This is a genomic window from Salipiger sp. 1_MG-2023 (genome assembly GCF_030547555.1).
Classification (GTDB): domain Bacteria; phylum Pseudomonadota; class Alphaproteobacteria; order Rhodobacterales; family Rhodobacteraceae; genus Salipiger.
Genome location: NZ_JAUOQN010000003.1, coordinates 55,920 through 165,660 on the forward strand (window position 1 = coordinate 55,920; position 109,741 = coordinate 165,660).

At 64.2% G+C, this 109,741-nt stretch carries 120 protein-coding genes and 2 pseudogenes (1 of these 122 running past the window's edge); 64 read left to right on the plus strand and 58 right to left on the minus strand.

Translation table 11 applies throughout. From position 1 onward, the window contains the following. Positions 1–314: the beginning of a lytic transglycosylase domain-containing protein gene (locus Q4543_RS02505; RefSeq protein WP_303436193.1), read on the minus strand. It extends 496 nt beyond the left edge of the window; the window shows 314 of its 810 coding nt (coding positions 1–314); the start codon lies at positions 312–314; its stop codon lies off the left edge, out of view. Positions 315–684: 370 nt separating this feature from the next. On the opposite strand from Q4543_RS02505, the gene Q4543_RS02510 reads away from it, so the two are divergent. The 12 genes from Q4543_RS02510 (at position 685) to Q4543_RS02565 (ending at position 11,390) form a co-directional block, all read left to right on the plus strand. Further along, the gene (locus Q4543_RS02510; protein ID WP_216003372.1) at positions 685–873 is read left to right on the plus strand and encodes a Flp family type IVb pilin; all 189 of its coding nucleotides are present in this window, start codon (positions 685–687) and stop codon (positions 871–873) included. 84 nt (positions 874–957) lie between these two features. Continuing rightward, complete coding sequence (locus Q4543_RS02515; protein WP_216003373.1) at positions 958–1,152, plus strand: hypothetical protein; 195 nt, start codon at positions 958–960, stop codon at positions 1,150–1,152. 198 nt (positions 1,153–1,350) lie between these two features. Continuing rightward, positions 1,351–2,208, plus strand: a complete 858-nt coding sequence (gene cpaB, locus Q4543_RS02520; protein WP_303436195.1) for a Flp pilus assembly protein CpaB — start codon at positions 1,351–1,353, stop codon at positions 2,206–2,208. 182 nt (positions 2,209–2,390) lie between these two features. Then, positions 2,391–3,806, plus strand: a complete 1,416-nt coding sequence (locus Q4543_RS02525) for a type II and III secretion system protein family protein (protein WP_303436196.1) — start codon at positions 2,391–2,393, stop codon at positions 3,804–3,806. Positions 3,807–3,846: 40 nt separating this feature from the next. After that, positions 3,847–4,500, plus strand: coding sequence for an OmpA family protein (locus tag Q4543_RS02530; RefSeq protein ID WP_303436197.1), 654 nt, complete (start codon positions 3,847–3,849; stop codon positions 4,498–4,500). Positions 4,501–4,730: 230 nt separating this feature from the next. Continuing rightward, positions 4,731–5,975 carry an AAA family ATPase gene (locus tag Q4543_RS02535; protein ID WP_303436198.1) on the plus strand — a complete coding sequence of 415 codons (1,245 nt, stop codon included), beginning with the start codon at positions 4,731–4,733 and terminating at the stop codon, positions 5,973–5,975. Positions 5,976–5,990: 15 nt separating this feature from the next. Next, on the plus strand, positions 5,991–7,418 hold the full coding sequence (locus Q4543_RS02540; RefSeq protein WP_303436199.1) for a CpaF family protein: 1,428 nt from the start codon (positions 5,991–5,993) through the stop codon (positions 7,416–7,418). Between the two features lie 6 nt (positions 7,419–7,424). Beyond that, positions 7,425–8,390: a type II secretion system F family protein gene (locus tag Q4543_RS02545; RefSeq protein ID WP_303436200.1), complete on the plus strand. Its 966-nt coding sequence runs from the start codon at positions 7,425–7,427 to the stop codon at positions 8,388–8,390. Positions 8,391–8,403: 13 nt separating this feature from the next. Next, on the plus strand, positions 8,404–9,375 hold the full coding sequence (locus Q4543_RS02550) for a type II secretion system F family protein (RefSeq protein WP_303436201.1): 972 nt from the start codon (positions 8,404–8,406) through the stop codon (positions 9,373–9,375). A gap of 24 nt (positions 9,376–9,399) precedes the next feature. Next, entirely contained in the window at positions 9,400–9,960 is a 561-nt protein-coding gene (locus tag Q4543_RS02555) for a tetratricopeptide repeat protein (protein WP_216003380.1), read from the plus strand. Positions 9,961–10,027: 67 nt separating this feature from the next. Next, on the plus strand, positions 10,028–10,888 hold the full coding sequence (locus tag Q4543_RS02560; protein ID WP_303436202.1) for a lipopolysaccharide assembly protein LapB: 861 nt from the start codon (positions 10,028–10,030) through the stop codon (positions 10,886–10,888). 4 nt (positions 10,889–10,892) lie between these two features. Next, positions 10,893–11,390 carry a prepilin peptidase gene (locus Q4543_RS02565; RefSeq protein WP_216003382.1) on the plus strand — a complete coding sequence of 166 codons (498 nt, stop codon included), beginning with the start codon at positions 10,893–10,895 and terminating at the stop codon, positions 11,388–11,390. Between the two features lie 14 nt (positions 11,391–11,404). On the opposite strand, the gene Q4543_RS02570 is transcribed toward Q4543_RS02565, so the two are convergent. The 13 genes from Q4543_RS02570 to Q4543_RS02630 all read right to left on the minus strand — a co-directional run bounded on the left by Q4543_RS02570 (position 11,405) and on the right by Q4543_RS02630 (position 19,487). Then, positions 11,405–11,611: a hypothetical protein gene (locus Q4543_RS02570; protein WP_303436203.1), complete on the minus strand. Its 207-nt coding sequence runs from the start codon at positions 11,609–11,611 to the stop codon at positions 11,405–11,407. A 74-nt stretch (positions 11,612–11,685) separates the two neighbouring features. Then, on the minus strand, positions 11,686–11,850 hold the full coding sequence (locus Q4543_RS02575) for a hypothetical protein (RefSeq protein WP_303436204.1): 165 nt from the start codon (positions 11,848–11,850) through the stop codon (positions 11,686–11,688). Positions 11,851–12,058: 208 nt separating this feature from the next. Beyond that, positions 12,059–12,838, minus strand: coding sequence for a succinate dehydrogenase iron-sulfur subunit (locus Q4543_RS02580; protein WP_216003385.1), 780 nt, complete (start codon positions 12,836–12,838; stop codon positions 12,059–12,061). Between the two features lie 9 nt (positions 12,839–12,847). Further along, positions 12,848–13,162, minus strand: coding sequence for a hypothetical protein (locus tag Q4543_RS02585; RefSeq protein WP_216003386.1), 315 nt, complete (start codon positions 13,160–13,162; stop codon positions 12,848–12,850). A gap of 11 nt (positions 13,163–13,173) precedes the next feature. Next, positions 13,174–13,527: a hypothetical protein gene (locus tag Q4543_RS02590; RefSeq protein WP_303436206.1), complete on the minus strand. Its 354-nt coding sequence runs from the start codon at positions 13,525–13,527 to the stop codon at positions 13,174–13,176. A gap of 109 nt (positions 13,528–13,636) precedes the next feature. Next, positions 13,637–15,442, minus strand: coding sequence for a succinate dehydrogenase flavoprotein subunit (sdhA, locus tag Q4543_RS02595; protein ID WP_303436207.1), 1,806 nt, complete (start codon positions 15,440–15,442; stop codon positions 13,637–13,639). 18 nt (positions 15,443–15,460) lie between these two features. Beyond that, positions 15,461–15,832 carry a succinate dehydrogenase, hydrophobic membrane anchor protein gene (gene sdhD, locus Q4543_RS02600; RefSeq protein WP_216003389.1) on the minus strand — a complete coding sequence of 124 codons (372 nt, stop codon included), beginning with the start codon at positions 15,830–15,832 and terminating at the stop codon, positions 15,461–15,463. Positions 15,833–15,847: 15 nt separating this feature from the next. Continuing rightward, complete coding sequence (sdhC, locus tag Q4543_RS02605) at positions 15,848–16,243, minus strand: succinate dehydrogenase, cytochrome b556 subunit (RefSeq protein WP_216003390.1); 396 nt, start codon at positions 16,241–16,243, stop codon at positions 15,848–15,850. A 228-nt stretch (positions 16,244–16,471) separates the two neighbouring features. Next, entirely contained in the window at positions 16,472–16,675 is a 204-nt protein-coding gene (locus Q4543_RS02610; RefSeq protein ID WP_303436208.1) for a hypothetical protein, read from the minus strand. A 99-nt stretch (positions 16,676–16,774) separates the two neighbouring features. Next, a complete protein-coding gene (locus Q4543_RS02615; RefSeq protein ID WP_303436209.1) occupies positions 16,775–17,821 on the minus strand; it encodes a MaoC family dehydratase in 1,047 nt (348 codons plus the stop codon). Further along, positions 17,821–18,024, minus strand: a complete 204-nt coding sequence (locus Q4543_RS02620) for a DUF1737 domain-containing protein (RefSeq protein WP_303436210.1) — start codon at positions 18,022–18,024, stop codon at positions 17,821–17,823. The genes Q4543_RS02615 and Q4543_RS02620 overlap by 1 nt, the downstream gene beginning before the upstream one ends. 5 nt (positions 18,025–18,029) lie before the next feature. After that, positions 18,030–18,575 carry an NnrU family protein gene (locus tag Q4543_RS02625; RefSeq protein ID WP_303436211.1) on the minus strand — a complete coding sequence of 182 codons (546 nt, stop codon included), beginning with the start codon at positions 18,573–18,575 and terminating at the stop codon, positions 18,030–18,032. A 60-nt stretch (positions 18,576–18,635) separates the two neighbouring features. Beyond that, positions 18,636–19,487 (minus strand): CoA ester lyase, encoded by an 852-nt coding sequence (locus Q4543_RS02630; protein WP_303436212.1) that lies wholly within the window; start codon positions 19,485–19,487, stop codon positions 18,636–18,638. Positions 19,488–19,784: 297 nt separating this feature from the next. Between Q4543_RS02630 and Q4543_RS02635 the strand changes: the two genes are divergently transcribed. The 12 genes from Q4543_RS02635 to lpdA all read left to right on the plus strand — a co-directional run bounded on the left by Q4543_RS02635 (position 19,785) and on the right by lpdA (position 31,408). Beyond that, entirely contained in the window at positions 19,785–20,105 is a 321-nt protein-coding gene (locus Q4543_RS02635; protein ID WP_303436213.1) for a hypothetical protein, read from the plus strand. A 277-nt stretch (positions 20,106–20,382) separates the two neighbouring features. After that, a complete protein-coding gene (mdh, locus tag Q4543_RS02640) occupies positions 20,383–21,345 on the plus strand; it encodes a malate dehydrogenase (RefSeq protein WP_216003396.1) in 963 nt (320 codons plus the stop codon). Positions 21,346–21,646: 301 nt separating this feature from the next. Continuing rightward, a complete protein-coding gene (gene sucC / locus Q4543_RS02645; RefSeq protein WP_216003397.1) occupies positions 21,647–22,840 on the plus strand; it encodes an ADP-forming succinate--CoA ligase subunit beta in 1,194 nt (397 codons plus the stop codon). 4 nt (positions 22,841–22,844) lie between these two features. After that, the gene (locus tag Q4543_RS02650) at positions 22,845–23,267 is read left to right on the plus strand and encodes a hypothetical protein (RefSeq protein WP_303436215.1); all 423 of its coding nucleotides are present in this window, start codon (positions 22,845–22,847) and stop codon (positions 23,265–23,267) included. 1 nt (position 23,268) lies between these two features. Further along, a complete protein-coding gene (gene sucD / locus Q4543_RS02655) occupies positions 23,269–24,153 on the plus strand; it encodes a succinate--CoA ligase subunit alpha (protein ID WP_303436216.1) in 885 nt (294 codons plus the stop codon). Positions 24,154–24,340: 187 nt separating this feature from the next. Continuing rightward, positions 24,341–27,310 (plus strand): 2-oxoglutarate dehydrogenase E1 component, encoded by a 2,970-nt coding sequence (locus tag Q4543_RS02660; protein WP_216003400.1) that lies wholly within the window; start codon positions 24,341–24,343, stop codon positions 27,308–27,310. A 4-nt stretch (positions 27,311–27,314) separates the two neighbouring features. Further along, positions 27,315–28,823, plus strand: a complete 1,509-nt coding sequence (odhB, locus tag Q4543_RS02665) for a 2-oxoglutarate dehydrogenase complex dihydrolipoyllysine-residue succinyltransferase (protein ID WP_303436217.1) — start codon at positions 27,315–27,317, stop codon at positions 28,821–28,823. Positions 28,824–28,878: 55 nt separating this feature from the next. Continuing rightward, positions 28,879–29,163: a hypothetical protein gene (locus Q4543_RS02670; protein ID WP_303436218.1), complete on the plus strand. Its 285-nt coding sequence runs from the start codon at positions 28,879–28,881 to the stop codon at positions 29,161–29,163. Continuing rightward, positions 29,160–29,396, plus strand: a complete 237-nt coding sequence (locus tag Q4543_RS02675; RefSeq protein WP_303436219.1) for a DUF3303 family protein — start codon at positions 29,160–29,162, stop codon at positions 29,394–29,396. Before Q4543_RS02670 ends, Q4543_RS02675 begins: the two co-directional genes overlap by 4 nt. After that, the gene (locus tag Q4543_RS02680; protein ID WP_303436220.1) at positions 29,393–29,524 is read left to right on the plus strand and encodes an MAPEG family protein; all 132 of its coding nucleotides are present in this window, start codon (positions 29,393–29,395) and stop codon (positions 29,522–29,524) included. The genes Q4543_RS02675 and Q4543_RS02680 overlap by 4 nt, the downstream gene beginning before the upstream one ends. Positions 29,525–29,528: 4 nt before the next feature. Next, complete coding sequence (locus Q4543_RS02685) at positions 29,529–29,918, plus strand: MAPEG family protein (protein WP_303436221.1); 390 nt, start codon at positions 29,529–29,531, stop codon at positions 29,916–29,918. 95 nt (positions 29,919–30,013) lie between these two features. After that, a complete protein-coding gene (gene lpdA / locus Q4543_RS02690) occupies positions 30,014–31,408 on the plus strand; it encodes a dihydrolipoyl dehydrogenase (RefSeq protein ID WP_303436222.1) in 1,395 nt (464 codons plus the stop codon). An 84-nt stretch (positions 31,409–31,492) separates the two neighbouring features. On the opposite strand, the gene Q4543_RS02695 is transcribed toward lpdA, so the two are convergent. The 4 genes from Q4543_RS02695 to Q4543_RS02710 are packed head-to-tail and all read right to left on the minus strand — an operon-like array spanning position 31,493 to position 34,388. After that, positions 31,493–32,095, minus strand: coding sequence for an MSMEG_1061 family FMN-dependent PPOX-type flavoprotein (locus tag Q4543_RS02695; RefSeq protein WP_303436223.1), 603 nt, complete (start codon positions 32,093–32,095; stop codon positions 31,493–31,495). Next, positions 32,082–32,807 carry a 1-acyl-sn-glycerol-3-phosphate acyltransferase gene (locus tag Q4543_RS02700; protein WP_303436225.1) on the minus strand — a complete coding sequence of 242 codons (726 nt, stop codon included), beginning with the start codon at positions 32,805–32,807 and terminating at the stop codon, positions 32,082–32,084. The genes Q4543_RS02695 and Q4543_RS02700 overlap by 14 nt, the downstream gene beginning before the upstream one ends. A 1-nt stretch (position 32,808) precedes the next feature. Further along, positions 32,809–33,714, minus strand: coding sequence for an ABC transporter permease (locus tag Q4543_RS02705; protein WP_216003408.1), 906 nt, complete (start codon positions 33,712–33,714; stop codon positions 32,809–32,811). Beyond that, positions 33,711–34,388, minus strand: coding sequence for a cell division ATP-binding protein FtsE (locus Q4543_RS02710; protein ID WP_216003409.1), 678 nt, complete (start codon positions 34,386–34,388; stop codon positions 33,711–33,713). Before Q4543_RS02710 ends, Q4543_RS02705 begins: the two co-directional genes overlap by 4 nt. A gap of 195 nt (positions 34,389–34,583) precedes the next feature. On the opposite strand from Q4543_RS02710, the gene Q4543_RS02715 reads away from it, so the two are divergent. From Q4543_RS02715 to Q4543_RS02725, 3 genes are all read left to right on the plus strand, one after another. Next, positions 34,584–35,399 (plus strand): zinc-ribbon domain-containing protein, encoded by an 816-nt coding sequence (locus Q4543_RS02715; protein WP_303436226.1) that lies wholly within the window; start codon positions 34,584–34,586, stop codon positions 35,397–35,399. A 230-nt stretch (positions 35,400–35,629) separates the two neighbouring features. Beyond that, the gene (locus tag Q4543_RS02720; protein ID WP_303436227.1) at positions 35,630–37,030 is read left to right on the plus strand and encodes an aspartate aminotransferase family protein; all 1,401 of its coding nucleotides are present in this window, start codon (positions 35,630–35,632) and stop codon (positions 37,028–37,030) included. After that, positions 37,027–37,725, plus strand: coding sequence for a GNAT family N-acetyltransferase (locus tag Q4543_RS02725; RefSeq protein WP_216003412.1), 699 nt, complete (start codon positions 37,027–37,029; stop codon positions 37,723–37,725). Before Q4543_RS02720 ends, Q4543_RS02725 begins: the two co-directional genes overlap by 4 nt. A 69-nt stretch (positions 37,726–37,794) precedes the next feature. Here Q4543_RS02725 and Q4543_RS02730 read toward each other — a convergent pair whose 3' ends face one another. The 3 genes from Q4543_RS02730 to Q4543_RS02740 all read right to left on the minus strand — a co-directional run bounded on the left by Q4543_RS02730 (position 37,795) and on the right by Q4543_RS02740 (position 40,679). After that, positions 37,795–38,082 (minus strand): HU family DNA-binding protein, encoded by a 288-nt coding sequence (locus Q4543_RS02730; protein WP_216003413.1) that lies wholly within the window; start codon positions 38,080–38,082, stop codon positions 37,795–37,797. A 143-nt stretch (positions 38,083–38,225) separates the two neighbouring features. Then, positions 38,226–39,710, minus strand: a complete 1,485-nt coding sequence (locus Q4543_RS02735; RefSeq protein ID WP_216003414.1) for an AMP nucleosidase — start codon at positions 39,708–39,710, stop codon at positions 38,226–38,228. Positions 39,711–39,809: 99 nt separating this feature from the next. Further along, complete coding sequence (locus tag Q4543_RS02740; RefSeq protein WP_216003415.1) at positions 39,810–40,679, minus strand: branched-chain amino acid aminotransferase; 870 nt, start codon at positions 40,677–40,679, stop codon at positions 39,810–39,812. A 184-nt stretch (positions 40,680–40,863) separates the two neighbouring features. On the opposite strand from Q4543_RS02740, the gene Q4543_RS02745 reads away from it, so the two are divergent. The 6 genes from Q4543_RS02745 to dxs all read left to right on the plus strand — a co-directional run bounded on the left by Q4543_RS02745 (position 40,864) and on the right by dxs (position 46,125). After that, entirely contained in the window at positions 40,864–41,373 is a 510-nt protein-coding gene (locus tag Q4543_RS02745; protein ID WP_216003416.1) for a MarR family winged helix-turn-helix transcriptional regulator, read from the plus strand. Beyond that, entirely contained in the window at positions 41,373–42,074 is a 702-nt protein-coding gene (locus tag Q4543_RS02750; RefSeq protein WP_216003417.1) for a response regulator, read from the plus strand. Before Q4543_RS02745 ends, Q4543_RS02750 begins: the two co-directional genes overlap by 1 nt. Before the next feature lie 69 nt (positions 42,075–42,143). Further along, positions 42,144–43,070, plus strand: coding sequence for a histone deacetylase family protein (locus tag Q4543_RS02755; RefSeq protein ID WP_303436228.1), 927 nt, complete (start codon positions 42,144–42,146; stop codon positions 43,068–43,070). Beyond that, a complete protein-coding gene (locus Q4543_RS02760) occupies positions 43,067–43,309 on the plus strand; it encodes an exodeoxyribonuclease VII small subunit (protein ID WP_216003419.1) in 243 nt (80 codons plus the stop codon). The genes Q4543_RS02755 and Q4543_RS02760 overlap by 4 nt, the downstream gene beginning before the upstream one ends. Before the next feature lie 6 nt (positions 43,310–43,315). Next, a complete protein-coding gene (locus Q4543_RS02765; protein WP_303436229.1) occupies positions 43,316–44,185 on the plus strand; it encodes a polyprenyl synthetase family protein in 870 nt (289 codons plus the stop codon). Positions 44,186–44,199: 14 nt separating this feature from the next. Continuing rightward, on the plus strand, positions 44,200–46,125 hold the full coding sequence (gene dxs / locus Q4543_RS02770; protein ID WP_303436230.1) for a 1-deoxy-D-xylulose-5-phosphate synthase: 1,926 nt from the start codon (positions 44,200–44,202) through the stop codon (positions 46,123–46,125). A gap of 3 nt (positions 46,126–46,128) precedes the next feature. On the opposite strand, the gene Q4543_RS02775 is transcribed toward dxs, so the two are convergent. Next, positions 46,129–46,977, minus strand: coding sequence for an SDR family oxidoreductase (locus Q4543_RS02775; RefSeq protein WP_303436231.1), 849 nt, complete (start codon positions 46,975–46,977; stop codon positions 46,129–46,131). 143 nt (positions 46,978–47,120) lie between these two features. Here Q4543_RS02775 and Q4543_RS02780 point away from each other — a divergent pair, with 143 nt between their 5' ends. After that, positions 47,121–47,606 (plus strand): lytic transglycosylase domain-containing protein, encoded by a 486-nt coding sequence (locus tag Q4543_RS02780; protein ID WP_303436232.1) that lies wholly within the window; start codon positions 47,121–47,123, stop codon positions 47,604–47,606. Positions 47,607–47,719: 113 nt separating this feature from the next. Here the strand turns inward: Q4543_RS02780 and Q4543_RS02785 are convergent, their stop codons facing one another. The 4 genes from Q4543_RS02785 to Q4543_RS02800 all read right to left on the minus strand — a co-directional run bounded on the left by Q4543_RS02785 (position 47,720) and on the right by Q4543_RS02800 (position 52,972). Beyond that, entirely contained in the window at positions 47,720–48,910 is a 1,191-nt protein-coding gene (locus Q4543_RS02785; RefSeq protein WP_303436233.1) for an ABC transporter permease, read from the minus strand. Positions 48,911–48,914: 4 nt separating this feature from the next. Beyond that, positions 48,915–50,552, minus strand: a complete 1,638-nt coding sequence (locus Q4543_RS02790; protein WP_303436234.1) for an ABC transporter permease — start codon at positions 50,550–50,552, stop codon at positions 48,915–48,917. 107 nt (positions 50,553–50,659) lie between these two features. Further along, on the minus strand, positions 50,660–51,766 hold the full coding sequence (locus tag Q4543_RS02795) for an extracellular solute-binding protein (protein WP_216003426.1): 1,107 nt from the start codon (positions 51,764–51,766) through the stop codon (positions 50,660–50,662). Positions 51,767–51,871: 105 nt separating this feature from the next. Next, positions 51,872–52,972, minus strand: a complete 1,101-nt coding sequence (locus tag Q4543_RS02800; RefSeq protein WP_303436235.1) for an ABC transporter ATP-binding protein — start codon at positions 52,970–52,972, stop codon at positions 51,872–51,874. Between the two features lie 455 nt (positions 52,973–53,427). Here Q4543_RS02800 and argE point away from each other — a divergent pair, with 455 nt between their 5' ends. Beyond that, the gene (gene argE / locus Q4543_RS02805) at positions 53,428–54,582 is read left to right on the plus strand and encodes an acetylornithine deacetylase (RefSeq protein WP_303436236.1); all 1,155 of its coding nucleotides are present in this window, start codon (positions 53,428–53,430) and stop codon (positions 54,580–54,582) included. Here the strand turns inward: argE and Q4543_RS02810 are convergent. Beyond that, complete coding sequence (locus Q4543_RS02810) at positions 54,579–55,067, minus strand: L,D-transpeptidase (RefSeq protein ID WP_303436237.1); 489 nt, start codon at positions 55,065–55,067, stop codon at positions 54,579–54,581. The genes argE and Q4543_RS02810 overlap by 4 nt on opposite strands. Beyond that, complete coding sequence (ribA, locus tag Q4543_RS02815; RefSeq protein WP_303436238.1) at positions 55,064–56,152, minus strand: GTP cyclohydrolase II; 1,089 nt, start codon at positions 56,150–56,152, stop codon at positions 55,064–55,066. The genes Q4543_RS02810 and ribA overlap by 4 nt, the downstream gene beginning before the upstream one ends. 159 nt (positions 56,153–56,311) lie before the next feature. Between ribA and Q4543_RS02820 the strand changes: the two genes are divergently transcribed. The 3 genes and pseudogenes from Q4543_RS02820 to Q4543_RS02830 all read left to right on the plus strand — a co-directional run. Continuing rightward, complete coding sequence (locus Q4543_RS02820; RefSeq protein WP_216003431.1) at positions 56,312–56,998, plus strand: response regulator transcription factor; 687 nt, start codon at positions 56,312–56,314, stop codon at positions 56,996–56,998. A 768-nt stretch (positions 56,999–57,766) separates the two neighbouring features. Then, positions 57,767–58,123, plus strand: coding sequence for a transposase (locus Q4543_RS02825; RefSeq protein WP_303436318.1), 357 nt, complete (start codon positions 57,767–57,769; stop codon positions 58,121–58,123). A gap of 49 nt (positions 58,124–58,172) precedes the next feature. After that, a pseudogene (locus Q4543_RS02830) lies at positions 58,173–58,304 on the plus strand (IS5/IS1182 family transposase); the annotation flags it as partial. 724 nt (positions 58,305–59,028) lie between these two features. Here Q4543_RS02830 and pnp read toward each other — a convergent pair. The 4 genes from pnp to Q4543_RS02850 form a co-directional block, all read right to left on the minus strand. Then, positions 59,029–61,170, minus strand: a complete 2,142-nt coding sequence (gene pnp / locus Q4543_RS02835) for a polyribonucleotide nucleotidyltransferase (RefSeq protein ID WP_303436240.1) — start codon at positions 61,168–61,170, stop codon at positions 59,029–59,031. Between the two features lie 411 nt (positions 61,171–61,581). Beyond that, positions 61,582–61,851 (minus strand): 30S ribosomal protein S15, encoded by a 270-nt coding sequence (rpsO, locus tag Q4543_RS02840; RefSeq protein WP_216003434.1) that lies wholly within the window; start codon positions 61,849–61,851, stop codon positions 61,582–61,584. Positions 61,852–61,992: 141 nt separating this feature from the next. Beyond that, positions 61,993–62,589, minus strand: a complete 597-nt coding sequence (locus Q4543_RS02845; protein WP_303436241.1) for a hypothetical protein — start codon at positions 62,587–62,589, stop codon at positions 61,993–61,995. A 73-nt stretch (positions 62,590–62,662) separates the two neighbouring features. Further along, positions 62,663–63,163, minus strand: a complete 501-nt coding sequence (locus Q4543_RS02850; protein ID WP_303436242.1) for a DUF1643 domain-containing protein — start codon at positions 63,161–63,163, stop codon at positions 62,663–62,665. Positions 63,164–63,261: 98 nt separating this feature from the next. Here Q4543_RS02850 and Q4543_RS02855 point away from each other — a divergent pair, with 98 nt between their 5' ends. After that, positions 63,262–64,230: a threonine/serine dehydratase gene (locus Q4543_RS02855; protein WP_303436243.1), complete on the plus strand. Its 969-nt coding sequence runs from the start codon at positions 63,262–63,264 to the stop codon at positions 64,228–64,230. On the opposite strand, the gene dtd is transcribed toward Q4543_RS02855, so the two are convergent. The 3 genes from dtd to Q4543_RS02870 all read right to left on the minus strand — a co-directional run bounded on the left by dtd (position 64,227) and on the right by Q4543_RS02870 (position 67,209). Beyond that, a complete protein-coding gene (gene dtd / locus Q4543_RS02860) occupies positions 64,227–64,682 on the minus strand; it encodes a D-aminoacyl-tRNA deacylase (protein WP_303436245.1) in 456 nt (151 codons plus the stop codon). The genes Q4543_RS02855 and dtd overlap by 4 nt on opposite strands. Continuing rightward, positions 64,679–65,578, minus strand: coding sequence for a carbohydrate kinase (locus Q4543_RS02865; protein ID WP_216003438.1), 900 nt, complete (start codon positions 65,576–65,578; stop codon positions 64,679–64,681). The genes dtd and Q4543_RS02865 overlap by 4 nt, the downstream gene beginning before the upstream one ends. A gap of 545 nt (positions 65,579–66,123) precedes the next feature. After that, complete coding sequence (locus Q4543_RS02870) at positions 66,124–67,209, minus strand: TFIIB-type zinc finger domain-containing protein (protein ID WP_303436246.1); 1,086 nt, start codon at positions 67,207–67,209, stop codon at positions 66,124–66,126. A gap of 121 nt (positions 67,210–67,330) precedes the next feature. Between Q4543_RS02870 and Q4543_RS02875 the strand changes: the two genes are divergently transcribed. After that, positions 67,331–67,873, plus strand: coding sequence for a hypothetical protein (locus Q4543_RS02875; RefSeq protein WP_303436248.1), 543 nt, complete (start codon positions 67,331–67,333; stop codon positions 67,871–67,873). Here Q4543_RS02875 and Q4543_RS02880 read toward each other — a convergent pair. The 7 genes from Q4543_RS02880 to Q4543_RS02910 all read right to left on the minus strand — a co-directional run bounded on the left by Q4543_RS02880 (position 67,870) and on the right by Q4543_RS02910 (position 74,639). Then, positions 67,870–68,982, minus strand: a complete 1,113-nt coding sequence (locus tag Q4543_RS02880; RefSeq protein WP_303436249.1) for an SPFH domain-containing protein — start codon at positions 68,980–68,982, stop codon at positions 67,870–67,872. The genes Q4543_RS02875 and Q4543_RS02880 overlap by 4 nt on opposite strands. 160 nt (positions 68,983–69,142) lie before the next feature. Beyond that, positions 69,143–70,117: a DUF2927 domain-containing protein gene (locus tag Q4543_RS02885; protein ID WP_303436250.1), complete on the minus strand. Its 975-nt coding sequence runs from the start codon at positions 70,115–70,117 to the stop codon at positions 69,143–69,145. Between the two features lie 3 nt (positions 70,118–70,120). Next, a complete protein-coding gene (locus Q4543_RS02890) occupies positions 70,121–71,323 on the minus strand; it encodes a toxic anion resistance protein (RefSeq protein WP_303436251.1) in 1,203 nt (400 codons plus the stop codon). A gap of 43 nt (positions 71,324–71,366) precedes the next feature. Next, complete coding sequence (locus tag Q4543_RS02895) at positions 71,367–72,251, minus strand: 5-bromo-4-chloroindolyl phosphate hydrolysis family protein (protein WP_303436252.1); 885 nt, start codon at positions 72,249–72,251, stop codon at positions 71,367–71,369. Between the two features lie 192 nt (positions 72,252–72,443). After that, on the minus strand, positions 72,444–73,334 hold the full coding sequence (locus Q4543_RS02900) for a hypothetical protein (protein ID WP_303436253.1): 891 nt from the start codon (positions 73,332–73,334) through the stop codon (positions 72,444–72,446). 48 nt (positions 73,335–73,382) lie between these two features. Continuing rightward, positions 73,383–73,583 carry a hypothetical protein gene (locus Q4543_RS02905; RefSeq protein ID WP_216003446.1) on the minus strand — a complete coding sequence of 67 codons (201 nt, stop codon included), beginning with the start codon at positions 73,581–73,583 and terminating at the stop codon, positions 73,383–73,385. Positions 73,584–73,721: 138 nt separating this feature from the next. After that, the gene (locus tag Q4543_RS02910; RefSeq protein ID WP_303436254.1) at positions 73,722–74,639 is read right to left on the minus strand and encodes a pseudouridine synthase; all 918 of its coding nucleotides are present in this window, start codon (positions 74,637–74,639) and stop codon (positions 73,722–73,724) included. Between the two features lie 75 nt (positions 74,640–74,714). Here Q4543_RS02910 and Q4543_RS02915 point away from each other — a divergent pair, with 75 nt between their 5' ends. Next, positions 74,715–75,170, plus strand: a complete 456-nt coding sequence (locus tag Q4543_RS02915) for a nucleoside deaminase (protein WP_303436255.1) — start codon at positions 74,715–74,717, stop codon at positions 75,168–75,170. Beyond that, positions 75,164–75,703: a pseudouridine synthase gene (locus tag Q4543_RS02920; protein ID WP_303436256.1), complete on the plus strand. Its 540-nt coding sequence runs from the start codon at positions 75,164–75,166 to the stop codon at positions 75,701–75,703. Before Q4543_RS02915 ends, Q4543_RS02920 begins: the two co-directional genes overlap by 7 nt. A 144-nt stretch (positions 75,704–75,847) precedes the next feature. On the opposite strand, the gene Q4543_RS02925 is transcribed toward Q4543_RS02920, so the two are convergent. After that, positions 75,848–76,300 (minus strand): Lrp/AsnC family transcriptional regulator, encoded by a 453-nt coding sequence (locus Q4543_RS02925; protein ID WP_303436257.1) that lies wholly within the window; start codon positions 76,298–76,300, stop codon positions 75,848–75,850. A gap of 73 nt (positions 76,301–76,373) precedes the next feature. Between Q4543_RS02925 and Q4543_RS02930 the strand changes: the two genes are divergently transcribed. The 3 genes from Q4543_RS02930 (at position 76,374) to Q4543_RS02940 (ending at position 79,274) form a co-directional block, all read left to right on the plus strand. Continuing rightward, positions 76,374–76,967, plus strand: coding sequence for a LysE family translocator (locus tag Q4543_RS02930; RefSeq protein WP_303436258.1), 594 nt, complete (start codon positions 76,374–76,376; stop codon positions 76,965–76,967). A gap of 63 nt (positions 76,968–77,030) precedes the next feature. Further along, complete coding sequence (locus Q4543_RS02935; protein WP_303436259.1) at positions 77,031–77,993, plus strand: acetyl-CoA carboxylase carboxyltransferase subunit alpha; 963 nt, start codon at positions 77,031–77,033, stop codon at positions 77,991–77,993. Between the two features lie 99 nt (positions 77,994–78,092). Continuing rightward, positions 78,093–79,274, plus strand: a complete 1,182-nt coding sequence (locus Q4543_RS02940; RefSeq protein WP_303436260.1) for a RimK family alpha-L-glutamate ligase — start codon at positions 78,093–78,095, stop codon at positions 79,272–79,274. Positions 79,275–79,280: 6 nt separating this feature from the next. Here the strand turns inward: Q4543_RS02940 and Q4543_RS02945 are convergent, their stop codons facing one another. Further along, positions 79,281–80,795 carry a cryptochrome/photolyase family protein gene (locus Q4543_RS02945; RefSeq protein WP_303436261.1) on the minus strand — a complete coding sequence of 505 codons (1,515 nt, stop codon included), beginning with the start codon at positions 80,793–80,795 and terminating at the stop codon, positions 79,281–79,283. Beyond that, the gene (locus tag Q4543_RS02950) at positions 80,792–80,935 is read right to left on the minus strand and encodes a DUF2256 domain-containing protein (RefSeq protein ID WP_303436262.1); all 144 of its coding nucleotides are present in this window, start codon (positions 80,933–80,935) and stop codon (positions 80,792–80,794) included. The genes Q4543_RS02945 and Q4543_RS02950 overlap by 4 nt, the downstream gene beginning before the upstream one ends. 92 nt (positions 80,936–81,027) lie before the next feature. Here Q4543_RS02950 and Q4543_RS02955 point away from each other — a divergent pair, with 92 nt between their 5' ends. Next, positions 81,028–81,429, plus strand: a complete 402-nt coding sequence (locus Q4543_RS02955; RefSeq protein ID WP_303436263.1) for a DUF2177 family protein — start codon at positions 81,028–81,030, stop codon at positions 81,427–81,429. On the opposite strand, the gene Q4543_RS02960 is transcribed toward Q4543_RS02955, so the two are convergent. The 5 genes from Q4543_RS02960 to Q4543_RS02980 are packed head-to-tail and all read right to left on the minus strand — an operon-like array spanning position 81,420 to position 86,099. Continuing rightward, positions 81,420–82,121: a hypothetical protein gene (locus Q4543_RS02960; RefSeq protein WP_303436264.1), complete on the minus strand. Its 702-nt coding sequence runs from the start codon at positions 82,119–82,121 to the stop codon at positions 81,420–81,422. The two genes, Q4543_RS02955 and Q4543_RS02960, sit on opposite strands and share 10 nt — an antisense overlap. Further along, positions 82,118–82,852, minus strand: a complete 735-nt coding sequence (locus Q4543_RS02965) for an SDR family oxidoreductase (protein ID WP_303436265.1) — start codon at positions 82,850–82,852, stop codon at positions 82,118–82,120. The genes Q4543_RS02960 and Q4543_RS02965 overlap by 4 nt, the downstream gene beginning before the upstream one ends. Continuing rightward, positions 82,845–84,017: a cyclopropane-fatty-acyl-phospholipid synthase family protein gene (locus tag Q4543_RS02970; protein WP_303436266.1), complete on the minus strand. Its 1,173-nt coding sequence runs from the start codon at positions 84,015–84,017 to the stop codon at positions 82,845–82,847. The genes Q4543_RS02965 and Q4543_RS02970 overlap by 8 nt, the downstream gene beginning before the upstream one ends. After that, complete coding sequence (locus tag Q4543_RS02975; protein WP_303436267.1) at positions 84,010–84,798, minus strand: DUF1365 domain-containing protein; 789 nt, start codon at positions 84,796–84,798, stop codon at positions 84,010–84,012. Before Q4543_RS02975 ends, Q4543_RS02970 begins: the two co-directional genes overlap by 8 nt. Next, on the minus strand, positions 84,795–86,099 hold the full coding sequence (locus Q4543_RS02980; RefSeq protein WP_303436269.1) for an NAD(P)/FAD-dependent oxidoreductase: 1,305 nt from the start codon (positions 86,097–86,099) through the stop codon (positions 84,795–84,797). Before Q4543_RS02980 ends, Q4543_RS02975 begins: the two co-directional genes overlap by 4 nt. Before the next feature lie 95 nt (positions 86,100–86,194). On the opposite strand from Q4543_RS02980, the gene Q4543_RS02985 reads away from it, so the two are divergent. The 9 genes from Q4543_RS02985 to Q4543_RS03025 all read left to right on the plus strand — a co-directional run bounded on the left by Q4543_RS02985 (position 86,195) and on the right by Q4543_RS03025 (position 93,568). After that, positions 86,195–86,749: a sigma-70 family RNA polymerase sigma factor gene (locus Q4543_RS02985; protein ID WP_303436270.1), complete on the plus strand. Its 555-nt coding sequence runs from the start codon at positions 86,195–86,197 to the stop codon at positions 86,747–86,749. Further along, complete coding sequence (locus tag Q4543_RS02990) at positions 86,749–87,408, plus strand: anti-sigma factor (RefSeq protein WP_303436272.1); 660 nt, start codon at positions 86,749–86,751, stop codon at positions 87,406–87,408. The genes Q4543_RS02985 and Q4543_RS02990 overlap by 1 nt, the downstream gene beginning before the upstream one ends. Before the next feature lie 284 nt (positions 87,409–87,692). Beyond that, the gene (locus Q4543_RS02995; RefSeq protein ID WP_303436273.1) at positions 87,693–88,592 is read left to right on the plus strand and encodes a DMT family transporter; all 900 of its coding nucleotides are present in this window, start codon (positions 87,693–87,695) and stop codon (positions 88,590–88,592) included. A gap of 54 nt (positions 88,593–88,646) precedes the next feature. Beyond that, positions 88,647–89,435: an exodeoxyribonuclease III gene (locus Q4543_RS03000; protein ID WP_303436274.1), complete on the plus strand. Its 789-nt coding sequence runs from the start codon at positions 88,647–88,649 to the stop codon at positions 89,433–89,435. 154 nt (positions 89,436–89,589) lie between these two features. Next, complete coding sequence (cls, locus tag Q4543_RS03005; RefSeq protein ID WP_303436275.1) at positions 89,590–91,008, plus strand: cardiolipin synthase; 1,419 nt, start codon at positions 89,590–89,592, stop codon at positions 91,006–91,008. 8 nt (positions 91,009–91,016) lie between these two features. Continuing rightward, a complete protein-coding gene (locus Q4543_RS03010; RefSeq protein ID WP_303436276.1) occupies positions 91,017–91,697 on the plus strand; it encodes an endonuclease/exonuclease/phosphatase family protein in 681 nt (226 codons plus the stop codon). Between the two features lie 72 nt (positions 91,698–91,769). Further along, on the plus strand, positions 91,770–92,684 hold the full coding sequence (gene trxA / locus Q4543_RS03015) for a thioredoxin (protein ID WP_303436277.1): 915 nt from the start codon (positions 91,770–91,772) through the stop codon (positions 92,682–92,684). Positions 92,685–92,711: 27 nt separating this feature from the next. After that, a complete protein-coding gene (locus tag Q4543_RS03020; protein ID WP_303436278.1) occupies positions 92,712–93,359 on the plus strand; it encodes an LON peptidase substrate-binding domain-containing protein in 648 nt (215 codons plus the stop codon). Beyond that, positions 93,356–93,568, plus strand: a complete 213-nt coding sequence (locus Q4543_RS03025) for a Trm112 family protein (RefSeq protein ID WP_216003468.1) — start codon at positions 93,356–93,358, stop codon at positions 93,566–93,568. The genes Q4543_RS03020 and Q4543_RS03025 overlap by 4 nt, the downstream gene beginning before the upstream one ends. Here the strand turns inward: Q4543_RS03025 and Q4543_RS03030 are convergent. From Q4543_RS03030 to Q4543_RS03060, 7 genes are all read right to left on the minus strand, one after another. Next, a complete protein-coding gene (locus Q4543_RS03030; protein WP_303436279.1) occupies positions 93,565–94,521 on the minus strand; it encodes a D-glycerate dehydrogenase in 957 nt (318 codons plus the stop codon). The two genes, Q4543_RS03025 and Q4543_RS03030, sit on opposite strands and share 4 nt — an antisense overlap. Beyond that, complete coding sequence (locus tag Q4543_RS03035; RefSeq protein WP_303436280.1) at positions 94,518–94,856, minus strand: tRNA-binding protein; 339 nt, start codon at positions 94,854–94,856, stop codon at positions 94,518–94,520. Before Q4543_RS03035 ends, Q4543_RS03030 begins: the two co-directional genes overlap by 4 nt. Continuing rightward, complete coding sequence (proC, locus tag Q4543_RS03040) at positions 94,849–95,664, minus strand: pyrroline-5-carboxylate reductase (protein WP_216003471.1); 816 nt, start codon at positions 95,662–95,664, stop codon at positions 94,849–94,851. Before proC ends, Q4543_RS03035 begins: the two co-directional genes overlap by 8 nt. Before the next feature lie 95 nt (positions 95,665–95,759). Beyond that, positions 95,760–97,187 (minus strand): tannase/feruloyl esterase family alpha/beta hydrolase, encoded by a 1,428-nt coding sequence (locus Q4543_RS03045; protein ID WP_303436281.1) that lies wholly within the window; start codon positions 97,185–97,187, stop codon positions 95,760–95,762. 67 nt (positions 97,188–97,254) lie between these two features. Continuing rightward, positions 97,255–97,755, minus strand: a complete 501-nt coding sequence (locus Q4543_RS03050; protein WP_216003473.1) for a YbjN domain-containing protein — start codon at positions 97,753–97,755, stop codon at positions 97,255–97,257. A gap of 238 nt (positions 97,756–97,993) precedes the next feature. Further along, positions 97,994–98,527, minus strand: a complete 534-nt coding sequence (locus Q4543_RS03055; protein WP_303436282.1) for a DUF3859 domain-containing protein — start codon at positions 98,525–98,527, stop codon at positions 97,994–97,996. Between the two features lie 109 nt (positions 98,528–98,636). After that, entirely contained in the window at positions 98,637–100,235 is a 1,599-nt protein-coding gene (locus Q4543_RS03060; RefSeq protein WP_303436284.1) for a phosphoenolpyruvate carboxykinase, read from the minus strand. A gap of 353 nt (positions 100,236–100,588) precedes the next feature. On the opposite strand from Q4543_RS03060, the gene Q4543_RS03065 reads away from it, so the two are divergent. From Q4543_RS03065 to Q4543_RS03095, 7 genes and pseudogenes are all read left to right on the plus strand, one after another. Further along, positions 100,589–101,290 carry a response regulator transcription factor gene (locus Q4543_RS03065; protein WP_216003476.1) on the plus strand — a complete coding sequence of 234 codons (702 nt, stop codon included), beginning with the start codon at positions 100,589–100,591 and terminating at the stop codon, positions 101,288–101,290. 3 nt (positions 101,291–101,293) lie between these two features. Continuing rightward, entirely contained in the window at positions 101,294–103,027 is a 1,734-nt protein-coding gene (locus Q4543_RS03070) for a sensor histidine kinase (RefSeq protein ID WP_303436285.1), read from the plus strand. Between the two features lie 3 nt (positions 103,028–103,030). After that, positions 103,031–103,261, plus strand: a pseudogene (locus tag Q4543_RS03075) (HPr kinase/phosphorylase); the annotation flags it as partial. 201 nt (positions 103,262–103,462) lie between these two features. Further along, a complete protein-coding gene (gene rapZ, locus Q4543_RS03080) occupies positions 103,463–104,389 on the plus strand; it encodes an RNase adapter RapZ (RefSeq protein WP_303436320.1) in 927 nt (308 codons plus the stop codon). Then, on the plus strand, positions 104,386–104,784 hold the full coding sequence (locus tag Q4543_RS03085; protein ID WP_216003479.1) for a PTS sugar transporter subunit IIA: 399 nt from the start codon (positions 104,386–104,388) through the stop codon (positions 104,782–104,784). Before rapZ ends, Q4543_RS03085 begins: the two co-directional genes overlap by 4 nt. Before the next feature lie 33 nt (positions 104,785–104,817). Further along, positions 104,818–105,096: an HPr family phosphocarrier protein gene (locus tag Q4543_RS03090; protein ID WP_216003480.1), complete on the plus strand. Its 279-nt coding sequence runs from the start codon at positions 104,818–104,820 to the stop codon at positions 105,094–105,096. A gap of 92 nt (positions 105,097–105,188) precedes the next feature. Next, the gene (locus Q4543_RS03095; RefSeq protein WP_303436286.1) at positions 105,189–106,082 is read left to right on the plus strand and encodes a lysophospholipid acyltransferase family protein; all 894 of its coding nucleotides are present in this window, start codon (positions 105,189–105,191) and stop codon (positions 106,080–106,082) included. A 75-nt stretch (positions 106,083–106,157) separates the two neighbouring features. Here the strand turns inward: Q4543_RS03095 and Q4543_RS03100 are convergent, their stop codons facing one another. Continuing rightward, entirely contained in the window at positions 106,158–107,033 is an 876-nt protein-coding gene (locus Q4543_RS03100; protein ID WP_216003482.1) for a 3-hydroxybutyryl-CoA dehydrogenase, read from the minus strand. A 156-nt stretch (positions 107,034–107,189) separates the two neighbouring features. Here Q4543_RS03100 and Q4543_RS03105 point away from each other — a divergent pair, with 156 nt between their 5' ends. Both Q4543_RS03105 and Q4543_RS03110 read left to right on the plus strand, forming a co-directional pair. After that, complete coding sequence (locus Q4543_RS03105) at positions 107,190–108,017, plus strand: DUF6473 family protein (protein WP_303436287.1); 828 nt, start codon at positions 107,190–107,192, stop codon at positions 108,015–108,017. 203 nt (positions 108,018–108,220) lie between these two features. Next, positions 108,221–109,612, plus strand: coding sequence for a bifunctional enoyl-CoA hydratase/phosphate acetyltransferase (locus tag Q4543_RS03110; RefSeq protein WP_303436288.1), 1,392 nt, complete (start codon positions 108,221–108,223; stop codon positions 109,610–109,612). Positions 109,613–109,741: the final 129 nt, after the last annotated feature.

Below are 109,741 nucleotides of genomic sequence, written 5' to 3' on the forward strand. Positions count from 1 at the left end.
ACCGGTGGCTTTGACAACCCCAGCAGCGCCGGTTCGAGCCGCCCGGGCCCGCTGTCTGCCAGCGCGGGCGACACCACGTTCCAGAACCAGTCGTAATTGCCCGGCCCCGCCGCACGCCCCGAAGGCTCGCCAACTTTGGGCGGCGCCGCAACCACCGGCACCACGGCCTGCGGCTCGATCTGCACGGTGATGCGCTTCTTGGTGCCCTGCTTGGGCACCTTGACGCGTTTGGCGGAAAACTCCGGAAAGGGAGACGGCTGCTCTGCCCTCGCACCGCCCGGACAGGCGAGCGCCGCGCACAAAGCGAATGTCATCGCCAGAGCCGTTGCTCGATACATGGCTGATACTGCCTCTGGTAGTCTTGCCTTGCGGCGAGTTTCGCATGAGGCACACCACCGGCCAATACCATTGCGTCAATCTTCGGATGGCCGTGCCATTTTCGCCCGACTTCCCTTTGGAAAAACCATTATTTCACGCGTTCTTGAAAGTTTTACCAAATCTTATCAATGCCATGATCATTTATTAGCAAGAATCCGGCTGTTCACCAAAATCAAACCAATTGCGCCCGAATGCTGCCCGATTCCAACGGCTATATAGTCTCATACCGCAGCGAGACGGGGCAAAGAGAGAGGCCCGGAACGGATCGGAGCGGTGACCGTGAGCAACCAACCTCTGGAGAGAGACATGCTGAACTTCATCAAGACCTTCCGCGCCGACGAAGACGGCGCAGTGACCGTTGACTGGGTCGTGCTGACCGCAGCCGTGGTCGCCATGGCGATCGGCGCCTACACCACCATCCGCGACAACTCGGACAACATGATCAACGCAGCTGGCCTCGCCGTTGCGAACGAGCAGTCCGCCCTGTTCGACTAAGATCTTCTGACGGTTACCACCGGACCGGCACGCCGGTCTGGTGGGTACCTGCCAGTTGATCGCAGCAAGGCCACGGGTGAACTGATGTTTCGAAAGCTTGGGAGTTTTCTTCGAGGCGAAGCTGGCGCGATTACGGTCGATTGGGTTGTTCTGACCGCATCTGTCGTTGCCATGGCCGCGATCTCGTTCTTTGAAATCCGCGACAACGCCACGAATATGGAGCAAGCAGCCGGGAACCGGTTGGGCCAAGAGATTACCGTCCTTTATCCCGAAGACTGATCGGCATCTCGAGAATCTGCAAAAAGCCGCTTCTGAAACGAAGCGGCTTTTTGCGTTCTGCCCTTTTGCCTGCTGCGGAAACAAAGCCCTGAAACCGGTCCGTAATCGGCCACAAACCACCACAATCGCGGCCTAGACCTGATCCCCAAGCCCGCCGGACCCCGCCCGGCGCCATGCAGACCCAAGAGGAAACACGACATGCGACTGGTATTCGGACTCGTGCTGCTTGCAGGACTGGCGCTGGCCGGTTTCGCAGTGCACTTGGCGCAGCAGCAATTCGGCGCGTATCAAAACGCGCTTCAGCAGGAACGAAAAAAGGCCGTCGTTGCGGTTCCCGTGCACGAAATCTACGTTGCCAGCCGCGCGCTCGCACGGGGCGAGGTGATCAAACCCGAGGATGTGCGTCTCGCGCCCTGGCCGGTCGAAATTCTTCCCGAAGGCATCTTCGATGCGGCCACGCCGCTGTTCAAAGAGGGGGAAGCCCCCCGTGTCGTGGTCAATGCCATGGAAAAATTCGATGCGATCACCGCCCAGCGTGTCAGCGAGCCGGGCGGCGATGCTGGCCTGACCTCGCGGTTGCGCCCCGGCGAGCGGGCCTTTGCGATTCGCGTTGACGTTGCGTCGGGCGTTTCGGGTTTTTTGCGCCCGGGCGATCGGGTTGATGTCTACTGGACGGGCCGCCTGCCCGGCGGCGATCCGAACCTGCCGCGCGGCGATGTCACCAAGTTGATCGAAACCGGCATCCGGCTGATCGCCATTGACCAGACCTCCGACTCCTCCGCCGCTGATCCCAGCATCGCCCGCACCGTCACCGTGGCGATCAGCCCGACGCAGGTTGCGGGGCTTGCGCAAGCCCAGACCACCGGCAAGCTGTCGCTGTCGCTGATGGGGGTGAACGACGAAACCGTCGCGGGCGCTATCGAGATGGACCAGCGCCAGTTGCTCGGCATCAGCGAGCAGACTCAGGTCATCGAAAAGGCCGCAGAACAGGTCTGCAGCACGCGTGTGCGCCGCGGGGCCGAGGTTGTACAGATCGCGATCCCCTGCACGAACTGAATGGAATCAGGGCCTTGAACACCGGGGCGCTGCCCTGCGCCCCGGTTGCTGTTGCGGGATACCCACATAAGGGAAACCGCCAAACCCATTGTTTATTGCATAAAAAACCGAACTGACGCACAGTCCTGTGACAGCAGGCGCTCACAGACCTGTACCAGAGGCGTGATCGAGAGGCAGGTCACATGACAATCGAGAAGACCCTGAAGGCGGCCCTGATCGGGCTGACCCTGAGCGTGAGTCCCATTGCGCTGAGTGCCAAGGCCGACAACCTTCGCGTTGTGCAAAGCGGAACAGAGCGCACGCTCAACGTGCCGATGAACCGCGCCGTGGTGGTGGAAAGCGACACCCCGTTCGCGGAATTGTCGATCGCCAACCCGGCCATTGCGGATATCTCGTCGCTGTCCGAACGCACGATCTATGTGCTGGGCAAGACGCCGGGCACGACGACGCTGACCATCCTCGACCAGAACGGCCAGTTGATCACCAACGTCGATGTGCGGGTGGCCGCCGACGTTTCCGAATTCAAGGAACGCCTGCGCCAGATCCTTCCCAACGAAAAGATCGAAGTGCGCACAGCCAATGACGGCATCGTGCTGTCGGGCACCGTGTCCAGCGCGCAAAAGCTTCAGCGCGCGCTTGACCTTGCCGACCGTTACGCCCCCGAGCGGGTGTCGAACCTGATGAGCGTGGGGGGCGTGCAGCAGGTGATGCTCAAGGTCCGTTTCGCGGAGATGCAACGCTCCGTCGCCAAGAGCCTCGGCTCGTCGCTGGCGCTGTCGGGCACGATCTTTGGCGACACCGACCTGTCGACCGAGACCGGAACATGGCTGAGCGGGTCCAACGCGCTTGGCTCTCCGGTCGAGATCACCTCGGGCGCGCAGGGCGCCACCCTGCTGGGCTTTGACGCGGGCAGCGTTGCCGTGGGCATCCTGCTGGAGGCGCTGGAAAACAAGGGCGTCTCGCGCACCTTGGCCGAACCGAACCTTACCGCCCTGTCCGGGCAGGAAGCGCGGTTCCTCGCGGGCGGCGAATACCCGGTCCCGGTGTCGCAGGGCGATGGCGCGGTGTCGATCGAATACAAACCTTTCGGCGTCGAGCTCAACTTCATCCCGCGGGTCGTCGACGGCGACCTGATCAACCTCGAGATGACCGGTGCGGTGTCCTCGATCGACAGCGCCAACGGTGTCACCGCCGACTCGATCACCGTCGATGCGTTCCAGCGCCGCGAAATCTCGACCACGGTGGAAATGCGCGACGGTGAGAGCTTTGCCATCGCCGGTCTGCTTCAGGATGATTTCACCGATCTGAGCGGTCAGGTGCCATGGCTGGGCGATATCCCGGTGCTGGGCGCGCTGTTCCGCAGCGCCGAATACCAGCGCCAGCAATCCGAGCTTGTGATCATCGTGACCCCGCATCTTGTCAGCCCGACACGGGGCGAGGTTCTGGCCTTGCCGACCGATCGCGTGCGCCCCCCCACCGAATCCGAACTGTTCCTGTTCGGCAAGACCTCGGGCAGCAGCAAACGGCCGACCAGCGGCGGGGCAGCCGAGGTTGCAAAGCAGGATTTCACGGGCTCTTATGGCTATGTGATGGACTGACGTGACACGCAGCACACAGACGATGCGAGGGCTTGGGACAATGATCAGGAACAGCGTGGCCATTGCCGCCCTCGGGCTCGCCGCAGCTTGCGGCGCGCCGCAGGATGGCGCCCTGTACAGCCAGTTCTGGTCCGAGGCCGGCGCCATCGCCGATTCCGGCGATTTTGGCAACGCCACCATGAACAACACCATGGCGATGCGGAACCCGCAATCCTATGCGCTCGATCTGGGCCGCCGCTTTGCACAGGACGTCCCGAGCACGGTGAACTTTGCCTTCAACAGCGCGGTTCTGGATGCCGGGGCGATGGACACCCTGCGCGAACAGGCGCGGTGGATTCGCCAGTTCCCCGAAGTGCGCTTCCGCGTCTACGGGCACACCGACCTTGTCGGCTCGAATGCCTATAACAAGAGGCTTGGCATGGCCCGCGCCCGCGCCGTGGTTGGCTACCTCGCCAGCCAGGGCATCTCGACCGCGCGGCTAGAGGCGGTGGTGTCCTTTGGCGAGACCCAGCCGCTGATCGTCACACCCGGGCAGGAACGCCGCAACCGGCGGACCGTGACCGAGGTGTCGGGATTTGTTCAAGACAATCCGATGGTTCTAGATGGGCGCTACGCCGAAGTGGTGTACCGCGAATACATCCGCAGCGCAGAGCCCACGACCGCGCTTGGCGGCCTGTCCGGCGACAGCGAATAAGACCTGATACCCGCCTTCGGGCCGGGTATCGTCCGGCGATACCGCACAATTTCGGCTTTTCGGCCAAAATGTTGCCCACATTGTAGGCGACTCTGCCCCTGAACGGAGATCCATGCCGCAACACCTTGGCATGGGGGAACCAGACCACGGGCAGATCCGGGCGTGTCGCGCCCTCTTTCCTGTCCGTGCGTTTCGGGAACCCTTCCCAAGCAGCGATAGGATAGAAGGCCATGAGCAAGTCCGCAGCGCATAACGATCCAGCACCGATCATAGCCTGCACCATCAGCCGGAACGTCCAGAACTTCGACCTGCTGATCGAAGACATGGAGATGCTGCTTGGCGAAGGCTGGGGCGATCTGGGCTTTGGCGAGGCGCTTGCCTTTCTGAACCAGCCCGATGCCGAAGCGCTTGAATTCGTTGCCATGGCCATCGACGAGGAAGACGAGGATCAGCTTGGCCTGCTGTCCGAGCTGATCGGCGCCGCCAAGGGGCGCGGCGTCAAGGTGATCCTGATCGCCGAAGACGTCACCCCCGCCGCGCTGCACCAGCTGCTGCGCGGGGGCGCCGATGAATTTGTCCCCTACCCGTTGCCCGAAGGCGAGCTGCGCGCCGCCGTCGAGCGGCTCGAGCGGGTGCGCGCGCCCGAAGCGCCACAACCGGGGCAGCGCGCCGGTGACAAGGTCAAGCTCAAGGGCGGCGGCGATGGCGTTCTGATTGCCACTCAGGGCATGTGCGGCGGCTGCGGCGCGACCACTTTTGCGGTCAACCTCGCGTGGGAATTGGCGAATGTGACCAAGGACAAGCCACCACGGGTCTGCCTGCTGGATTTCGGCCTGCAGTTCGGATCGATCGCCACCTACCTCGACCTGCCCCGCCGCGAGGCGGTGATGGAACTGCTGTCCGACATCGAATCGATGGACGGGGACAGTTTCGGTCAGGCGCTGGTGACCCATGGCGAAAAGCTGCAGGTGCTGACCTCGCCGTCGGATGTCATCCCGCTCGACCTGATCGGCCCCGAAGAGGTGTCCAAGATCCTTGGCGTGGCCCGCGAACATTTCGATTTCGTCATCGTCGACATGCCCTCGGCCCTGACCGGCTGGACCGACACCGTGCTGACGCAATCGCAGATCTATTTCGCGCTGATCGAGCTGGACATGCGCTCGGCTCAGAACACGCTGCGGCTCAAGCGGGCGCTTCAGGCCGAGGATCTGCCGTTTGACAAGATCCGCTTTGCCGTCAATCGCGCCCCCAAGTTTACCGATCTGCAAGGCAAGAGCCGTATCAAGCGCATGTCCGAAAGCCTTGGCATCGACCTGCGGCTTCAGCTGTCGGACGGGGGTCGTCAGGTTGCCACCTCCTGCGATCATGGCGAGCCGCTGGCGACCCATGCCCCCAAGAACCCGTTGCGTAAAGACATCGCCAAGCTTGCGGCGGAACTTTACGCCATCGGCCTGTCCGCCGCACAAGCCGCCTGATCAGGAGCCAGCGCCATGTTCTCCCGCTACAAGAAGCCGACCGGCAAGGAAGCTCCCGCCGCGGCGGCGCCGTCTTCCGCCGCCAGCGCCGCGCCCAGCAAGCCGTCGATGCGAAAACCTCAGATCGCCGCAATCGTCGACGCCGCTCCGCAGGATCGCGAGAAGAAACGCAAGGAGCGGCTGGGCGACATCAAGCTGGAACTGCACAGGGCGCTGCTCGACAACCTGAACCTTGCGGCGATCGACGCCGCCTCGGAAAAGGATCTGCGCGAAGAGATCAGCGCCATCGTGTCGGAAAACCTGTCGGAAAAGGGCATCGTGCTCAACCGCGAGGACCGGCAGACCGTCAATCAGGAGCTGTATGACGAGGTCAAGGGTCTTGGCCCTCTCGAAACCCTGCTCAAAGACGACACGGTGTCGGATATTCTGGTCAACGGCCCGCACCAGATCTTTGTGGAACGCAGTGGCAAGCTTCAGATGTCCGACGTGGTGTTCAAGGATGAACGCCACCTGATGCGCATCATCGACAAGATCGTGTCCGCCGTGGGCCGCCGGGTCGATGAATCCAACCCCTATGTCGACGCCCGCCTTGCGGACGGCTCGCGCTTCAACGCCATGGTGCCGCCCATCGCCGTCGATGGCAGCCTTGTATCCATTCGTAAATTCAAGAAGGACAAGCTGTCGATCGACGATCTGATCAGCTTTGGCGCCTTTACCGAGGAAATGGCGGTCTATCTTCAGGCCGCCGTGTCGACCCGCCTGAACGTCATCGTCTCGGGCGGCACGGGCTCGGGCAAGACCACCACGCTCAACGCGCTGTCGTCGTTCATCGACGATGCCGAACGCATCCTGACCATCGAGGATACGGCGGAACTTCAGCTGCAACAGTCCCATGTGGGCCGCATGGAAAGCCGCCCCCCCAATGTCGAGGGCAAGGGCGCCGTCACCCCGCGCGACTGTCTCAAGAACGCGCTGCGGATGCGCCCTGACCGCATCATCGTCGGCGAAACGCGCGGCGAGGAAGTCATCGACATGTTGCAGGCGATGAACACCGGCCATGACGGGTCGATGACCACGATCCACGCCAACAACGCCCGCGACGGCATTTCACGCCTTGAAAACATGATCGCCATGGCAGGCATCGAAATGCCGCTCAAGGCGATGCGCAGCCAGATTTCCTCGGCCGTGAACCTGATCGTGCAGGCCAGCCGTTTGCAGGACGGCTCGCGCCGGATGACCTCGATCACCGAGATCACCGGCATGGAAGGCGACGTGATTTCCATGCAGGAGCTGTTTCGCTTTCAGCGCGTCGGCCTGACCCCCGACAACAAGATCATCGGGCATTACACCGCCACCGGCGTGCGCAGCCACTATTCCGAACGTTTCAAGATGTGGGGCTTCGATATCCCTCCGTCGATCTACGAACCCTTCCGCCCGGAGTAACGCCCCATGTTTTCCGCAGAACTGATCATCTACGGCCTGATCTTCCTTGGCGTGTTCGTCCTGGTCGAGGGCGTCTATCTTGTCACCTTCGGCAAGTCGATCCGGCTCAACAGCCGGGTGAACCGCCGTCTCGAAATGATCGAGAAGACATCGAACCGCGAAGAGGTGCTTGCCAAGCTGCGCAAGGAGATGGACCAGCACCTGAAAAGCCGCGGCATTCCGCTGTATTCGCTGCTGGCCGATCGGGCGCAGAAGGCGGCCATCGCCTTTACCCCCAACCAGTTGATCGCGATGATGGCCGGGGTCAGCGTCTTTGCCTTTCTCGGACTGACCGTCGGCACCGAGGCCAGCCTTCCGGTGCGCATCGTGCTCGGGCTCGTCATGGGCATCGGCGGCGTGTTCATGTGGGTCAGCGGCAAGGCCAAGAAGCGCCTCGCCCTGATCGAGGAACAGCTGCCCGACGCGGTGGAGCTGATGGTGCGCAGCTTGCGCGTCGGCCATCCGTTCAGCTCGGCGATCGCAGTGGTGTCGCGCGAAATCAAGGACCCGCTGGCGACCGAATTCGGCGTGATCTCGGATGAATCGACCTATGGGCGCGACATTGGCGAAAGCCTCAAGCATATGGCCGAACGGCTTGATATGCAGGATCTGCGCTTTCTGGCAGTTGCAGTGTCGATCCAGCAGCAATCGGGCGGAAACCTTGCGGAAATCCTCGACGGGCTTGCCAAGGTGATCCGCGCCCGCTTTCGCCTGTTCCGCCGCGTCAAGGCGATCACCGCCGAGGCGCAATGGTCCGGCAAGTTCCTGTCGGGCTTTCCGGTCGCCGTGCTGCTGGTGATTCAGGTCACCGACCCGCATTACTACGACGAAGTGCTCGACCACGAATGGTTCATCCCGGCCTGCTTCATCGTTGCGGTGTTTCTGGCCCTGAACCTGATGGTCATGCGCTTCCTCGTGAACATCAAGGTCTGAGAGGTCCATCCCGATGTTTGACAATCTCAACGCCATGCTGACCGACATGCTTGGCCCGGCCGGGCCGCTGATGGCGGTGGCGGGGCTGGCCCTGCTGCTGATCCTTGCCGCGATCCCGCTGATGCTGGGCAGCAAGCCCGATCCGATGGACAAGCTGGCCAAATCCGGCCGCGCCCGCATCGACGCCGAGACCAAGGCGATCCTGCGCGACACCCGCCGCAACGCCAAGCTGAACAAATACGCCCAGTATCTGGAACCCAAAAGCGCCGAAGAGCTGGGGCAGGCCCGGCTCAAGCTGCTTCAGGCGGGCTATCGCACCCGTGACGCGGTGCGGCTGTTCTACCTTGCGCAGATGGTGCTGGGCATTGGCCTGCTGGCGGCGGGCACGGTGTATTATTTCATGGTCATCGACGGACCGACGGCGACGATGCAGCAAAAGCTGATGTATATCCTGTTGCCCGGCGCCGCTGGCTACATGGCGCCAAAATACTGGGTGCAAAAGCGCGTCGAAGAGCGCCGCAAGCAGATCGAGGAAGGCTTTCCCGACGCGCTGGACATGATGCTGGTCTGCGTCGAGGCTGGTCAGGCGCTGGATCAGGCCATCGTGCGGGTGGCGGCCGAATTGCACGCCTCCTACCCCGCGCTTGCCGATGAATTCGAGATCATCAGCCACGAAATGAAGGCCGGCAAGGACAAGGCGGCGGTGCTCAACGACATGGGCGAGCGCTGCGGCGTGCAGGACGTTGCCTCTTTTGTCACCGTTCTCAATCAGGCGGCGAGCTTTGGCACCTCGATCGCCGATGCGCTGCGGGTCTACGCCTCGGAAATGCGTGACAAAAGGGTCATGCGCGCCGAAGAAAAGGCCAACAAACTGCCGACAAAGATGACCCTCACCACTATGATGTTCACGGTGCCGCCGTTGTTGATCATCCTTGTTGGTCCGTCCATCGTCGGCATCACGCAACTTGGCGCCATCTCCCCGTAACCGGGCCCCGAACACAGGACCATCATGCGCATCGGCCTTGCCGCCTGCCTGACCACGCTCTTTCTGGCCGCCTGTGGAGACACCGGCGGCCATGCCATCGAGGACGGGCAGGTCTATGCCCCGTCGCTTGACCCCAAGGGCCAGTCGGTCGACGGGCTGCTGGTCGGCCACCGCCTGATGGCTGCGGGCGAACACGAGCTGGCGCTCGAGGCCTATCTGCGCGCCGCCGGACAAGACGGGCTTGACGGCGAGGTGCTGACCTCGCTCGGCTCGGCCAACCTCGCGCTCGGGCGGCTTGGTCAGGCGGAACATTTGCTGCGCCAAGCGATCAAACTCGCACCGGACTGGCCCGAGGCATGGAACAACCTCGGCGTGGTGCTGATGGAAGCGGGCAAGGTCTCCGAAGCGTCCGAAGTGTTCCGTCGCGCCTATGCGTTGGACAATGGCCAAAGCGACGCAATCCGCGACAATCTGCGCTTGGCGCTCGCAAAACTGGAAAATCCGGGCTATTCTGCTGCCGAGCAAGAGGATTTTCAGCTGATCCGCGAGGGGACGAGCACCTACCTCATCCAGCGGCACGACTGACCCGACAATAAGATGGCCGGCGATGATCGGTCGCGTGACGAGGCAAGAGCAGTAAAGGACGCACCGAATGCGCCATTCCATTCTCGTGGCCCTCTGCATTGCGGGGGCCTTCGGTCTTTCGGCCTGTGACAGGAAAATCGACGCCGACGCGGTGAACCGCGAGTTCACCGACGTCAATGTCATCGACGGCACCGGGCTGAACGATGTGATGCTCAGGGCTTCCGATCCCACGGCGGCGGTGACCTATTTCGCCCGCGCAGGAGAGCTCGAGCCGGGCCGCATCGATCTGATGCGCGGCCTTGCCACATCGCTGGTGCGCGCAAAACGCTCCCGCGAGGCGGCGATCGCCTGGGCCGAGGTGGTGGCACATGCGGAGTCCAGCGACGAAGACAAGGTGCAACTGGCCGACGCGCTGATCCGCGACAACCAGTGGGACAAGGCGGAACAGGTGCTGAGTGCCATTCCGCCGACCCATGAATCCTACATGCGCTACCGGCTCGAAGCGATGGTGGCCGACAGCAACAAGCAATGGGACAAGGCCGACAGCTTTTACGAGATCGCCGCCGGGCTGACCACCCAGCCAGCATCGGTGCTGAACAACTGGGGCTATTCCAAGCTCTCGCGCGGCGATGCGGCCGGGGCGGAAAAGCTGTTCTACGAAACCCTGCGCCACGATAGCACCCTGTTCACCGCCAAGAACAACCTTGTGCTGGCGCGCGGCGCGCAGGGCAATTACAGCCTGCCGGTGCTGGACATGACTCAGATCGAGCGCGCCGATCTGACCTACACGCTGGCGCTTTCGGCGATCAAGCGTGGCGACGTGAAGATTGGCAAGGGCCTGCTGGAAGACGCCATCGAGACCCATCCGCAGCATTTCGAGGCAGCATCCACCGCGCTGGCTGCTCTCGAGAATGGCAGCGCAAGCTGATCCGATGCTGTCGATATCCGCCATGGCCGCAAGCTGGTTCCTGCCCCTCGTGCTGCCGATCTGCCTGTATGTCTGCTACACCGACATGCGCGAGCTGCGCATCACCAACGCGGCGAACATCGCCCTGCTAATGGTCTTTGTCGTGGTCGGGTTGATGGTGCTGCCGCTTGATGCCTACCTGTGGCGCTACACCCATCTTGCGGTGGCGCTGGTGGTTGGCATGGCGTTGAACGCTGGCGGCGTGATGGGCGCGGGCGATGCCAAGTTCATCGCTGCGGCCGCGCCGTTCGTGCACCTCGCGGACCTGCGGTTCCTGATGGCGCTGCTGGCGGCAAGCCTGATCGGCGCCTTCGTCACCCACAGGCTGATCAAATTCTCGCCCCTGCGCCGCCTTGCGCCAGATTGGAAGAGCTGGACCAGCGGCAAGCGCTTTCCCATGGGCATGGCGCTTAGCGCGGCGCTGACCGCCTATCTGATCTTTGGCTATCGCTACGGCAGCTGACGGCGCTGAAAGGTCTACGCCGCCTCGCCGCGAGGGCGCAGGCAGGTGGTGGGCGTCTGGCCCGGCACGCCTTCGGTGCTGGCGCCGCAGTGCACACAGGTCCATGTCGTGCCGCCATTCTGGCGATACTCGCGCCAGCGGCACAGCCTGCGATCCTTGTTCTTCCTGTTCCAGAACAACAGGATGATGAAAGCAATGACGAAGCCGGCAGCGAAGATCACGGCCGGCCTCGGGAAGGTATGGAACGTATCATGAGCATGGACCTGTGGCGCACTGCACAAAGGTCAAGACAGGCTCAGGCAGCGTGGTAATAGGCAAAGCCGTCCAGATCGTCGTTGAGGTCATCCACAACGTTTGCGCTGTTGTCCTGCACGAGGACGGGTTCGGGCTGGTAATAGCCATATGCCTGCTCGAGGGCGGCGAGGGCCTGCTTCGGGTCGATTTTGCTCTGCTCGGTCATCGGGTGGGCCTTTCGGTATCTTATCGGTCCGTCACTTCCCCCCTGCCCTTGCAGATAGCCCTTGCTGCAGCGCAGCACACCCCCCAGCACATGCAAGGACGGTCTGCGCTCATTGCAACTGTCGCAGGGTAAGCTTTTGCCCCTTTTTGCCAATGCAAAGCGCCGCCCCCTTGCGGAAGCGGCGCTCGTTTGGCGATCTGCAACAGGATCAGACGTGCCGGTTCAGCAGCATCTTCTTGATCTCGGCAATGGATTTCGCCGGGTTCAGGCCTTTCGGGCAGGTCTTGGTGCAGTTCATGATGGTATGGCAGCGATACAGCTTGAAGGGGTCTTCAAGCGCATCCAGACGCTCGGGCGTGGCTTCATCGCGGCTGTCGATGATCCAGCGATAGGCGTGCAGCAGCGCGGCCGGGCCAAGGTAGCGGTCAGAGTTCCACCAGTAGCTCGGGCAGGCGGTCGAGCAGGAGGCGCACATCACGCATTCATACAGACCGTCCAGCTTCTTGCGGTCTTCGATCGACTGCTTCCATTCCTTTTCGGGACGGTTGGTCTTGGTTTCCAGCCACGGCATGATCGACGCGTGCTGCGCGTAGAACAGGTTGAGGTCGGGGATAAGATCCTTGACCACCGGCATGTGCGGCAGCGGGTAGATCTTGACGTCGCCCTTGACCTCGTCGAGCCCGTAGATACAGGCCAGCGTGTTGATGCCGCCGATGTTCATCGCGCAGGACCCGCAAATGCCCTCGCGGCAGGACCGGCGGAAGGTCAGGGTCGGATCGACCTCGTTCTTGATCTTGATCAGCGCGTCCAGAACCATCGGGCCGCATTTGTCCATATCAAGGTGATAGGTGTCGATCCGGGGGTTCTCGCCATCCTCGGGGTTCCAGCGATAGATCTTGAACGCCCGGACATTGGTCGCGCCGGTCGGCTTGGGCCAGGTCTTGCCGGTGCGGATCTTCGAGTTCTTTGGCAGGGTAAATTGAACCATGGGTCTCTCCTATCGGATGAGCGCCGGCAGCCCCTCGGCGGCCAGGCAGGTCAGTGTCTCGGGCTTCGAGACGATCACGGTGACGATCTCGACGCTCGATTGCGTGGGACCGGTGACAGATTCAGAGGCCAGCGCGTAGATCTGCTGCGCGTTGGCATTGTCGATGACGCAGTTCAGCGCCGGTTCGACCGGCACGCTGGGATAGCGTTGCAGCACCACCTTGTTCACCGTCGAACGCGCGGCGTTGCGGGCGATCTGATCTTGGGTCGCGGCGTCGCAGGACGCCAGAACCGGCAGCAGGGCGAGAAAGACAAGCTTGCGCAAACCGTGGGCTCCTATCCGAACAGCCAATAGATCGGACCCCCGCGCAGGCAAAAGCGGATGTCCTCGTCATAAAGGATATCGAGCACGATATCGTCGTTAAGCTCGGGCTGCCCCAGAGCAGAATTGCGGGCCAGCGCCTGAATCTGCCCCGGCTGGGCGTGTTCGAACAGGCAGGCCAGCGCCTTGTCGCTGGGCACGCCGGGCGCCATCCGGGTCAGGATCGGACCGGCGGCGTTGGCGGCCACCTGTTCGGTGAACCCCAGCGGCTTGGGCGTCAGCACCTGAAGCTGCCCCGCCTTTCGCGGCACCATGTCGGCGCAGCCCATGACGGGCAGCGCCAGAAGCAAGGCGATCAGCGCTCGCAAAGCATGTCCTCCTTCGCGGGCACGCATGGCACGCCGCGCGACACAGGTGCAGACCTGTGCGCGCTGCGTGCCGCAAGCGCCGACCATGAAAGGAGGCAGGCTTGACGCATCAGAACGTCCGGGCCTTCGGTGCGATCTTGGCAAGGCTGATGCCGCCGACCTCTTCGGTGGTCAGCGGATCGACGATCACCGGGCGATGGGTCAGCGTGACCTCGGTGCCGTTGACGCGGCTGATGGTGTGCACGCGCCAGTTTTCGTCGTCGCGGGTCGGATAATCCTCGTGGGCATGGGCCCCGCGGCTTTCCTTGCGCGCCTCGGCGCCGACGATGGTGGCAAGCGCGTTGGGCATCAGGTTGGTCAGCTCAAGCGTTTCCATCAGGTCCGAGTTCCAGATCAGCGTGTGATCGGTGACCTTGATATCCGACATCTTGCCCGCCACTGCGGTCATCTTTTCGACGCCCTCGATCAGGGTCTTGTCGGTGCGGAACACGGCGGCGTCGGACTGCATGGTGCGCTGCATCTCAAGGCGCAGCTCTGCAGTCGGCGTGTCGCCATCGGCATAGCGCAGCCCGTCGAACCGGTCGAACGCCTTGTCGACGGACGGCTGGTTCAGCGTATGCGGCGATGCTTCGCGATCGACAACCTCACCGGCGCGGATCGCGGCGGCGCGGCCAAAGACCACAAGGTCGATCAGCGAGTTCGAGCCAAGGCGGTTGGCCCCGTGCACCGACGCGCAGCCTGCCTCGCCCACGGCCATCAGGCCCGGCACGATGGCATTGGGGTTGTCGGCGGTCGGGTTCAGCACTTCGCCCCAGTAGTTGGTGGGAATGCCGCCCATGTTGTAATGCACCGTCGGCAGAACCGGGATCGGTTCCTTGGTCACATCGACACCGGCAAAGATCCTTGCCGATTCCGAAATGCCCGGCAGCCGTTCGGCCAGCGCCTCGGGCGGCAGGTGCGACAGGTTCAGGTGGATGTGATCGCCATGCTCGCCCACACCGCGCCCTTCGCGGATTTCCATGGTCATCGAGCGGCTGACATAGTCGCGCGGGGCCAGATCCTTGTAGGTCGGGGCGTAGCGTTCCATGAACCGCTCGCCTTCGGAGTTGGTGAGGTAACCACCCTCGCCCCGTGCGCCTTCGGTGATCAGGCAGCCCGAACCGTAGATGCCGGTGGGGTGGAACTGCACGAATTCCATGTCCTGCAGCGCCAGACCGGCGCGCGCCACCATGCCGCCACCGTCGCCGGTGCAGGTGTGGGCCGAGGTCGCCGAGAAATAGGCCCGGCCATAGCCGCCGGTCGCCAGCACCACGGTCTTGGCGCGGAAGATGTGGAAGGTGCCGTCTTCGAGCTTCCAGCAGACGACGCCCTGACAGACGCCATCATCGCTCATCACCAGATCGATGGCGAAATATTCGATGTAGAATTCGGCGTTGTGCTTGAGCGACTGGCCATACAGCGTGTGCAGGATGGCGTGGCCGGTGCGGTCCGCGGCGGCACAGGTGCGCTGCACGGGCGGGCCTTCGCCGAATTCGGTGGTGTGGCCGCCAAACGGGCGCTGGTAGATCTTGCCCTCGTCGGTGCGGCTGAACGGAACGCCGTAATGTTCCAGCTCGTACACGGCGGCAGGCGCCGAGCGCGCGAGGTATTCCATCGCGTCGGTGTCGCCCAGCCAATCCGAGCCCTTGACGGTGTCGTACATGTGCCACTGCCAGTTGTCGGGGCCCATGTTGGACAGCGACGCGGCGATGCCGCCCTGCGCCGCCACGGTGTGCGAGCGGGTCGGGAAGACCTTGGTCACGCAAGCGGTGCGCAGGCCCTGCTCGGCCATGCCGAGGGTGGCGCGCAGACCGGCACCGCCGGCCCCCACGACCACGACGTCAAACGTATGCGTCTCGTATTCGTATGCTGCCATTTTTCCGGTCTTTCTGTCTCAGAGCGCGATCTTGACGAGCGCGAACAGCCCGCAGGCGATCATCACGTAGGAAAAGCCCGTATAGGCCATGATCAGCAGCTTGCGGGTGGTGCCTTGGGTGTAATCCTCGATCATCACGCGGCCACCCTTGTTGAAGTGCAGCATGCCGACAATCAGCACCAGCGCGGTCAGGATCGCCGGGAACGGGCGCGACATGGTCGCCAGCGACGCCTCGTAGCCAGAGCCCAGCGCGTTGCCGAAGATGTAGATCCAGGTCGGGATCATGCAGGCCAGCGCAACCGAGCTGACGATCATGAACCAGTGATGTTCGGCGCCCGAATGGGCAGAGCCCTTGCCTACGGCGCGCTTGCGGTCGGTCTGGTAGTGCATGTGTCTATGCCTCCCTCAGAGCCAGATGACGATGACGGTCAGAACGGTCAGCACGACAGAGCCGTAGACGCAGATCCAACCCAGCTTTTCGGCAGTCTCGATTTCCAGCCCCTTGCCGGCGTCAAAGATCAGGTGACGCAGCCCACCAAGGTAGTGATACCAGACGGCCCAGAGCATGAAGAACCAGAACAGATCGAAGATGAAGCTGGTCAGCCACCATTCGACGGTTTCAAAGGCCTCCGGCCCCGAGGCAAGCGCCAGCAGCCAGACGATCAGAAAGAAGACCGCCGCCATCATCGCGTTGCCGGTGATGCGGATCATCACCGACGTCACAGCGGTGAGCTGTAGCCGGTAATACTGCACAAACATGAAGGGGGAGAGCGGGCGCTCGATTCTTTTCGCTTCGGCCATGGCTAGTCCTTTCGGTTCCCTTGGACGGGTTCTAGCGGGTTTCCTTTGCCCGTGTCACTGTCTCGCAGTTGCAGCAGGCATGTTTTTTGGTCGCAGTTCGGAAAAAATAATGAAGTTTGTGATCACGCCGTAAAAACTGTGATCACAAACCTCTCCTGTTAGCGCCCGCATTGTAATATCAGAGTTTTTGTCAGGTATTCTGAACGGCGGCGCGCCCGAGTCGATGGCTCAGAGCGGGAAGCCCAGCTTGCGCAATGCGCGCGCACCGCTGCTTTGGCGCGTTGGATCGGCAGATTGCAGATCATGGTGGATCTGGCGCATCAGAGCGCTGAATTCGCGGCGATGGACCAGCGCGCTGATGATATCGGGAACATCCGCAGCGGGCATTTCAAGCACATCGCGCGCGTCTTGCGGCAGGGCGGTGACAGACATGGCGCTTTCTCCTGAGTGGTTGCGACTCTCCCCATCGCCGCCAAGCCTAACCGAGCCAGGGCGCAGGTGACAACGAAGCCGCCCCTCCGGGCCTGCGACCTATCGCGGCATCAGCGCCCAGTAATCGAGATCGAGCAACACATCGGGCAGGTACTTGCCATCCTCGCCCCGCAGCGCAAAGGGCGCGCCGCCCTTGGTCGCCACCAGCCGCAGGCGGATCGCGCCCACGCCGGGGGCCGGGGTTTCCGCCTTGTCCAGCACCTCGCTCCAGGCCTTGATGGTATCGCCCGAGAAACAGGGGTTGGCATGCGCGCCCCCGTTCAGGCCGACGATCATCTGCGCATTGGCCAGACCGTTGAACGACAGCGCCCGCGCCATCGACATGACATGACCGCCATAGATCAGGCGCTGGCCATCCGGGCGGAAGGTGGCGTCGAAATGCACCTTGGCGGTGTTCTGCCACAGGCGCGTGGCCAGCATGTGCTCGGCTTCCTCGATGGTGACACCGTCGACATGGTCGATGGTCTCGCCGATCTCGTAGTCACCCCAGCGATGCGGCTCGCCCGCCAGCGTGAAGTCGTAAGTGCTGAAATCCAGCCCCTCGGGCAGGGTCAAATCGTCGACCGTGAGCGCTTTCATAAGGTCCGGCACCACCGCGGCAGGTGCAGGCGCATCGACATCGCCTTTGCGCACCATCACCCAGCGGCAATATTCCAGAACGGTCTCGCCGCGCTGGTTGCTGCCGCGGGTGCGCACATAGACCACCCCGGTCTTGCCGTTGGAATTCTGCTTCAGCCCGATCACCTCGGACGACGCGCGCAGCGTATCCCCGGAATAGACCGGCGCCAGCCAGCGGCCCTCGGCATAGCCAAGGTTCGCCACGGCGTTCAGCGACACGTCGGGCACGGTCTTGCCAAACACCACGTGAAACGCCGCAAGATCATCCAGCGGCGCGCCCGGCAGCCCGCAACTGCGCGCGAATTCATCCGAGGAATACAGCGCGTGGCGGGCCGGATACAGCGCATGGTACAACGCCCGCTCGCCCTGCCCCACGGTGCGCGGCACGGCGTGCTCGATGACCTGCCCAACGGCGTAATCCTCGAAGAAACGCCCCGGGTTGGTCTTGGCGTGGGTGGCCTTGCCCATCACTGCGCTCCGAGCTTGAGGTCGGGGGTGTAAGTGCCAGCGACCTCCTTGGTCACCGCCTGCCCGCAGCGCATCACGCCATTGGCCGCATCGAAGGCATAGGTCGGATCGCCATGCAGCTCCCACCCGGCGTTCAGCGCGGCGGTGACCTTGTGGCAAAAGGCCGAGGTGTCGTCCTCGGACAAAAAGCGATAGAGTTTCATGTGTCTTATCCGAATGTTGGGTAGCCAAGAGATGTGTGGATCAGGCCGATGACCAGCAACAGCACGACGCTGATCGCGGCAAACATCGCATCCTTGGCGATGCTGCCCTTGGCGGGCGGAGTCCAGCCGGGCTCGGCACGGTTAATGACGATGATTTCGGTGATGGCCCACAGTCCCAGCCCGCCGAACAGCACGAAGGACGGCACGTCGCCGTTCACCAGAAGATGCGCGACGGTCCACAGCAGGAAGCCGGTCAGCATCGGATGGCGCATCCGGTAGAGCAGCGCGCCCTTCTTGGGGCCGGGCGAGGTCAGGTACAGCGCCACGAGCATCATCAGGTTGTTGATGCCCACGGTGGCCGGGTGGCGCCCCCAGAACACCGCGCCGTTGGCAGCCTTGTAGCCAAAGATCATCAGCAGGATCGAAACGGCAAGCGCCAGCGCCACGACGCCCTTGCCCTTGGCGCCCATGGCGGCGCGCTGCGCCGGGGCAACGCGCTTGAACAGATGCGCGCCCCACCAGAGCGCCACGCCGAGGATAAGCAGGATCATGAAAGGTCTCCCTGTATGGTCCGGGCCACCCTGCGGGCAATCGCGCGGGGCGGCAACCGATTAGCGCGCCATTTCGGCGATGGCATCGGCCTTGGCGAGGATGCTTCTGGCCGTCACCACGTGCAGATTCTCGACGATCTTGCCATCGACGACGGCCACCCCCTGCCCCGCGGCCTCGGCATCCTCAAAGGCGGCGATCTGGCGCTTGGCAGTGTCGATCTCGGCCTCACTCGGGGCAAAGGCGGCGTTGGCGATGTCGACCTGCGCCGGGTGGATCAGGGTCTTGCCGTCAAAGCCCATGTCGCGGCCCTGATCGCATTCCGCCTTCAGGCCGCCTTCGTCCTTGAAGGCATTATAGACACCATCGACGATGACGCAGCCGGTGGCCTTGGCGGCCAGCAGGCACAGCGACAGCGAGGTGATCATCGGCAGACGATCGGCGCGGAACCGGGTGTTGAGCTCTTTTGCAAGGTCGTTGGTGCCCATCACCATGCCGCAAAGCTGCGGATGCGCGCCAATCGCGGCGGCGTTCAGCATACCGCGCGGCGTTTCCATCATCGCCCAGAGCGGCTTGGTCGTAAGCTTTGCCAGCGCGTCAAGCTGTTCGGGGCTTTCGACCTTGGGCAGCAGCACCACGTCGCAATCCATCGCCTCGGCCGCGCGCGCGTCGGCCTCGCCCCACTCGGTATCAAGCCCGTTGATCCGCACGATCCGGGTACGATTGCCATAGCCGCCGCTGGCCAGCGCCTCCGCCAGCGTCTCGCGCGCCGCGGGCTTTTCACCGGGGGACACAGCGTCTTCGAGATCGAAGATGATCGCATCGACCGGCAGGCTGCGCGCCTTGTCCAGCGCACGATCCTTGGACCCGGGAATGTACAGCACAGACCGGAAGGGGCGGGTTTGCAGATCCATGGGCTTCCTCCTCGATAGGTAATAATGTTGCGCGTTAAAGGGCATTTATTTGCGAATGATGCAAGATGATTTGCGCCGCATCGCAGAAAAAAGCCGCACGTAACCACGCTGTTGCGCGAATCCACGCTGCCAGGGGCAGGTCGTTAACCTTTCTTCAGCATATGACTCCCAAGCTTTCCCTAGAGGCAGGCCAGAAATTGACTGCCCGGGAGCGGAGGCCAGCGGACACCGAGGGCACGACAGACGCTGCGGCGCGGAAAGGCGCAAACAGCTGCGTCACAGCCGAAAGGGCACAAGATGAAACAGACGATTGCATCCATGGCACTTCTGGCGGCCGCCACCGCCGTCCTGATCGCGGGTCCGGCCCGCGCCCGACAGCCAAACGCCTGCGCCCCGCGCCAGCAGGTGGTCGAAAAGCTTGCGCAGAAATACGGCGAGACCCAACGCAGCATCGGCCTTGGGTCGAACAATGCGGTGATGGAGGTGTTTGCCTCTGAGCAGACCGGCACATGGACGATCACGGTCACCACCACCGCAGGAATGACCTGCCTCGTCGCCAGCGGTCAGGCGTTCGAGACCATGGCCGAGATGCTCTCCGCTCCGGAAAAAGATGCCTGACCCGGGTGACACCTCCTGAGAATCGTGATCGCGGCCCTGCCGCAGCGATGCCAAAACGCCCTGAAACAGCGCCATGACGGCCCCGCCACGCGAAAACGGCGGGGCTTTTTCATCCGCATCGACCACTGTAACGCTTGGATTTGGTTGTCTTTAGCGCAATCAACTTCGCTTGAGTGCCCATATTTCGCGCGCGCCGTCCGCAGTAGCACCCTTGCGCGCAATGCGCCAAACCCTTACGCAATCAGCGGAATTGACAAATGGAGCGGAGATTAGATCCATGGCAAGACCCAAGATCGCCCTGATTGGCGCGGGACAGATTGGCGGCACGCTCGCCCACCTCGCGGCCCTGAAGGAGCTGGGTGACGTCGTCCTCTTCGACATCTCGGAAGGCACCCCCCAAGGCAAGGCGCTCGACATCGCCGAGTCCGGACCTTCCGAAGGGTTCGACGCGACGCTGAAAGGCACCAACGACTACGCCGACATCGCCGGTGCAGACGTCTGCATCGTCACTGCCGGCGTGCCGCGCAAGCCCGGCATGAGCCGGGACGACCTGCTTGGCATCAACCTCAAGGTGATGAAAGCCGTCGGTGAAGGTATCCGCGACAACGCTCCGGACGCTTTCGTCATCTGCATCACCAACCCGCTCGACGCGATGGTCTGGGCGCTGCAGAAGTTCTCGGGCCTGCCCGCGAACAAGGTCTGCGGCATGGCCGGCGTGCTCGACTCGGCGCGCTTCCGCCACTTCCTGTCGGTGGAATTCAACGTGTCGATGAAAGACGTCACCGCCTTCGTGCTTGGCGGCCACGGCGACACCATGGTTCCCTCGGTGCGCTATTCGACCGTTGCCGGCGTTCCGCTGCCCGATCTGATCGAGATGGGCTGGACCACGCAGGACAAGCTCGACGCCATCGTGCAGCGCACCCGTGACGGCGGCGCTGAAATCGTCGGCCTGCTGAAGACCGGCTCGGCCTTCTATGCGCCCGCGACCTCGGCGATCGAGATGGCCGAAGCCTATCTCAAGGACCAGAAGCGCGTTCTGCCCTGTGCCGCCTACTGCGACGGCGACCTTGGCGTGTCCGACATGTACGTGGGCGTGCCCACGGTGATCGGCGCCGGCGGTGTCGAGAAGATCCTGAACATCAAGCTCAACAAGGACGAGCAAGAGATGTTCGACGTGTCGGTCAAGGCCGTCCAGGGTCTGGTCGAGGCCTGCAAGGGCATCGACGGCTCGCTCGCCTGATCCGTTTCGAATGACTGTAAAGCCGGGGTGCGCCAGCGCGCCCCGGCTTTTTCGTGCCTGTCGTTCGCCATCGAACTGACGCCGAAATGGGCAGCGGCTGGCGCAATGGGTGATTCGCGGCCGGGTGCGCTAACATCGGCAACAGCTCGCCGACACTTGTGATCACACGCCCAAAACCTGTGATCACAAACCGCAGAAAACCCTCGCAATTGGTGCTTTCTAACGATATTTCCACTGACGGGAGCGGGGAACCCTGCGTATACCCGGCAACGAAATCGCAGCAAGACGGGAAGAGTCTTCCATGAACATCCACGAATATCAGGCGAAAGCGCTTCTGCGCGACTATGGCTGCCCGGTCTCGGACGGCCGTGTCGTGCTGAGTGCGAACGAAGCCAAGGCGGCGGCTGGCGAACTGGACGGACCTCTGTGGGTCGTAAAGGCCCAGATCCACGCGGGTGGCCGCGGCAAGGGCAGCTTCAAGGAAGCCGGCGCTGGCGAAAAGGGCGGTGTCCGTCTGGCCAAGTCGGTCGAAGAGGCCGCCGAGGAAGCCAATCGCATGCTCGGCCACACGCTGGTCACGCACCAGACCGGCCCGGCGGGCAAGCAGGTCAACCGCATCTACATCGAAGACGGCTCGGACATCACCTCCGAATTCTACCTCGCGCTGCTGGTCGATCGCGTCAGCTCGCGGGTGTCGATCGTCTGCTCGACCGAAGGCGGCATGGACATCGAGGAAGTCGCGGACAAGACCCCCGAGAAGATCCTCAGCTTCGAGGTCGACCCGGCCATCGGCTATCAGGGCTACCACGGTCGCCGCGTCGCGTTCGAGCTGGGCCTGACCGGCAAGGCCGTGCGCCAGTGCACCACCCTGATCGGCAACCTGTATCGCATGTTCGTCGACAAGGACATGGAGATGCTGGAAATCAACCCGCTGATCCTGACCACCGACGGCGACCTGAAGTGCCTCGACTGCAAGGCCGGCTTCGATTCCAACGCGCTCTACCGTCATTCCGACATCATGGGCCTGCGCGACGAATCCGAGGAAGACCCCAAGGAGCTCGCCGCCAGCCAGCACGATCTGAACTACATCGCGCTTGACGGCGAAATCGGCTGCATGGTGAACGGCGCGGGTCTTGCCATGGCGACGATGGACATCATCAAGCTGTATGGCGCAGAGCCCGCCAACTTCCTCGACGTTGGCGGCGGCGCCACCAAGGAAAAGGTGACCGAGGCGTTCAAGATCATCACCTCTGACCCCAACGTCAAAGGCATCCTCGTGAACATCTTCGGCGGCATCATGCGCTGCGACGTCATCGCCGAAGGCGTGATCGCCGCGGTGAAAGAGGTCGGTCTCAAGGTTCCGCTGGTTGTGCGTCTTGAAGGCACCAACGTCGATCTGGGCAAGAAGATCATCAACGAGTCCGGCCTGGACGTGATCGCGGCGGACAACCTGTCCGACGGCGCCGAGAAGATCGTGAAAGCCGTGAAGGGCTGAACGGATGGCACTGATCGCGAAAATCGACCCTCCGCTCACCGTCGCTGACGGGCGCGCGCAGATCCATGCGCGCCCCTACAAGCAGGCGGCGGTGGCCGAGGGGGATGAAATTTTCGTCTGGACGTCAGAGACGTCCGGCTGGCACGGTCTGGCCGCCTTCGGGACCATCGCCGCGGCCCGGATCGAGAGCTTTCCGAACAAGACAGGACCGGGCGAGCACAAGGAACTGGTGCTCGACGTTCAGATCGTCAGCGGCGCGCCTGCGCGGTCGCTGACACTGGCGCAGCTTGCCGTCCATCGCGACAGCGACGAGGCGGGCCCCGAAGCCCCTGTCGGCAAGACCCTTTACACACACGCACTCAACAAGATTACCTCGATAGAGTCCGACGATGCGGACTTTGTCAGGTCGCACTTCGAGGAACATTGAAATGTCCGTACTCGTAGACAAGAATACCAAAGTCATCTGCCAGGGCTTCACCGGCTCGCAGGGGACTTTCCACTCGGAACAGGCCATCGCCTATGGCACCCAGATGGTCGGCGGCGTGACCCCCGGCAAGGGCGGTCAGGAACACCTCGGCCTGCCGGTCTTCAACTCGGTCCACGAAGCCGTGGCCAAGACCGAAGCCAACGCTTCGGTGATCTATGTGCCGCCGCCCTTCGCGGCTGACTCGATCCTTGAAGCCATCGACGCCAAGATCCCGCTGATCGTCTGCATCACCGAGGGCATTCCCGTTCTCGACATGATGCGCGTCAAGCGCACGCTGGTGAACAGCTCGTCCCGTCTGATCGGGCCGAACTGCCCCGGCGTCATCACCCCCGATGAATGCAAGATCGGCATCATGCCCGGCCACATCCACATGCGCGGCAAGGTCGGCGTCGTGTCCCGCTCGGGCACGCTGACCTATGAGGCGGTCAAGCAGACCACCGATCTGGGTCTGGGCCAGTCGACGGCTGTCGGCATCGGCGGCGACCCCATCAAGGGCACCGAGCACATCGACGTGCTGAACATGTTCCTTGATGACCCGGAAACAGAATCCATCATCATGATCGGTGAAATCGGCGGTTCCGCCGAGGAAGAGGCCGCCGAGTTCATCGCCGAGCAGAAGAAAAAGGGCCGCTGGAAGCCGATCGCCGGTTTCATCGCGGGCCGCACGGCCCCTCCGGGCCGCCGCATGGGCCACGCGGGCGCGATCGTCGCCGGCGGCAAGGGCGATGCGGAATCCAAGATCGAGGCAATGAAATCCGCCGGGATCGTGGTTGCCGACAGCCCCGCAACGCTGGGCGAAGCCGTTGTTAAGGCGATGGAAGCTTAAGCAGTGCTTCCTTGCGGCGGTCGCTTGCGTCCGCCGCGGTCAGGATTATGTGGAAGGGCACGGGAAGATCTTGCCCTTCCACGAAGAAGGCAGAGCATCGCGACAGGGGCCTTGTGCAAAAGGGTCTCTCTCCCGTTGCTAAACGGCCAGTCCGCGATGGGCCCCGGCCAAACCAAGGAAACGTGCGATGACGGATCAAAGCCCGAACGACCAGTTTCACGCCTCGAGCTTCCTGCAGGGTGTGAATGCCGAATACCTCGAACAGATGTATGCGCGGTACGCCAACGACCCCGCAGCCGTCGATGAGGCATGGGCGGATTTCTTCAAGGCTCTGGGCGATGACGAGACCAACGTGAAGGCCGAGGCGGCAGGCGCGTCGTGGCAGCGCGCCGACTGGCCGCCCGCACCGACTGACGACATCACCGCCGCCCTGACCGGCGAATGGCCGGTGATGCCCATCGCCGAAGCCAAGGGCGCCGGCAAGAAGATCGCCGACAAGGCCGCCGCCACCGGAGTCAAGGTTTCCGACGACCAGATCAAGCGCGCCGTGCTGGATTCGATCCGGGCGCTGATGATCATTCGCGCCCACCGCATCCGGGGCCACCTTGCCGCCGATCTCGATCCGCTGGGCCTGCACGGCCGCGAGCCGCACCCCGAGCTTGACCCCAAGGCCTATGGTTTCACCGAGGCCGACATGGACCGGCCGATCTTCATCGACAACGTGCTGGGTCTTCAGGTCGCGTCGATGCGCGAGATCATGGGCGTGCTCAAGCGCACCTATTGCGGCACCTTCGCGCTGCAATACATGCATATTTCCGACCCTGAGCAATCGGCTTGGCTGAAAGAACGGATCGAAGGCTACGGCCGCGAGATCAAGTTCACCCGCGAGGGGCGCCGCGCCATTCTCAACAAGCTGGTCGAGGCCGAGGGCTTTGAAAAGTTCTTGCATGTCAAGTACATGGGCACCAAACGCTTTGGCCTTGATGGCGGGGAATCCCTGATCCCGGCGATGGAGCAGATCATCAAGCGCGGCGGCAACCTTGGCGTGACCGAGATCGTCATGGGCATGCCGCACCGGGGCCGCCTGTCGGTTCTGGCCAACGTGCTGAACAAGCCCTACCGCGCGATTTTCAACGAATTTCAGGGTGGCAGCTTCAAACCGGACGATGTGGATGGCTCGGGCGATGTGAAATATCACCTCGGCGCTTCGTCGGACCGCGAATTCGATGGCCACCCGGTGCACCTGTCGCTGACCGCCAACCCCAGCCACCTCGAGGCGGTGAACCCGGTGGTTCTCGGCAAGGTCCGCGCCAAGCAGGATCAGCTCGGCGATGTCGAGCGCACCAAGGTGCTGCCGATCCTGCTGCACGGCGATGCGGCCTTTGCCGGTCAGGGCGTGGTGGCGGAATGCTTCGCGCTGTCGGGCCTGCGCGGTCACCGCACCGGCGGCACCATCCATATCGTGGTGAACAACCAGATCGGCTTCACCACCGCGCCGCATTTCTCGCGCTCCTCGCCCTACCCCACCGACAACGCGCTGGTGGTCGAGGCACCGATCTTCCACGTCAACGGCGATGACCCCGAAGCGGTTGTGCACGCCGCCAAGGTCGCGACCGAGTATCGCCAGAAGTTCGGCAACGACGTGGTCATCGACATCTTCTGCTACCGCCGCTTTGGTCACAACGAGGGCGACGAGCCCATGTTCACCAACCCGCTCATGTACAAGAAGATCAAGCAGCAAAAGACCACGCTGACGCTGTATACCGACCGCCTCGTCAAGGACGGCCTCATCCCCGAGGGCGAGATCGAGGATATGAAGGCGCAGTTCCAGGCCCACCTGAACAGCGAATTCGAGGCTGGCAAGACCTACAAGCCCAACAAGGCCGACTGGCTGGATGGGCGCTGGTCGCATCTCGACCGGCAGAAGGAAGGCAACTACCAGCGCGGCGAAACCGCGATCAAGCCCGAAACCATGGCGGAAATCGGCAAGGGTTTGACCACCCCGCCCGAAGGCTTCCCGCTGCACAAGACCATCGGCCGCTTCCTTGATGCGCGCTCCAAGATGTTCGAAACCGGACAGGGCTTTGACTGGGCCACCGGCGAAGCGCTGGCCTTTGGCTCGCTGCTGACCGAAGGTTACCCGGTGCGCCTGTCCGGTCAGGACAGCACCCGTGGCACTTTCTCGCAGCGCCATTCCGGGCTGGTGAATCAGGACACCGAAGAGCGTTACTACCCGCTCAACAACATCCGCGAGGGTCAGGCCCGCTACGAGGTGATCGACTCGGCGCTGTCGGAATACGCGGTGTCGGGGTTTGAATATGGCTATTCGCTGGCCGAACCCAACGCGCTGACCCTGTGGGAAGCGCAGTTCGGCGATTTCGCCAATGGCGCGCAGATCATGTTCGACCAGTTCATCAGCTCGGGCGAATCCAAATGGCTGCGGATGTCGGGGCTTGTCTGCCTGCTGCCGCACGGCTTCGAAGGTCAGGGGCCGGAACACAGTTCGGCCCGTCTGGAGCGCTTCCTGCAGCAATGCGGGCAGGACAACTGGATCGTGGCGAACTGCACGACCCCGGCGAACTATTTCCACATCCTGCGCCGTCAGCTGCACCGCAGCTACCGCAAGCCGCTGATCCTGATGACGCCGAAATCGCTGCTGCGTCACAAGCTCGCGGTGTCCAAGGCCGAGGATTTCGTCACCGGGTCGAGCTTCCACCGCGTTCTCTGGGACGATGCGGAAAAGGGCAGCTCGCAGACCAAGCTCAAGCCCAATGCCGAGATCAAGCGCGTGGTGATGTGTTCGGGCAAGGTCTATTACGACCTGCTCGAAGAGCGCGATGCGCGCGGCATTGATGATGTCTACCTGCTGCGGGTCGAACAATTCTACCCGTTCCCGGCGCTCAGCCTCGTCAAGGAGCTGGAACGCTTCTCCGGCGCCGAGATGATCTGGTGTCAGGAAGAGCCCAAGAACCAGGGCGCATGGACCTTCATTGAACCGAACATCGAATGGGTGCTGGGCCGCATCGACGCGACCCACAAGCGGCCGCGTTACGTGGGCCGCGCCACCTCGGCTTCGCCCGCAACGGGTCTGGCCAGCCAGCACAAGGCACAACAACAGGCGCTCGTCGACGAAGCGCTGACCATCGAAGGGAACTGAACAGATGACGACCGAAGTGCGCGTCCCCACGCTCGGGGAATCCGTAACCGAGGCGACCGTGGCGACCTGGTTCAAGAAACCGGGCGACTCGGTGGCGGTTGACGAGATGCTCTGCGAGCTGGAAACCGACAAGGTCACCGTCGAGGTGCCCTCGCCGGTCGAAGGCATCCTCGAAGACATCGTGGCCCAGGAAGGCGACACCGTCGGTGTCGACGCTCTGCTCGCCAATGTCGCCCCGGCCGGCGAAGCCGGTTCGGCCGATGTCGAACTGCGGCCCTCCTCGTCCAAGCCCGCGCCCGCAGCCGAATCCGGCTCTGCGGCGCCGGTCGACGTGATGGTCCCGACCTTGGGTGAATCGGTGTCCGAGGCGACCGTCTCGACATGGTTCAAGAAGGTCGGCGACAGCGTCACTCAGGACGAGATGCTCTGCGAGCTGGAAACCGACAAGGTGTCGGTCGAGGTTCCGGCCCCCGCATCGGGCACCCTGACCGAAATCCTCGCCCCCGAGGGTGACACCGTCGAAGCTGGCGGCAAGCTGGCGATCCTGTCCAGCGGCGCCGGCGCAGCCGCAGCCCCCGCACCCAGCCCCGCCCCGGCAGCCGAGCCGTCGAAGTCGGGCCGCTCCGATGTCGAGGATGCGCCCTCCGCCAAAAAGGCGATGGCCGAGGCCGGTCTGTCGTCGTCGCAGGTACAGGGCACCGGCAAGGATGGCCGCGTGATGAAGGCCGATGTCGGCGCCGCCATCGCCGCCGCGAAAGCCACCCCCGCCGCACCGGCAGCCGCGCCGCGCGCGCCCTCGCCCGCCGAGGATGCGGCCCGCGAAGAGCGCGTCAAGATGACCCGCCTGCGCCAGACCATCGCCCGGCGTCTCAAGGATGCGCAGAACACCGCCGCCATGCTCACCACCTATAACGAGGTGGACATGACCGAGACGATGGCGCTGCGCAGCCAGTACAAGGACCTGTTCGAAAAGAAGCACGGCGTGCGCCTTGGCTTCATGTCGTTCTTCACCAAGGCCTGCGTGCACGCTCTGAAAGAGGTCCCCGAGGTCAACGCCGAGATCGACGGCACCGATGTGGTCTACAAGAACTTCGTGCACATGGGCATCGCCGCTGGCACGCCGCAGGGCCTTGTGGTTCCGGTTCTGCGCGACGTCGACAAGAAGTCCTTTGCCGAGATCGAAGGCGAGATTGCTGAAAAGGGCAAGCGCGCCCGTGACGGCAAGCTGTCGATGGCGGAAATGCAGGGCGGCACCTTCACCATCTCGAACGGCGGTGTGTACGGGTCGCTGATGTCATCGCCGATCCTGAACCCGCCGCAGTCGGGTATCCTCGGGATGCACAAGATCCAGGACCGCCCGATGGTCATCAATGGCGAAATCAAGATCCGCCCGATGATGTATCTCGCACTGTCCTACGATCACCGCATCGTCGACGGCAAAGGCGCCGTGACCTTCCTCGTGCGCGTCAAGGAAGCGCTCGAAGATCCGCGCCGCCTGCTGATGGATCTGTGATCCGGCGTCCCGGGCGGTATCGCCCGCCCGGGATCCCCCCTTCGGAGAAGGCTCCATGCCGCGCCGTGCCCGCATCCAGATCATCGAAGACCTCCAAAAGCTGAGCGATGGCTGCGATGCTGCGCCTGGAGCGCTCGATGGGCTCGCCGCAGACCGCTCGGCATCGTCGCAGTTCATGGCAGGGGCGCAGATCGTGGCAGTGGCGCAGACGGCGCTCAGGGACATGGTGCGCAACCGAGCGATGGCCGATGCGTTGTGCCACTGTCGCGACGCCGCGATCCGGCAAGGTTTCATCGAAGACACCGCCCGGCACCCGTCCATACCGGAGATCACCGCATGAGCATCCAGCTTCTCACCCAGCACATGACCTTCGACACCGCCCATTTCGACGCCGACGCGGAAAACCGCGCCAATGCCGGCCTCACCCTGCTGCAACGCTGGACCGAGTCCGAAGGCAACGCCACTTGGCTGCTGTTCGAAGTCAACGACCCGGCCAAGGCCAAATCCTGGCTGACCAAGGCCAGATCGCTCGGCCACGCCCCCAGCGCTGCCCATTTCCTGAGGACGGCATGACCGCCGCTCTCGCCGCCCGGGCGCTTTACCGGCCCGCCTACGCGTTTGCCTGGGTGCCATGGCGCTCGCTTATCGTCACGGCTGGGCTCGGATGCTGCCTTGCCATGATCCTGCTGAGCTTTGCCTGACACCATGACCCCGGAACTCACAGCCCTGACCTTCGCCGCACTCTTGCAGATCCTGCAAATGGGCCTGTTTTCCGTGCTGGCACAGCGTCAGGTCGGCGCGCACTACGCCGCCTCGCCGCGCGACGAGGGGCTTGGGCTGACCGGGGCCGCCGGGCGCGCCCAACGGGCCATGAACAACCATTTCGAAGGCTTGATCCTGTTCTCGATCGCCGTCTTCACCGTCACATGGGCCGACAGGGGCGACGGCCTGACCGCCGCCGCCGCCGCCCTCTACCTGATGGCCCGCCTTCTCTATATCCCCGCCTATCTCTTCGGCTGGGCGCCATGGCGCTCACTGATCTGGATGGTCGGGTTTCTCGCCACCGCGATCATGCTGGTCGCGGCACTCTTCTAGGCCTCTTCTGGCCAAAAAATATCCCGGGGGAGTCCGCGGCACGCGGACGGGGGCAGCGCCCCCTCCCAGACAGAACACAAAGGAAAGGACATCCCATGGCAGAGTACGACGTCATCGTCATCGGCGCAGGCCCCGGCGGCTACGTGGCCGCCATCCGCTGCGCCCAGCTGGGCCTCAAGACCGCCTGCGTCGAAGGGCGCGAGACCCTCGGCGGCACCTGCCTCAACGTCGGCTGCATCCCGTCCAAAGCGCTGCTTCACGCCAGCCATCAGCTGCACGAAGCCCAGCACAATTTTGCCGCCATGGGCCTGAACGCCGATGCACCCACCGTCGACTGGGCCAAGATGCTGTCCTACAAGGATGACGTCATCGGCCAGAACACCAAGGGCATCGAATTCCTGTTCAAGAAGAACAAGATCGACTGGCTCAAGGGCTGGGCGACCATCCCCGAGGCCGGCAAGGTCGCCGTTGGCGACGAGACCCATAGCGCCAAGAACATCATCATCGCTTCCGGCTCTGCCCCGGCGTCGGTGCCCGGTGCGGATGTCACCATCGACGAGGAAACCATCGTCACTTCGACCGGCGCCCTGACGCTGGGCGAGATCCCCAAGAAGATGATCGTCATCGGCGCGGGTGTCATCGGGCTGGAGATGGGCTCGGTCTACGCCCGCCTTGGCGCCGAGGTCGAGGTGATCGAATATCTCGACGCCATCACCCCCGGCATGGACCCCGAGGTTCAGCGCACGCTTCAGAAGATGCTCACCAAGCAGGGGCTGAAATTCACCCTTGGCGCAGCGGTCTCGAACGTCGAAAAATCCGATGCCGGCGCGACGGTCACCTACAAACTGCGCAAGGATGACAGCGAGCATACCGCCGACGCCGATGTGGTGCTGGTCGCCACCGGTCGCAAGCCCTACACCGATGGCCTTGGCCTCGACGCGCTTGGCATCGCCACCACCGACCGCGGCCAGATCAAGACCGACGGCCATTGGCAGACCTCGGTCAAGGGCATTTACGCCATCGGCGATGCCATCACCGGCCCGATGCTCGCCCACAAGGCCGAAGATGAAGGCATGGCCTGCGCCGAAGTCATCGCGGGCAAGCATGGCCACGTCAATTACGACGTGATCCCCGGCGTGATCTACACCTGGCCCGAAGTGGCATCGGTCGGCAAGACCGAGGCCGATCTCAAGAACGAGGGCCGCGCCTACAAGGTTGGCAAGTTCTCGTTCATGGGCAATGGCCGCGCCAAGGCGGTGTTCGCGGGCGAAGGGTTCGTCAAGATCCTTGCCGACAAGGAGACCGACCGCATCCTTGGTTGCCACATCATCGGCCCGTCGGCGGGCGATCTCATCCATGAGGTCTGCGTGACGATGGAATACGGCGGCTCGGCCGAAGATCTGGCGCTGACCTGCCACGCCCACCCGACCTTCTCCGAAGCGGTGCGCGAGGCGGCGCTGGCCTGCGGCGACGGCGCCATCCACGCCTGATCGCGACAGTGACGGAAAAGGCCCCGATCCAACCCGGATCGGGGCCTTTTTCTCTTGGGCCTGCGGGGGAAAATGCGCCGGCGCTTACCAGAGCGTGCTGCGCGCCCGGTCGGGGTAATCGCGATCCCAGGCGCTGGCGTCGATCTCACCGCTGGTCATTTCCGACAGGATCTCGCCGAGGCTCGGCACCTCGGCGCTGTCATCGCGCCCCCAAAGCCCGGATCGCAGCAGCGATTTGGGGCATTGCGCATAGACTTCGCCGATCTCGATGACGATCACCGTGACCGGGTGCCGCCCCGCCTGTTCAAAGCGTGCGCACAGATCCGCGTCGTCGGTCAGCCACGCCCGGCCGTTCACCCGCACCACCACATTGTCACCGGGCACCATGAACATCAGCGCAATTCGCCCGTCGCGCACGATATTGCGCAGGCTGTCGAGCCGGTTGTTGCCGCGCCAGTCGGGCAGTGCCAGCGTGCCAGCGTCAAGTTCCAGCGCCACCGGGCCATCGTCGCCGCGGGGGCTGGCGTCCATGCCCTCGGGGCCGCAGGTGGCCAGCACGCAGAACCGCGACGCCGCGATCCAGCGCCGGTAGGCCGGGGTCAGCCGCCCTGCGACCTTGCGCAGCGCCGCGCCTGCCGGAGCGGCGTAGAGCGCCTCGAGCGCGGCGATGTCGTCAACGCGCCGCATCGCGTGCCTCTTTCAGCAGCCGGTCGCTGGCGGTTTCGACCACCTCTTCGAGATGGCTCAGGAACTCGGCCTTGACCACTTCGGGGCCGATGGGTGGCAGGAATTCGATCACCGCGAGACCCGGTTTGCGATAGACCCCGAGGCGCGGCCAGAAATGCCCGACATTGGTGGCCGCCGGAATGCAGGTCTGCTTGAGATAGCCATGCAGAAGCGACGCGCCGACCTTGTAGGGCGCCTTGACGTCCGGCGCCACGCGGGTGCCCTGCGGATAGATGATCAGCTGCCCGGGATGCGTCTCGTTGCTGGCCTTGGCGGCGCGCAGCATCCCGGCAATCGCCGCGCCCTTCTTGCCGCGATCCACCGGAACGCAGCCGATGCGCGTGGCATATTGCCCGACGACCGGGGTGAACAGAAGCTCGCGCTTCATGATGAACTTGGCCGCCGGAACCGCGTCGAAGATGATGATGATGTCAAGAAAGCTCTGGTGCTTGGAGGCGATCAGCACCTCTCCGGTCGGGATTTCGCCGCGCACTTCGGTCTTCAGCCCGACCATCCACGCGGCGCACCACAGCGTCCAGCGGCACCAGATCTTGGCGACGCGGCGGGCGGCGTGTTCCGAGGTCAGCGCCCATGGGAACAGCCCCAGCCCGATGACCGCCATCCCCCCGTACATGGCGATGAGAAACGCATAGGATCGAATCCATTGCAACATGTCAGCTTAGTCCTGCTAGTACGCGCCGCGCGGCGACGGCGGTTGCGACAAAGGCCACGACACCGGCCAGCGGCGGCACCAGAAGCGGCACGCCCCAATGCCAGCCCTGAAAGCCCAGCCCGGTCAGAAAGCCCGATGTTTCGCCCCCCGACGGCATCAGCATCACCGCCAGCACGCCAAGCGCCGTGCCCGCAGCCGCGCCCATCAGCGCGCGCAGGGCAAAGCGGCGCACAAAGGCGCGAGCGATGTAATTGTCGGTGGCCCCAACAAGGCGCAGCACCGCGATGACCTGTGCATTGGCCGCAAGCGCGGCGTTTGCGGCCAGCGTCACCATGGCGCCCACCGCCGCTGCGATCAACAGCGCTGCGCCCCATCCCAGCAGGTTCAGCCGAGACGCCGCCTGCGCCAGAGGCTTGCGCCAGCGGGCGTGATCGTCCAGCACCGCGCCCGGCACTTCGGCCTGAAGCCGCAGGCGCAGCCCCGCCGGATCATAGCCCCGCGCGGTTTCCTGCACTTCGATCAGCTGCGGCACCGGCAACTGGTCAACCGGCACGTCCGGGCCGAACCACGGCTCAAGCAGCGCCTGCTGTTCGGCCTCGCTCAGCGCGCGGGCCGACTCGATGCCGGGGGTCTGCTGAAGCAGCCGCAGCGCCGCCGAGGTCTGCGCCGCCAATTGCCCCGCCGGGGCAGAAATGCGCACCGTCGAAGAGCGCGCCAGCTCGTTTCCCCAGCTGGTGGCCAGCCGCCCCGCTGCCAGCGACAACGCCAGCGCAAACACCGCAAGGAACGCCATCGCCGCGGCCACGAACAGCGTCAGCCGCGCGGTAAACCCGGTCGGCGGCACCACCCGGTCTGCGGCGCTGTCGCCCCGTGCTAGCGCACGCAAGGTCTGCAGGGTCAGGTTCACAGGTCGGCCCCCGCAGCGGTGATGCGCCGGTTGGCAATGCGCAGCACCCGCGCCTGAACCTGACTTTTGGCGGCGCGGATCAGCGACAGGTCATGGGTTGCGATCAGGATGGTCTTGCCCATGCGGTTCAGCTCGATCAGCAGCTGCAACAGGCGCTGCGACATCTCCCAGTCGACGTTGCCGGTCGGCTCGTCGGCAAGGATCACCTCGGGCGACATGATCACCGCGCGGGCCAGCGCGGCGCGCTGACGCTCGCCCCCCGACAGCTCGGGCGGCAGCGCGTTGGCGCGTTCGGTCAGCCCGACCCATGCCAGCAATTCGCGCAGATTCTCATCCTGCTGCGAAAAGCCCTCGCCCGAGACGGTCAGCGGCAGCGCCACATTTTCATTCAGCGGGAGGTGATCCAGAAAGGCGCAATCCTGATGCACCACGCCGATGCGGCGCCGGCTCATGGCGATGGCGTCGCGATCCATCTGCCGCACGTCCTGACCAAAGATCCGCGCCTGCCCCGCCGTCGGGCGCAGCGCGCCGTAACACAGTTTCAGCAAGGTGGTCTTGCCCGCGCCGGACGGGCCGGTCAGGAAATGGAACGAGCCGGGGGCAAGCTGTAGCGAGAGTTCGCTCAGCAGCTCTGCGCCGCCATAGCTGTACGCCACGTTCTCCAGCTCGATCACGGTGTGTCGTCCTGCCCCTGCGGCCCGCACCCCGGTCTGCGGGGCGGGGCGAAAACCACGGCCTGTTGTGCATGAGCCGCGCCACATATGCAATCCGCCGGGGGTGTGGAAATTGGGCTTTCCCCGCTTTGGGCAGCAACCTAGTGTTTGCAAAGGAACATGGCGCCGGTTGGCGCGCAGCAACATGGGGACCAGATGCGGCTGATTTGCCCGAATTGCGATGCGCAGTACGAGGTACCGACCAACGTCATCCCTGCGGGCGGGCGCGATGTGCAATGTTCGAATTGCGGGCACACCTGGTTTCAGGATCCTCCCGACAAGCTGCCTGCCGACGCCACCTCCACCGACGACAGCTGGGACAGCGGGCCCGAGCCTGTACAAGACCCAGAGCCCGAAACCGACTTCGCCCCGGAGCCGGACGCGCAGCGCCAGCCGCGCAGCCTTGACCCATCCGTGCTAGAAGTGCTGCGCGAAGAGGCCGAACGCGAACAGCGTCAGCGCATCGCCGAAGCGGAATCTCTGGAAACCCAGCCCGACCTTGGGCTGAGCGAACCGGACGAAGACGAGCCCGCCCGCCGCGCCCGCGAGTCGCGCGAGCGCTTGGCACAGATCAAGGGCGAAGCCCCCGCCGCCAGCACCGCCGCCCATTCGCGGCGCGACCTGTTGCCCGACATCGAAGAAATCAACCAGACGCTACGCGCGACCCCGGAGCGACGCACAAGCGGCGGGCGCGACATGTCGACTCCGCAGGGCCGCGCCGCCCTCGCGGAAGACATGAGCGCCGAGCGCGACGGTTTTGGCAAAGGCTTCAGGCTGGCGATTGTCGCCGTGGTGCTTGCGGTCCTGCTTTACGCGATCGCACCGACATTGATCGCCATGGTGCCCGCGCTTGGCACGGTGCTTGACCCCTATGTCGGGGCGATCACGGGTCTGCGGCACTGGCTCGACGGGCAGATCGTCGCGCTGTTGCAGATGCTCGACGGCATGAGTTCGGAAGCGTCTGCGCTGTAGCGCGCGGGCGTCCGCCCCTGCACAAGAATGGCACCATCGCGCGCCCGCCGAAACCGTCCTGCCCGGGCGGGTCTGGATCATTTGCCTGCAAGCGCCGCGTAGCGCAGCAAACCTGCCGTGCATCGCGGAAATTCCCCGCCCGCGGTGTTGCGTCTTTCAGGCAAAGCTGTGCTATCATCGCGCCCGAACCGGCGGCAGCGCCGGCAAGGCACATTCCCGGAGACAACAGCATGGACGGCACCCGCACCCAGAACGACCTCAGCCACGTGGTGGAGGCCGACAAGGCACACGTCTGGCACCATCTCGTGCAGCACAAGGCGTTTGAAACCAGCGACCCGCGCATCATTGTCGAGGGCAAGGGCCTGCGCGTCTGGGATCAGAACGGGCGCGAATTCATCGACGCGGTGTCCGGCGCGGTCTGGACTGTCAACGTCGGCTACGGGCGGCAAACCATCGTTGATGCCATGTCCGAACAGCTGATGAAGGTGAATTATTTCGCCGCCGCCGCCGGGTCCATCCCCGGTGCGCTTTTCGCGGAAAAGCTGATCGCCAAGATGCCGGGGATGAGCCGGGTGTATTACACCAGCTCGGGATCCGAGGCGAACGAGAAAGCGTTCAAGATGGTGCGCCAGATCGCCCACAAGCGCTATGGCGGCAAGAAGCACAAGATCCTGTATCGCAACCGCGACTACCACGGCAGCACCATCGGCACGATGTCGGCGGGCGGGCAGACCGAACGCAACGTGCAATACGGCCCCTTTGCGCCCGGCTTTGTCGAGGTGCCGCATTGCCTTGAATACCGCGCCGCCGATCAGGGCTGGGGCGATCTGTCGGGCGAGGCTTATGGCCGCCGCGCCGCCGACGCCATCGAAGAGGTGATCCTGCGCGAAGGCCCCGACACTGTCGGCGCGCTGTGCCTCGAGCCGATCACCGCGGGCGGCGGCGTCATCGTGCCGCCCGAAGGTTACTGGCCCCGCGTGCAGGAAATCTGCCGCAAATACGACATCCTGCTGCACATCGACGAGGTCGTCTGCGGCATCGGGCGCACCGGCACCCATTGGTTCGGCTACCAGCATTACGGCATCGAGCCCGATTTCGTGACCATGGCCAAGGGCGTCGCTTCAGGCTATGCCGCCATCGCCTGCTGCGTGACCAGTGAAAAGGTCTTTGACCTGTTCAAGGACAACGCCAGCGATCCGCTCGACCATTTCCGCGACATCTCGACCTTTGGCGGCTGCACCGGTGGCCCGGCAGCGGCGCTGGAGAACATGCGCATCATCGAAGACGAGAACCTGCTGGAGAATTGCGCCGAGATGGGCGCCTACATGCTTGGCAAGTTCGAGGCGCTGAAGGAAAAGCACGCGGTTGTCGGCGATGTGCGCGGCAAGGGGCTGTTCCTCGGCATCGAGCTGGTCAAGGATCGCAACACCAAGGAGCCCGTGAGCGAAGCGCAGATCGGCGCGGTGGTTGCCGGCTGCGGCGCCGAGGGTGTGATCATCGGCGCGTCGAACCGCTCCTGCCCCGGCCTGAACAACGTGCTGTGCTTTGCGCCGCCGCTGATCATCAAACCCGAAGAGGTCGACGCCATCGTTGCCGCAGTCGACGTGAGCCTCGGCAAGGTCTTCGGATGAGCCTGAGCCGGATGAACGATTTCGGGCAGCCGGTCGGCACGCCGGTGGCGGGAGTGTTTCCCCGCCCTCGGCCAAGCCGCAGCGCACTGCCCGGCGCCTTCGTCCGGCTTGAGCCACTGACCCCCGATCACGCCCCGGCCCTGTTCGAGGCCTTTGCCGAAGACCGCGACGGACGCGGCTGGACCTACCTGCCGCGCGGCCCGTTCAAAGACCACGCCGATGCCGCCGCATGGGCCGCGCAGGCCAGCGCCAGCGAAGACCCGCTGTATTTCGCCATCTGCGCGCCGGATGGCACGCCGCTGGGCTTTTGTTCCTATCTGCGGATCGATCCGGCCAATGGCGCGATCGAAGTCGGCTTCATCCACATGTCGCCGCGCCTGCAACGCACCCCCGCCGCCACCGAGGCGATGTTCCTGATGATGGCCAATGCCTTTGATACGCTGGGATATCGCCGCTACGAATGGAAATGCGACGCGCTGAACACGCCGTCGCGCCGCGCGGCGCAGCGGCTGGGCTTCAGCTATGAAGGCACGTTCCGGCAGGCGGTCATCGTCAAGGGGCGCAACCGCGACACCGCGTGGTTCTCGGTGATCGACAGCGAATGGCCGGCGCTTAAGGCGCGGTTCGAACACTGGCTCGACCCGGCGAATTTCGACGCGGACGGCTATCAGATCACCGCGCTCGGGCGGATCTGACATCCGCTACAAATGCAAAAGGACCGCCCGAGGGCGGTCCTTTTTCTGTCTGCGGGACCGCTTGGCGGATCAACCGTTGACGCTGTCTTTCAGAGCCTTGGCGATGGTCACCTTGACCTGCTTGTCGGCGTCTTTCTTGAACTGCTCGCCGGTGGCGGGGTTGCGCACCATGCGCTCAGGGCGCTCTTTGCAATAGATCTTGCCAACGCCCGGAAGGGTCACGGCGCCACCTTCGGCAACGGCCTTGGTGATGATGCCGGTGATCGCATCGATCGCGGCGGAAGCGGTTTTCTTGTCCGCGTCCATCTCGGTGGCCAGAGCGGCCACGAGCTCGGTCTTGGTCATCGGTTTCGCCATTTCATGGTCTCCTTGACTGCCCGTAGTGGTTGGGGGCTTCTTATTAGAATAGTCATCATGTCGTGTTCAAACACAATGGAATGGGGCGGTTTGCAAGGGGAAAACACAGATTTTCGCCCATGAAAGCCGCGATCTCAGCCGATCTAGAGGAAAGCTGTTTCCTGAAAGCTGCGCAGCTTGCGACTGTGCAACCGTTCGAGCGGCATTCCGCGCAGACGCTCCATCGCGCGAATGCCGATCATCAGGTGCCGCGCGACCTGCGTCTTGTAGAAATCAGACGCCATTCCGGGCAATTTCAGCTCTCCGTGCAAGGGTTTATCGGATACGCACAGCAGCGTGCCATAGGGCACCCGGAAGCGGAAACCGTTCGCCGCGATGGTGGCGCTTTCCATGTCCAGCGCCACGGCGCGCGACTGGCTGAGCCGCTGCACCGGGCCGGACTGGTCGCGCAATTCCCAGTTCCGGTTGTCGACGGAGGCCACGGTGCCGGTGCGCATGATCCGCTTCAGATCATAGCCATCCAGCTGGGTTTCCTGCGCCACCGCCTGTTCCAGCGCCACCTGAATTTCCGCCAGCGCGGGAATCGGCACCCAGACCGGCAGGTCGTCATCCAGCACCTTGTCCTCGCGCAGATAGGCATGGGCCAGCACGAAATCCCCCAGCGATTGCGAGGCGCGCAGACCGGCGCAATGCCCCACCATCAGCCACGCATGCGGGCGCAGCACGGCGATGTGGTCGGTCGCGGTTTTGGCATTCGACGGCCCCACCCCGATGTTGACCAGCGTGATGCCGTTCCCATTCGCCCGCTTGAGATGATAGGTCGGCATCTGCGGCATCTTGAGGCTGGGCGGGATCACCGCCTCGGGGTCGGTGATCTCGACATTGCCGGTCGAGACAAAACTGGTGTAGCCGCTCGCCGGGTCGGCCAGCTGGGCGCGGGCATAGGATTCAAATTCGCTGACGTAGAACTGGTAGTTGGTGAACAGCACGTGGTTCTGGAAATGCCCCGGATCGGTGGCGGTGTAATGCGCCAGCCGTGCAAGGCTGTAATCGATGCGCTGCGCGGTGAACGGCGCCAGCGGCTCTGCCCCGTCGGGCGCGGGCAGCGCCACGCCGTTGACGATATCGTCGTTGGTGATGTTCAGGTCCGGCACATCGAAGACATCGCGCAGGATGAATTCGGACGCACCCTCCTGCGGCACCGCGATATCGGGATAGTTCGACACCGCGAAATGCACCGGCATCGGCGTATCCGAGATCCCCACCTGCACCGGCACCTGATGGCTTTCCATCAGCAGCGCGATCTGCTGTCTCAGGTAATGCCGGAACAGGTCTGGCCGGGTGATCCCGGTGGCATAGGTGCCCGGCGCCGAGACATGGCCAAAGCTCAGGCGGCTGTCGACCTTGGCATAGGAATTGGTGGTGATGCGGATTTCCGGGTAATAGGCCCGGATGCGGGTGCCCGGATGGCCGCTCGCCATCGCCTCCAGAAAGCGATCATGCAAGAAGCCGATGGCCAGATCGTATAGCGCGCACAACCGATCAACAGCGGCATCCGCGTCGGTAAACAGCTCGGGCGCGGGGGCCTGCGGCGTGACGATCTTCAGCGGTTGCGTGGTGTCCTGCATCGTGCGCCCTTCTCTGGTGTTACCGGGCAAACTGGCATCGCAGGCGAGGGCGTACAAGGCAGGAAACGCGCCCCCGCGATCGGGGGCGCGATGGTCCGCTCAGGCGCGCACCAGCTTTTCGTAGGTGTCGAGGATGTCCAGCGTCAGCGCGCCGACCTCGAAATTGTAATCGCGGATCGAACCGACCGGGGTGACCTCGGCGGCGGTTCCGGTCAGCCAGCATTGCTCGAAGCTTTCCAGCTCTTCGGGCATGATGTGCCGCTCGTGCACGGTGATGCCCTTTTCCTTCAGCAGCTTGATGACCGTCTGCCGGGTCAGGCCGTTGAGGAAGCAATCCGCCAGCGGAGTGTGCACTTCGCCATTCTTGACGAAGAAGATGTTCGCCCCGGTCGCCTCGGCCACATAGCCGCGGTAATCCATGAACAGCGCATCAGAGCAGCCCCGCGCCTCGGCTTCGTGCTTGGACATGGTGCAGATCATGTACAGACCGGCGGCCTTGGCGTGCACCGGGATGGTCTCGGGCGACGGGCGCTTCCAGCGCGCGATGTCCAGCTTGGCACCCTTGAGCTTGGCGTCGCCGTAGTAGTTGCCCCACTCCCACGCGGCAATCGCCATGCGGACGGGGTTGCGCGAGGAGGCAACGCCCATGTCGGGGCCAGCGCCGCGCCACGCCACGGCGCGGACATAAGCGTTGGTAAAACCGTTGGCCTGCAGCACGGCTTCCTTGGCGGCGTCGATTTCTTCGGCGCTGTAGGGGATCTCGAAATCCAGCTCGCCAGCGGAAAACCGCAGGCGCTTGGAATGCTCGTGCCCAAGGAAGATCTTGCCATCATAGCAGCGCTCGCCCTCGAACACCGAAGAGGCGTAATGCAGAGCGTGGGTCAGTACGTGCACCTGCGCCTTGCGCCAATCCACCAGCGCGCCGTCCAGCCAGATCTTGCCGTCGCGGTCGTCATATGCACCTTCCATCGCTCTATCTCCTTTGGCGTGGTATATGTCGTGTGGCATCGTTCGAATTTACGTTTATTGCGAAGAAACACCTGGTTTGGATATTTAATTTCGCAAAAACTGCGCCTCGCTAGCAGTTGGGTCTTGGAATGTCAATAAGGCTGACTTAAACTCCGTGCTAAACCTGATGAAGGATGAGGCAAAGATGGCGGATCTGCCGGGAACGCAAGGGCATGTGGGGGAATCCCTGCTCTTTCTCACCGACGAACAGCTGCGCCAAGGCATCGAGGCAATGTTCTTTGCCTATCGCGGCTTTACCGCCGATCCCGACCGCATCTTGTCGACGCTGCAATACGGGCGCGCGCATCATCGGGCAATCCATTTCATCAACATCGTGCCCGGCACGACGGTGAACAACCTGCTGTCGATCCTTGGCGTCACCAAGCAATCGCTCAACCGCGTGCTGCGCACCCTGATCGAAGACGGCCTTGTCGAAAGCCGCGTCGGGCGCGCCGACAAGCGCGAGCGGCACCTGTTCCTCACCGCCGATGGGCGCGAGCTGGAACACCGGCTGTCGGATGCGCAGCGGGCGCGGATGCGCGCCGCCTACCGGCAGGCTGGCCCCGATGCGGTCGCCGGATTTCGCAAGGTTCTCGAAGCGATGATGGACCCGGATCTGCAACGGCATTATTCAGGCCTGAGGGAGACCCGCTGATGGCCGAACCAGACGCCCATATCCTCGTTGTCGATGACGACGAGCGCATCCGCCAGCTGTTGCAGAAATTTCTGATCCGCAACGGCTTCCTTGTCACGGCGGCCCGCGATGCAGCCCATGCGCGGCGCATTCTCAAGGGGCTCGATTTCGACATGATCGTGCTTGATGTGATGATGCCCGGCGAGGATGGCGTCAGCCTGACCCGCGCCATCCGCGAAACCAGCACCACGCCGATCATGCTGCTGACCGCCCGCGGCGAGACCGAGGACCGCATCAAGGGCTACGAGGCCGGGGCCGACGATTACCTGCCCAAGCCGTTCGAACCCAAGGAGCTGCTGCTGCGCCTCGCTGCGATCCTGCGCCGGATGCCCGAGCCGCCCAGCGATGCCTCGGCCCCCAAGCTGCTGACGCTTGGCCCGATCCGCTATGACATCGACCGGGGCGAGATGTGGCAGGGCGACGATCTGGTGCGGCTGACCGCCACCGAAAGCCAGCTGATGCGGATTTTTTCCGCCAAGCCCGGCGTCGCGCTGACCCGCAGCGAGCTGGTCGAGGAGCTGGGCCGCGACAAGGGGCAGGCGCAGGAACGCGCCGTCGATGTGCAGATCACCCGCCTGCGGCGCAAGCTTGAATCCGACCCCAAGCAACCGCGCTATCTTCAGACGGTGCGCGGCGCGGGCTACATGCTGGCCCCCGACTAGGGATTCCCTGTTGTTCGACTCCCGGCTCTGCGGTTTCATCGCGACAGCGCCGATCAGGGAGGGATCGACATGACCACCGCACTCATCAGCCATTCCGATTGTCTGAACCATGTCACGCCAGAGGGCCACCCGGAAAGGGTGGCGCGGCTTGAACACCTGCTGCATGCGCTGGCACCGCTGGATCTGCTGCGCCTTGCCGCGCCGCCGGCCAGCGATGCCGACATCGGCCGCATTCATCCGCAGCGCTACATCGAAAGGATCGCCGCCGCCGAACCGGCCGAGGGCGAGACGCAGCTGGATGGCGATACCTGGATGTCGCCCGGCTCGATGCAGGCCGCGCGCCGCGCCGCCGGGTCGGTGATCCGCGCCGTGGATGCGGTGAGCTCGCGCGAGGTGTCCAATGCCTTCTGCGGCGTGCGCCCGCCCGGCCACCACGCCGAGCGCGAAACCCCGATGGGCTTTTGCATCTTTGGCAATGCGGCGCTGGCAGCGCAATACGCGCTGGATCATCACGGGCTGAGCCGCGTCGCCATCGTGGATTTCGATGTGCATCACGGCAATGGCACGCAGGATCTGATCTGGGACGAAGACCGCGTGCTGCTCATCTCCTCGCACCAGTCCCCACTGTGGCCCGGCACCGGCGATGCCACCGAAACAGGTGGGCACGGCAATGTGCTCAACATCCCACTGCCCCCCGGCAGCGACGGGGCCGAGATGCGCGCCGCCTACGAGGCGCAGGTGTTTCCACGGCTGAACGCCTTTGCCCCCGATCTGCTGATCCTGTCGGCCGGATTCGACGCCCACACCGACGACCCGCTGGCCCAGCTGGACTGGAACACCGAAGATTTCCGCTGGCTGACCCGTGCGCTGTGCCAGATCGCGGCGAAACACTGCCGGGGGCGGCTGGTCTCGGTTCTCGAAGGCGGCTATGATCTGGCGGCGCTTGCGGCTTCGGGCCGCGCGCATGTGGAAGAACTGATCGAGGCAGGAAAATGAGCGACGCGCCCGTCGAGGACATGACATTCGAACAGGCCATGGCCGAACTGGAACAGGTGGTCGGCAAGCTGGAACGCGGGGACGTGCCGCTTGAAGCGTCGATCGAGCTGTACAAGCGCGGCGATGCGCTGAAAAAGCACTGCGAAGCCAAGCTGAACAGCGCCGAGGAAAAGGTCGCGCAGATCCAGCTTGATGCTGGCGGCGAGCCTGCCGGGCTGAAAACCGTCGAGGGGCTGTAAGCCCTGATGTTCCGCGACAGTCTGGGCAGCGGCGCACGCGCCGTGGAGGCCCATTTCGACGCCGTTCTGAGCGGGTTTCAGGACCTGCCCGTCAGCCGGGCGATGCGCTATGCGGTCGGCGGCGGCAAGGGTCTGCGCGGCTGGCTGGTGCTGGAATCGGCGCGTCTGCACGATGTGCCGCAGGATCGCGCGCTCTGGCCCGCCTCTGCCATCGAGGCGATCCATGCCTATTCGCTGGTGCATGACGATCTGCCCTGCATGGATGACGACGATGTGCGCCGGGGCCAGCCCACGGTGCACCGCAAATGGGACGAGGCCACCGCCGTTCTGGCCGGCGACGCGCTGCAGGCGCTTGGTTTCGAACTGGTTGCCGATCCACGCTGCCACCCGCTGCCCGAGGTGCGCGCCGATCTGACGCTGTCGCTGGCGCGGGCGGCCGGGGCGCGCGGCATGGTGCTGGGTCAGGCGCTGGATATGGCGGCGGAAACCGCCGGCAGCCCGCTGACGCTGGAGCAGATCACCGCCTTGCAGAACGGCAAGACCGGCGCGCTGATCACGTGGTCGGCCACGGCGGGGGCACGGCTGGCGCAGGCCGATCTTGCGCCGTTGACCGCCTATGCCGACCGGCTTGGCCTTGCCTTCCAGATCGCCGACGACATTCTTGATGTCACCGGCGACGCCGCAACCGTCGGCAAGGCCGTCGGCAAGGACGAGGGGCGCGGCAAGGCGACCTTTGTCTCCCTGCTTGGCCTTGACGGTGCGCAGGCGCGCGCGCAAAGCCTCGTGACCGAAGCCTGCGACGCGCTATGCTCTTATGGGGCAAAGGCCGATGCCTTGCGGGACGCCGCCCGCTTCGTTATCTCCCGGCAGAACTGAATGCGAGTAGATTGATGACCACCACCCCCGACACCCCGCTTCTTGACCGCGTGGCCTCTCCGGCGGACCTCAAGCGGATGTCGGATGCCGAGCTGGAACAGCTCGCGCATGAGCTGCGGGCGGAAACCATCGCGGCAGTATCGCAGACCGGCGGCCATCTGGGGGCCGGGCTTGGCGTCGTCGAGCTGACCGTGGCGCTGCACGCGGTGTTCGACACGCCGCGCGACAAGCTGATCTGGGACGTGTCGCATCAGGCCTATCCGCACAAGATCCTGACCGGGCGGCGCGACCGCATCCGCACCCTGCGCATGGAAGGCGGGCTGTCGGGCTTCACCAAGCGATCCGAGTCGCCCTATGATTGCTTTGGTGCCGGGCATAGCTCGACCTCGATCTCGGCGGCGCTCGGCTTTGCGGTGGCGCGCGATCTGGGCGGCACCACCGATACCGGCGCGGGCGATGCCATCGCGGTGATCGGCGATGGATCGATGTCGGCAGGCATGGCCTATGAGGCGATGAACAACGCCGGCCACCTTGGCAAGCGGCTGATCGTCATCCTGAACGACAATGAAATGTCCATCGCCCCGCCCACCGGCGCGATGTCATCTTACCTGTCGCGGCTTTATGCCGAAGCGCCGTTTCACGATCTCAAGGCCGCCGCCAAGGGCGCGGTTTCGCTGTTGCCCCCGCCCCTGCGCGAAGGCGCAAAGCGGGCGAAAGAGATGCTCAAGGGCATGGCCGTTGGCGGCACCCTGTTCGAGGAGCTGGGCTTCAGCTACATCGGCCCGATCGATGGGCACGACCTGCCCCAGCTGCTGCCGGTGCTGCGCACCGTGCGAGACCGTGCCACCGGGCCGATCCTGATCCATGCGCTGACCCGCAAGGGCAAGGGCTATGCCCCCGCCGAAGGCGCCGCCGACCGTGGCCATGCCCGCGCGAAATTCGACGTCGCCACCGGCGAGCAGAAAAAGGCGCCGTCGAACGCCCCCGCCTATACCAAGGTCTTTGCCAAGGAACTGACCCGTCTGGCCGAGGTCGATCCGCGGATCTGCGCCGTCACCGCCGCCATGCCCGACGGCACCGGGCTTGACCTGATGGCCGAGCGGTTTCCCTCGCGCGTGTTCGATGTCGGCATTGCCGAGCAGCATGGCGTGACCTTTGCTGCCGGGCTGGCGGCGGGCGGGCTGCGGCCCTTCTGCGCGATGTATTCGACCTTTCTGCAACGCGGCTACGATCAGCTGGTGCATGACGTGGCGATCCAGCGGCTTCCGGTGCGCTTTGCCATCGACCGCGCCGGGCTGGTTGGCGCGGATGGGGCGACCCATGCCGGAGCGTTCGACATCGCCTTCATGACGAACCTGCCGGGCATGGTGGTGATGGCCGCCGCCGACGAGGCCGAGCTCAAGCACATGGTCGCCACCGCCGCCGCCCATGACAGCGGCCCGATCGCGTTCCGCTATCCGCGCGGCGAAGGGCTTGGCGTCGACATGCCCGAAACGGGCGAGATCCTGGAGATCGGCAAGGGCCGGATGATTCAGGACGGCAAGCGCGTCGCGATCCTCAGCTTTGGCACCCGTCTGGGCGAGGTGATGGCCGCCGCTGAAAAGCTTCAGGCGCGTGGCATCACCCCCAGCATTGCCGATGCGCGCTTTGCCAAACCGCTCGACCGCGATCTGATCCTGCGGCTGGCCCGCGACCACGAGGCGCTGATCACCATCGAGGAAGGCGCAATCGGCGGCTTTGGCAGCCATGTGGCGCAATTGCTGGCCGACGAAGCCGTGTTCGACCACGGGCTGAAATTCCGCTCGATGGTGCTGCCTGATACCTTCATCGACCACGCCAGCCCCGATGCGATGTACCGCAGCGCCGGGCTGGACGCCGCGCAGATCGAGGCAAAGGTGCTGAGCCTGCTTGGGGTCGAGGTGCTAAGCCGCAAGGCCTGACGGCTACGCGCCCTGCAGCGCGCGCAGCCCGGCGCGGTAGTCGGGGTAGATCAGCTGAACGCCCAGTTCTTCCTTGATCCGGCGATTCGAAACGCGCTTGCTTTCGGCATAGAAACTGCGTGCCATCGGGGTCAGCTCGGCTGTGTCGAATGCCTCTTCTTCGGGCAGCGGAAGGCCCAGCAAAGCGGCAGCAAATTCGATCACCTCTTGCGGCGGGGCCGGATCATCGTCGCACAGATTGTAGATCGCGCCGGGATTGGGCTGGCGGATCGACGCGTCGAGCGTCTGCGCGATGTCCTCGACATGGATGCGGCTGAACACCTGACCGGGCTTGATGATGCGCCGCGCGGTGCCCCGGCGCAGCTTTTCGAACGGCCCGCGGCCCGGACCGTAAATCCCGGCAAGGCGGAAGATATGCAGCGGCAGATCCGGGATCGCCTGCCACGCCGCCTCGGCGGCAACGCGCATCTGGCCGCGGCGGGTGCTCGGGTCTGGCGGGGTCGTCTCGTCGACCCAGCCGCCCGCCTGATCGCCGTAAACCCCGGTTGTGGAAAGATAACCGACCCACGCCAGCGACGATGCCCGCCGCACGATCGCCTGCTGGGCAAGGCGCAGCGCCGGATCACCATCGGCATCCGGCCCGGCTGAGACCAGCAGATGCGTGGCTTGCGCAAGCGCGTCTTCGACGGCTTGCGGCGTCCAGTCCACCGGCACGACCCCGGCAGAGCGCAGACGCTCGGCCTTTGACGCATCGCGCGTGGTGCCAAGCACCGTCCAGCCTTGCGGCAGCAACCGCTGAGCCAGAGCCTGCGCCGAATAGCCATGTCCAAGAGAGAGCAGCACGTTTTTCATGCGCAAATCCTGACCGTCGCCGCGCCGGGATGCAAGGGGCGGCGCATGGGCGAAGACACGCCGACGCAAATCCTCGCGTCTGGCCGGATTGCGGCGGGTGCGCTAAGGCCGATTGCAGGCGTTTGACAGCATACCGAGGATCCATGACCCCGATTTCCCGCCGAGGCGTCCTTGCGCTCATTCCCGGCGCCCTTGCCGCCTGCAGCATGTCTCCCCAGCAGGCCGAAGCCCCCAAGGCGATGAATTTCAACCCGCCGCTTTATCCGAATGAAACGGCGGAATTGCGCAAGCTGATCAACAAATGGTCAGACAATTACGAGGTCCCCCGCGAGCTTGTGCACCGCCTTGCGATCCGCGAAAGCACCCACACCCCCGAGGCCCGCAACGGCCCCTATTACGGCCTGCTACAGATCCTGCCAGCAACCGCCCGCAGCATGGGGTTTCAGGGCAGCGCGCCGGATCTTCTGAACCCGGATACCAACCTGCGATACGGCGTGAAATATCTTCGCGGCGCGTGGCTGGTGTCCGACGGCAGTCAGGACCGCGCCATTTCATGGTACGCGAAGGGCTATTACTACGAGGCCAAGCGGCGCGGCATGCTGATCGCCACCGGGCTGCGCAGCGCCTGAGCCAGTGCGCGGTTGCACCGGATTCGGATGCGCAGCGCCCTCCCCTTTTCGAAACGCAGAACGCGGGCAGAGATTTCCGCCCGCGTTCCAGATATGTGCCGATTTCGGCAAGGTCAGCGCGGGGTCATCCCCCGCAGCCGTTCGGAGCGGCGGCGCAGCATCTCGACCACCGTCAACAGCAGGATCGAGATCCCCACGAGGATCGTCGCGGCGGCAAGGATCGTCGGCGAGATCTGCTCGCGCAGGCCGGTGAACATCTGCCACGGCAGCGTCTGCAATTCGGCGGAACCGATGAACAGCACCACCACGACCTCGTCGAACGAGGTGATGAAGGCGAACAGCCCGCCCGAGATCACCCCCGGAAGGATCAGCGGCATCTGTACCCGGAAAAAGGTGGTCACCGGGTTCGCCCCCATGTTCGCCGCCGCCCGCGTCAGCGAGCGATCAAAGCCCACCAGCGTCGCGGTGACGGTGATGATGACAAAGGGAATGCCCAGCACCGCATGCGCCAGCACCACGCCCCAATAAGTGCCCACGAGACCGATCTTCGAATAGAAGAAATACATCCCGGTGGCCGAGATGATCAGCGGCACGATCATCGGCGAAATCAGGATCGCCATGATCGCCCGTTTGCCCGGCACGTGGCTTTGCGACAGGCCGATGGCCGCCAGCGTGCCCAGCGAGACCGAAATCACCGTCGCCACCGGCGCGATCAGCAGCGAGTTCTCGACAGCGCGGGTCCATTCCGGGTTGGTCAGGAAGTCGCGGTAGTGACGCAGGCTGTAGCCGGCGGGATCGAAGCTCAGCATTTCCGGGGTGAAGGTAAAGAAGCTTTCGGCGTTGAAGCTTAGCGGCATCACCACGAGGATCGGCGTGATCAGGAACACGAAGATCGCGCCGCAGATCACCCGGAAGGTATAATGCCACAGCACCTGCCCAGAGGTCAGGTAAGGCACCAGCGGCGTCCGGTAACGGCCAAAGCCGATCCAGTAGGCGAACCAGCCAAAGAACCAGCCGAACAGCCCGCCGATGACCAGCCCCGGCGTGCCGCTCAGCAGCAGGCCGACCACCGCGAACAGCGCGACCAGCCCAAGACGGGCGAGCTTTTCCAGCCCCTCGCCCAGCAGTTTGACCAGCACATAGGCGATGCCCGCCATGACGATGGCGCCGCCGATGACCCCAAGCAGCGACGAGCCGTTGGCCGCGCCGATAAAGATCCCGGCGACAGCGCCTGCCGCCGCCAGAACCCCAAGGGTGAACCCCAGCGGCTTTTCCCCTGCGGGTGTGAGAATGACGTCGTTCATGGCCTTATCCCAGCTTCACGTTGTCGATGCCGACGATCCGGTCGTAGGCCCAGTAGAGTATGAGAACCACTGCCAGCAGGATCGCCCCCAGCGCCGCTGCAAGCCCCCAGTTGAGCGAGCTTGAGATATGATAGGCGATGCGGTTCGAGATGAACGTGCCGGTGGTGCCGCCGACGATTTCCGGGGTGATGTAATAGCCGATGGACAGGATGAACACGAGGATCGACCCCGCCCCGATGCCCGGGATGGACTGCGGGAAATACACCCGCCAGAACGTCGTCCAGTTGGTCGCGCCCAGCGATTTCGCCGCCCGCACATAGGTTGGCGGGATGGTCGACATCACCGAATACATCGGCAGGATCATGAACGGCAGCAAGATGTGGGTCATCGCCACGATGGTGCCGAACTGGTTGTTGATCATCACAAGGCGGCTGTCATCGGCGATCAGCCCCAGCCAGACCAGCACATCGTTGATCACGCCCTGCTGTTGCAGCATCACCTTCCACGCCGAGGTGCGCACCAGAAGCGATGTCCAGAACGGCAGCAGCACGAGGATCATCAGCAGGTTGGCCTGACGCGATGGCAGGTTCGACAGGATATAGGCCACCGGATAGGCCAGCAGGATGCACGAGCCGGTGATGACCAGAGACATGAAGATCGTGCGCTTGAACAGCAGGATGTAGATGCGCTCGTTCTCGGGGCGCATTTCCACGCCCTCCGGCGTCAGCTGCATGTCGACCGAGTTCAGGAAATACCCGGAGGTGTAATCCGGCGCATAAAGCTTGATGGTCTTCCAGATCTCGGGCTGCGCCCAGTCCTCGTCCATCTCGACGAAGCCATCGGCAAAGGACACGGTCTCGAAGTCGGGGCTGTCTACCAGCGCATCGGCGGCGATCAGCATCTCGGCGCGCGGGCCGGTGTAGCCCGACAGATCTCCGGCCTTCAGATCCTCGTACAGCGCGGTGTGCACCGCGGACCACGGCTCTTCCTTGAGCGGGCTCTTGGCCTCTTCCTCCTGCTGGTAGAGCGCGAAGGCCTCGTATTGCTCGGCGGTCTTGGGCAGCAGGTCGGCGATGCCATCGCGCAGGGTGAATTTGGGCATGCGATCGCCCTTTTCCCACGCGGCCTGATCGGTCAGCCACTCGGGGTCGCCCATCAGTTCGGCCCAAGGCTGCGCCTCGTCCCAGTTCTTGTCGAGATCTTCGAACTGGTCCTGATAGACCTCGCCGATATCATCAAGCCCGCGGCCCGATTTGCGCATCAGCGACGAGGCGCCGGTCATTTCGTAGTTCAGCCGCGTGCCAAGCCGGGTGTGTTCCTTGCGCTCGGCGGCCATGTAGAGATCGTAAAAGGCGTCTTCATAGACCCCCTCGGGCGGCAGGCCCTGCCCGTCCCAATCGGCCAGCGCGGCGGTGGTGCGCGGCAGGGTCTCTGAAACGATCTCGTTCTCGACAGAGCGGAACAGCATATCGGCGATCGGCGCGATGAAGGTCACGAGCACGAACAGCAGCAGCGGCGCGATCAGCATCAGCGCGCGTATCTTTTGCAGGCGCAATGCCCGCGCGAGGCTCTTTTTCAGAGGCGTGCCATCGGCGGCCAGCATCGGGCCGGAGGCGTCGCCTTCTGCGCTTGCTTGGGTCATGGGGGTCCCCGTTGTCGGTTGTTCTGGTGCGGTCTCTTGCGGACGCGCTGTCGCGGGCGAATGCCCTTTGCAGAGGGGGCGGACCAAAGGCCCGCCCCCAAGCGTGTTTACTGCGCCAGCCAGGCCTGGAACTTCGCGTCGATATCGTCGCGATAGTCAGCCCAGAACTCGTAGTTGTAGAGCAGCGTGTTCTTGGAGTTCTCGGGATCGGTCGGCATGTGCGGCGCCATGTCGATGCCCAGATCGGCGTGTTGACCGACCAGCGGGGCCGAGCTCATGCGCGCGGGGCCGTACGAGATGTACTTGGCCTGATCCGCAAGGCGCTGGGTGTCGGTCGCGAAGTAGACGAAATCCTTGACGCGAGCGAGTGCTTCGTCCGACAGGCCGGTCGGGATGATCCAGCCGTCAAGGTCGAACACCTGCATGTCCCAGAGCATGCCAACGGGCTGATCCTGTTCCTCGATCACCGAGAACAGACGACCGTTGTAGGTCGAGCCCATCACGACTTCGCCGTCGGCCAGCAGCTGCGGCGTGTCGGCGCCAGCAGACCACCAGACCACCTGATCCTTGATGGTATCAAGCTTGGCGAGCGCCTGGTCCTGGCCCTCGGGGGTTTCCAGCACGTCGTAGATATCGTCCTTGGCGACACCGTCGCAGTACAGGGCCCATTCCATGTTGTTGATCGGGCGCTTTTCAAGCGCGCGCTTGCCCGGATAGGCGTCCATGTCGAACAGGGCGCAGATCTCGGTCGGAGGGGTGTCGCCCACCAGATCGGTGCGATAGCCTACGGTGGTCGAATAGACGATCTGCGGGATGAAGCAATCCGACACGATCAGGTCACCGAAATCGTCCGAGGCATCGGTGCCATCGTCGGCGGGGGCCAGAAGCTCGTCCGGGTCGTATTCCATCGCGAGGCCTTCGTCGCACAGACGGATGGCGTCCGCGGCGACCACATCGACGAGATCCCAGGTGATGTTGCCGGCCTCGTTCATGGCGCGCAGCTTGGCGACGGCCTCGTTCGAGGATTCATCCCAGGACACGGTGACGTCGGGGTGCTCGGCCACATAGGGCTGGGCATAGGCCTTGTCCTGGCTTGCCTGGTAGGCGCCGCCCCAGGAGACGAGCGTCATGCTGTCCGCCATGTCCTGCGCGAATGCCGAGCCAGCAGCGACGGTGAGCGCCGTCGAGGCCAGGAGGGTCTTGGTCAGTTTCATTGATTGCTCCCTGGTGTTGTACCCGTTTTGTCGAAAGGGCGCGTCCACGGGTTCGGGTCCGGGCCCTGTAAAGAAGCAGGCAGCCTGTCGCCGCCCGCCCCGGTCTTAATCTGCATCAAGCGCGCGGCAATCCTCGGGCAGCCAGCCGATGTTGACTTCCTGCCCCGGCTTCAGGCGTTCCTGATCCGCACGGTTGCGCGTCTTGATGACGAATTCGCGGTTCCCCGCCACCTCGAGCCGGGTGCGGAAAATATCGCCCATATAGACGAATTCCAGCACCTTGGCCTTCAGCGTATGCGCATCGGGGCCAAGCTCGGGGTTGACCTCGACCCGCTCGGGGCGGATCGAAACGCGGGTCTTCTGGCCAACCTCGGTGACGTTGACCGGCTTGGCGTCGATCATCGCACCGTTTTCAAGCTGCACGGTGCAGCGATCGCCCATCAATTGAGTCACAGTGCCTTCGAGCGTGTTGTTCTCGCCGATGAACTGGGCCACGAAGCTGTTGCTGGGCGCCTCATACAGCTCGTCCGGCGGGGCCAGCTGCTGAATGCGCCCATCGTTGAACACCGCGACACGGTCGGACATGGTCAGCGCTTCGGTCTGATCGTGGGTGACGTAAACCGTGGTGATGCCAAGGCTGTGCGCGAGATTGGTGATCTCGAACTGCATCTTCTCGCGCAGTTGCTTGTCGAGCGCGCCGAGCGGTTCGTCCATCAGCACCAGTTCAGGTTCGAACACCAGCGCGCGGGCCAGTGCGATCCGCTGTTGCTGACCGCCCGACAGCTGCGCCGGGCGGCGGCTGCCGAAATCGCCCATCTCGACCATGTCGAGCGCGCGCTTGACCTTGGCCTCGCGGTCCGATTTGCCGATCTTTCGCACTTCGAGCGGGAAGGCGAGGTTCTCGGCCACCGTCATATGCGGAAACAGCGCGTAGTTCTGGAACACCATGCCGATGCCGCGCTTGTGCGGTGGGATGTTGTTGATGCTGACCCCGTCGAGCTTGATCTCGCCATGGGTTGCGGTTTCGAAACCCGCAAGCATCATCAGGCAGGTGGTCTTGCCCGACCCGGACGGGCCAAGCATGGTCAGGAACTCGCCCTTGGGCAGGCTCAGGTTCAGATCCTTCACGACGAGCGTCTCGCCGTCATAGCTTTTCTGTACGCGTTCGAACGCGACAAATGCGTCGCTTGCTCCGGTATCTGGCAAATCCGGCTCCCCGTTGATAGATCGCGAATTTGTCTTCGCTGTATTGTAGGCAAACTAAACCGCGCCCTGCCCCATGTTGCAACCGGATACACGGCTTGAAATGATCACAAGCCCAAACACGGGATATTTCCTTGTGATATGCCGGAACTACAGGCGAAACGGCCAATATTATCCAGTATGCAGGATATTTCACCGCGCCACCTGGGGACCCCTGCCCCCTGAACTGGATGTACACAGATGTTTTTCAGGCTCAGAATCGCGCAAACCGGGCAAAACCGGCATGACAAGTGCCGTTTTCTCTGGCAGATGCACCGAAATTCACCACCCCCAAACCAGCTTGCCCGCTGCGAGCGATCCGGGCGCGGCTGGCCCTTCCAACGGGCGCGCAAGCGGCTAGCCCATGGGCAGGGGCACCGATCCGACTCGCCCGCCATGCCACAGGAGCCGCAGCCGACATGCTTGAGACCACCGAAGACATCCTCGCGCGGCTGATCGCCTTTCCCACCGTGTCGAGCGAAAGCAATCTCGAGATGATGCGCTGGATCGCCGATCTGCTCGATCCGCTGGGCGCCAACGTCGAGCTTTTCGAGGACGCCAGCGGCACCAAGGCCAACATGTTCGCCACCCTCGGGCCGGACATCCCCGGCGGCATCGTGCTGTCAGGCCATACCGACGTGGTGCCGGTGACCGATCAGGCCTGGAGCAGCGATCCCTTCGAGATGGTGGCCCGCGACGGGCTGCTGTACGGGCGCGGCACCTGCGACATGAAGGGCTTCATCGCGGCGACGCTGGCACTGGCCGGATCGCTGTCGCGCCGCACGCTGACGCGCCCGGTGCACCTGTGCTTCACCCATGACGAAGAGGTCGGCTGCATGGGCGCCCGCGCGCTGGTGCCCGAACTCAAGCGGCGCGGTTATGCGCCCACCATGGCCATCATCGGTGAGCCGACGGAAATGCGCATCATCGAGGGCCACAAGGGCTGCTGCGAATACACCTGCCGCTTTCACGGGCTGGAAGGCCACGGCTCGGCGCCCGAGCGCGGAGTCAACGCCGTGGGCTACGCGGTGCGCTATGTCACCCGGCTGATGCAGCTGGCCGAGGCGCTGAAGGGCCGCGCGCCGCTCGACTCGCGCTTCGATCCGCCTTGGACGACGGTGAGCGTCGGGCGTTTGCACGGCGGCGTTGCGCATAATGTCATTCCAGGCCTCGCCGAACTGGAATGGGAGATGCGCCCGGTTCAGGCCGGCGATGCCGGTTTCGTCAAGGATGCGCTGAACGCTTTTGTCGAAACCGAACTGCTGCCCGAAATGCGCCGGATCCATCCCGAGGCACGCATCGACACGCAGGTGATCGGCGAGGTCGCCGGGCTGGAGCCGATGAGCGACAACGCCGCCCGCGATCTGGTGGCGCATCTGACCGGCAGCAATGCCTGCGACGTGGTGCCCTTTGGCACCGAGGCAGGGCTGTTTCAGGAAATGGGCCTGTCGGTGGTGGTCTGCGGGCCGGGCTCGATCGCGCAGGCGCACAAGCCGGATGAATTCATCGCCCGCACCCAGCTGGCCGAATGCATCGGGATGCTGGAAGGCGTGGCGCGCAGCGTCAGCGCCTAGCCCCGAACGATCAAAGGTGTTCCGGGGACCGCCAGCGCCGCAATTGCTCTGAGATGATCACGGCGAAAGGCGATGCAGCCTTCGGTCGGATAGCCGGGCCGGCGCCACTGGTGCAGAAAGATCGCCGAGCCGCGCCCCGGCACCGCATCCGGCCAGTTCCAGTCGGTCAGCAGCACGATGTCATACAGCGGATCAGCGCGGCGCATCCGCTCGTGGCTATGGGCATAGGGTGCACGGACGGCGTGGTTGTAATCGACATCGCCCTCGGCATCAGACCACAGATCTCCGGGCAGGATCGGCTGCGCCCAAGGCGCGGGCGGCGCGACGCGGTCGGGCCGGTAAAGCGTGCCGACAATGCGATGCGCGCCCATGGGCGTTGCGCCATCGCCCTCTCGCTTGTCCGCCCGGATTCCGCCCTTGCCGATCGAACAGGGCCAGACCCGCCCGGCAAAGCGCAGCCCCATCGGCGTCAGCACCATGCTCATAGCAGATGCCCCGACTTGGCAGCCTTGGTGGCCAAATAGGCCTCGTTGAACGGGTTCTCGCCCACTTTCAGCGGCACACGCTCACTCACCGCGATGCCGCAGCGTTCCATCATGGCGATCTTGGCGGGGTTGTTGGTCAGCAGCCGCACCGCGCCAAAGCCCATCTTGCGCAGGATCTCGGCCCCAAGGCGGAAATCGCGTTCGTCATCTTCAAACCCCAGCCGATGGTTGGCCTCGACGGTATCAAAGCCCTGATCCTGCAAGGCATAGGCGCGCATCTTGTTGGCAAGGCCGATGCCGCGCCCCTCCTGATTGAGATACAGCAAGACGCCGCTGCCCTCCTGCCCCATCTTTGCCAGCGCCGCGTTCAGCTGCGGGCCGCAATCGCATTTCAACGAGCCTAGCAGATCGCCCGTAAAACAGGCCGAATGCAGCCGCGCAAGCACCGGGGCGGCGCGGTCGGGGCGGCCGATCTCGATGGCGTAATGCTCATCCGATCCATCCTCGGGGCGGAAGATATGCAGACGGGCGTTCTCGGCGGCGCGTAGCGGTACGCGCGCCGACACCACGTGATCGAGATTCGCCAGCGCCAGCAGCCACGGCGCGGCCTCGTTGCCGTCGATCAGGGTCAGGAGCTCGTTGCGGGCTAGCGCCTCGGGCGATTCCAGCGGCATCACCAGCGCCGCCGGTAACAGACGCGCCGATTTCGCCAACGTGATCGCCAGCCGGTGCAGCGCCGCGTTGCCCTCGCGCCGCGTGGCAAGCGGGCCCTTCATCGGTGCCGACAGATCGTCCTTGGGATCGGCGATGGCCTGAACCCAGCCGATATCGGCGCCCTTGGGCAGCACCACCCGCGCGACATCGCCGTCATACGCCCGCGCCTTGAGCGTCTCGGCCCGGCGCGCGGTCAGCACCAGATCGGGCGCGCCCCGCGCCAGCATCTCTGCCAGCCGCTCGGGCGCGCCGGTCTCGGCCGCCAGCATCAGAACCCCACCCTCGCCGCCGGTCAGCACCACCGGCACCCCCATGCGCAGATCGGCCCGCGCGCGGGCAAGAAGTTCCATAAGGCTTGGGGCAAGGGACATGCGAGTCTTCCAGATCAGAGGCGGCACTGCAACAAATCAGCCCGGATCCTGTAACAAAAGCCCTAGCGCAACACGAGGGCGTGAGACAGTTGCAGCAAAACTTGCCCACACGCAACGGTGTTTCCATGTGAGGGGAAACGAGACAAGGAAGACCGAGACATGCCCCAGATCAAGAACATCCTGCTGGTGGACGATGACGACGACCTGCGCGAGGCGCTGGCCGAACAGCTGGTGATGACCGAAGACTTCGAGGTGTTCGAAGCCGACAACGGCACCGGGGCCATGGGCCGGGTCAAGGAACAGAATTACGAGCTGATCATTCTCGACGTCGGCCTGCCCGACACCGACGGTCGCGAGCTGTGCAAGCTGATGCGCAAGCAAGGGGTCAAGGCGCCGATCATCATGCTGACAGGTCACGATACCGACGCCGACACCATTCTCGGTCTCGACGCCGGGGCGAACGACTACGTCACCAAGCCCTTCAAGTTTCCGGTACTGCTGGCCCGCATCCGCGCCCAGCTTCGCCAGCATGAGCAATCCGAGGATGCCGTGTTCACCGTCGGCCCGTATACGTTCAAACCCGCAATGAAGCTACTGGTGACCGAGGAGGATCGCAAGATCCGCCTCACCGAAAAAGAGACCAGCATCCTGAAGTACCTCTATCGCTCGACCGAAGGCGTGGTGCCCCGCGATGTCCTGCTGCACGAGGTCTGGGGGTATAATGCGGGCGTCACGACTCACACGCTGGAAACCCACATCTACCGCCTGCGTCAAAAGATCGAGCCCGATCCTTCGAATGCGCGCATCCTTGTGACTGAATCCGGCGGCTATCGTCTAGTCTCCTGATGCAAAGGCAGGCCTGGCCACAATGCCCGGCCTGCCTCCGGCGGGAGTTTATCCGGCAAGATGAAGCAGGGCGCTGCGCCTTACCTTCATCTTGCCAGATAAACTCCGGGGGGAGCGCGTAGCGCAGGGGGCTAGCCCCCTCTGCCCCTGAGACAGCGCACTCTGTCATTAATGCGTTTCGCTTTGAACCTGAGTCGCGGGGGATTCCCTTGATCCGACAGATGTGATTCATCCATCTTGGGAGGACGGATCATGTCAGTACCGCTGCCTCCTGCGCGGCGAGCGCGGTTTCAGGAATACATTGAAGAAGGGTTAAGCGGGCAGGCGGCAGCTTTTCGTCGAAGTTGTCCGCGGCACGGGCGCGCGGTGGGCACGGGGGGCTCGGACCAAGGGCCATACGGAACCCGCCGTCAGGGCCCACCACACGGCCGGGAGGGGAAGCTGGCCTCGCATCAGGCTTTCCTTGAAGAGCTTATCGCCCAGGACCCCGACATAACGCTCTTCGAACTGCCTGATGCGATGGCAGAGGGAGGGCGGGCACATCCCTCTTCCATCGCCAAGCTGCTGTCCCGGCTTAGCTACACGTTCAAAAAAGTCGCTGGTCGCCAAAGAGCGCCGTCGAGCCAAGGTAAGACAGCAGCGCGCCGGTTGATTCAGGCATTAGGCTCCGGCCATCACGTCCTTTCTCGAACACGTTGCCTTCATTTATAAAAACTCAGTGAACGTGAGCCTGGCCCGCCTGCGCAGCAGGGCCAAGCGAGGGAGCGGCTGACCACGGACGCCCCCTTTGGCCGTTGGGGAACGAAGACCTTGATCACGGGCTTGACCCAAGATGCACTGATCCCCCCGTGGGTCATCAAAGTGGGAATGGATGGCTCCGCGTTTGCCGTCTGCATCCGCAAAGTGCTGGTGCCTGAGATCGCCCCCGGCACGGTCGTCATCCGTGACAACCTAGCCACGCACCGGAACGCGGAAGCCGCCGAGGCCTTGCGCGACCACGGCTGCTGGTTCCTTTACCTGCCGCCATACCCGCCAGACCTGAACCCCACCGAACTGGCTCTGTTGCATAAATCGGGTGACGGCCAAATCCCTCCTTTCGCCGGACTCATCCTACGGCTGTCGTGAGATTTCTTTGCAATGCGCGCCCTTCATCCCGGTCGGTCAGTGGAGGCTCTGCCTGAAACGGATGGGCCAATCTTTCATGGCACGGGACTTCGGCAGGCAGGTCGCGGCCATCCAACTCCGTATCGCGGCGCTCAATCGCTATTGCGCGCATGGCATATCTGTCAGCGAGCGCTTAGGGTAAACCCTTATGGGGTAAGAGAAAGAACGCCCTTCACCCGATTTGTGCGACAAAGCTGGCAGAGTGAAGATGGTTTCAAGACGCGGCGCACCTTATCCTTGGATGAAAACGTAGGTGCCCTGCCCCGGCTCCTGAGAACGGGTGGAAACCTTTGCTGCAACGCGGCGACGGTCGTCAGATTGACGACAGGCGGAATTCCGCCTTTTGACAGAGCAAACGGGCATTGTACAAATACCTTTGAGTATTAGATAAGGGCTGTCCCGTTGCATGTGCGGGTTCTCACATGCACCTCCCTGTTGGACTTGGCCGGGCGTCATTGCCCGGCCCTTTTTTTCTGCCAGCTCTGCCAAGGCTATTGCCGGGCCGCGCCAGCAAGAGCTGGTTTTGCAACGCAAAGCCTGCAATTCGGGTCCGGACATCACATTGCATCGCAAGCGCAGCGCCGGGAACTTGCGTCCCGCCATGTGATCAGCGCTTTTCAAGAATAGACTGGGCCCCGGGATACCCCGCCCCGGGGCCCATTGGCTGGCGTTAGGTCCGTGAGTGGCGCCGCCGTATTCGCATTTGCTAGCATCCAATCATGCAGACATTAACAAATTGGTAATTTCCTTGATGACAAGGTCGACGCCAGCATTTCCATCGCACCTTTATTCAAACTGACCCGGCAAAATGAAAACACCCCGACCTTTCGGTCGGGGTGCTGACATCACGGTCGAAAGGCGATGCCTTATTCGGCGTCTTCCTTGTTCTTTTCGGGGGCCAGCTCTTCGCCGGTCGCCTGATCCACCATCTTCATCGCGAGGCGCACCTTGCCGCGATCGTCAAAGCCCAGAAGCTTGACATAGACTTCCTGTCCTTCCTTCAGAACGTCCGAAGGATGGTTCAGGCGGCGGTTTTCGATCTGGCTGACATGCACAAGGCCGTCACGCTTGCCGAAGAAGTTCACGAAGGCGCCGAAATCGACGATCTTCACGACCTTGCCCTTGTAGACCTTGTTTTCCTCGGGCTCGGCCACGATCGAATAGATCATGTCATAGGCCTTCTGGATGGCTTCGCCGTTCGGCGAGGCGATCTTGATCACGCCATCGTCGTTGATGTCGACCTTGGCGCCCGACACTTCGACGATCTCGCGGATGACCTTGCCGCCCGAGCCGATCACTTCACGGATCTTGTCGGTGGGGATGTTCATGGTCTCGATGCGCGGCGCATGTTCAGAGAACTCGCCCGCCTCGGTCAGCGCCTTGGACATCTCGCCCAGAATGTGCAGACGACCGGCCTTGGCCTGCGCCAGCGCCTGCTTCATGATCTCGGGGGTGATGCCCGCGACCTTGATGTCCATCTGCAGCGAGGTGATGCCGTTTTCGGTGCCCGCAACCTTGAAATCCATGTCGCCGAGGTGATCCTCGTCGCCAAGGATGTCCGACAGGACCGCCCATTCGCCATCGTCCTCAAGCACAAGACCCATGGCCACACCGGCCACCGGCGCCTTGAGCGGAACGCCCGCGTCCATCATCGACAGCGAACCGCCGCAGACCGACGCCATCGACGACGAGCCGTTGGATTCGGTGATCTCGGACACGATGCGGATGGTGTAGGGGAAATCCGTCGCCGCCGGCAGAACCGCCTGCAGCGCGCGCCATGCCAGCTTGCCATGGCCGATTTCGCGGCGGCCCGGACCGGACACACGACCCACTTCGCCGACCGAATAGGGCGGGAAGTTGTAGTGCAGCATGAAGTTGGATTTGAAGTTGCCGTGCAGCGCGTCGATGAACTGTTCGTCATCGCCGGTGCCCAGCGTGGTCACGACCAGCGCCTGGGTTTCACCGCGGGTGAACAGCGCAGAGCCGTGGGTGCGCGGCAGAACCTTGGTTTCCGACACGATCGGGCGGATCTCGTCAAGCGCACGACCATCGATGCGGCGCTTGTTCTTCACCACATCGGCGCGCAGAACGGTCGATTCCAGCTTCTTCAGGGCCGAGCCGAGGTTGGCATCCTCAAGCTGCTCTTCGGAGAGCTGCGCCTTGATCTCTTCCTTGGCGGCCGACACGGCGGCAACGCGTGCCTGCTTGTCGGAGATCGCATAGGCGGCGCGCATCTTGTCTTCGCCAAGGCCCTTCACAACGCCGAACAGCTCGGAATAATCCGGTGCCTGGAAGTCGAACGGCTCTTTCGCGGCGTCTTCTGCCAGCGTGATGATCAGGTCGATGACCGGCTGGATCTGCTCGTGAGCAAAGACCACGGCGCCGAGCATCTCGTCTTCGGTCAGCTCGTAAGCTTCCGATTCGACCATCATCACGGCGTCTTTGGTGCCGGCCACAACCAGATCGAGACGCTGCTCGGGGTTGTTGCGCAGCCCCTGCATATCATCGACGGTCGGGTTCAGCACGTATTCGCCATCCTCAAAACCGACGCGGGCGCCAGCGATCGGGCCCATGAAGGGCACGCCGGAAATGGTCAGCGCAGCGGAAGCGGCGATCATTGCGACGATATCGGGGTCGTTGACCAGATCGTGCGACAGCACGGTGCACATCACCAGCACTTCGTGCTTGAAGCCGGACACGAACAGCGGGCGGATCGGACGGTCGATCAGGCGGGCGGTCAGCGTTTCCTTTTCGGTCGGCCGCGCCTCGCGCTTGAAGAACCCGCCGGGAACCTTGCCCGCAGCGTAGTATTTTTCCTGATAGTGAACGGTCAGCGGAAAGAAGTCCTGACCCGGCTTCGGCTCTTTCGCGAAGGTCACGTTGGCCATGACCGAGGTCTCGCCCAGCGTGGCGATGACGGTGCCGTCAGCCTGGCGGGCAACCTTGCCCGTTTCCAGGGTGAGGGTCTCTTCGCCCCACTGCATGGATTTCTTGGAGATGTTGAACATTTGCGTATGCATATCCTGTAGGGGAGCCTCGCGGGCCCTCCCGCGTCTCCCATTTTGCGTGGCGGCCCCATTGCCGCCGCCCCCTTCATCCTCTTGCACGCGCCCGGGGGCTATCGGCGTCACGTCTCAGATGGGGCCGCCCATATAGTGTTTTGCCACAGATTGAAAGAAAAACCCGAGATCCTGCTGCCGCGCCCCCATAGCAACGGCGCGGGCCAGCCAAGGCCCCCTGCCCCTGCCACCGGGCCTGCGCGTTGCCATCCTGTCCGCGCCGCCCGCGACCCCTGCCATGCCTTGCCCACGGCCTTGCGCAGGGGCCGAAAACGCGAAACGCCCACTTCGGTGGAAGCGGGCGTCTGCAAAACCGATGGGGCGCGATGCCCGTATGCTTAACGGCAGATGCCGAAGCGCTTAGCGGCGGATGCCGAGGCGCTTGATGAGGTCGGTGTACCGAGCCTCTTCTTTCTTCTTGAGGTAATCCAGCAGCTTGCGGCGCTGAGCCACCATCATCAGAAGGCCACGACGCGAGTGGTTGTCCTTCTTGTGGGTCTTGAAGTGCTCGGTCAGCGTGGTGATGCGGCTGGTGAGGATGGCAACCTGAACTTCGGGCGAACCGGTGTCGCCTTCCTTGGTTGCGAATTCTTTCAGCAGGCGGTTCTTTTCTTCGACGGTGATCGACATCGGGGTCTCCTTTGGGTTTGTGTGAATGGCGCAGGCCGGGATGTCGTCCAGCAAGGCCCGTGGAGATATCCGCCCGGCGGACCGGGGGATGTGCGCCTATAGGGCGATTCCGCGCGTTTGGCAAAGGAAAAGGCCATGTGGTCAGACAGGCAGCCCCACCGCGGCGCTTTCGCTGATCAGAACGATGCTGTCCGGCGGGGGCACATCCGCCGCGGGCAGCGTGGCGACTGGCGCGCCATCCAGCAGGATATCGGTCATGCCCGGCGTCTTGGAAACACGCAGACCCAGCAGCGGCGGCGCGCCGCCATCGCTGTCGTCCCAGACGATGACCATGTGTGCATCTGGCGCATCAGGGTCTGCGGGCGCTGGCCCCGCGTCGCCCCGGCCATCGTCCCAGTAGAGCGGCGCGCCCTCGTCCAGCGCCTCGTCGGTCATCTCGTCTGGGTCCGCCTTGGGGTCAGCACCCGGCCAGCGCGTTGCGGCGGCATCCGCCAGCGCGGCCGGATGGTCGGTGGCATCGCCGGGCAGGTTTCCGGCCAGTTTAGCGGCGGTCTGCGGCCCCGGCGACGGCAGATCGCCGCCCGGCGGCCATTCCGCGCGCAGAGCGACGACAGGGTCCGTCCTGCCGTCATCGTCAGGCAACGCGCCGTCACCCGGCTCGTCCCCGCTGTCCTGCGTGCCAAAAACCGCCACCGATCCCAGCACCATCATTCCCATCAGCCCAGCGAGCCAAAGCATCTGCCATCCCTCGAAACGCGCTCGGCCCCTGCATGACAGACAAAGGTAAACATGGCTCGAACGGCGGCGCGCCTTACGCGGGGCGCACCCACGGCAAGGGCGCAACCGCGTAAGGGACATAAAGCGGATGCCTCGGGTGCCCGTCGCGGGTCAGCCCGAGGTGATGCAGCTCGCCGCAAAGCTCCGCCACTTGCGCAGCGCGCCCCAGATAGCTGCCATGCGTGCCCCATGCCGCAAGGGTCATCTCCGCCGCGCGGTGCCAGCGCAACAAGAGCGCGTCGTTTTCCGGCCCGACCGGCACCGGCGCGCGGCGCAGATCGGCGGGCCGCGTGGCACGAAAGGCAAAGAGGTTGGCGATGCGCAACGCGCCAAAACCCAGCGCCACGGCCCGGCGCTGGCAGCGCTCGATGGTGGGATCGTTGCGCCGCTCGTCGGCGGTCGAGGGGTTGAGCATGATGAACAGCAGGCAGCCGCCCTCGCCCCAGCGCCGTTCGAGCCCGTAGCGGTACGCCTCGCAAGGCGAATAAAGCGCACGCGAGACAACGCCCGCCTCGATATGCTGCCGTTCGATCATGGTGCGCAGATAGCCCTCGCCCCGCGCGCAGTGCAAGCGATTGACACGCCCGCGCCGCGGACGCAGGTTCCGCGCAAGAACAGCGCAAGGACATCCCTATGGACATCGCCCGCATCGACGCCGCCGCCGCGCGGCTGGCCGGTCACGCCCGCCGCACCCCTCTGCTAAGCTCGCCCTTTCTGGACGAGATCGCCGGAAGGCGCGTGCTGGTAAAGGCCGAATGCCTGCAACACACCGGCAGCTTCAAGTTTCGCGGCGCGTGGTCGGCGATTTCGGCGCTGCCCCCCGAAACGCGGGCACGCGGCATCATCGCGTTTTCCTCGGGCAACCACGCGCAGGGCGTGGCACTGGCGGCCAAGCTGCACGGGGTGCCGGCGGCGATCATCATGCCGTCTGATGCGCCCGCCGCCAAGGTCGCCGGTACGCGCGGACTTGGGGCCGAGGTGGTGCCCTATGATCGGGCCAGCGAAGACCGTGACGCGCTGGGAGAAAAGCTGTCGCAGGAACGCGGCCTCGTGCTGGTCAAGCCCTTTGACGAGCCCGAGGTGATCGCCGGGCAAGCCTCTTGCGGGCTGGAAATCGCCGAGCAGGCCGCTGAAGCGGGGGTTTCGCAGGCTGACGTGCTGGTGTGTTGCGGCGGCGGCGGGCTGACCTCGGGCATCGCGCTGGCGCTGGAAGCCCGCGCGCCGGGGATGCGGGTGCGCCCGGCAGAGCCCGAAGGCTTCGACGATGCCGCCCGCTCGCTTGCCTCTGGCAAGATCGAGCGTAACGCCCGTTTGTCGGGCAATATCTGTGATGCGATCATCACGCCGCAGCCGGGGAACCTGACCTTTCCGATCATGAAGCGCCTGTGCGGGCCCGGCCTTGCGGTCAGCGAAGACGAGGCGCTGCGGGCGATGGCGCTGGCGTTCCGGCATCTCAAGATCGTGGCAGAGCCCGGCGGCGCGGTGGCCTTGGCGGCGGCGCTGTTCCGGGGCGCGGACATCGAAGGCGATGCGGTGATCTGCACCGTGTCCGGCGGCAACGTCGACCCGGCGATCTTTGCCCGCGCGCTGGAAACGCGCTAGCCCTTGGCCCAGGTGTCGGTGTCGAGAGGGATCGTCACCGGCCCGTCATTGATCAGGCTCACCTGCATCTCGGCCGCGAAACGCCCCGTGGCGACGGGCACGCCCTGCGCTTGCAGCTGGGCCGCGAAATGCTCGTAAAGCCGCCGCCCCATGTCTGGCGCGGCGGCGCTGGAAAAGCCGGGCCGGTTGCCGCTGCGGGTATCCGCCGAAAGCGTGAACTGGCTGACCACCAGCGCCGCCCCATGCACATCCAGCACCGAGCGGTTCATCTTGCCCGCCTCGTCGGCAAAGATCCGCAGCTTGGCGATCTTGGCCGCCAACTTTTCCGATTCGGCCTCGGTGTCACCCTGCATGGCGCAGACAAGGATCATCAGTCCCGGCCCGACCTCGCCGATCACCGCGCCACCGACGCTGACCTGCGCCTGCGTGACGCGCTGAACGATGGCTCTCACAATTCGTTGGCCCACGGCGGGTTGGCCCCGGCGCGCGAGACGGTCACCGCCGCCGCCGCCGCGCCAAGCGCCACCGCCGGACGCAGCGCCTCCAGCGATGCATCGCGCACGCCTTCGCGTGACAGCAGCCCCGCCCGCCACAGCCCGGCCAACAGCCCGGCGTTGAAAGTATCGCCCGCGCCGACCGTATCGACCACCTCGGCCTTGCGCGCGGGCACCAGCATCTCGCCCGCCGCCGTTCTTGCACTGACCCCGACGGCACCGCGGGTTTCCAGCACCAGCGCCACGCCGCCTTCCAGCAGCTGTTCAGGCGTGGTACCAAGCCAGAACATGTCCTCGTCCGAGATCTTGACGATGTCGGCCCGCGACAGCATCGCCGCCAGCCGCGCGCGATAGCCCGCCTCGTCGGTGACAAAACCGGGGCGAATGTTGGGATCCATCATCACCAGCCGCTCGCCCGCACCGGCGCAAAGCGCGGCGTAGCTGTCGGCGGCAGGCTCGGACACCAGAGAAATGCCGCCAAAGAACAGCGCCTCGACACCATCCGTCAGCGTCGGCAAATCAGCGGGGGTCAGCATACGCCCGGCGGTCATCTCGTCGTAAAAGGCGTATTGCGCCTGCCCATTGGTCAGCGTCACGAAGGCCAGCGTTGTCGGCCGCTCGCTGCGCGGCGCCAGCGAGGCATCGACGCGCGACTCGCTCAGCGCCTTCGACAGCACCTGTCCGAACAGATCATTCGACAGCCCGCCGAAATAGCCCGCAGGCGCGCCAAGCCGCCCCAGCGCGATGGCGGTGTTGAACACCGAGCCGCCCGCAACCGGTGCAAACGACGCTTCTCCGGTGGTTGCCGTACGCGGCAACATGTCGATCAGCGATTCTCCGCAGCAGAGGATCATGCCCCGCCCTCCCATTCCTGTTAGCGCCGCAACCTGCCCCGGACCGCCCCCTGAAATCAAGTGCGGATAATCGCAGGAACTTGACCGGGATCATGGTCGGGCGGGTTTTTGCGCGATACTCTGAAGATGTGGAAAGGACGGGGTTGCATGGGCCGCATGGCCTACCCCGATCCCCGGCAAAGGGCCGGACGCACCGCGCTTTGGGGCCCGGCGAGACGTTTGGGGCGAACGCCCCCGCGCCGCGCTGCGGGTCTGCCCGTTGCATCGCGTGAAACGCGACAGACGGATGCGGCAAGCGTCAACGCCCTGTCGGGTCGGACTGCAATCTCTACCCTGCCACGAGGAGGAGCATGGTGATGGTCCTTCGTGTACCAGTGGAACTCAGGTCGAGGGGCGTCGATCAGACGCCTTGGGAGGGTTCGCAGAGTCCACGGAGGCTGTGCGAGAGGTGAAAACCGAGGCGGCGATCCCCGTCCTGCCTTGACCGAAACCTTTGGCGCCGTCGCTGTGGAGGGGGTGGGCAGCAATGCCCACCCCTGCCTGTGTCAGCCGTTCATCGCGACCACATAGCCCACCACGCCCGCAACGATCAGCCCGGCAATGACCGCAAGCGCGATTTTCCAAGCCGACCATGGTCGTTCGCCCTGTACCCGGCCCGTGGTGCCGTTGACCACAAAGCGATAGGTCTCGCCCTTGTATTTGTAGGCGGCCAGCCAGACCGGCAGCAGCACATGTTTGAAGGTCACATCCGCAACCTGCGTTTCCAGCGCGTGAATGCGCTGCCGGTCGCCGCCAATGTCGAATTTCACGTCCCGTTCGATCTGCCGGTCCATGATGCCGCGCGCTTCGGCAAAGCCTTCGTCAAGATCGACCTGATAGCCTTCGGCGCGGAAACCGGCCAGAAATTCAGGGCGATAAGGTTCCATCCGCGTCAGATCCCACGGCTGAAGCGCGTCGGTGTATTTCTTGGGCAGGCTGCGCGAGGCCAGCACCAGTACATCGTCGAAAAACCGCGACACCCGGCCCGACGCGGCGCGCCAGCGCACCTTGGCGACGGTGACGCGCTGCATCTTGCCATCGCGCATGACCTGACGGGTTTCATGATAGACCGTGCCGCGCTGGCCGCGATAATCGGTCTGCGTCTGCGCGTCGAAGGTCCAGAACGGCACATAGATGCCCTGCATCTTGCGCCCCTTGCGGGCGTAATCCTGCAAACCGCCGGGCGCGAACCACAGCCCGCCCAGCCAGTCGGTCATCGCCCGGCGCGCCTCGGTCTCGTCCAACGCAAAGGGCAGCAGGCCGCGCGGCTTGATCTGGCGATGGGTGCCGGTGCCGGTGACCACCGGCGTGGCGCAAAACGGGCAATCTGCGGCGTGCACATCGGCGTCGAATTCCACCTCGGCGCCGCAATTGGGGCACTGGGTGACCTGCAGGTCTTCCATCTCCTGCAAGGGCAGCAGGTTGGCGATGGCCGCCTTGAAATCCATCTCGCGGATCGCGCCGCCCCAAGGGCCCGCATCCTCGACCGGCTTGATATGGCCGCAGTGATCACAATGCAGCTCGCCCTTGACCGGATCATAGCGATAATCCGCCCCGCATTGTTCGCAGGGAAAGCGGTGTTCCTCGTTCATCAGTGCCCTCTGAAGCCTGTCTCGGGAGAGACCCTAGGCGCGAAGCGGCGCAAGGGAAACCCGGTTTTCCTGCACGCCCCGCCGCGTTACGATGGCAACGCGAACAGCAGGCGAGGATGACGTGAACGCATTGGCAGGACTGGTTTTCGCGGCGCTGGCCGCGACGGGCGCCGCAGCAGAAGACATCGCCTACAGCTTCCATTGGGACGGCGCGAATGGCTATGAGCAGCACGGCGGCATGGCCTTCGACGAGGCCTTTCTGAGCCAGCCCGAGGTCAACGCCCGCGACCTGAGCTGCTTTTTCATCGAAGGCCGCAAGGACGGCGCCCCGATTGGCCGCTGGGCGCTCGGAATGCTGAGCGAGACCACCACATGGACGCTGACCTTCCTGCCCGCGCGCGAGGCCTTCGCCGTCTACGGCGCGCAGCACCCGATGCCGCAGGCATGGAACATGGACGGTGACGGCGTCGATTGCGGCAAAGGCGGCTTTGGCTTCAACATCGGCAACGCGGCGCAGGATCTGTGCCTTGACGGGCAGCTGTTGCTGGCATCGCAAGTGCCGCCCGACCGGCCCTTTCCGGCGACATTGGCCCCCGACATGCGGTTCCCGCCCGATGCCTGCCTCGGGCCGGACCTGCTGAGCGCGCTGGAGCTGCCGCGCTAGCTCCCCGGCGGTGGCGGCGGCATGACGGTGAACAGCTGCGCCAGTTCGGCCACGTCTTCGGCGCGCTTCCAGCCATCCTGCCCCTGCGTCCAGACATGGGTTTGCCGGGTCAGCCCGCCTTCGGTCACCATGCGGCCCAGCCGGGCCTTGCTGAACGGGCCGGAGGTCTGACCTTTCTCGGCCAGATGCCACACATGTTCGACCGGAGGCGGCGGCGGTGGAGGCGGCGCAGAGGGCCGCGCGCCCCACGGCCCGGCCTGCGCCTGACCGCTCATCTGCGCGCCCATCGACATGCCAAGCCCGGCGCCAAAGCCGGTGCCCATGGCCTGCCCGGCGGCAGAACCTTCGGCCCCCAGCGCCTCGGCGGCCTGAAATTTCGTGTAAGCGTCGAGATTGCCCAGCACCCCCATCGAGGTGCGCTTGTCCATCGCCTTTTCCACCGCGGCGGGCAGCGAGATGTTTTCGATGTAAAGCTCGGGCAGCGACAGGCCGTAGTCTGCGATGGTCGCGGAAATGCCATCGGCCAGCATCCGCCCCAGATCCTGCGTGTTCGCCGCCATATCAAGCACCGGAATGCCCGACCCTGCGATCAGGCGCGAGAATTCCTGCACGATGATATTGCGGATCTGAAAGCTGATCTCGTCCGAGGTGAATTCGCCGTCGGTGCCGACGATTTCCGACAGGAAGCGCGCCGGATCGGCGACACGCACCGAATAGGTGCCAAAGGCGCGCAGCCGCACTGGCCCGAATTCGGGATCGCGGCACATGATCGGGTTCTTGGTGCCCCATTTCAGCCCGGTCATCCGGGTGGTGTTGACGAAATAGATCTCGGATTTGAACGGCGAGCGAAAACCATGATCCCAGTGCTGAAGCGAAGTCATCACCGGCATGTTGTTGGTTTCAAGCATGTACAGCCCCGGCGTGAACACATCGGCCAGCTGGCCTTCGTGCACGAATACCGCCGCCTGCCCTTCGCGGACGGTCAGCTTGGCGCCGTATTTTATCTCATGGCCGTAGCGTTCGAAGCGCCAGACCATCGTGTCACGGCTGTCGTCCACCCAGTGGATGACGTCGATGAACTGGCCCGAAAGGAAATCAAGAATGCCCATGTCGGCCCCCGATCAGAAATGCTGTGTCACCGTCAACTTAACCACCCTTCGCCCGCGCACAAGCGCGGCGCGACAGAATTGCGCCCGCAAAGCCGGGATCGTTTGACAGGCAGGCTGTGACTCCCCCCGCGAACAGCGGTGGCAAAAAGGGGGCGGCGTCTTAGCTGCCGCCAAGCAATGCGGCGGCGCGCTGCCGCACAATGGGGCGCACCTCTTCGGCGACCATCCCGGCCTTGACGGCAGGATCGTAGAGCAGCTTCAGCAACAGCTCGTCATGCGTGGTCAACAGCGCGAACTCGTCGTCATCGTTGAAGATCGACGGGCGCGCCGCCGGGCTGTCATTGCCAAGACCAAGCCCCTGCGCGATTTCCTCGTGGATGCAGGACCGGCGCAGCAGGTCCGGATGTTCGGAGCGGATCACCGCGATGGCATCGCCGTAGGCATAGCCGCCACGCTGCGCCGAAAACGCGATCACCAGACAATGGATCGAGCGTGGCAGATTGTCGAATATCGCCAGCGCCGACGGGTTCAGGTCGGGCACCAGCGCCCGGATGCGCGGCGCCAGCGTGGCCTTGTCATCCTCGGACATGAACAGCACGTGGAAATTCGCCGGCCCGTCGGTCATCGCGATCGAATGCCCGGTGATCCGCGCCAGCCGGTTGACGTAGCCGGTCACCATGTTGGTGTCGGTCACGCGCTGATCCTGCGGAACGTGGTCGCCGTATTCGATGGCCACGCGCACCGGGATTTCCCATTTCTTGATGTTGCCGAGCGCACCGTTCGACGGGCGCAGCCCCGCGCCGCGCTCGTATTCCTCGGCCAGCGCGATGCGTTCGAAATTGCGCAGAAGCATGGTGTCGGTGAACGGCGTGTCCGGCCCGCCGCCATCGGTGCGCAGCAGCCCCTGCGCCAGCAGATCCTGCTGGACCTTCGCGTAATAGGTCTGAAGATCGCGGCTGGTCAGCGACTGGCTGGGGGCCTGCCGTTCGCGCTCCGGTGGCTCAGGCTTGAGCGGACCGGGCCGCGCCTGCGGCGCAACGTCGGTCTGGCGCGGAGCAAGTGTCGAGCTGTCGCAGGCGGCAAGCGCCCCGAGCAGCATCAGGCACGGCCCGATATGACGCAGCCCCGCGCGCATGGCTCAGCCGCGCCCGGGCACGGCGGTGCCAGCGTTGTCGCCCACGCCATCCTTGCGCGCCTTGGCCGAGGCCAGCGTATCGCGCAGATCGTGTTCCATCTTCTTCAGCTCGTCCTCGGCCTTGGCACGGCGCGCCTTGCCTTCATCGGCGATTTGCAGGCTTTCCTGAATGGTGGCGATCAGATCGGCATTGGCCTGCTTGACGGCCTCGATGTCGAAGACGCCGCGCTCCATCTCGGTGCGGATCGCCTTGTTGCTGTCGCGCAGGTTGGCGGCGTTGGCGGTCAGCAGCTCGTTGGTCAGATCGTTCGCCTCGCGCACCGCCTTGGCAGCTTCGGTGCTGCGCTGGATGGTGACGGCCTGCGCCAGCTGGGTTTCCCACAGCGGCACGGTGTTGACGAGGGTCGAATTGATCTTGGTCACCAGCGACTTATCATTTTCCTGCACCAGCCGGATGCTGGGCAGCGACTGCATCGTCACCTGCCGCGTCAGCTTCAGATCATGCACCCGGCGTTCCAGATCGTCGCGCGCGGCGCGCAAATCGCGCAGCTCCTGCGCTTTCATCACCTGTTCGGCCTCGGGCGCGGCCTGCACCGCCGCCTCGCGCGCGGGAATGTCCACGGTGTCGATCTCGGCCAGCTTGGCCTCCCCCGCAGCGATATACAGCGCCAGCTCGTCGTAGAACGACAGCGTCTTGTCATACAGCATATCAAGCGATTTGATGTCCTTGAGCAGGACATGTTCATGCTTGAGCAGATTGTCGGTGATGCGGTCGATCTGGCCCTGCACCTGTTCGTATTTCGCGGTGAACTTGGCAAAGGGCGCGGCTTTGCCCATCAGCTTTTCCCACCAGCTCTGCTTGCGGCGCACGTCGAGTTCCGACACCGCAAAGCCCTTCAGCGTGGTGACAATGTCGCGCAGGCTGTCACCGGCCGGGCCGACATCCTTGTTGCGCACCCCGTCGAGCATCTCTTTCGAGATTTCCTGAAGCTCGGCCTGCGCGTTCGACCCGAAAGAGACGATGGAATTGCTGTCCTCCATGTCGATTTCGCTCATCCGCGAGCGGATCTCTTCGGAGATTTCGGGCGAGGCCTCTGCCAGCGGTACGATGGCCTGCGCCTCTCCCGGCTCAGGCAGAACGACCGCGTTCAGTTCATCGACCATTGCCACGGACTTTGCAGCCTCGACTCTTACGCTCTCGGACATCCATACGTCTCCCGACTAAATTTTCCCGTTCAGGCTGCCGTGCTTAACGCGCGCGCAGCCCGTCCCGTTGCAAACGATCCCGCAAAACCTCGATTTCGACCGTAAGATCGGCGTTGCTGTCGAGCAGGAGTTTCTGGTTCTTCTGGCTGAAGCTGTCCTCAAGATCGGTGAGGAGCATCATGAAATCGCTGCGCGCGCCCTGGTCCCGGCTGCGGCTGAAGATATCGGCGAATTTCACCGCCGCATCGCGCGCGCCCATCAGATAAACGCCCAGATACTTGCGCGCGGCGGTCAGATCGCGTGGGTCTTCCTCGACAGTACGGATCAGCTGGCTGACCTTGGTGTGAAAGCGCTCGACGCGCGCCTCGACCTCGCGATCGCCCGCGCGGCGCACCGCGCCCTCCATCTCGGACAGGTAGGTTTCGGCCTCGTCCACCACCTTGGCAACGCGATCCTGCTGGAAGGTATCGACACCGTCCATTCCCTTGCTTTTCAGCGGATCGATGCCAAAGGCGGCCAGATGCAGCGCCCCGGCGCAAATCCCATAAAGCGGCGCGGCCAGCAGGTTTCCCTCCGCCCGCGCCACGGCAAGGCCGACGCCGATGCCCGTCGCCGCCGCGGCAAGGATCTTGCGCGGGATCGCCGGGCGACGTGCGACGCGGCGGGCATCATAGGCAGCCTGCGCGCGAACCCCGTCGCGCAGCAGCCATGCGCCAAGCAGAAGCGCGCCGGCCCCGGCAAGACCGACCGCTAGGCCGATGGCCCCATCATTGAGCGAGGTCGCCGCCAGAACGATCGGCGGCGCAAACATCACGTTGGTGCGCGCCCCCACCGGATCGACCGTTGCGCCGGTATAATGCCCCGCGGGCAGATCGGGCGCAGAGTCGTCGCCGTCGGGGCTGAATTTGCCGCCATAGCGCTTTGCCATGCTCAGAGCCCTCCGAGCCAGCCCGAAGTGACCCCGAAAAGCAGGACGATCAGCAGCACGTAAGCCGTTTTCTGCAACGCAGCGCCGGACATGTGACCTCCTGAGTGACCGCTGTTCAAAGCAAATCTAAGATCAATCCGGGCAAGTTGCTAGGGGGAAACCCCGCCATTTCGCGTTCGCAGCAAAGCGGTATCAAGCCACCTGATCGCGCGGCATCCGGTGCCACAGAACGTCGGCCTGCAATTCGAACGCATCGCGTCCGGTTCGGGCGCCGGACTTGCGCGCGCAACCCTCGTATGCCTCGCCGATTGCCACCAGATGGGCGATGTAGCGGCGCCGGGCCCGAAAGCGATCACCGCTGTCCCACGCGTCCAGAAGCGCGGTATTCTCGCGGTGCAGCATGTCGACCAGCATGGTGATCGGCTTGCGCAGCCGACGCATGCCGCCGCCGCTATCACCCAGCGCCCGGCTCAGCGCCATGACCCCGGTGCGCAGCGCCTCGAACTGGCGGGTGATCTCTGTATCGCCAAGGTTGGCAATCTCGCAGGCCAGCTCTTCGAGCTTGGCGTCGATGAGGATCAGCGTTTCGGAGGTGCTGGGCTGAAGCCGGTGCAGATCGATCGGGCGGTCCGATTGGCCGACGGCCTCGTTATCCGCCTTGTCCTTGAGCGGGTCCATCCCGAAGGCGACAAAGCCCAGCACCGTGGCCAGCGCCCCCAGCGCGACGGGCAGGACCAGCGTCTCGAAATGGTGCCCGGCCAGAATCATGACAATGAGGCCGATCAGCGCGTAACCTATGGCCTTGCGCGGCAGCTTTGGTGCGCGTGCGGTCTGCGCCCGGTTGAACGCGTTACTGACCTGTTGCCCGACGTGGATCAGCCGCAGTGCAGCGAGCAGCAACACAAGCAGAAGGATTGCGCTGAAGGCGGCGACACCGCTGCCCTCGAACAGCAGGCGAAATATCGGAAAGGACGCAAGGAACAGCACGCCAAGTGCGGAATCGAGCGGCCCGATCGGCACTTCGCTGCGGCTCGCCCGCGACATCTGAGCCTTGGTCATGCGTTCGGCCGAGCTTTCAGGCATCTCGAACCCCCTCTTGCCGCACCGAAGCCGTTGCCTTCGGGCATGGGATCACAGGAAATAGCTCAACGCGAAAATCATCACCCAGAGCACGGCAAAGCACAGCTTTGCCGCCGGGTTGCCACCGTAGCGCAGGCGGTGCGCCGCATCGGTCAGCGCGACGAAGGTGTCGCGCGCAACTGTCCGCAGGCTGCACAGCACGAATACCGTGGTGGCTGTCAGAATCGCGAAGGCCAGGATCGTAGTCATCATGGCCGCGAAACTGTCGGTGAAACCGGGCGAAAAAGCGGCGCCCTCCGGGAAAAACCACGGAATCTTCACTAAGGTTAACGGATACTTACGGGACGCGCGGCGCGATTACGGCCCTCTGCAACGCCGCGCGCACACGGCCTAGTTGCGCCCGGGTTTCGGACCAGTTTTCGGACCAGCCTTCGGGCCGGGGTTGCGGCGGCGCACCGGAACCGGGCGGTCGGGCTTTGCGCCCTCCATGCCCAGCTGATCGCGCAGCACCTTGCCGCGGATCTCCTGCACCTCGCCTTCCTTGAGCTGGCCCAGCTGGAACGGCCCGTAAGACACCCGGATCAGCCGGTTCACCGTCAGGCCGATGTCGGTCATGGCGCGGCGAATTTCGCGGTTCTTGCCCTCGCGCAGGCCGACGGTCAGCCAGGCATTCGCCCCCTGCTGGCGGTCAAGCGTCACCTGCATAGGTTGATAGCGCTGACCCTCGACGGTGATGCCCTCGCGCAACGGTGCCAGCGTGTTGTCCGATGGCCTGCCGTTCACCCGCACGCGGTACTTGCGCAGCCAGCCGGTCGACGGCAGCTCGAGCTTGCGCTTGATGCCGCCATCATTGGTCAGCAACAACAACCCCTCGGAGTTCAGATCGAGTCGTCCGACACTCATCACCCGCGGCATATCCTCGGGCAGCTTGTCGAAGATCGTGGCGCGGCCCTGCTCGTCGCGGGTGGTGGTCACAAGGCCCGCAGGCTTGTGATAGAGCCACAGGCGCGCAGCTTCGGCTTCGGCCAGCGGGTTGCCATCGACGGTGACCTTGTCGCTGGGCAGCACGTTCAGCGCGGCGCGCTCGACGATGGCGCCATTGACCGACACGCGGCCCTCCGCGATCATCTTCTCGGCGTCGCGGCGGCTGGCGACACCCGCGCGCGACAACACCTTGGCGATGCGCTCACCGGGGGGCGTGCCTTCGGCGGGCGCAGCCTGCTGCGCCGGCTTGCGCGGCTTCGGTCTGGGTCTGGGCTGGGGTCGGGCGCCAGAAGGGCGGCCGCCACGAGAGGGCTTGTCTGTCATGCCTGCCCCATACAGCAAGCGCCGCGCGCTGGGAAGCGTCTCGCCAAGGGCGCGGCGCTCGGCTATGCCGGGGCCATGAGTTTTCGCAGTCATATGGACAGCGCCCTGCGCGAAGCGCGCGCCGCCGCCGCCCGCGGCGAGGTGCCGGTGGGCGCGGTGATCGTCGCGCCGTCGGGCGAGATCGTCGCCGCGGCGGGCAATCGCACGCGCGAGCTGAACGATCCCACCGCCCATGCCGAGATTCTCGCCCTGCGCGCCGCCTGCGCCGCCGCCGGGTCCGAACGCCTGCCCGGCCACGCGCTCTACGTAACGCTGGAGCCCTGCCCGATGTGCGCCGCCGCGATCTCGTTCGCCCGAATCGCGCGGCTGTATTATGGCGCGTCCGACCCCAAGTCGGGCGGCATCGCCCAAGGGCCGCGCAGCTACAGCCACCCGCAATGCCACCACGTCCCCGAGGTCTATGACGGCATCGACGCCGCCCCCTCCGAGGCGCTGCTGCGCGATTTCTTCCGCGAAAGACGCGAATGCTGATTCTGTTGAACAAGCCCTTCGGCGTGCTGTCACAATTCACCGACAAGGGCACGCAGGGCAGCCCGCGCGCCACTCTGTCCGATTACGTGGACGTTCCCGGAGTCTACCCTGCGGGCAGGCTCGACCGCGACAGCGAAGGACTGTTGCTGCTCACCGACGATGGCCGCCTTCAGGCACGAATCGCCCATCCAAAGTTTCGCAAACCCAAGACCTATCTCGTTCAGGTCGAAGGCGATCCGACCGATGCCGACCTGTCACCGCTGCGCAAGGGCGTCACGCTCAAGGACGGCCCGACCCGCCCCGCCGAGGTCCGCCGCATTCCCACCCCCAAGCTGTGGGAGCGCGTGCCGCCGGTACGCTTTCGCAAATCGGTGCCCGATTGCTGGCTGGAAATCACCCTCACCGAAGGTCGCAACCGGCAGGTTCGCCGCATGACCGCCCATGTCGGCTTGCCTTGCCTGCGCCTTGTGCGCTGGTCCATCGGCGAGTGGAACGTCGAGGGCATTGCCCCCGGCACGTGGCGCGCGCTCTGACCCGACCGCCGCGCTTTCTTCAAGGTCCGGCCTGCCTCCGGCGGGAGTTTATCAGGCAAGATGAAGTCACGCGCCGCGCCCCATCTTCATCTTGCCCGATAAACTCCGGGGGTGAGGCCGCAAGGCCGAGGGGGCAGCGCCCCCTTACGCCCTCTCATCCTTGGGCGAGCCCATCACCACATAGGACGTGACCGCATTCACCTGCGGCAGCGTGCCCATCACCTCGGTGTGGAAATGCTTGTAAGCCACAAGGTCGGCCGCCTCGATGCGCAACAGGTATTCGACGTTGCCGGTGATATTGTGACACTCGCGCACTTCGGGCGCTTGTGAGATGGCCCGCTCGAACGCCTCCTGCGCTGCCTTTGTATGCGACGAGAGCCCGACCGTGATATAGGCGACAAACCCGACCCCGGTCTTCTCTGGCGAGAGCACTGCACGGTAGCCTCGGATCACGCCTGACTTTTCCAACGCAGCCACACGCCGCAGGCAGGCAGAGGCCGACAGCCCGACACTCTCGGCCAGCGCGAGGTTGCTGATCCGCCCATCGCGCCGCAGAACGCGCAATATCCTGCGATCCATCTCATCAATTATCGCCATATATTGCTATTCCTTTGCCAGAACGCCTGACTTCGCAACTATTCTCCGCCTCATACACGTCAGAAATTGCACCATGACAATGGATCTGTTTCTTGCACTGAGTGCCTTCACACTCGTCACCGTCATCACGCCGGGGCCGAACAATCTCATGCTGCTTGCATCAGGCGCCAATTTCGGTGTCCGGCGCACCTTGCCCCATATGGCGGGCATCGCCTTTGGCTTTCCGGGCATGGTGCTGCTGGTCGGGCTTGGCGTTTCCCGCCTGTTCGATCTTTACCCGGTCCTGCACGATGTGCTGCTGGTGGTGTCGGTGCTGTACATGCTCTGGCTCGCGTGGAAGATCGCTCATGCCGCGCCGCCTGCGCAAGGCACCTGCGAAGCGCGCCCGCTGAGCTTTCTGCAGGCCGCTGCCTTCCAGTGGGTCAACCCCAAGGCTTGGTCGATGGCGCTTGCCTCGATTGCGCTTTACGCTGCAAGCCGAGAGATCGGCGCGATCCTCTGGGTGGTCGGCGCCTATGTCGTCAACGGGCTGATCTCGACCACCACCTGGGCAGTGCTGGGGCGCGAAATCCGGCGGCTGCTGTCGTCTCCAACCCGGCTAAAGCTGTTCAACTGGACCATGGCGGCGCTGCTGATCGCCTCGCTGCTGCCGGTTCTCATGGCCTGAGCCATGTTGCATCCCGCGAGGCTTGTCGCCATATAGGCCTCGCAAAACAAGGGTTCCCGAGGCATGACGCATTATCTCGACTTCGAAAAACCGCTGGCCGAAATCGAAGGCAAGGCGGAAGAGTTGCGCAACATGGCGCGCGCCAACGAAGAGATGCACGTCGAAGACGAGGCCGCGGCGCTTGACCGCAAGGCCCGCGACCTGCTCAAGGATCTGTATAAAAAGCTGACCCCTTGGCGCAAATGCCAGGTCGCGCGCCACCCCGACCGGCCGCATTGCAAGGACTACATCGAGGCACTGTTCACCGAATATACGCCGCTGGCCGGGGATCGCGGTTTTTCCGACGATCACGCGGTGATGGGCGGCCTCGCCCGGTTCAACGACCGCCCCGTCATGGTGATCGGCCATGAAAAGGGCAACGACACCCAATCGCGCATCGCGCGCAACTTCGGCATGGCCCGCCCCGAGGGCTATCGCAAGGCGATCCGTCTGATGGACATGGCCGACCGTTTCGGCCTGCCGGTCATCACGCTGGTCGACACGCCCGGGGCCTATCCCGGCAAGGGCGCCGAAGAGCGAGGCCAATCCGAGGCCATCGCGCGATCGACCGAAAAATGCCTTCAGATCGGTGTGCCGCTGATTTCGGTCATCATCGGCGAAGGCGGATCGGGTGGCGCTGTTGCCTTTGCCACGGCGAACCGTCTGGCGATGCTGGAACATTCCGTCTACTCGGTGATTTCGCCCGAGGGCTGCGCGTCGATCCTGTGGAAGGATTCCGACAAGATGCGCGAGGCCGCCGAGGCGCTGCGCATGACGGCGCAGGATCTGCTGAAGCTGGGCGTGACCGACCGGGTGATTCCCGAACCGCTTGGCGGCGCGCATCGCGACCGGGCCACGACCATCGAAGCGGTCGGCAAGGCCATTTCCGCCATGTTGACCGAAATGGACGACATGAAGCCCAGAGCCCTCGTCAAGGCACGGCGCGACAAGTTTCTGGGCATGGGCGAAAAGGGTCTGGCGGCCTGATCGCGCCGCCGCGCGACGTCAAGCCTTTGCGCCGGGCATGCTCAACCTGTTCTTAAGAGCGTTGTGGCACCTCTTTCTCATTCCAGAAAGGGAACCAGAATGGAACTTCAGAACAGAGTGGGCATCGCCCAGCTGACCACGCTTGCGCTGCAAGGGGTCGATCTTCATCCGCTGCGCTCGCACCTGCTTCGCAAATGCGCCGAAGATCAGGATCAGGCCGGGGCGCTGATGGACCTGTCGGTGATCGACCAGTTGTACGGCGATCTTGAACAGGGCCTTGCATGGCAGGCCCGCGCCATCAGCGCCTGTCAGCTGTATCGCACGGATCGTGGCCGCAAGGGCAAGAAGACCCTGCTGGTCTTTGCGCTGCCGGTCGATATCGGCAGCAACACTCCGATCGAATTCCTCGTGCCCAGCGCCGATTACGAGATCATCACCTGCTATCTCGACCCGGATGCGGATCAGGCGTTTTTGCTGCCCGATCACGATGTCGCCTTCTGCGCCGCCCCGGCGGATTCGCGCGATGCGGTGCGGTTTTCGGCGGCGATCCGGCGGGCATTTGGCGCGGCAGAGCCGCGTGTTCTGAACCTGCTCGATGCCTCGGTACGAATCGACCGCATCTCGCTTCAGCATCAGGTGCCACAGACCGCCGGGCTAGTGCTGCCAAGGGTCATCGAGGCCAGCCGCAAGGCGCTGGAAGGTGCACTGCGCGAAAGCGCCGTCGCGCAGCTTGGCGGCTATCCTGTTATCATCCGCCCGGTCGGATCGCACGCGGGCCATGGTCTGGAAAAACTCGACAGCGCCGAGGGGCTGGAATCCTACCTTGACCGGCACGAGGGGCAAGATTTCCATCTTTGCCCCTATGTCGACTGCTCGTCGGCGCAGGACGGGCGCTTTCGCAAATGCCGGATCGTGTTCATCGACGGTGTGCCCTACCCCTGCCACCTTGCCATCGCCGATCGCTGGGATGTCTGGTACGCCAATGCCGGCATGAAAGACCACCCGGGTCGGCGCGCCGAGGAAGCCGCCTTTCTCGATACGTTCGACAGCGATTTCGCGCAGCGACATGCAGCGGCGCTGTCGGCGCTGAGCCAGAGCATCGGACTGGAGTATTTCGGCATCGATTGCGCCGAGGACCGGCATGGAAACCTCGTGGTGTTCGAGGCCGACAATTCGCTCATCGTGCATGATCTCGAATGCCCCGAGACATTTCCCTACAAGGGGCGTCACATGCGCCGGATCTTTGCCGCCTTTCGCGCCATGCTGGCCAGGGCGGACTGATCGCGGCTAGCCATCAAGAAAGACCCGCGCCGAGCGGACGATCTCGGCGCGGTCCTCGTCGCTTTTGCGGCGCAGGTTGCCATAGATCAGGCTCATGCGCTGGTTGTTGCCCAGCTTGTCCTCGTTTTCGATCAGGAAGTTCCAGTAGAGATAGTTGAACGGGCAGGCATCTTCGCCGGTCTTGAGCTTCAGCGAATAGCTGCATTCGCCGCAGTAATCCGACATGCGGTCGATATAGGCCCCCGAGGCCGCATAGGGTTTCGAGCCTAGCCGCCCGCCATCGGCGTGCATCGCCATGCCATGCACATTGGGCAATTCGACCCACTCGAAGGCGTCGGCATAGACTTCGAGATACCAGCGTTCGATCTGCTCTGGTGCAACGCCCGCCAGCAGGGCGAAATTTCCGGTCACCATCAGGCGCTGGATATGATGCGCATAAGCATGCTGCCGCGTGCTGCGGATGCATTCCGACATGCAGTGCATCCGGGTCTTGGCACCCCAATACATCGCGGGCAGATCGCGCTTGGCGTTCAGATGGTTGCTTTGGGCATAGCCGGGCATTTCCGTCCAGTAGATGCCGCGCACGAATTCGCGCCAGCCAAGGATCTGGCGCACGAAGCCCTCGACCGCGTTCAGCGGCGCATCGCCATTTTCCCACGCCGCGATGGCTTTGTCGCAGACCTCGGAGGCAGTGAGCAGCCCGATGTTCAGATACGGAGAGATCAGCCCGTGAAACAGGAAATCCTCGCCGGTCTTCATCGCATCCTGATAATCGCCAAACCGGGGCAGCGCCTCGGCGATGAAATGGCGCAGGGCCCGCAGCGCCTCTTTGCGGCTAACCGCCCAGCCAAACCCATCCAGATCGCCGAAATGGTCCGAGAATCGATCCGCCACCAGTTCCAACACCTCTTGCGTGATCGCATCGGGGCGAAAGCGCATCCGGTGCGGCGGCGAAACATCCTTTGGCAGCGCCTTGCGGTTGTCCTTGTCGAAATTCCACGCGCCGCCCTCCGGGCCGCCATCGGTCATCAACAGCCCAGTGCGTTTGCGCATTTCGCGGTAGAAATACTCCATCCGCCCGGTCTTGCCCTTGTCCACCAGCCCGGCAAATTCGGACCGCGAGCAAAAGAAACGGTCGTCCTCGAGAATGTCGACCGGCAGATCTAGATCGCTTTCCCAATCGCCCATCATCTCCCAGACGCGCCACTCGCCCGGCTCCGTCACGGCAACCGAGCTTGCGCCATGGCGTTTGACCGCCCGCGCCAGTTCCCCGGAAAAGCTGCCGGTGTTGCGCGCATCGTCCAGCCGCACGTAATCCACCGTCAGCCCGCGCTCCCGCAGGTCTTCGGCAAAATGCCGCATCGCCGACAGGATCAGCGCGATCTTCTGCGGGTGGTGCCGGACATAGGTGGTCTCGTCCGCGACCTCGACCATCAGTACCACGTCGCCGTCCTCATAGCCGCGCAGACTGGACAGCTCGCGCGTCAGCTGATCGCCAAGAACAAGGCGCAGGCAGCTCATGTCCGCGCCTCGCGGCGGCAGCGTTCAGAGCAAAAGCGCACGCTGTCCCAGTCGCGCGCCCATTTGCGCCGCCATGCAAAGGGGCGGTTGCAACAGGCGCAGATCTTGGCCGGCAGGTCGGATTTACGGCGCATCTTCATGGCGCGCGCCTTAGGCTATGGGAATAATCATCGGCAGGGTGCAACTTTACCGGCGCCTCGCCCGTCTCTTTTCCAGATAACGGAGGCACGACATGCAACTTCTTACCCTTTACGGCAGTACACTGGTGATCTTTCTGGCGATCGACGTGGTCGGCATCAGCACCATCATCAAGCCGATTTTCGAACGCCACGTCGGCGAGATGATGTCCGATCCGTTGCGGCTTGGCCCGGCGGCGGCGTTCTACCTGTTCTACATCGTCGGTCTGCTGTGGTTCGTGTCGGTTCCGGCGCTGGCCGAAAGCCGCCCGGTGCAGGCGCTGATTGGCGGCGCGTTGCTGGGGCTGATGTGCTATGGCACCTACGAATTCACCAACCTCGCCACGCTCAAGGGCTGGAGTTGGTCTCAGGTGATCTCCGATAGCCTCTGGGGCGCGGCGCTGACCGGCGTTTCGGCCTGGGCCGGGGTGTCGATCACGCGCTGGATTCACGGCTGAGCCCGCCGCACCACCGGCACCGCCGCCAGCAGCAACAGCGCGGCGGTGCAGACCATCAGAACCGCCGGGTTGAGCGGATCAAGGTTGGCGACAATCACCCCGGTGTAGGCCCAAGCCACCCCGCCCGCAAAGGCAAGCCCGCCCGGCCGCTGCCAGAGCACCACGGCCGCAAGCCCGCCCAGTGCCGACAGCAACAGCAGCGCCGCACCTTGCGAGCCCAGCACGCCGTAGCCGCCCAACACCACACCCACCGCGACGCAGGCGACCGATGTCACCCATCCGGCATAAAGCGCCACCGGCCACAGCGCGACGCAAGACCGGGGCGCGCGCAGCAAGGCCTCGATCGCCGAGGCCGCCATGAACAGGATCAGCACCGATGCCAGCAGCGGCTGGAAATTCGCCGCCCAGATCCACACCGTTCCAATCCCGAGACTGGCGATCAGCGGCGCGCGCATCGCCTGCCAGTGCGGGTCGAGCTGATGCCTCAGCAGCCCCCAGCCAGCGCTGAGCAGCAGCCCAAGGAACACCGGCCCCCAGATCGCAAACGCCCAGCCCACCGGCTGCACGGCGGCATGGGCCTGCACCACGGGAAACTGGGTCGAGCGGAACCCGGCAAACCCACCGCTCATCATCGGCGACAGGGCAAAGCTTGCGCTCAGCAGCAAGGTCAGCGGCGCCAGCAGGCGGGTCACGACACCAATCGTTTCATCAGGGGCAAGGACAGCGCATAGGGCAGCCGGCGCAGCAGTTTCAGCGGCAAGGTCAGGCGGCGCGGGAAATGCACCTCGAATCCGCGCCTGTCCAGCCCCTTGACGATGCGCGCGGCGGCGTCTTCGGGCTGCATCAGGCCGGGCATCTGGAAGCTGTTCTTTTGCGTTAGCCGCGTATCGACAAACCCCGGAGAGATCATCCGCACATCGACCCTCGGCGCCAGCTCGTTGCGCAGCGACTCGCACAGGTTGATGACGCCCGCTTTCGATGCGGAATACATCTGCCCCTGCGGCAGCCCGACATAGCCCGCGACCGACGCGGTGATCGCCAGCTGGCCGCCATCGCGCAACAGCGGCTCGGCGGTGCGGGCGAACAGGAACGCACCGGTCAGGTTCACCGTGACCAGCTTGGCGGCGGCTTCGGGGTCGATGTCCAGCACCTTGCCCGGATCGTAAAGCGCGGCAAGGCTGATGGCGCGATCCAGCTTGCCCGCCGCCGCGATCTGCGCCGATGCGGCATCAAGGCTGGTCTGATCGGCGGTATCCACCGTCACCACCTCGGCGCCGCCGATTTCCGCAGCGAGCTGTTGCAGTGGTTCCTCGGAACGCGCCGACAGCACCAGCCGTGCCCCGCGCCGGGCATAGGCCCGCACCAGCTGCGCACCGATGCCGGTCGATGCGCCGACGATCCATATGCGTTCTGCCTCAGGCATGGGACAGCCGGTATTGATAGACATTGGTGCGCCCGGCATCGAATGCGGCGATGCAGGCCGCAAGATAAAAGCGCCAGACCCGGATGAAGCCCTCGTCAAAGCCCAGCGCCCGGACCTCGCTCAGCCGCGATTCGAACCGTCGCAGCCAGTCGCGCAGGGTGGTGGCGTAATCGGCGCCGAAGGCATGCGCATCCTCGACCCGCAGGCCAGAGCGCTGCGCCTGCGCCTCGAACGCCGTCGGGGACGGCAGCATCCCGCCCGGAAACACAAAGCTGCGGATCATGTCGCCGCCCTGACGGTAGCGATCGAAATAGCTGTCACCCACGGTGATGGTCTGGATCATCGCGTGGCCCTTGTCCGACAACACCTCGCGCAGCTTGCCGAAATAGGTCGGCCAGTAACGTTCACCCACCGCTTCGAACATCTCGATCGACACCACGTGATCGTAGCGGCCCCGCTCGTCGCGGTAATCCTGAAGCGCGATCTCGGCCCCCTGCCCGAGGCGGGCCTTGGCAAAGGCCGCCTGTTCATGGCTCAGCGTCAGACCCTTGGGAGCGAAATCGCCGCGCCCCAGCGCGCGCTCGGCAAAGCCGCCCCAGCCACAGCCGATTTCCAGCACCCGGCCCGATTGCGCGCCAAGCCCGTCGATGATGCGATCATACTTGCGATGCTGCGCTGAAATCAGCGGATCTGCGGCCTGCGCATCCTCGGGAGCGTAGAGCGCCGAGGAATAGGTCATCGTGTCGTCAAGCCAGAGCTTGTAGAAATCATTGCCAAGATCGTAATGCGCCTGAATGTTGCGCTTTGATCCGCGCCGGGTGTTGGCGTCGAACAGGTACAGCGCTCGGATCACCAGCGATTGCAACGGGTTCCCATAGAGGTACGGCTCGACGGTGTCTTCGTTGCGCAGCCCGAAGGCAAGGAAGGCCGCAAGGTCGGGGCTGTCGCACCAGCCGTCGCGGTAGGCTTCGGTCAGGCCGATGTCGCCCTTGGCGGCGGTGGCGATCACCGCGCGCCAGTCATTGACGATCATTTCTGCCTGCGGACCCGGCTCGGGGCCTTCGAAGACATGGGTGATGCCATCCGGCAAGGTCAGGGCAAGCCGCCCGTAGCGGACCTTTTCGAGACAGCCCAGAAGCTTGCTTTTCATCTTGCGTTCAAACATTGCGTTCCACCTCCTCCGTGGCCTCCGAGCGACGCTCTGTCAGCTGCGCAGGTTTTGATCTAATTTGGACCCCGCGCAGGACAAGCTTTGCGGCCTGCCAGAGGATCAACGCCATCACTCTTTGCGACTGAAAGGCGTGCCTCCATGCGGCGCGCGACAGGCGCGGGGCCGTCAGCGGGCGGGCGGAACCGGACAGCGCGGTTTTCAGGCGAATCTCGCCGTTCTCGCCGATCCAGTCGACCCAGGCCCCGAACCTGTCAGGGCCGGGATCGAAGCGGAACACATAGACCCCCTCGCGCGGCAGAAACGGCGAGACATGAAAGACCTTGCGCCCGGTGATCCGGTCGGATCGGGCGATGGGGCGGTTGTCATCGTGATGGCACAAATAGAAATGGTGCTCGCCAAAGGTGTTGGACACCTCGGCCAGAACCGCGCGCAGCCCGGCAGCGTCGCGGGCCAGCCAGAAGCTAACCGGGTTGAAGCCGTAAAACGGGCTGCGCGGCAGAGTCACAAGGGTGACGTCGCACTGCGCCAGCCCGATGGGGGCCAGTTGGGCGCGGATGAACGCCACCAGCGAAGAGCCATCGCGCGGGCCATGATCGCGCCGCCGCACCGACCACAGGCCGCGCCTGTCGGGGTGGATCGGCAGGCGCTGGTCTTCGAAGGCTTGCAATGGCAGCGCAAGATACTGGGCCTTGTAACGAAATTCGCGGCGGATGTCGCCGGAGCGGGCGTGCCAGATGCGCCCGTCGATCAGCGCGCCGTTCCACAGGTCGGTCATTCCGCGGCCTCCAGAACCGGGGCGGGCGCGATGCGCTCTTCGGCCCATGGGTCGGGGCCGAGCGGCCAGTCAAGCCCCATGTCCTGCGCCACGCGCAGCGCCGACAGCACGCCGTCTTCGTGAAAGCCGTAACGGGTCCATGCGCCGGCGAAATGCACGCCCCCGCGCCCCTGGATCTGCGGTAGCCGTGCCTGCGCCTGTGCGCTGGCGGCATCGAACTGCGGGTGATACAGGATCGCCTCGTCATGGATCTGCGCCGGCTCGCGCTCCGGGTTCAGTGTCACGATCAGAGGTTTATCGGCTCCCAGCGGCTGCAAGCGGTTCATCCAGTAGCTCAGACTGATGGGCCGGTCCGACGGGCCCGGCGCGGCATCGGTGACGTAATTCCAAGATGACCATATTTTACGGGTCTTCGGCAAAAAAGATATGTCGGAATGCAGCACCATGCGGTTCGGCTCGGTGCGGAAACCCGACAGGATGTCGCGTTCCTGCGCATCGGTGCCCGCCAGCAGCGCCAGCGCCTGCGGGGCGTGGGTCGCAAACACCACCCGGTCAAAGCGCTCCTTGCCGGCGGCGCTGGCGACGGTGAGCCCCCCCGCCTCGCGCAGGACAGATCCCACCGGGCAGGACAGTCGCAGCTTTGCATCCGTGGCGGCCAGCAAGGCCTCGACATAGCGGGCCGAGCCGCCGCGCACCGTCAGCCATTGCGGCTGATCGTCAACGCTCAGCAGGCCGTGGTTCTCGAAGAAGTCGATGAAGGCGGCGGCAGGGAAATCCGCCATCTCGCGCGTGGGGGTCGACCAGATCGCGCCCGAGATCGGCATCAGGAAGCGGTCGCGAAACGTGTCTCCCAGCCCCAGCCGCGCCAGCAACGCGCCGATGCTTTCGCCGCTGCGCACCGACCCGTGCGCCTGCTTGAAGAACCGCAGCGTGTCGCGGATCATCCGCCAATGCGCCGGGTCAAGCAGGCGGCGCTTTTGCGCGAACATATCCAGCGCTCTCGTGGTGCCATATTCCAGCTTGCCGCCCTGAAAGCTGGCGGCAAAGCTCATGTCACTGTCCGCCAGCTCGACCCCCAGATGTTCCAGCAGCGGGATGAACAGCGGATAGGTGCGCCGGTTGCACACGATAAAGCCGGTGTCGACGGCGATGCCATCCACCTGCCGGGTGCGGGCATGGCCGCCGGGGCGAGAGGAAGCCTCAAAGATGGTCACGTCCTGATGCGGGGCAAGCAACCACGCGCTTGTCAGTCCCGAAATGCCGCTGCCAATGATCGCTGTTCTGATACGCCCGGTTGTCACGTCTGCCTCGCTCTGCCATGGTCACGGTCATAGAGACGACATTCGCGCGGAAATAGTTTCAGCTTTCTTCGCGCCCTGTTAACAGCCAGAGAGCCTTGCCCAACCTCCCCCCCGAAGAACTGTCGCATTTGCTGGCGCGCATCGCCCTGCGCGACCGCGCGGCGTTTCGTGCGCTGCATGATGCCTGCGCCCCGAAGCTGTTCGGCATCTGCCTGCGCCTGCTGCGCGACCGGCGCGAGGCCGAGGACGCGCTTCAGGAAATCTTCGTCAAGATCTGGCACGGGGCGGACCGCTTCGCCACGACGGTCGGCAACCCGTCGGCATGGCTGAACGCGGTGGCGCGCAATCACGCCATCGACCGGCTGCGCCAGCGCAAGGCGCGCTATGACGGGCTGGACTCCGCACGCGAGCTGGCCGACCCGGCGCCCGGCCCCGAAGCGCAGGCGATCACCAGCGACGACGGGCGGCGCATCGACGACTGCCTTGGCCGGCTGGTGCCCGAACGCGCCGAGGCGATCCGCCTCGCCTATGTCGAGGGCGAAACCTATCTTGATTTGTCGCAGCGCTATGATGTGCCGCTGAACACCATGCGCACATGGCTGCGCCGGGGCCTCTTGCAATTGCGCGATTGCCTCGCGCCGGTCGCATGATGCTGTCTGACGACGATATCGCGCTTGCGGGCGAATACGTGCTGGGCGCGATGGATCGCGCCGAACGCAGCGCCATCGAGGCACGGATGCGCAGCGACAGCGCCTTTGCCGCCGAAATCGCCCGCTGGGAGCTGCGGCTTGATCCGATGCTGGCCGAGATCGCCCCCGAAGCGCCCCCTGCCCTTGCGTGGGAGGCGCTGGAAGACCGCCTGTTCGCCCCGCCAAAGCGCCCGGCGTGGGCGTGGTTCGGCTTTGCCGCCGGGCTGTCGACGCTGCTGCTTGGCGCGGTGCTGTGGTTTGGCGCGCCGATGCAACGCCAGCAAGGGCCGCTATGGATCTCGGATCTTGTGTCGAGCGACGGGCAGGTGCGACTTGCGGCGCTTTATGATGAGCAGCGCGGCGAGATGCGCGTCTCGGTCGGCGGCGACGCCCCGCAGCAGGGGCGCGATTTCGAACTGTGGCTGATCGCGGGCGAAGCCGCGCCGGTGTCGCTGGGCGTGATGCCGCGCTCTGGCGCCGCGGCCATGCCGATCCCCGACGATCTGCGCGCGCTGATGGCGGGCGCCACGCTGGCGATCACCGACGAGCCTGCGGGCGGCTCTCCGCAGGGGCGCGCCACCGGCCCGGTGGTCGCACTGGCGCCGCTTCGGCGCATATAACCGGCGGCATAGGCAAATCTACGCAGGTAATCCTGCGAATTTCCCTGTCGGCGAACTTGTGCGAGATTATAAAACGTCATCCGAGGGAGGTCGCGATGTCCCGTCATAATCTCCCCCGGATCTCTGTTGTTTTAGCGAGTTATTTACCGGCGCAAGTGAGTGGGCGCCTATAGCAGTTCATTTTGTACCGAAGCCGGCGCCACGTATCCCCATTTGGCGTCGGCTTTTCTTTTGCGTGCATTCGCACTGGTCATTTCCCAGCAAAGGATTCTAAGGCTGCGCATATGGAGCTGTGGATCACCGTCACCCTCTTTGCCGCCTTCTTCCAGACCTTGCGCTTCATGCTGCACAAGGTGCTCAGCATGGGTGCGCTCAGCGCGACCGGATCGACCTTTGCGCGCTTTGCCTATGCGCTGCCGCCCGCGCTGCTATTCCTTGGCGCGTGGATGCTGCAGAGCGGGCAGCCGTGGCCACAGTTGCCCCCGGCGTTCTGGGCCTATGCCTGGGTTGGCGCGCTGGGGCAGATCCTTGCAACGATCTGCGTCGTGGCGCTGTTTCAGCAGCGCAATTTCGCGGTTGGCATCACTTTCAAGAAGACCGAGGTGATCCAGACCGCCCTGCTGGGCCTTGTGCTGCTGCACGAGACGATTTCGCTGGCAGGCTGGGGCGCGATCCTGATCGGTTTGCTCGGCGTGCTGCTGCTGTCGGATACGCCGGGGCCGGGATCGCTGCTGCGCCGCATGGCCAGTCGGGCGGTGGCGCTGGGGCTGGCCTCGGGGTTGTTCTTTGCCTTCTCGTCGGTGGGCTATCGCGCGGCCTCGTTGCAGATCGGCTCCGAAGACCCGGTGATGCGCGCCGCCGTGACCTATGTCTGCGTCGTGCTGTCTCAGGTCATCGCCATGGCGTTGTGGCTTCGTTGGCGCGAGCCGGGGCAGATCGCCGCCGTCTGGTCGGCGCGCCGGGTGGCGGTGTGGCTGGGGCTAAGCTCGATGCTTGGCAGTATCTCGTGGTTCACCGCCTTCACCTTGCAGACCGCCGCCTATGTGCAGGCGCTTGGTCAGGTCGAGCTGATCTTTTCGCTTGCCGCCTCGATGCTGTTCTTCCACGAGCGGGTGACGCGGCGCGAACTGGCGGGCATCGGGGTGCTGACGCTGTCGATCCTGATGCTGGTGCTAGCGCTCTGAGGCTTGCACCCCTGCCCGTCGGGTGCGATCACGGCCCCCACACAGGAGACCGCCATGCCCTTCACCCTCGCCACATGGAACATCAACTCTGTCCGCCTGCGCGAACCGCTGGTTTGCCAGTTGCTCGAACAAGAGGCGCCAGATGTGCTGTGCCTGCAGGAATGCAAGAGCCCGGTCGACAAGATCCCGCTCGAGGCGTTCCGGGCGCTTGGCTATGCCCATATCGTGGCGCGGGGGCAAAAGGGCTACAACGGGGTGGCGATCCTTTCGAAACTGCCCCTGCGCGATGCTGGCAGCCGGGATTTCGCGGGGCTTGGCCATGCCCGCCATGTCGCCGCCGAACTGGAAAACGGCGTGACGGTGCATAACTTCTACGTGCCCGCCGGGGGCGACGTGGCCGACCGCGAGGTCAACGAGAAATTCGGGCAGAAGCTGGATTACCTGTCGGAGATGCGCGACTGGTTCCACGCCGAAGCGCCGCGCAAGGCGATCCTTGTCGGCGATCTGAACATCGCCCCGCGCGAGGATGACGTCTGGTCGCACAAGGCGCTGCTGAAGGTTGTCTCGCACACCCCCATCGAGGTCGAGGCACTGGGCGAAACACAGAACGCCGGGGCGTGGGTCGATATCACCCGGCAGGATATCCCTTCGGGGCAGCTGTATTCGTGGTGGTCCTATCGTGCCCGCGACTGGGACGCGGCCGACAAGGGGCGGCGGCTCGATCACGTCTGGGCAACGCCGGATATTTCCGCAGCGGCGCATGGCAGCCGCGTCCTGCGCGCGGCGCGGGGCTGGGAGAAACCCTCCGACCACGCACCGGTGTTCGCGACCTTCGATCTGTAGGGCGCACAGGGCCGCACATTTGCAGGGACCAAAGGGCATTGCGCAAGCACTGGCCTTCGGCGCTCAGGCTGTCACACTGCCCAGACGCAGATCGTGACCCGGAACCCCAAGCGCCCGCCTCTCGTTGAGAGGTGCCTCAAGGAAAGCTCTGTGCATGTTCGCCAATCTGGATATTCTCTGGTCTCTTGCCGCGGCCATCCTGTTGCCGCTTGCGGTGGCCGTCGCCATCTGGCGCGTGCTGGCCAATGCGCGCACACCGCAAGGCTCTGCCGCATGGGTGACCTTTCTGCTGGCCGCGCCATGGTTTGCCATCCCGGCCTATCTGTTCTTTGGCCATGACAAGCTGCACGGCTACAAGAAACGTCGCCGCATCAGCCATCAGGTCATGAAGAAATTCGCCGGCTACGCCTGCGAGGTCGCACCAGCCGAGCGCCACCCCGGTCAGGAGGCCTTTGAACGGCTGGCCGAGATGCCGGTGACAGGTTGCAACAAGCTGCGCCTGCTGGTCGATGGCGACGAGACCTTTGCCGCCATCCACGATGCCATTGACCGGGCGCAAAGCTATGTGCTCGTGCAATATTACACGCTGGTCGCCGATAGCACCGGGGCCGCGCTGGCCGAACGGCTGATCGCCGCCGCGGCGCGCGGCGTCGATGTGCGGCTGATCTATGACGGGGTCGGCAGCTACGGACTGGACAAAGGCTACATCAAGCGACTCAAGGAGGCCGGGATCGTGGTGGTCGACCCCAAGGGCGCCACCGGGCCGACCTCGCGGCTGCAACTGAACTTTCGCAATCACCGCAAGACGGTGATCGTGGATGGCATCGAAGGCTTTACCGGCGGGCTCAACATGTCCGACACCTATCGCGGGCTGAACGAAAAATTCGGGCTGTGGCGCGATACCCACCTGCATCTGCGAGGCCCCGCCGTGGCGCAGCTGCAGTTGTCTTACGTCGAAGACTGGCACTGGGCGACCAACGAGGCGCTGGGAACGCGGCTGTTCTGGATGCCCGAACCCGAAGAGCACGGCGCCGATGTGGTGGTGGTGCCGATGGGGCCGGTCGACGAGCTGGACACCGGGTCGCTGTATTTCGTTACCGCGATCGCATTGGCGCAGGACCGGGTCTGGATCGCCACGCCCTATCTGGTGCCCGATGGCGAGGTGCTGGCCACGCTGAAATCGGCGGCGCTGCGGGGATGCGACGTGCGCATCCTGTTGCCCGAGGGGCGCGATCACTGGCTGACATGGCTGGCCGCTTTTTCCTATTTCGACGAGCTGCGGCTGGCCGGGGTCAAGATCCTGCGCTATCAGCCCGGATTCATGCATCAGAAACTGTTTCTGGTGGATGATCATCTGGCCGGGGTCGGGACGGCGAACCTCGACAACCGCTCGTTCCGGCTGAATTTCGAAACGATGGTGACGGTGTTCGACACGCCCTTCGCGGGCGCGATGGCGCAGATGCTCGAGACGGATTTCACCCGCGCAACAGAACTGACAACCCCGATCGAGGGTCAGCCGCTGTGGCTGCGGGCCGGGGCGCGGCTGGCGCGACTGCTGGCACCGGTGCTCTAGGAGGGCGCGTGAAGATCGTAAGTTACAATATCCGCAAGGCGCTTGGCACCGACAGGCGGCGCGATCCGGCACGCATTCTGTCGGTTCTGAACGGCATCGGCGCAGACGTGGCACTGCTGCAAGAAGCCGATCTGCGGCTCGGCCCCCGCCCCACCGCGCTGCCCCGCTTCCTGATTTCGCAAGAGACCGATTATCAGATCGCCGATCTTGCTGTGAATGACGTCAGCATCGGCTGGCATGGCAACGCGGTGCTGCTGCGCAAGGGGCTGGTCTGCAAGCGCAGCAAGCGGCTTGCCCTTCCGGGGCTGGAGCCACGCGGCGCGGTGCTGGTCGAGGTCGGCGGCATGACCCTTGTCGGCACCCATTTGGGGCTGATGCGGCGTTACCGGTTGCTTCAGATGACCAAGATCCGCGACTATCTCCGGGGGTGCGAGCCCACCGCGCTGATCGCCGGGGATTTCAACGAATGGTCCGACGTGCGCGGCTACGAGCCGTGGGAAAACGTGTTCACCCTGTGCCTGCCGGGGCGCAGCTATCACGCCCGCCGCCCCGTCGCCGCGCTGGACGGGCTTGCCCATGGCGCGGGGCTGGCCGTCGATGCGATGGGGGTCGAAACCGGGCATCTCGCCCGCCTTGCGTCGGATCACCTGCCGATCTGGGCCCAGATGCGGCGCCGCGACGCCGCCTAGCACCCTTGCAACCCAGCCGCTCATGCGCCATCTGTCATTCGGATATGACCGCCAGCAGCGGAGGAATGTGATATGCTCGAACTTGGTGGACAGGCAACAGCGCCTGCACAGGACCTGATCAAGGACGTGACCGAGGCCGATTTCATGGCCGAGGTCGTCGACCGCAGCCAGCAGGTGCCGGTCATCGTCGATTTCTGGGCACCGTGGTGTGGCCCGTGCAAGACGCTGGGACCGGCGCTGGAAAAGGCCGTGACCGAAGCCAAGGGCGCCGTCGTCATGGCCAAGGTCAATGTCGACGAAAGCCAGATGATCGCCTCGCAGCTGCGCATCCAGTCGATTCCCACAGTCTATGCCTTTTACAAGGGCCAGCCGATCGACGCATTTCAGGGCGCGGTCCCCGAAAGCGAGCTGAAGGCCTTTGTCGCGCGGGTGATCGAAGCGTCAGGCGGCGATGCCTCTGGCGGGCTTGATGCCGCCGTCGAGGCCGCCGAGGAAATGCTCGATCAGGGCGCGGCAACCGATGCGGCGCAGACCTTTGCCGCGATCCTCGAAGAAGATCCGGTGAACGCGCGCGCCTATGCCGGTTTCGTGCGGGCGCATATCGAGATGGAGGATCTCGATCAGGCCGAGGCGATCCTCAACGGCGCCCCTGTCGAGATCAGCAAGGCCCCCGAGCTTGACGCCGCACATGCCATGCTTGAACTGGCAAAGCAGGCCGCAAACGCCGGCCCCGTCGCCGAACTGAGCGCCGCGGTCGAGGCCGACCCGGCCAACCATCAGGCCCGGTTCGACCTTGCTCAGGCGCTGTATGCCAAGGGCGATGCGCAGGGCGCGGTGGAACAGCTGCTCGAAATCTTCCGCCGCGAGCGCGAGTGGAACGACGGCGCTGCCAAGACCCAGCTTTTCACCATTTTCGATGCGCTGAAACCGAACGATCCGGTGGTGCTGAACGGTCGGCGCAAACTCAGCTCGATGATATTTGCCTGACGCGCGGCGCGAGCTAGCTGGCATCTCATGTCCAGACGATTTGATCTGCCGGATATCATCCCGGTTTTCCCCCTGCCCGGTGCGCTGCTGCTGCCGCGCGCCCGGCTGCCCCTGCATATCTTCGAGCCGCGATACCTCGCGATGCTCGACGATGTGCTCAAGACCGATACCCGGCTGATCGGCATGATCCAGCCGGACAAGATGGCCGAGAAAGACGGCGGCACCGGGCTGCACCGCATTGGCTGCGCCGGGCGCGTCACCCAGTTTTCGGAAACCGAAGACGGGCGCTACATGGTCACGCTCTACGGTCTGTCGCGGTTCCGCATTCTTGAAGAGATCGATGGCTTCAGCCCCTATCGCCGCTGCAAGGTCAACTGGGATGGGTTCGAGCGGGACAAGGCCGGCACCGAACATGATGCCGGGTTCGACCGGGATGCGTTTCTTGCGACGCTGGATCGCTTCTTTCACCTGCGCGGGCTGGATGCCGACTGGGGCTCTCTCAAGGATGCCGATGACGAGCTGCTGGTGAATTCGCTGTCGATGCTGCTCGACCTTGCCCCCGAAGACAAGCAGGCGCTGCTGGAGGCGCCCTCACTCAGCACGCGCCGCGAGACGCTGGTGACATTGATCGAATTCGCCCTGCGGGGCGGTGGCACAGAGGACAAGCTGCAATGACCGACACCCAGCCGACCGAGCGCCCCGAGCGCCCAGTGGAATTCGACCGCCGGATGCTTGAAATTCTGGTCTGCCCGGTGACTCAGGACACGCTGGAATACAGTGCCGCGCGCTCCGAGCTGATCAGCCGGGGCGCGGGCCTTGCCTATCCGATTCAGGGCGGGATCCCCCTGATGCTGATCGACGAGGCCCGCAGGATCGAAGACTAGACCGGGTTCGGCACCGGCTCGCCCGCAAAGAAGGCGCGCAGGTTTTCCACCGCCATGCGGCCCATGTCTTCGCGCACTTCCAGCGCCGAGGTGCCAAGGTGCGGCAGCAGGGTCACGTTGTCCAAGGCGCGCAGCGCCTCGGGCACCTCGGGTTCGTTTTCGTACACATCCAACCCCGCTCCGGCGATGCGCTGCGATTTCAGTGCCCCGGTCAGCGCCGCCTCGTCAACGATGTCGCCCCGCGCGACGTTCACCAGATAGGCGGTGGGTTTCATCGCCCCGATGACCTCGGCACTGACGGCGTGATGGGTCGCGGGGCTGGCCGCCAGCGACACCACCAGCACATCGACCTCTGCCGCAAGCGCCACCGCATCGGCGCAATAGACCGCCGGAAAATCGAGCGTCTTTTCGCTGCGCGAGGTGTAAAAGACCTGCATCCCGAACCCGAAATGGCAGCGTTTCGCGATGGCCTGACCGATGCGACCCATCCCGAGAATGCCGACGGTCTTGCCCGACATGTGCAGACCCAGCATTTGCACCGGGTGCCAGCCCTGCCATTGCCCGGAGCGCACGAGGCGCTCGCCCTCGGCGGCGCGACGGCAGCTCATCAGCATCAGCGTCAGGGCGATGTCGGCGGTAGCGTCGGTCACCGCGCCGGGGGTGTTGGTCACGGTGATGCCGACGCTGCGGGCGATCTCTGTGTCGATATGGTTGAACCCCATGCCGAAATTCGCAAGGATCTTTGCCCGCGGCACGCCGGCATCGGCAAAGACCTTGGCATCGAACCTGTCCCCCAGCGTCACCAGCGCGCCGTCGTAGTCGGTCAGCGCGGCGCGAAGTTCACCCGCATCAAGCGGATCGGGGCGATCGCGATACTCGACGTCGAACAGGCTGCGCGCCTGTGCCACGACGCTAGCGGGCAGGTTGCGCCCGATCAGGATGCGAGGGTTCAATGCAGCCGCGCCCCAAGCGGGACCTCCTGTTCGGGGCTGGCCAGCACCACGGCGCCCGCGTCATCCATGACCCCCAGCACAAGGCATTCCGACATGAACGGCCCGATCTGACGAGCCGGGAAATTGGTCACCGCCATGACCTGCCGCCCGGCCAGCGCTTCGGGCGTGTAATGCGCAGTGATCTGCGCCGAGGATTTCTTTTCGCCGATCTCGGGGCCGAAATCGATCCAGAGCTTGATCGCCGGTTTGCGCGCCTCGGGGAAGGGTTCGGCCCGGATCACCCGACCGACGCGGATCTCGACCTTGGCAAAATCGTCGTAGGTGATCTCAGCCATTTGCAAGCTCCCGCGAGCGGTTTGCCGCAGCCGCCACCGTGGCCCGAACCAGCGGCGGCAGGCCGCTGTCGTCGTTCATCAAGACCTCGAGCCCGGCCTGCGTCGTGCCGTTGGGCGACGTTACATTCCTGCGCAGCTCGCCCGGCGCAATGCCCGATTGCATGGCAAGCGCCCCGGCCCCGGCAACGGTTGCCCGCGCCAATTGCAAGGCCAGTTCGGGGGCCAGCCCTTCGGCCTCCCCAGCCGCGGCGAGGCATTCGATCATGTGGAACACATAGGCCGGGCCAGAGCCGCTGACCCCGGTCACCGCGTCCATCTGCGCCTCGTCCTCAAGCCGCACAACCTCGCCAACCGCGCTGAGCAGCTCTTCGGCCTGATCCATCTGGGCGGCGCTGGCGCTGGCGTTGCCGATGATCGCGGTGATGCCCTGCCCCACGGCGGCGGGGGTGTTGGGCATGGCGCGGATCACCGGCGTTTCCTCGCCCAGCGATTTTTCGTAATTGGCGATGGTCACCCCGGCGGCCACCGACAGGAACAGCGTCGTGCCGTTGCCATAGGGGATCAGCGAGGGCAGCGCCTCGGCCATCATCTGCGGCTTGACCGCGATCAGCACGATGGCGGGATCCTGCGGCAGATCCTTGTTCAGCACCACGCGCTGCGCCTTGAGCCAGTCCGACGGGTACGGCTCGTTCACGAACACAGAAGACGCGGGAAGCCCGCGCGCCAGCCAGCCCTCAAGCATCGCCGAGCCCATCTTGCCGCATCCGAGAAGCACGAGCCCCCTGCGTGCGATCTCTCCGTCTTTCATGTCGTCACGTCTCCTGATGTTCGCGGCCAATCTGTCGCGGAGGGCGCCGGGTTGCAAGCGGCGAGGCCATGCATGGGCGCGGCCTCGCCGGCGTTTCACTCGGCCATGATCGACATCGGGGCCGCGCCGCCGTCAAGCCACGCCTCGAGCGGGGTCATCGGATCGAGCGCATCGGCATTGATGCCGCCCGGCCCCGGCAGGATGCCGCAATGATCAAGCCCCGGCAGCATGAACAGCGCAACCGTGTCTTTCAGCGCCGCCTCGCCGCCCGCCTGCGCGGCGGCCTTTTCGTACCAGTCCACCGTCTTATAGGGCGTGACGATGCTGTCCGCCCAGCCGTGCCAGACGATCATCTTGCCGCCCGCGTCGCGAAACGCCGACAGGTCTGGATTGTCGCCGTTATAGACCTCGGCCAGCGCCGCCATCCGCGCCGGATCGGTTTCTGAATCGAAATCAAGCGGCGTCCAGTCCGGGCCGGGGTCGAGCGGATAGGCCATGTAGCGCCCGAAATCGCCTGCGAAGGCGTTGACCAGCTGGCCACCGCCCTGCCCGTTGCCGGTGAGCCAGAGCCACCAGAACGGCTCCGATCCTTCGGGGATGCCGCCGGGGTAAAGCTGGGTGCCGTCGGCGCTGCGCGGTCCCTCGCGCCATTTCGCCAAGGTGGCCATCTCGGTGCCCGACAGGCATTCCGCGCTGTCATCGCCGGTACAGGCGAGCGCCGAGAGGTCGATCTTGCAGGCACGCGGGTCGGCGATCAGCCCGTCCGTCGCGCCGTCGACGTCGTCGCATTGTGCCATCACCGCATCGCCGATCAGCGTGGCCTCGCCCGGCCCGAGGATCTGATTGCCATCGGCGTCGGTGTTGGCCTGTATCAACATCGGCATCTTGACCCCAACAAGCCCGGTGTAATCCATCGCGGGCGCACCCGAGATGATGCCGTCGAACATCTCGGGATAACGCTGCGCCGCGACCTGCGCCATGCGTCCGCCGGTGGAACAACCCTGAAAGATCGCCCGTTCTGCCGTGCCGTCGTAGAAGGCACCGATCAGCGCCTGCGCGACGCGGTGCGTCTCGCCGATCGAGCGCCAGCCCCAGTCGCGTTCCGCCCCCGGATCGCCCATCGCCCAGCTGCCATCGGTGACCGACAGGCCAAGGTGACCGCTGTCAGAGGTGGCGGTGGCGTAGCCGCGCTCCAGCCCCGGGCGCATGGCGTTGACCCAGGACGCGCCCGCATCGGCACGACCCAGTATGCCACAGAAGCCGCCGCAGCCGGCCTGGTAATAGCCGCCGTTCCAGCCGGTCATCGGCAGGCGGATCTCGATGGAAATGGCGGGGCGGGCGGTGGCGCGGATCTCGCAATAGGCGGGCGCGGCGCCCTGCGCTGGCATCACCCGCGCCGAGCCAATCTGCGCGCCGTCAATCACCGTATCGCGCAGCCCGGTGCAAGCGCTATCGCCTTGCTGCGCCAGCGCCGGGGCTGCACTTGCCAGCACCAGCACCACAGCGGATGTCAGATAGTTCATGGTCTCCTCCCAGAGTTGCCTCAGAGAGGAGCTTTTCACCATTCAGGCGAGCGGTCCAGCCCGCAGATCAGGCCCGCCCGTAGGCTTCGGCAATGGCGATCTTGATCGCCTCGGGGGCGGATTTGCCAGCCCAGCAGATCAGCTGGAACGCCGGGTAATAGCGTTCCGATGCGGTCACAGCCGTGCTGATCATCGTGTCGATCTGATCGGGGCTGGCGACCTGCCCGCCCGACAGCACGAGGCCGTAGCGGTAGACCATCAGCTTTGGCTCGGCCCAATAGCTGAATGCCCCGGCCCAGCATTGATCGTTGGCAAGGTTCAGCCCTTCGTACAGAACCGGCATCGCCTGCTGCGGCGGTTCCATTTCGAAAGAACAGATCATCCGCAGCGTCTCGTCAAAGGGCGACCATGCGAGGGTGATGGAATAGGTGCGCCACTGACCTTCGACCGCCATGGCGATCTGGTCTTCGGCCACGCGGTCGAAATCCCAGTCATGGTATTCGGCGAGGGTCTCGACGATGTCGATGGGATGAAGTTCATCACCCAGGTAGTCTTCGGACAGTGCCATGCGCCACCTCTTTTGTTCTCTTGCCGCCATGGACGTGGCAGCGCCCCATGGCTTGCTTGCTGCTCTAGGGGCTGGGATTGGTTACCAACTCCTTACCACATATCGTGCCTGTGTGGCCCTATTGCTGTAAAGCGAAATATTTGTGGACAACGCAATAAGTTGTGGATGCCTCGTGATTCTACGCAAGAGCCGCCTGTGGATATGTGGAAAACATATAGCGAACGGGACGTGAACACAACTAGGACAGAAAATCCTGTCCGTAACAGACCGACAGCACCGCAGGCGCTGCAAGCTCGCTCACCACTTCGAAATGCTGCTCCATCAGGCGGGTGCCATCCGCCTCGAGCAACATCGACCAGTCGCCGGGGACCATCTCGTAGGGAAATTCGAAGGTGAAGAGGTTGAGGCTGCTGCCCTCGGTCAGCTCGGCCGCCCAGCTTTCGCGGGTGATGCCAGCCTCGCCCATCGGCGGGTGCTCGACCACCACGGTCACGGGCTGCCCCCCTGCCCCCGGCGCGCCAGCGAACTTGACGCCAAAGCTGATGCCAGCCTTGGCGGGCACAACGCGCGTGGTCAGATCCATATCGCGGGTCTGGTCGATCAGGTTGATCTCGCCCATCAGGGTCTCGGGCGCGGGGCGGCTGCCGTTCGAGGTGACCTGGCAGATCACCCCATAGTCGATCAACACCACGGGATCATTGGCATAAGAGCCGGCCGGGGCGGCCAATGCGGGCGCGGCGACAAACATGAGCAAACAAGCACGGGCGAACATGGGCACCTCCGGGGCACGGGCTACGCTGCAGCCTTAGCGCACCCGGGCCAAAAAGGAAAACGCCCGCCTTGTCGGGCGGGCGTTTCCGATCGTTTCAAGCCGGGGAGGTTCAGCCGATTGCGGCAGCCTTCACGTCTTCATCGATGTAGGGCACGTATTGCTCGAAGTTGTCAGCGAACATCTTCACCAGCTTCGCGGCCTGCGCATCGAAGGCACCCTTGTCGGACCAGGTGCGGCGCGGGTCGAGCAGCAGCTCGGGCACGCCTTCCACGTCGACCGGCACTTCGAAGCCAAAGTTCGGGTCCTTGCGGAACTCTACCTTCGACAGCGAGCCGTTCAGCGCCGAATGCAACAGCGCGCGGGTGGCCTTGATCGGCATACGGTGGCCGGTGCCATAGGCACCACCGGTCCAGCCGGTGTTGACCAGCCAGCAGGTCGCGCCATGCTTGGCGATCTTGTCGCGCAGCAGGTTGCCGTAGACCTCGGGGCGCAGCGGCATGAAGGGCGCGCCGAAGCAGGTCGAGAAGGTCGGCTGAGGCTCGGTGACGCCGCGCTCGGTGCCCGCCACCTTGGAGGTGAAGCCCGACAGGAAGTGGTACATCGCCTGCGCCGGGGTCAGCCGCGCGATCGGTGGCAGCACGCCGAAGGCATCGCAGGTCAGCATGATGATGTTCTTGGGATGCCCGCCAAGCGCCGTCGCGGACGCGTTGGAGATATACTCCAGCGGATAGGCACAGCGCATGTTGGCCGTCAAGCTGTCATCCTCGAAATCGAGCTCGAAGGTCTCCGGATCGAAGATCATGTTCTCGATCACGGTGCCGAATTTCGACGTGGTGGCATAGATTTCCGGCTCGGCCTTGGGCGACAGGCTGATGGTCTTGGCATAGCAGCCGCCTTCGAAATTGAAGGTGCCGCGATCCGACCAGCCATGTTCGTCATCGCCGATCAGCACGCGCTCGGGATCGGCCGACAGAGTGGTCTTGCCAGTGCCCGACAGGCCAAAGAACACGGCAGTGTCGACCGGGTTGTTGGGCGCGTGGTTGGCCGAGCAATGCATCGCCATGATGCCCTTGAGCGGCAGGATGTAATTCAGCAGCGTGAACACGGATTTCTTGTTCTCGCCAGCGTATTCGGTGCCGCCGATCAGAACCATCTTCTTGTCGAGGTTCAGCGCGATCACCGTATCGGTGCGGCAATTGTGCTTTTCGGGATCCGCCTTGAACGTCGGGCAGTTGACGATGGTGTATTCGGCAAGGAAATCATCCAGCGCGTCCCGGTCGGGGCGGCGCAGCATGTGGCGGATGAACAGCCCGTGCCATGCCAGTTCGGTCACCATGCGGACCTTGATCGAATAGGCCGGATCGGCGCCGCCGACCAGATCCTGAACGTAGTAGTCCTTGCCCTTCATGTGCTCGAGCATATCGGCGTACAGGTTGTCGAACCCCTCTTCCGACATTTCCCGATTGTTTTCCCACCAGATGTTGTCGACCGTCGACGGGCTTTTGACCACGTGTTTGTCCTGCGGCGACCGGCCGGTGTACTTGCCGGTGGTGACGTAGAACGCGCCGCCCTTGCCGAGAGTCCCCTCGCCCTTCTTGAGGGCGGCCTCGATCAGCGCCGGCTCGGTAAGGTTGTAGTAGACATTGCCCAGCCCTTCGATCCCTTGATCTTCCAGCCGGAATGCCGGGTTCACCCGTCCAAATGTCATCTGCCAAGCTCCTGTAGCCGCGGCGAGCGCCGCAGTCTGTTGTTCAGAACGGCAATGAGCCACCGTCCACCAGCGGCCTCCACCACCGGCCAGACCGCTTTAGCACGCTGAAAACGGCAGGGAATAGGACACAGGTCAAAGTTAGCGCAATCAAGTTTCGTTTAGCGTTAGCAATTTCGCGCCTTCGCTACCAGAGACAGCCGCTCTGAGACATTTTAGTCATTTATTGGGGAATTTCGGCTGAGATACAGACCGACCCCTGCCTGATTCGCTGTTAAATATTGTCGAAGGCCCGCAAGCACCGCATAGTGCGAGAAAAATCAGGCGTGATGAGCAGTTAAAGGAAGTAGCCAATGTCAAAAATTGCGCTCGTGGACGATGACAGGAATATCCTGACGTCCGTGTCGATGACTCTGGAAGCAGAGGGATTCGAAGTCGAAACCTACAATGACGGGCAGGCCGCGCTCGACGCGTTCAGCAAGCAGATGCCGGACATGGCAGTCTTCGACATCAAGATGCCCCGCATGGATGGCATGGACCTGCTTCAGCGGGTGCGACAGAAATCCAAGATGCCGGTGATCTTCCTGACCTCGAAGGATGACGAGATCGACGAGGTGCTCGGCCTGCGCATGGGCGCGGATGATTACGTCAAGAAACCGTTCAGCCAGCGGCTTCTGGTCGAACGCATCCGTGCGCTGCTGCGCCGTCAGGAAGCGGTGGCCGGTGACGTCGTGGGCGACACCGAGGAGACCAAGCTGATGACACGCGGCTCGCTGACCATGGATCCGCTGCGCCACGCGGTCAGCTGGAAAGGCGGCGACGTGTCGCTGACCGTGACGGAATTCCTGCTGCTTCAGGCGCTGGCGCAGCGCCCCGGCTTCGTGAAATCCCGCGATCAGCTGATGGACGTAGCCTATGACGATCAGGTCTATGTCGACGACCGCACCATCGACAGCCACATCAAGCGCCTGCGCAAGAAGATGCGCACCGTGGATGCCGAGTTTTCCGCAATCGAAACCCTTTACGGAATCGGTTACCGCTACAACGAAGAGTGACGCATGGCGCTGGCCGAAGGGATGTTGATGCGCGACGAAGGCTCGGGCGATCGGACTGACGCAGATGTGGTGCTGGGGGATGACTGGGTTGCCCCCGACAACACCATCGAAAAGGAACTTCGCGCCAGCCGTGCGCGCAGAAGTCTGTTTTCGCTCAACCGTTCGCCGCTGACCCGCAAGATCATCACGTTCAACCTGATCGCGCTGAACGTGCTGGTGGCCGGGATTCTCTGGCTGAACTCGTCACGCGATACGCTGGTCCTGCAACGTGGCAATGCGCTTGGCTCCGAGGTCGAGCTGATCGCCGACGTCATCGAGACCCGGCTGCCAGACAGAGCGCCGCTATTGATCGGCACGGCTCCTGACGTCGACGTGCCCGGCATTCTCGCCGGGCTCGACCTGCGCCGGGGGGTCGAGCTGCTTGTCTTCGACGCTGGCAACTTCCTTGTCGGCGAAACCATCGGCACCCTGCCCGAGCTGATGCCATCGGACCCGCGCGGCGATAACCGCCCGACGCTGATTTCGGATTTCCTCGATACGGTCTGGCGCGGCATCGCGGGCATGTTCGCCTATTTCGAGGATGCGCCGAATCTTGCCACCGAGGACAAGCTGCGGCGGATGATCGAAAGCGGCGATCTGACGCTGACACGGGTTCTTCCGGGCAAGGATGCCACCGGCAAGACGCTGTTCACCGCCTTCTCGCCGATCCGGCAAGGCGATGCCATCGTCGGCACCGTGGCGCTGGTCTCGACCGCCGCCGAAATCGACGCCGCCGTCAGCGCCGAACGCGAGCGGGTGCTTCAGATGTTCGTCATCGCCACGCTGGTGTCGATCGGGCTGAGCCTTGTGCTGGCCTCGACCATTGCCAACCCGATTTCCGATCTGGCCGATGCCGCCGAAATCGGGCGCGAGCGCAACCACAAGGGCAAGGGGGGCACCTCGCGCCGTATCCGCATTCCCGACCTGACCGCCCGCCCCGACGAAATCGGCCGCCTGTCCGGTTCGCTGCGCGGCATGGTCTCGGCGCTCTATGACCGCATCGACAGCAACGAACAGTTCGCCGCTGATGTCGCGCATGAGATCAAGAACCCGCTGGCAAGCCTGCGCTCTGCCATCGGCAGCCTGCGCATCGTCAAGAAAGACGAACATCGTGCCAAGCTGCTGGACGTCATCGAACATGACGTGCGTCGCCTCGACCGACTGGTCAGCGACATTTCCAATGCCTCACGGCTGGATTCCGAACTGGTCAAGGAAGAAGAGCAGGAATTCAACCTGCTGGAGATGCTCGGAAATCTCGCCCAGTTTCTGGGTGAAGATGCGCGCCGCAAAGGGGTGGAATTCATCACCGACCTGCCTCCCCGTCCGATCATGATCAACGGGCTTGAACCCCGGCTGGCGCAAGTGTTCGTCAACCTGATCAGCAACGCCGTCAGCTTTTGCGAAGATGGCGACGCCATCCGCGTCTGGGCCAGACGCCGCGACAATCGCGTGCTTGTGGTGGTCGAGGATACCGGCCCCGGCATCCCCGAAGAGGCGCTGCAAAAGATCTTCAAACGCTTTTACTCGCAACGCCCCGAGAACGATTTCGGCAACAACTCGGGTCTTGGCCTTGCGATTTCCAAGCAGATCGTCGAGGCGCATGGCGGCGTGATCTGGGCCGAAAACATCCGTCCGACCGAGGCCGACGTCACCTCTGAACCGCTTGGCGCGCGCTTCGTCGTGGGCCTGCCGATCTAGGGTATGATCCCCGAAGGTGCCTCTGTGATCCATGCCACCGCCATCGCGGTGGACGGGATGGGGCTGTTGATCCGCGGCGCATCTGGGCGTGGAAAATCCGGCCTTGCCCTGGAATTGCTGGCGCGCGGCGCGGTGCTGGTGGCCGATGATCAGGTGATTGTCACGCCTGAGGGCGAGGCGCTCTGGCTGTCCTGCCCCGAGGCGCTGAACGGGCTGATCGAGGCGCGCGGGCTGGGGCTGCTTGGCGCTGCAATGGCCGGGCGGGTGCGGCTGGCGGCGGTTCTCGATCTGGATGAAACCGAAACTGCACGCTTGCCGCACCGCCGCGAAATCATGCTGCACGGGCGCAGAATCCCCTTGCTAAGCCGCGCGCTCACCCCCACGTTCCCGGCAGCGCTCATACAGTATCTCCGCGGCGGACGAAGGGAAGACCTCTTGCAGACGGACCAACAGGCGCGGACCCAGAGAGTGGTCCTTGTCACCGGCCCGTCAGGCGCCGGACGGTCTACCGCGATCAACGCGCTAGAGGATTTCGGCTTCGAGGCGATCGACAATATCCCGCTCAGCCTGATTCCGCGGCTGCTTGAGGGCGGCGCGCTGTCGCGCCCTGTCGCGCTGGGGGTCGATATCCGCAACCGGGAATTCTCGGTGCTGCGCCTGCTCGACCTCTATCGCGCGCTTGGGCAGGATCAGCGGATCTCGGTTCAGTTGCTGTATCTCGATTGCCTGCCCGACGTGCTGGCCCGGCGCTATTCCGAAACCCGCCGCCGCCACCCGATGTCGCCGGACGAAAGCTATACTGCGGGCATCGCGCGCGAAATGTCTCTGCTGAACGAGGCACGCAACGCCGCAGATATCCTGATCGACACCTCCGAACTGTCGCCGCACGATTTGCGCGCGCGGATGGAAAGCCTGTTCACTGACGATGCCGGGCAGCGCCTTGCGGTGTCGGTCCAGAGCTTTTCTTACAAGCGCGGCTTGCCGCAGGGGCTGGACTGGGCGTTCGACTGCCGCTTCCTTGACAACCCGCATTGGGAGCCCGCGCTGCGTAGCCTGACCGGTCTCGACCCCGCCGTACAGGATCACGTCGGCCGTGACGCGCGCTTCGCGCCTTTCGTCGACAAGCTGACCAGCCTCGCCTTGTTCGTGCTTCCGGCCTGCAAGGAAGAAGGCAAGGCGCATCTGGCCTTCGGGCTGGGCTGTACCGGCGGGCAGCATCGGTCTGTTACCGTCGCGGAAACCTTGGCACGCAGCCTTGCAGAGCACGGCTGGCAGGTGTCATGTAGACACCGCGAACTGGAGCGCAGGGGGCTGGCCGTGCCCGCCCCGACGCGAGAGGATCTCGGAGGACGGCAAGCGTGATCGGCATCGTGATCGTCGCCCATGGAGGGCTGGCGCGGGAATACCTTGCCGCGGTCGAGCATGTGGTCGGCACACAGCCCGGCGTGATCGCCGTGTCGATCGAAGCCGACCACGATCGCGCCCGCAAGCAGGCCGAGATCTGCACCGCCGCTGATGATGTCGACACTGGCGATGGCGTGGTGCTTGTCACCGACCTGTTCGGGGGCTCGCCCTCGAACCTGTCGCTGCTTGCCTCCCAGCAGGAAAACCGGCGGATCCTCTACGGCATGAACCTGCCGATGCTGATCAAGCTAGCGAAAAGCCGGCAAATGGATGTACCCGATGCGGTAAAGGGCGCGCTCGAAGCCGCCCGCAAGTATATTGACAGCGCGAACATCAAGCCTGATCCCCGGTGAACCGGCCAGTCTGACGCGTGCAGGAAAGAGACCATGACCGAAACGGTACAGCGTAAACTCAAGATCGTGAACGAAAAGGGGCTGCACGCCCGCGCTTCGGCCAAGCTTGTCGAGGTGGTCGAAGGCTTTGATGCCCGCGCCGAGGTCTCGAAGGACGGGCTGAGCGCCGGCGGTGACAGCATCATGGGGCTTTTGATGTTGGCAGCCTCCAGGGGAACCTTTATTGAGATCGAAACGTCCGGCCCGGACGCAGAGGCGCTTGCGGATGCATTGGAAGCTCTTGTCGCGCACCGGTTCGGAGAGGACGACTGAGCGCCGATCAGGCGCCAGAGAACAGGTCACCCACGGATGGCTGCAAGACGGAAGACCAGGAAACTGGCCAAAATACGGGTCGAAGCAAGCGCATGTTGGATAGTTCTCAGGCCTCGCTGTCTCGGCGCAGCATGACGCCTCCGGCCCAGGCGCCGTATGACAAGCGCAAGCTCAGCTACGCCAACACCTTCACCAATCCGTGGAAGGCAAACACCATCCGCGCGATGGAATGGGCAACGGGAAAGATCCCGCTGATCCAGCTGGTGCGCCGGGTCGAACGCGACGGTGTACGCAGCGGGCAGGCCTTTTGGGCCCATGCGCTGGAACATATGCGCATTCCGCTGCTGACCCCCGACGCGCAGATCCGCAACATTCCGGCGACCGGTCCGGTGGTTGTTGTCGCAAACCACCCGCACGGGCTGGTCGATGGCATGATCCTCGCCGAGCTGATCGGGCGCGTGCGCACCGATTACCGCATCCTGACCCGCGCGCTGCTGACTGGCGTTCCCGAGATCGAGGAATTCATGATCCCGGTGCCCTTCCCTCACGAAGAGCACGCCCGCGAGCAGAGCCTCGACATGCGGACCCGGGCGATGGATCATCTGAGGACTGGCGGCGTGATCGCCCTGTTCCCCTCCGGCACAGTGGCCTCGTCGCAGACCCTGTTCGGATCGGCTGTCGAAGCGACGTGGAACCCGTTCACCGCCAAGATGATCCAGCGGTCGGGGGCAACGGTGGTGCCGATCTATTTCCCCGGTCAGAACAGCCGCGCCTACCAGATCGCCAACCGGATTTCGCCGACGCTGCGGCAAGGCTTGCTGATCCACGAAGTCATGCACGCCTGCGGGCGGGCGCAGAACCCGGTGGTCGGACAACCGATCTTTCCTGCCGAGCTGAAAGACTGGGCCGGTAAGCAGCGCGACTTCATCGGCTGGCTGCGCGAGCGCACCTTGTCGCTGGGCGAAAATTCACTCGGCCAGAGCTGAAAACAGGATCTCGTCCGCCCCAAGGCGCAAGGTGTCAGGATCTGTCGCAGGACAAATCCTGCCCGTGCGTTGGGATCAGCGGGTCGGCACCGGCTCGTCGCCGCGATAATCGTAAAAGCCGCGTTTGGTCTTGCGCCCGAGCCATCCTGCCTCGACGTATTTCGTCAAGAGCGGGCATGGGCGATACTTGGTATCCGCCAGACCTTCATGCAGCACGTTCATGATCGCAAGACAGGTGTCGAGCCCGATGAAATCCGCCAGTTCCAGCGGCCCCATCGGATGGTTTGCGCCCAGCTTCATCGCCATGTCGATGGATCGGACATTGCCGACACCTTCATACAGCGTGTAGACCGCCTCGTTGATCATCGGCACAAGGATGCGGTTGACGATGAAGGCCGGGAAATCCTCGGCGCTCGCGGCGGTCTTGCCAAGCCTTTCGACCACGGCCAGACAGGCCTTGTAGGTCTCCTGATCGGTGGCAATGCCCCGGATCAGTTCGACCAGCTGCATCAACGGCACCGGATTCATGAAATGGAACCCGAGGAATTTCTCTGGCCGATCCGTGCGCGACGCCAGCCGGGTGATCGAGATCGACGAGGTGTTCGACGTCAGGATCGTGTGCGGCTTCAGGTGCGGCGCAATGCTGTCGAAAATCTTCTGCTTGACGCTTTCCTGTTCCGTCGCGGCCTCGATCACCAGATCGGTCGCACCAATCTCGGCCAGATCAAGCGTCGCGCGGATGCGCCCCATGGCGGCATCGCGTTCTTCGGCGGTGATCTTTTCGCGGCTCACCTGACGGTCCAGGTTCTTGCCGATCAGGGCGATCGCCTTGTCGAGCGCGTCCTGGCTGATATCCGACAGCCGCACCTCGTACCCGGCCAGCGCCATCACATGGGCGATCCCATTGCCCATCTGCCCCGCGCCGATCACCCCGATCGTGTTGATTTCCATCGTCCGCACCTCTGAATTGTCGGCTGCACGATAGTCATAGGCCGGGAAAGGTCGCAAGGACAGGCGGGCGGAATCTTCTGGTTTTTCGTCTTAGCGAAATCGAAAGGCGAATCTTCCAAAGTCATCATCGGGTGAGATGAGTGAAAGGTGGGTGGGATGACCGTCGCCGTACCAGCGCAAGCTGCGCTAGACTATTTTCCGTGTCGATACGGAAGATCACGTGTATTGTTCCGCGGCCCGCGCCGCAGACTCGATGAATCCTACATAGGATTCATCGGGGGAACCGAAACATATGGGAGATTTATTGAAACGCCGTTCCCGGCTCTGATCGAGCATCAGATCGGATTTCCCTGCGTCAACTTCGGCGCAGTCAATGCCGGGCTCGATCTGTATCTGCATGATCCGGCGATCATCGGGCTCGCCGAAAAGGCGCAGACCTGCGTGGTTCAGGTGATGGGCGCACAGAACATGTCGAACCGCTATTACAGCGTGCATCCCCGTCGCAATGACCGCTTCCTGCGGGCGTCGGACCGGTTGCAACAACTGTATCCAGAGGTCGACTTTACCGAGTTCCATTTCAACCGGCACATGCTTGGCCGATTGAAGCAACTGTCACCAGAGCGGTTCAACGAGGTGGTGCTGGAATTGCGCATCGCCTGGGTGGCCCGCATGAAACATCTGCTGACGCTTCTGCGCGGGCGGGTGCTGCTGCTCTGGTTCGCCGATCGCGCGCCGTCGGACAAACCGGTCAGCGATACGCAGGGCGATCCGCTTTTCGTTGATCGTGCCATGCTGGACGCGCTGCGACCCCGCATTGCCGGGCTTGTGGAAACTCCACTCTCCGATCCGGCCCGCAGGCATGGTGCGCCGGGGATGATCTACAGCGATTTCGAAGCAAGCGCCGCCGCCGAACTCATGGGCCCGCAGGCCCACGAGGAAACCGCCGAGCATCTGCTTCCGATGCTGCGCGAGCTGCTCGGGTGATCGCGGGCTGCATCATATTTCAGCCCCCTTGAGGCGATCCTGCGGAAATCATTCGGATTCGCCGCACTGCGGCGAGCCGACGCAGCTCCAGGTCATGGAAACCTGCAAGTATCCGGGTATAGCTGAGCGCAAAGATCCGGTGTGCTGCATTCGCCTGACAGGGCGGATCCGGCGCACCGCTGCGCAGCCAGCCGGAGAGCCGCATGCAAATCGAGAATCGAACCTTTGACGAACTCAAGGTCGGCGATCAGGCCGAACTGCGCCGCCTGTGCACCGCCGATGATCTGCTCGTCTATGCCAATGTCTCTGGCAACCACAACCCGCTGCACATCCACAACAAGGATGGCGATGGCGACGGGCACCCCGAGGCGATTGCGCCCGGCTCCTTTGTTGCGGCGCTCGTGGGCGCTGTGCTTGGCAGCGTCATGCCGGGGGCCGGCACCATTTACCGCCGACAAAGCTGGGAATACCACGGCCGCGTCTTTGCCGGTGACGAGGTGACCATTCATGTCATCGTCACCGACAAGAACGACAATGACACCAGCGTCACCCTCGCCACCGAGGTCCGCCGCATCACCGGCAACACCCTCGTGCTGTCCGGCATGGCCGAGGTCTACGCCCCCCGTCAGAAGGTCAGCTACAACAGCCACGACCTGCCCGGCCTCATCGTCCAGCGCCACCGGCATTTCGAAAAGCTGCTGCACAAGGCCGAACCGCTTGCCGCGCTGCGCACTGCCGTTGTCTGCCCCGAAGAACCAAATTCGCTGGGTGGCGCTCTCAAGGCGCGCGACCACACGTTGATCGACCCGATCCTGATCGGCTCCTCCGCCCGCATTCTCGACGTCGCCAAAACAATGGGCCTGTCTCTCGACGGGGTCGAGATCATCGACGAGCCGCTGCACCGCGACGCGGCCCGCAAGGCGGTCGAGCTGTGCCATTCCGGCGCCGCTCAGGCGATCATGAAGGGGCACCTGCACACCGATCAGCTGCTGCGCCCGATTCTCGACAAGCAGACCGGGCTGCGCATGGGGCGTCGCTTCACCCATATCTTCGTGATGGACGTGCCCGGCCAGCCGCATCCAATTCTGGTGACCGACGCCGCGATCAACATCGCGCCCGATTTGAAAACCAAGGTCGACATCACGCAAAATGCCATCGACCTCGCGATCTCGATTGGGATCAAGGAACCCAAGGTCGGCGTGCTCTCCGCCACCGAAACCGTGAACCCCGACATCCCGTCGTCGATCGACGCCGCGCTTCTGTCCAAGATGGCGGAGCGCGGCCAGATCACCGGCGGGCTGGTCGATGGCCCGCTGGCCATGGACAACGCGGTCGACATCGCCGCCGCAAGGACCAAGGGCATCACCTCGGCGGTCGCCGGGCGCGCCGAAATCCTCGTTGTGCCAAATCTCGACGCGGGCAACATGCTGGCCAAGCAGCTGACCTACATCAGCCATGCCGAAGCTGCCGGCCTTGTGCTGGGCGCCCGCGTTCCGATCATCCTCAACAGCCGCGCCGATGATGACATGAGCCGCCTCGCCTCCTGCGCCGTCGCCGCCCTGCACCATGCCCGGATGTCCGGCATCTCCAGCTGAACCAGTCCGCCCCCGCCAGATGGGCGCGGCCCCGGCCTTCATCTTGCCAGATAAACTCCCGCCGGAGGCATCCGGCGCGCGCAGCCGAGCGAGCGTGTCTGTCGGTGTGCAATATTCCGGCTTGCGCCC

What these genes read in the sequence shown, in the direction of transcription:
- Q4543_RS02905 (WP_216003446.1), bottom strand. Translation starts at nt 73,583, where the DNA reads ATGATGACTACGATCCTGGCCTTCGCGATTCTGACAGCCACCACGGTA.
- Q4543_RS03060 (WP_303436284.1), bottom strand. Translation starts at nt 100,235, where the DNA reads ATGACATTTGGACGGGTGAACCCGGCATTCCGGCTGGAAGATCAAGGG.
- proC (WP_216003471.1), bottom strand. Translation starts at nt 95,664, where the DNA reads ATGAAAGACGGAGAGATCGCACGCAGGGGGCTCGTGCTTCTCGGATGC.
- Q4543_RS03065 (WP_216003476.1), top strand. Translation starts at nt 100,589, where the DNA reads ATGTCAAAAATTGCGCTCGTGGACGATGACAGGAATATCCTGACGTCC.
- Q4543_RS02625 (WP_303436211.1), bottom strand. Translation starts at nt 18,575, where the DNA reads ATGATCCTGCTTATCCTCGGCGTGGCGCTCTGGTGGGGCGCGCATCTG.
- Q4543_RS03110 (WP_303436288.1), top strand. Translation starts at nt 108,221, where the DNA reads ATGCAAATCGAGAATCGAACCTTTGACGAACTCAAGGTCGGCGATCAG.
- Q4543_RS02720 (WP_303436227.1), top strand. Translation starts at nt 35,630, where the DNA reads ATGGACGGCACCCGCACCCAGAACGACCTCAGCCACGTGGTGGAGGCC.
- Q4543_RS02580 (WP_216003385.1), bottom strand. Translation starts at nt 12,838, where the DNA reads ATGGTTCAATTTACCCTGCCAAAGAACTCGAAGATCCGCACCGGCAAG.
- Q4543_RS02845 (WP_303436241.1), bottom strand. Translation starts at nt 62,589, where the DNA reads ATGCTTTGGCTCGCTGGGCTGATGGGAATGATGGTGCTGGGATCGGTG.
- Q4543_RS02540 (WP_303436199.1), top strand. Translation starts at nt 5,991, where the DNA reads ATGTTCTCCCGCTACAAGAAGCCGACCGGCAAGGAAGCTCCCGCCGCG.
- lpdA (WP_303436222.1), top strand. Translation starts at nt 30,014, where the DNA reads ATGGCAGAGTACGACGTCATCGTCATCGGCGCAGGCCCCGGCGGCTAC.
- Q4543_RS02630 (WP_303436212.1), bottom strand. Translation starts at nt 19,487, where the DNA reads ATGGATCTGCAAACCCGCCCCTTCCGGTCTGTGCTGTACATTCCCGGG.
- Q4543_RS03020 (WP_303436278.1), top strand. Translation starts at nt 92,712, where the DNA reads ATGTCCAGACGATTTGATCTGCCGGATATCATCCCGGTTTTCCCCCTG.
- Q4543_RS03000 (WP_303436274.1), top strand. Translation starts at nt 88,647, where the DNA reads ATGCCCTTCACCCTCGCCACATGGAACATCAACTCTGTCCGCCTGCGC.
- Q4543_RS02545 (WP_303436200.1), top strand. Translation starts at nt 7,425, where the DNA reads ATGTTTTCCGCAGAACTGATCATCTACGGCCTGATCTTCCTTGGCGTG.
- Q4543_RS02995 (WP_303436273.1), top strand. Translation starts at nt 87,693, where the DNA reads ATGGAGCTGTGGATCACCGTCACCCTCTTTGCCGCCTTCTTCCAGACC.
- Q4543_RS02790 (WP_303436234.1), bottom strand. Translation starts at nt 50,552, where the DNA reads ATGACCCAAGCAAGCGCAGAAGGCGACGCCTCCGGCCCGATGCTGGCC.
- Q4543_RS03095 (WP_303436286.1), top strand. Translation starts at nt 105,189, where the DNA reads ATGTTGGATAGTTCTCAGGCCTCGCTGTCTCGGCGCAGCATGACGCCT.
- Q4543_RS02890 (WP_303436251.1), bottom strand. Translation starts at nt 71,323, where the DNA reads ATGTCCGAGAGCGTAAGAGTCGAGGCTGCAAAGTCCGTGGCAATGGTC.
- Q4543_RS02850 (WP_303436242.1), bottom strand. Translation starts at nt 63,163, where the DNA reads ATGATCGAACGGCAGCATATCGAGGCGGGCGTTGTCTCGCGTGCGCTT.
- Q4543_RS02880 (WP_303436249.1), bottom strand. Translation starts at nt 68,982, where the DNA reads ATGGGCATTCTTGATTTCCTTTCGGGCCAGTTCATCGACGTCATCCAC.
- Q4543_RS02940 (WP_303436260.1), top strand. Translation starts at nt 78,093, where the DNA reads ATGGAACTTCAGAACAGAGTGGGCATCGCCCAGCTGACCACGCTTGCG.
- Q4543_RS02970 (WP_303436266.1), bottom strand. Translation starts at nt 84,017, where the DNA reads ATGTTTGAACGCAAGATGAAAAGCAAGCTTCTGGGCTGTCTCGAAAAG.
- Q4543_RS02620 (WP_303436210.1), bottom strand. Translation starts at nt 18,024, where the DNA reads ATGAAACTCTATCGCTTTTTGTCCGAGGACGACACCTCGGCCTTTTGC.
- Q4543_RS02930 (WP_303436258.1), top strand. Translation starts at nt 76,374, where the DNA reads ATGACAATGGATCTGTTTCTTGCACTGAGTGCCTTCACACTCGTCACC.
- Q4543_RS02730 (WP_216003413.1), bottom strand. Translation starts at nt 38,082, where the DNA reads ATGGCGAAACCGATGACCAAGACCGAGCTCGTGGCCGCTCTGGCCACC.
- Q4543_RS02550 (WP_303436201.1), top strand. Translation starts at nt 8,404, where the DNA reads ATGTTTGACAATCTCAACGCCATGCTGACCGACATGCTTGGCCCGGCC.
- Q4543_RS02955 (WP_303436263.1), top strand. Translation starts at nt 81,028, where the DNA reads ATGCAACTTCTTACCCTTTACGGCAGTACACTGGTGATCTTTCTGGCG.
- Q4543_RS02925 (WP_303436257.1), bottom strand. Translation starts at nt 76,300, where the DNA reads ATGGCGATAATTGATGAGATGGATCGCAGGATATTGCGCGTTCTGCGG.
- Q4543_RS02910 (WP_303436254.1), bottom strand. Translation starts at nt 74,639, where the DNA reads ATGACAGACAAGCCCTCTCGTGGCGGCCGCCCTTCTGGCGCCCGACCC.
- Q4543_RS02855 (WP_303436243.1), top strand. Translation starts at nt 63,262, where the DNA reads ATGGACATCGCCCGCATCGACGCCGCCGCCGCGCGGCTGGCCGGTCAC.
- Q4543_RS02740 (WP_216003415.1), bottom strand. Translation starts at nt 40,679, where the DNA reads ATGGAAGGTGCATATGACGACCGCGACGGCAAGATCTGGCTGGACGGC.
- Q4543_RS02615 (WP_303436209.1), bottom strand. Translation starts at nt 17,821, where the DNA reads ATGGGCAAGGCCACCCACGCCAAGACCAACCCGGGGCGTTTCTTCGAG.
- Q4543_RS03045 (WP_303436281.1), bottom strand. Translation starts at nt 97,187, where the DNA reads ATGAACTATCTGACATCCGCTGTGGTGCTGGTGCTGGCAAGTGCAGCC.
- Q4543_RS02660 (WP_216003400.1), top strand. Translation starts at nt 24,341, where the DNA reads ATGACGGATCAAAGCCCGAACGACCAGTTTCACGCCTCGAGCTTCCTG.
- cls (WP_303436275.1), top strand. Translation starts at nt 89,590, where the DNA reads ATGTTCGCCAATCTGGATATTCTCTGGTCTCTTGCCGCGGCCATCCTG.
- Q4543_RS02575 (WP_303436204.1), bottom strand. Translation starts at nt 11,850, where the DNA reads ATGACCGAGCAGAGCAAAATCGACCCGAAGCAGGCCCTCGCCGCCCTC.
- Q4543_RS02750 (WP_216003417.1), top strand. Translation starts at nt 41,373, where the DNA reads ATGGCCGAACCAGACGCCCATATCCTCGTTGTCGATGACGACGAGCGC.
- Q4543_RS02735 (WP_216003414.1), bottom strand. Translation starts at nt 39,710, where the DNA reads ATGCAGGACACCACGCAACCGCTGAAGATCGTCACGCCGCAGGCCCCC.
- Q4543_RS02725 (WP_216003412.1), top strand. Translation starts at nt 37,027, where the DNA reads ATGAGCCTGAGCCGGATGAACGATTTCGGGCAGCCGGTCGGCACGCCG.
- Q4543_RS02560 (WP_303436202.1), top strand. Translation starts at nt 10,028, where the DNA reads ATGCGCCATTCCATTCTCGTGGCCCTCTGCATTGCGGGGGCCTTCGGT.
- Q4543_RS02700 (WP_303436225.1), bottom strand. Translation starts at nt 32,807, where the DNA reads ATGTTGCAATGGATTCGATCCTATGCGTTTCTCATCGCCATGTACGGG.
- Q4543_RS02915 (WP_303436255.1), top strand. Translation starts at nt 74,715, where the DNA reads ATGAGTTTTCGCAGTCATATGGACAGCGCCCTGCGCGAAGCGCGCGCC.
- Q4543_RS02565 (WP_216003382.1), top strand. Translation starts at nt 10,893, where the DNA reads ATGCTGTCGATATCCGCCATGGCCGCAAGCTGGTTCCTGCCCCTCGTG.
- Q4543_RS03050 (WP_216003473.1), bottom strand. Translation starts at nt 97,755, where the DNA reads ATGGCACTGTCCGAAGACTACCTGGGTGATGAACTTCATCCCATCGAC.
- Q4543_RS03025 (WP_216003468.1), top strand. Translation starts at nt 93,356, where the DNA reads ATGACCGACACCCAGCCGACCGAGCGCCCCGAGCGCCCAGTGGAATTC.
- sucD (WP_303436216.1), top strand. Translation starts at nt 23,269, where the DNA reads ATGTCCGTACTCGTAGACAAGAATACCAAAGTCATCTGCCAGGGCTTC.
- Q4543_RS02885 (WP_303436250.1), bottom strand. Translation starts at nt 70,117, where the DNA reads ATGCGCGCGGGGCTGCGTCATATCGGGCCGTGCCTGATGCTGCTCGGG.
- Q4543_RS02715 (WP_303436226.1), top strand. Translation starts at nt 34,584, where the DNA reads ATGCGGCTGATTTGCCCGAATTGCGATGCGCAGTACGAGGTACCGACC.
- Q4543_RS02635 (WP_303436213.1), top strand. Translation starts at nt 19,785, where the DNA reads ATGAAACAGACGATTGCATCCATGGCACTTCTGGCGGCCGCCACCGCC.
- sucC (WP_216003397.1), top strand. Translation starts at nt 21,647, where the DNA reads ATGAACATCCACGAATATCAGGCGAAAGCGCTTCTGCGCGACTATGGC.
- odhB (WP_303436217.1), top strand. Translation starts at nt 27,315, where the DNA reads ATGACGACCGAAGTGCGCGTCCCCACGCTCGGGGAATCCGTAACCGAG.
- Q4543_RS02975 (WP_303436267.1), bottom strand. Translation starts at nt 84,798, where the DNA reads ATGACCGACCTGTGGAACGGCGCGCTGATCGACGGGCGCATCTGGCAC.
- Q4543_RS03090 (WP_216003480.1), top strand. Translation starts at nt 104,818, where the DNA reads ATGACCGAAACGGTACAGCGTAAACTCAAGATCGTGAACGAAAAGGGG.
- trxA (WP_303436277.1), top strand. Translation starts at nt 91,770, where the DNA reads ATGCTCGAACTTGGTGGACAGGCAACAGCGCCTGCACAGGACCTGATC.
- Q4543_RS02920 (WP_303436256.1), top strand. Translation starts at nt 75,164, where the DNA reads ATGCTGATTCTGTTGAACAAGCCCTTCGGCGTGCTGTCACAATTCACC.
- ribA (WP_303436238.1), bottom strand. Translation starts at nt 56,152, where the DNA reads ATGTCCCTTGCCCCAAGCCTTATGGAACTTCTTGCCCGCGCGCGGGCC.
- pnp (WP_303436240.1), bottom strand. Translation starts at nt 61,170, where the DNA reads ATGTTCAACATCTCCAAGAAATCCATGCAGTGGGGCGAAGAGACCCTC.
- Q4543_RS02765 (WP_303436229.1), top strand. Translation starts at nt 43,316, where the DNA reads ATGTTCCGCGACAGTCTGGGCAGCGGCGCACGCGCCGTGGAGGCCCAT.
- Q4543_RS02795 (WP_216003426.1), bottom strand. Translation starts at nt 51,766, where the DNA reads ATGAAACTGACCAAGACCCTCCTGGCCTCGACGGCGCTCACCGTCGCT.
- Q4543_RS02530 (WP_303436197.1), top strand. Translation starts at nt 3,847, where the DNA reads ATGATCAGGAACAGCGTGGCCATTGCCGCCCTCGGGCTCGCCGCAGCT.
- Q4543_RS02745 (WP_216003416.1), top strand. Translation starts at nt 40,864, where the DNA reads ATGGCGGATCTGCCGGGAACGCAAGGGCATGTGGGGGAATCCCTGCTC.
- cpaB (WP_303436195.1), top strand. Translation starts at nt 1,351, where the DNA reads ATGCGACTGGTATTCGGACTCGTGCTGCTTGCAGGACTGGCGCTGGCC.
- sdhA (WP_303436207.1), bottom strand. Translation starts at nt 15,442, where the DNA reads ATGGCAGCATACGAATACGAGACGCATACGTTTGACGTCGTGGTCGTG.
- Q4543_RS03105 (WP_303436287.1), top strand. Translation starts at nt 107,190, where the DNA reads ATGACCGTCGCCGTACCAGCGCAAGCTGCGCTAGACTATTTTCCGTGT.
- Q4543_RS02820 (WP_216003431.1), top strand. Translation starts at nt 56,312, where the DNA reads ATGCCCCAGATCAAGAACATCCTGCTGGTGGACGATGACGACGACCTG.
- Q4543_RS02515 (WP_216003373.1), top strand. Translation starts at nt 958, where the DNA reads ATGTTTCGAAAGCTTGGGAGTTTTCTTCGAGGCGAAGCTGGCGCGATT.
- Q4543_RS02780 (WP_303436232.1), top strand. Translation starts at nt 47,121, where the DNA reads ATGACCCCGATTTCCCGCCGAGGCGTCCTTGCGCTCATTCCCGGCGCC.
- Q4543_RS02695 (WP_303436223.1), bottom strand. Translation starts at nt 32,095, where the DNA reads ATGCGGCGCGTTGACGACATCGCCGCGCTCGAGGCGCTCTACGCCGCT.
- Q4543_RS02610 (WP_303436208.1), bottom strand. Translation starts at nt 16,675, where the DNA reads ATGTCTGTCACCGCCCTGCCGCAAGACGCGCGCGATGTGCTTGAAATG.
- mdh (WP_216003396.1), top strand. Translation starts at nt 20,383, where the DNA reads ATGGCAAGACCCAAGATCGCCCTGATTGGCGCGGGACAGATTGGCGGC.
- Q4543_RS02775 (WP_303436231.1), bottom strand. Translation starts at nt 46,977, where the DNA reads ATGAAAAACGTGCTGCTCTCTCTTGGACATGGCTATTCGGCGCAGGCT.
- argE (WP_303436236.1), top strand. Translation starts at nt 53,428, where the DNA reads ATGCTTGAGACCACCGAAGACATCCTCGCGCGGCTGATCGCCTTTCCC.
- Q4543_RS03055 (WP_303436282.1), bottom strand. Translation starts at nt 98,527, where the DNA reads ATGTTCGCCCGTGCTTGTTTGCTCATGTTTGTCGCCGCGCCCGCATTG.
- Q4543_RS02670 (WP_303436218.1), top strand. Translation starts at nt 28,879, where the DNA reads ATGCCGCGCCGTGCCCGCATCCAGATCATCGAAGACCTCCAAAAGCTG.
- Q4543_RS02785 (WP_303436233.1), bottom strand. Translation starts at nt 48,910, where the DNA reads ATGAACGACGTCATTCTCACACCCGCAGGGGAAAAGCCGCTGGGGTTC.
- Q4543_RS02870 (WP_303436246.1), bottom strand. Translation starts at nt 67,209, where the DNA reads ATGAACGAGGAACACCGCTTTCCCTGCGAACAATGCGGGGCGGATTAT.
- Q4543_RS02650 (WP_303436215.1), top strand. Translation starts at nt 22,845, where the DNA reads ATGGCACTGATCGCGAAAATCGACCCTCCGCTCACCGTCGCTGACGGG.
- Q4543_RS02950 (WP_303436262.1), bottom strand. Translation starts at nt 80,935, where the DNA reads ATGAAGATGCGCCGTAAATCCGACCTGCCGGCCAAGATCTGCGCCTGT.
- Q4543_RS02525 (WP_303436196.1), top strand. Translation starts at nt 2,391, where the DNA reads ATGACAATCGAGAAGACCCTGAAGGCGGCCCTGATCGGGCTGACCCTG.
- Q4543_RS03035 (WP_303436280.1), bottom strand. Translation starts at nt 94,856, where the DNA reads ATGGCTGAGATCACCTACGACGATTTTGCCAAGGTCGAGATCCGCGTC.
- sdhD (WP_216003389.1), bottom strand. Translation starts at nt 15,832, where the DNA reads ATGCACTACCAGACCGACCGCAAGCGCGCCGTAGGCAAGGGCTCTGCC.
- Q4543_RS02755 (WP_303436228.1), top strand. Translation starts at nt 42,144, where the DNA reads ATGACCACCGCACTCATCAGCCATTCCGATTGTCTGAACCATGTCACG.
- Q4543_RS02510 (WP_216003372.1), top strand. Translation starts at nt 685, where the DNA reads ATGCTGAACTTCATCAAGACCTTCCGCGCCGACGAAGACGGCGCAGTG.
- Q4543_RS02760 (WP_216003419.1), top strand. Translation starts at nt 43,067, where the DNA reads ATGAGCGACGCGCCCGTCGAGGACATGACATTCGAACAGGCCATGGCC.
- Q4543_RS02680 (WP_303436220.1), top strand. Translation starts at nt 29,393, where the DNA reads ATGACCGCCGCTCTCGCCGCCCGGGCGCTTTACCGGCCCGCCTACGCG.
- Q4543_RS02675 (WP_303436219.1), top strand. Translation starts at nt 29,160, where the DNA reads ATGAGCATCCAGCTTCTCACCCAGCACATGACCTTCGACACCGCCCAT.
- Q4543_RS02935 (WP_303436259.1), top strand. Translation starts at nt 77,031, where the DNA reads ATGACGCATTATCTCGACTTCGAAAAACCGCTGGCCGAAATCGAAGGC.
- Q4543_RS02865 (WP_216003438.1), bottom strand. Translation starts at nt 65,578, where the DNA reads ATGATCCTCTGCTGCGGAGAATCGCTGATCGACATGTTGCCGCGTACG.
- dxs (WP_303436230.1), top strand. Translation starts at nt 44,200, where the DNA reads ATGACCACCACCCCCGACACCCCGCTTCTTGACCGCGTGGCCTCTCCG.
- Q4543_RS02945 (WP_303436261.1), bottom strand. Translation starts at nt 80,795, where the DNA reads ATGAGCTGCCTGCGCCTTGTTCTTGGCGATCAGCTGACGCGCGAGCTG.
- Q4543_RS02685 (WP_303436221.1), top strand. Translation starts at nt 29,529, where the DNA reads ATGACCCCGGAACTCACAGCCCTGACCTTCGCCGCACTCTTGCAGATC.
- rpsO (WP_216003434.1), bottom strand. Translation starts at nt 61,851, where the DNA reads ATGTCGATCACCGTCGAAGAAAAGAACCGCCTGCTGAAAGAATTCGCA.
- Q4543_RS02810 (WP_303436237.1), bottom strand. Translation starts at nt 55,067, where the DNA reads ATGAGCATGGTGCTGACGCCGATGGGGCTGCGCTTTGCCGGGCGGGTC.
- Q4543_RS02900 (WP_303436253.1), bottom strand. Translation starts at nt 73,334, where the DNA reads ATGCCTGAAAGCTCGGCCGAACGCATGACCAAGGCTCAGATGTCGCGG.
- Q4543_RS02990 (WP_303436272.1), top strand. Translation starts at nt 86,749, where the DNA reads ATGCTGTCTGACGACGATATCGCGCTTGCGGGCGAATACGTGCTGGGC.
- sdhC (WP_216003390.1), bottom strand. Translation starts at nt 16,243, where the DNA reads ATGGCCGAAGCGAAAAGAATCGAGCGCCCGCTCTCCCCCTTCATGTTT.
- Q4543_RS03070 (WP_303436285.1), top strand. Translation starts at nt 101,294, where the DNA reads ATGGCGCTGGCCGAAGGGATGTTGATGCGCGACGAAGGCTCGGGCGAT.
- Q4543_RS03100 (WP_216003482.1), bottom strand. Translation starts at nt 107,033, where the DNA reads ATGGAAATCAACACGATCGGGGTGATCGGCGCGGGGCAGATGGGCAAT.
- Q4543_RS02895 (WP_303436252.1), bottom strand. Translation starts at nt 72,251, where the DNA reads ATGGCAAAGCGCTATGGCGGCAAATTCAGCCCCGACGGCGACGACTCT.
- Q4543_RS02535 (WP_303436198.1), top strand. Translation starts at nt 4,731, where the DNA reads ATGAGCAAGTCCGCAGCGCATAACGATCCAGCACCGATCATAGCCTGC.
- Q4543_RS02965 (WP_303436265.1), bottom strand. Translation starts at nt 82,852, where the DNA reads ATGCCTGAGGCAGAACGCATATGGATCGTCGGCGCATCGACCGGCATC.
- Q4543_RS02555 (WP_216003380.1), top strand. Translation starts at nt 9,400, where the DNA reads ATGCGCATCGGCCTTGCCGCCTGCCTGACCACGCTCTTTCTGGCCGCC.